The following is a 115,343-nucleotide window of genomic DNA, read 5'->3' on the forward strand; positions in this document are numbered from 1 at the left end:
GTTCCATGGCGTCGATATTGATATTGGCTGGTGAGGGTTGAATGCTTAAGATTGCATCGGGGCGGTGATTTCACGTCAGCATGCAGTTGTCGCGACGCACGGTGTAAAAATGCCTGATTATCGGGGTAAATATACTCCCGGGAGTATATTTACAAGCCCTTTAAACATGCTGAGAATAGCCCGATTTATCTAAATAATGGGGGGAGTATCCAATAAAAGTAAAAAAGTCGGCAAACTTTTTGAGTTTGCCGACTTTGTATAACGCTGTATATCAGCGTTGGATAACCGCGTTATGTTGCGTTTCCGATTAATGGCGTGTTTCAACCAGAACCAAAGGCTCAGTCGATGCCGGAGGCAATGGCTTGCGTTCGCGTGGCACACGTGCCGGCGCTGTTGTCTGGCTGACGCTGTCCTGCGCTGCACGCAGCTTCTCAGGGTTGGTCACGGCCAGTTCCAGGCCTGCTGCGCTCAGCATTTGCTTCAGTTCTTCAACAGGCATGCTGGCTGCTGCAGGCTTGGTGCGGACTGGCGCAGGCGCTGGCACTGCTGTTGGTGCTGGTGTTGACACCGCTACCGGAGCAGATTCGACCAGCGTTGGCGCTACTGTTGCTGCCGGTACTTCTGCTGTTTTTGCTGTTTCAGCTACTTCGGTTACGACAACTGCTACAGGCTCAACGCTGGTAACGACGGCTGGTGTTGGTTCAGCCGCAACTGCTGCCACTTCAGTCTGCGTTGCTACTGGTACGATCGCTGCCGGTGCTACGACTTCTGCTGGTGCAGAAACAGGTGCTGCTTTTACTTCGGCAATCTCAACCGGCGCAGCAGCGACATTAACAACATCGATCGATGCAGGTGCAACTGGTGCGCTGCTAGTTTCTGTGACCAGCGCCGGTGCAGGAGCAACGGACACGGCAGGCGCTTCCTGAACAGACTGAACAACTGGCGTTGCTGCGATGGCTGCTGCTGCAGTTGTAACAGGTACAACTGCAGGTGCAACTGCTTCGATGACAGGTGCCGACGTCACTATCGTTACCGGTGCAACTTCACTGCTTGCTTCGGTTGCGACCGGGACAAAAGCTTCTGTGCCAGATTCAGCAATCACTTCGCCTTGCTCATTCAATTCACCTGGTTCGCGATCACGGCGATTGCGGTTGCGGCCACCACGACGGCGACGGCGACGGCGCTCTTCGCTTTGCTCCGCATTCTCGTTGTCTGCAACAGGTTCGACACCATTGACGGGCGCGGCTTCCGGAACAACTTGCACTGGCACCGGATCAAGATGCTTCTGAATCAGATCGTCGGTCTTCGCATCGGCTGTCAGTGCTTCTTTGCGTTCTTCGCGCTGACGTTGTTGACGTTCGCGGCGACCTTCCTGGCCTTCTTTCGGCTCACGTGGCTCGCGTGGTTCACGGGCTTGCTTCGCTTGCTTTGGGGGACGTGTCGATTCTTGCGTTATCGCTGGTTTGTCGCTATCCGCTTTTTCAACTTTGTCGTTGCGGCCATTTGCGTTGGTCGGGCGATCTTCACGTTCATCGCGGTCACGATTGCGACGGTTGCGATTGCGTGGATTGTTGCGAGAGTTACGGCCATTACGATCGCGCTCAGCCGATTTATCTTCGCTGACGACAGGTGTTTCGACTGTGGCTGGCGCTTCGGATTTGCCGAACAGGAAGCCCATTACCTTGCTGAAAAAGCCTGGCGCAGGCGCTGCAGCTGCAACCGGAGTCGTTACCTCTTTGCGTTCAACGATAGGCGCCTGATCAGGCGTGATACTTTTCACGACAGCTTCCTGACGTGGTTTGATATCTTCTTTCTGGCGTTTGCTGTAGCCGATATCAGTATCTGCCTGCTCTGCCATGGCGTAGCTGGCGTGATGTTCTTCCAGACGCGGATCATCTGTTTTCAGACGATCCAGTTTGTAATGTGGCGTTTCGAGGTGCGTGTTCGGAATCAGGATCACCGTCACGCGATGACGCGTTTCGATTTTCAGAATTTCGCCACGTTTTTCATTCAGCAGGAACGCAGCAACATCGACCGGCACCTGAACATGGATCGCGGCTGAATTTTCCTTCATTGCTTCTTCCTGGATGATGCGCAGGACTTGCAATGCAGAAGATTCAGTATCGCGAATGTGGCCAGTGCCATTGCAGCGTGGGCAAGTGACGTGGCTGCCTTCAGAGAGGGAAGGGCGCAGACGCTGGCGTGATAATTCCATCAGGCCAAAGCGGGAAATCTTGCCCATCTGTACGCGTGCGCGGTCATAGCGCAGTGCATCTTTGAGGCGGGTTTCGACTTCGCGTTGATTCTTGGCGTTTTCCATGTCGATAAAATCGATCACGATCAGGCCGCCTAAGTCACGCAGACGCAGTTGACGGGCAACTTCTTCTGCTGCTTCCAGGTTTGTGTTGAATGCCGTGGTTTCAATATCGCCACCACGAGTGGAGCGTGCTGAGTTGACGTCAACTGAGACCAATGCTTCGGTGTGATCGATAACGATCGCGCCGCCGGATGGCAATGGTACGGTACGGCTGTAAGCAGTTTCGATCTGATGTTCGATCTGGAAGCGTGAGAACAGTGGTACGTCATCGCTATAGCGTTTCACGCGATGCACCATATCCGGCATCACATGGCTCATAAACTGCTGCGCCTGTTCGTAAATTTCGTCGGTGTCGATCAGGATCTCGCCGATATCCGGCTGGAAGTAATCACGGATCGCACGAATGACGAGTGAAGATTCCTGGTAAATCAGGAAGGCACCCGGCGTGGATTTGCCAGCGCCTTCAATCGCACGCCAGAGTTGCATCAGGTAATTCAGATCCCATTGCAATTCATCGACATTGCGGCCGATGCCTGCAGTGCGGGCAATCACGGACATGCCGGTCGGCAGATCCAGCTTATCCATGGTGTCGCGTAATTCCTGACGGTCTTCACCTTCAACCCGGCGCGATACACCGCCGCCACGTGGGTTGTTCGGCATCAGCACCAGATAGCGGCCTGCCAGTGAAATGAAAGAAGTCAGCGCGGCGCCTTTATTGCCACGTTCTTCTTTTTCCACCTGCACCATGATTTCCTGGCCTTCACGCAAGGCTTCTTTGATAGAAGTATTGCGGACGTCGATACCTTCTTTGAAATAAGAGCGGGCGACTTCTTTGAATGGAAGGAAACCGTGACGTTCTTCGCCGTAGTTGACGAAGCATGCTTCGAGAGAAGGTTCGATGCGGGTGATGACACCCTTGTAGATGTTTGACTTACGTAATTCGCGACCGGCGGTCTCGATATCAATGTCGATGAGTTTTTGCCCATTGACGATGGCAACACGCAGTTCTTCTTGCTGTGTTGCGTTGAACAGCATACGTTTCATGTTTTTACTCCGTGACCTGTTGGTCATCTTTTGTCACACATTCATTAAATGAGCATGTGACTGTACTGATATGGGGATGTATGCCAGGAAGGAGCGTCTGAAGGAGGGGGAAATGCCTGTGGCGCAGCAGGATAATATCGCTATCAGTGATGAAACTGCTTTGCGACGAAAATTAAATTCAATTTTTATTCTGCTTCGCGCCGGGCGCGTCTGATTCTGGTACGAAGTCGAGTGCACATGTCCCCCGCGTTGTCTGATCTTGCTATATTTGTGCAATAGCGAAGTACAACGCCAGGCGATGAGCAACTTTGGTGTCAGACCATCTTATTGTGTTGTGTCTGACGGAATCGCCTTTACTACCAAAATCATCATAGGCAAGCGTGCTTATTCATCATAAACCAGCATCTCTTGCCTAACTTATCCTTACTATTCAAACGCTCCGATCCAACCTCGTTTCACTGAAGTCCGACAGCAACAATTGGTTGCCACCTTGACCTGTAAACGATGCTGCATACACATCTTTTCCATCATATTTGCAAACTGGCGAGGCTGATGGACTGACCCCTGTGTAAAATAGCCGTTTATTTCTATTACACTGCTAAAGCGTAATTGCTGAAGCGAAAATGATTATATATTCAAAATGAAGGACTTAGCGATAATTAATGGGGGAAGGCATCAAAAACAGATGCAAAATATGCCCCCGCAAGAGCCTTCAGCTTCTGCGCCCAGAGTACAGCTCCTGACAATCTCTGAAGAAGAGGCTGGTCAGCGGATTGATAATTTCCTCTTACGTATATGTAAAGGCGTACCGAAAAGTCACGTTTACCGTGTATTGCGCTCTGGAGAAGTGCGCGTCAATAAAGGACGTGTCGATCAGTTATACAGACTGGTGGAGGGGGATGTTGTCCGTATTCCGCCTATACGTATGGCCGAGCAATCGACGCAAGTTGTTCCTAAACTTGAGTTTCCTGTTCTGTTTGAGGATAACTATCTGCTGATCATCGATAAGCCTGCGGGTGTTGCAGTCCATGGTGGTTCTGGCGTCAGTTACGGTGTGATCGAGCAATTACGGGCATCGCGGCCAGATGCCAAGTTTCTGGAGCTGGTGCACCGGCTTGATCGCGAAACATCCGGGATTCTGCTGATCGCAAAAAAACGGACTGCCTTAACAAATTTGCATGAGCAGATGCGTGATGGTCTGACCGATAAGCGTTACTACACGCTGGTCTCCGGCGATTGGAAAAATGCCAGACAACATGTGAAGCTACCTTTGCATAAATACACCACGGGCGATGGTGAGCGACGTGTCAGGGTGCAGGCGGATGGCATGGCGTCGCACACGATCTTTACTCTTAAGAAGAAGTTTAAAGAATTTGCGTTGTTGGAAGCGGAATTAAAAACCGGGCGCACGCACCAGATTCGTGTGCATTTGTCTGCCAGTGGGTTTGCGATTGCTGGCGATGATAAATACGGGGATTTTCCTTTAAATAAAGCATTGCAGAAGGCGACGGCAACACGTGGCGCCCTCAAGCGCATGTTCTTGCATGCTCATCAGATTACTTTCACGCACCCCGAGACTGGCAAACAGATGACAGTCAATGCCCGGCTTCCGGAAGAGTGCGAACACTTTCTGCGCAGCCTGGAGGCGTAGCAGAAAAACTTGAACGTTTATTAATGGTATGATCGAGGTACTCACAAGCAACATCAGTCCCCACCTGAAATGGCGGGGAGTTCATTCTTAATATGGCAAAAAAGCAATTTGATTTTATCGTGTTTGACTGGGATGGCACTCTCATGGACAGTACTGCCACCATCGTCAAATGTATTCAGGCGGCAGCAAAAGATCTGGGCTTGCCCATACCTGGCGATCATTCGGCAGCGTATGTGATCGGCTTATCGCTTCTTGAGGCGATGAAAGCCGCGGTTCCCGATGTTGATCCGAAATACTATCCGCGCATGGTGGAGCGTTATCGTTATCACTATTTGTTAAAAGATCATGAGTTGCCATTGTTTGATGGTGTGCGAGATATGCTCAATGAATTGTCTCAGGATGGTTATTTTTTGGCAGTCGCAACCGGAAAAAGCCGTGTTGGCCTGAGCCGGGCATTACACACGGCCGAGTTGACATCCTTGTTTGATGCGACACGCTGTTCTGATGAAACGTTCTCCAAACCGCACCCGGCGATGCTGCAAGAGCTGACCAGAGAATTAGGGCAGGATATGCAACGCACACTGATGGTCGGTGATACCACCCATGATTTGCAAATGGCAAATAACGCCGGTGCAGCAGCCGTTGCTGTTGAGTATGGCGCACACGACGCGCATTTACTGTCTGGTTTCAATCCTCTGTATTCAGCAAAGACCGTAGCAGAGTTACATCAATGGCTCAGAGAAAATGCCTGAGTGGAGTCGCGTTGAATGAAATCTATTGCAATCTGTCAATCTGAAGAACTGATCAACGGTGGAAAAGGGGTGCGTTTTCCGCTGACAGCAGGCAGTGACGATGCCGTTGGTTTCGTCATTCGCTACGCCGATGAAGTGCATGCTTACCTAAATCGTTGCGCTCATGTGCCGGTAGCGCTGGATTGGAATCCGGGTGAGTTTATTGAATCCAGCGGCTTATTCATTATGTGTGCAACGCATGGAGCAATTTATCAGCCAGAAACAGGATATTGCTCCGGCGGACCTTGCCGCGGGAGTCGGCTCAGGAAAATTGAGGTTAGCGAGTCGGATGGAACGGTTTACTGGCATCCGGATGATTATATTCAGCCTGTAATTGCCTGAAAGAACACAAAGGTAAGATGATGAACGACCCGTTGTTTGAAAAAAAGCCAGCTGACAGCACAGAAAATGCATCTGCAACCTGGGATAGGACAGTTTTAGAGAAACTGCTGTTCGAGTCTCTGCGTGAGCAGCGATTGCGACGTCGTTGGGGAATATTTTTTAAATTCACCTTTCTTCTGCTTATTCTTGGCGGCTTTTACTATTTTTCCGGCTTTTCAGATGCTCAGACGGAAAATCTGGGGCATCACACCGCCTTGGTTGAAATTGATGGTGAAATTGATGCTGGTGGCAGTGCCAGTGCTAAAGACGTGATTCCTGCATTAAATCGCGCATTTGCCGATGCTGGATCAGTGAGTGTGATATTGCGCATTAACAGTCCCGGTGGCAGCCCGGTTCAGGCTGGCATGATCAATGATGAGATTGTCCGCTTGCGGTCGCATTATCCAGATAAAAAGCTGTATGTGGTAGTGGATGAGATTTGCGCGTCTGGTGGCTATTACATCGCCGCAGCCGCCGATAAAATTTATGTCAATAAAGCCAGTGTCCTTGGTTCCATCGGTGTTTTAATGGATGGTTTTGGTTTCACGGGGCTGATGAATAAGGTCGGTGTTGAGCGACGGTTGATGACGGCAGGTGAAAATAAAGGCTTTATGGATCCTTATTCACCGCAAACCGAAAAACAAAAAGAATTATCTCAAGCCATGTTGAACGAAATTCATGCGCAATTTATTGATGTGGTTCGCAAAGGACGTGGTAAGCGTCTGAAGGAAACGCCGGAAACTTTTTCCGGTTTATTCTGGATCGGTAGCAAAGCTGTCGAGATGGGTTTGGCTGACGATTTTGGTACAGTTGAGTCTGTTTCACGAGATGTGATCAAGGCTGAAGATATCGTTGATTACACGCAGAAAGAAGGCTTGCCTGAACGTGTTTTGAAAAAATTTGGCGCTTCGGTAGGAAGCAGCGCAGTCAGTTCTCTGTTAAAGAGCAATAGTCTATCAATACGCTGATCTGATCAGATCTGAATTGATCTATTTTGTTTAGTTGGTTTTTTAAATCTGTCTTCTGGCATACATAGTTTTAATTTTCTTTTCTATCTTTTCCGCTTCATTTATATTGGGTACGTAGCTGGTTCAAAACAGGAGGTCGATATAGACAATATTTCGTTTCCATGTTCGTTGTTCTCTGAGATCCGGACTTCATCGTTGTGCCGGTTTTGTGCGAAGTAGAAGGATGACAATTTGAATTGCTATTTCCATCTTAGACATGGATCAGAGGTTTCTAGGAATCCTCACCTTTCAGGGCTTAAACTTAAAAGACGGTAGTGCAATGCTGCCGTCTTTTTTAATTTTTAAGTCGTGCAGCCTGTCTTTCTTCTGCATCAGTGCTTCAGTCCCTTTCTGCGTTGCGTCAAATCAATCGGTAATATGCCATTTAATGTAAGATAGCTCACAATACCGCTTTGAATTCTAATTTCCCATGGCAATAACCTTCAGTCACTTATTAGCTCTGTTTTCTCCGGCGCAGAACAGCGCTGAGAAGATAGCTTGCTATCATTGCGGTGAGAAAATGCGTAAGAACAAGGCTATTTACGTCAAATTCAATGGGAAAGAGCAGCCGGTTTGTTGTCATGGTTGCCTGGCTATTTTGCGGACTGTTGAGCAGAACAATATGATTTCAGAATATTTAAAAGCGAAGTCCGTTCAAACGGAAACTTAATCACATTCATGTCTGGTGTTAACCAATCCCCCGCATTCCCTGCAGAGTCTGCAGAAAGTAAGCAGCTGCAGCATGAAAAACTCAGCTTGTCCGGCATGCGTTGTGCCGCATGCATGCAACTGATCGAATTTCGTGTCCGTCAGCTTCCTGGTGTCACTGCGTTCAAGATTAATGCCGCGAGTCATCGCGCCGAGCTGGCGTGGCAGGCGGATAAGAATAATCTCAAAAATATCATTAACTCGATTGTCCAGCTTGGTTACGGCGCGTTACCGGTTAGTTACGACACAGATGAAGCTGAAAAGAAAGAAAATAAATTAGCGATCTGGCGTTTATTTGTTGCCGGTTTTGCGATGATGCAGATCATGATGTATGCGTTTCCTGCTTACCTTGTTCCGGTTCCGCAAGTGGATGGAGATCTGACGCCTGATCTGGATAAATTACTGAAAATTGCGAGCATGCTGATCGCGGTGCCAGTGATAGGCTTTTCTTCGATGCCATTTTTCAAGTCGGCTTGGCGTGATTTACGTAATCGGCATATCGGGATGGATGTACCCGTATCGTTAGGAATCTTGTTGACGTTTTTCGCAAGTGTCTGGGCGACTTTTGAAGGCGGGGCTGTTTATTATGACTCGGCCATCATGTTTGTTTTTCTGTTGCTTGGTGCGAGGCTGATCGAAAGCCTGGTGCAAAAGAAAACGACGGCGGCCTTGCGCGTGCTGACGCAACTGACAGAAGTAGCAGCACAAAGAATGACGAATTACCCAGACAGCAGACAAACCCAAACTGTGAATGCGTCAGACTTGCAGGTGGATGACTATCTGTTAGTTGCGCCCGGAGAGCAAATTCCTGCCGATGGTGTTGTGCTGGAAGGGCGTAGCGAATGTGACGAGGCTTTGATGACGGGGGAGTCCCATCCTGTCGTTAAGGCCGTTGGTGATCAGTTAATTGCAGGAGCAATCAATCTGACTGGCACCCTGACGATGCAGGCATCAAAGGTTGGTAGCGATACGCAATTATCGACGCTGATCAGCCTGATGGAAAATGCTGCAACGGAAAAACCTCCTATCGTTTTACTGGCAGATAAACACGCCAGCCGCTTTTTAACAATTATTCTGATCATTGCTGCTTTCACTGCGATCGGATGGTTTTACATAGACTCGTCCAGGGCACTATGGATAGCCGTGAGTGTGATTGTGGTGACTTGTCCTTGCGCCTTATCTTTAGCGACACCGGGAGTCATGTCAGCTGCAATCGGGTTGCTGGCAAAAAATGGCGTGCTGATCAGAAATGGCAAGGCGATACAGGCAATGGCGGAAGCGACACACTTTGTCTTTGATAAAACCGGTACGCTCACAGTCGGTAAGTTACGCGTATCCGATACGTTGGTTTTACGGGAGCATGTACAGGCTGAGGCTATTGCATTTGTTATGGCTTCCGGCTCTACACATCCTGCCGCAAAGGCCATTGCAGACAGTTTAGCTGCGCAACATGCAAAGTCGTCAGCTATGAACTCAGCGATGTTGCAAGAAATCGCTGGAGGTGGCGTGGAGGCGGAGATCGGCGGCAGGCTCTATCGCCTCGGCAATGCGGATTTTGTGTCTGAGATAACACATACCGATTTTGTTGCGCCTGCTGCTTGTGTGAATAAAACACTGTCAATGCTGGCAGATAAAGAGGGTGTGATTTTGTTGTTTGCCATGGCAGATGTCTTGCGCGATGATGCTGTTGAAGCAATACAAAAACTGAAGGTTGCCGGAAAAAAAATAGTGCTGTTGTCAGGTGACAGAGATGATGTGGTGATGGCAGTTGCGCAGCAATGTGGAATCACTGAAGCCCACGCCGGCTTGAGTCCGCGTGACAAATTCAACGTAGTACAAAAGCTTCAGGCAGATGGTGCACGGGTTGTGATGGTGGGGGATGGGATGAACGACGGGCCAGTCCTGGCGATTGCAGATGTGGCTGTCGCAATGGGGCAAGGCGCACCAATTTCTCAGACCAGAAGCGATTTGTTACTCATGTCAAACCGATTAAATGACTTTACCTTTGGATTTGTTGTCGCGAACAAGGCATTCCGCTTAATCCGGGAAAATCTGGCATGGGCAGTTTTTTATAATCTGATTGCGATTCCTGCTGCTATCATCGGCTGGCTGGAACCCTGGCATGCTGCATTAGGCATGTCTTTGAGCTCGCTGTTAGTCGTTTTAAATGCACTGCGTTTATATCTTTTACCGCAGCCAGAATTTGTGATGACGGAGACCTTGAATTAATTATGGATATTTTGTATTTGCTGGTACCTGTGAGCCTTGTACTTGTTTTTGCAATTGGAGCCTTATTCTGGTGGGCGGTGAATCATCGTCAGTTTGACGAGCTGGATCAGGAAGGACAGCGCATTCTGGACGATGTCGAAGGATGATCGGATCATTTTTCAGCGACGATATTTCTGATTGCCTCTTGTATACTCTGGTCATCAATTCCGTGCAGGTGGATTTCCTGAGCAGCCATAAACTGAGAAAAATTTTTGTTAATTGATTTGTGATATGCCGGATCGTAGTGTTCCTCAAGTAATTTCCGCACCAGCGTCTGAATATCATGCTGAGATGCGAGTGTTTTCCATTGAGTGATTTTTTCTTTGCCATGTATCGAGGTTAAAAAATCTAATTGCTGACCCAGATGTTCCGTATCAATAACGAAGTGTGCATAATCTTCCTCGAGTAAATTAACCCGCTCCCGGATGTCGAGTTTCAGAGAGAGGCATGCTGCGGCTCTGATTCCTTCCATAATAGAATCCGGTACCCGCAGATTGCCAACTTTCTTGCTTTCGGCTTCGACGTATACATGTTGAGTTTTATTAATCTTGCGTAAAGTTTCCCAGATGCGACTTTCAAAATGTTTTTGTGAGGGTTGTTTTTTATTCGGAATATCACCCAGTACTGACCCTCGGTGACAAGCAAATTTTTCCAGATCCAGTACTTGTTGCCCGACGCTATTCAGTGCTGCCAGTAACCGGCTTTTAGCACTACCGGTTGGTCCGCATAAGACCTTCCAGTTGATTCCTTGCGCGAGAAGTGGAATGTTTTCGTTAACATGCTGGCGGTATGCTTTGTAGCCTCCATGTAGCTGCGCTGCAGGCCAGCCGATTCTGGAAAAAATGTGCGCCATTGAACCGCTACGATTACCTCCGCGCCAGCAGTAAATCAGTGGGCGCCATTCTTTTGGCTTATCCTGAAATAGCTGCGTCAGGTGATTTCCTATATTAATCGCCACCAGCGCTGCGCCAAGGCGTTTGGCTTCAAATGCACCGACTTGCTTATACATCGTGCCGACACGGATTCTTTCCTCGTCATTCAGAACCGGGCAATTAATGGCGCCAGGAATATGATCTTCAGCAAACTCGGATGGGCTACGGACATCAATGATGCAATCAAACTGATGTAAGTCCGATACGATGTCATCAAAAAAACAGACCTCAGGGTATTTCATAAATTATTTTCTGAGTAATGGGTAAAGGCGTGGCCAGACATTATTGAGGATGATAGGGTGTGCTTTCGCTACAGGATGGATTCTGTCCGCCTGAAAAAAATCATTTGAATCGGCGACGCCTTGTAGCAGGAAGGGCACCAGTACGATTTTCTGTTCGGTGGCTAACATGGAATACAAAGAGAAAAATTTCTGCGCGTATTCTTTCCCGTAATTTGGCGGTATTTGCATGCCGGTAAGGATCACTTGTGCCTGTTCTTTTTTTGCGGAGGTAATCATGGCGCGAAAGTTATCTTCGGATGCTTTCAATGATAAGCCGCGCAAGGCATCATTGCCGCCGAGTTCGATGATAACAATGTCCGGATGATGTTTTTCAATTAAAGAAGGGAGTCGGGTTTTCCCACCGATAGTGGTTTCTCCGCTGATACTTGCATTGATAACCTGAGCACTTATTTTCTTTTCAGCCAGTTGCTTTTCCATCAGGCTGACCCAACCTTCTCCTCTCGCCAAGCCATATTCGGCTGAGAGGCTATCCCCGAGCACGAGTATGGTTTTTGATGCAGAATGAGCGTACACAGTCGTCATTCCCAAACTGACAACGAACACTATTTTTAACAGTGCAGATAAAAATTGGTACACAGATCGAAAAGACAGCATGACATATCCTAAAGAATCAGCAAAAGTAGCAATTGAAGTAAAAAATATTGTTAAGCAGGTCGATGATGCGACTGGCCATTTAACGATACTGAATGGTATTGATTTTACCGCGCATGCGGGGGAGACGCTTGCGATAGTTGGTGCATCTGGTTCTGGTAAATCTACCTTGCTTGGTATTATCGCCGGACTAGATGTGCCTAGTTCAGGTCAGGTGTTGTTAGATGGTGTTAACCTGTTTTCCTTAAATGAGGATGAGCGCGCCAGATTTCGTAAGGAGAAATTGGGTTTTGTTTTCCAGTCTTTTCAGTTGCTGGCGCATCTGACTGCACTTGAAAATGTGATGCTGCCGTTAGAGTTGCGTGGCGATAAACAAGCCAAAGAAAAAGCAGAGGCCATGCTCGATAGAGTAGGGCTTGCTGCACGCCTGCAGCATTATCCAAAGTACTTGTCCGGAGGCGAGCAGCAGCGCGTGGCGCTGGCTCGCGCTTTTGTGACTGAGCCGCCGCTCTTATTTGCAGATGAGCCAACAGGTAGTCTCGATGCGCAGACGGGCGAATCGATTATTCAATTGATGTTCACGTTGAATCGTGAACGACATTCAACTCTGGTATTGGTCACGCATGATTTGTCGATTGCGGCGAGGTGCGGCAGAACATTGAAGATTTCAGCCGGGCATTTGGTCGCTGAATAACCCGGTGGTCAGGAAATAACTGCTCCTTATATTTCCTGACCGTTGAGGTCTGATAGGATTATTTTTCCATCGTCAAAGATGCTGATCCATCCGCCTCTGTGCTTGTCTGTATCAACATCCCAGTCAGGTAGTACATAACGATATTTGCCCATTTCTGGGTGTCGTGCGGGTCTGTGCGTGTGACCATGAATCATGATGTCACAAGCTGACGCTTCGAACAGCTTTGCAATGGCCTCACTATTGACATCCATGATGTCGCTATCTTTTTTTGCTTGTTCGCTTTTGCTGTTCATACGCATGCTTTGAACAATCAATTTTCGCTCAGATAACGGTCTGCTCAGAAATTGTTTTTGCCACTCCAGATTGCGCACCATAGTTCGGAATTTTATATAGTCATTGTCGTCGGTGCATTGAGCATCACCATGACAAATAACGATATTAAGCCCGGCAATGCTTACCGTGCTGGGATCTGGAAGTAGTTTGGCACCGGTCGTTTCTGCAAAAAGACTGCCTGCTAAAAAATCCCGGTTTCCGGCGATCCAGAATAGCTCGACGCCTGACGTAGTCAGGACTTCCAGCGCAGACACGATCTCTTGATTGTAGTCATCTGCAATGTCATCATCGCCGACCCAGTATTCAAATAAATCGCCAAGAATATAGAGTTGTTTTGCTTGCGTTGCTTTTTGCCTCAGAAAAGCCAGAAAGGCACTGGTTGTCTTTGGCAGGGCGGGAGACAGGTGGATATCGGAAACAAACAGCGCAACCAATTCTGGTTGCGCTAGTTTTTGTGATTGCTGAGAGTTCACTGTGTTGCGAAGCTTTTATTTAGACCACTTCTGCTTTTTCGATGATCACGTCTTCAACTGGCACGTCCTGGAACATGCCTGAGCGTGAGGTTTTTACGCTTTTGATTTTATCAACGATATCGGTGCCTTCTGTTACTGTACCGAAAACGCAATAACCCCAACCGTCCTGACCTGGATAGTCTAAAAAGCTGTTATTGGCTGTATTGATAAAAAACTGAGCGGATGCAGAATGCGGTGCGCCGGTACGCGCCATCGCGATCGAGTAACGCTGGTTTTTGAGTCCGTTGTTAGCTTCATTTTCGATTGGTGCTTGCGTTTCTTTTTGTTTCATGCCGGGTTCGAAGCCACCACCTTGAATCATAAAGCCATCGATGACGCGATGAAAAATAGTACCTGCATAGTGACCGGATTCAACATACGCAATGAAATTAGCAACGGTCTTCGGTGCTTTTTCTGCATCCAGTTCGATTTTGATAGCGCCTAAATTTGTAGTCAGAATGACAGCCATGATATTCCTTGGTAATGAAGTGAAGATGAAAGAAGATTATTTAACAATGCTTGCAGATTCAATGATGATGTTTTGCTTAGGCACATTTTGCATCATGTGCGCGTCGCCGGTCTCTACGGCTTTGATTTTATCGACAATATCCATCCCTTTGATGACTTTGCCGAACGGTGTGTAACCAGCAGTCGCGAGCAAGGCTTTGTTTCTTGGTGCTTTAACCATATTGCCACGGTAGTTGAACTCTACGGGATCACCGTCTGGCAATATCTGGTGATTTAAAAATTCGTTATTTTTTACATTAATAAAAAATTGCGCTGTCGCAGAGTTTGGATCTTCGGTTCTTGCCATAGCAATAGTACCAAGCTCATTTTTCAGGCCCTTATCCAAGGCGCGACGTGCTTCTAAAGGAATAGATTTGCGTGTTTGCTTTTCCTTCATATTTTTATCATAGCCACCACCCTGGATCATGAAGTCATTGATGACACGATGAAAAATCGTTCCTTTGTAGTGTCCGGCTTTAACATACTTCAGAAAGTTGTCTACGGTATTGGGGGCAGCATCAGGATAAAGTTCCACCACGATTTCTCCCATGCTGGTTTTTATGGAGACTTTGGGTAACTCTTCGGCCATTAAAAGCTGTGAACTGAATAAAGTTACACCAGCAAAAATAAAACCTGAAATTTTTTTGTACAAGGATGTCATTTTTTTCGCCTGTTATACGTTTGATTCATACACAATTCGCCATTTGGCTGCTTCTTTCCTCCAGTATTGCCTTTTTCTGGTACTGGCCCTGGTTTTTCCTGAGGTAACTTCTTGTGTGAAGGTGCTGACTATCATTTCATCCTTGCCTGGATAAATAAAATGCGTCACGTCCTTCACTTTAACAATGGGAGTAACCCAGCTATCCCATGTTTGTCTTTGTTTGGAAAACCATGAGTTTAAATCTTCCCCTTGATTTGCCCTGAAATTTCTCGAGTAATTTGCAAAAATCCGGTTGGCATTCTGGCTTTCAAGATCGAGGCGCCAGTCTTCCAGTAACTTTGCCGCAAACTGTTTGTCAAGACTCCATTTTGCTTGATTGACGAATTCAATGTGCTCACTGATGATGACCGGAGTTCTGCCTATATCTACCGATGCAGCGATTTTTAAAAAATCTGGATTCGTCAGTACGACACAGCCATCTGATGCTAACGGCGGTCTGCTGAAGCTACTGGAGGGCATACCATGTAGCCAGATGCCAGAACCACTGCGACCATTAATTTTATCCCATTCATTAGGATAGTTTAGAGGAAGTGCTCCCGGGCCGTAAAAGTCGGGAAGCTTGCTTCCGGATAAGCGGCTGGTAATGTAATAGACTCCGAGCGGGGTTTTTTGATCCCCCTCCTTAAATTTATTTGTACCAAATTTACCCTGACTGATGTAATGGTCACTGATAAGCCGGAGTTGTCCTGCATTGTTTTCGTAGAGATATAAGCGAGATTTTTTTGCGTCGACGAGAATTACTTGCTTTTGATCTTCACGTAGTTGAATAACTGGTCTTGGAAGCAAGTCTGGAGCCGGGCGTTCCCGAAAAGATCTGATCCTCGCAGCAGCTTCATCGCGTAGTTCTTTTAATTTTTCACCCTGAACATTCGCCCCCGCTCCAAAACTGGCTACCGGGCGGGTGTGCATGAGTAACAAGTCACCCCTGATCAGGTGCGCTAATTGAAAGTGAGGATAGGCATCGATTAACTCGTCAATTTTAACTTGAGCGTTCTGAAGCTTATTTTCTGCAAGGCTTTTATAAACTTCAATTAAAAGCTGGTCAGGATTCGCTGTGCTTGAAATTTGTTCAGAAGGCATTTTTTGCGGGCGCGTTCTGGCCATTGCATCAAATGTACCGATGCAGATTGAAATACAGTAGATAAGAAGGGCGCAAACAACCCGCTTCGTGGCTATGTTGACGACCGAAGCACTTCTATTGACAGCGAAAAACATCAGCTACCCGCGCGCTCCTGCTTAATTTGCCATTTACCATCTTGCTTCGTCATGTTGATGGTTTTGCGGCTGTTGGCAGTCAGGCGGTCAGAGGTGTATATCTGGCGGAATTTAACAGTTGCATTGTTGCCGTCGATGTTGACTTTGGCACTTTCGATTTTTACGCTGATGCGACCTTTGCCTTCAATTCTCTCGCGCCTTTCCTCTGCCCATGCTTTTCGCGATTCGCCTTTAGGTGTCTGGAAATCTTTGGCATAGTGCGCCAGATAGGCGTTGGTATCTTTGTTGCTCCAGGCCTTCGCCCAATTTTCAATGGCTTTCATCACGTCATCTTCATCCTTATCCTGGATTTGTGACGCTTTAGATTTGCTAGTTGTTTCGGCTTTAACCGGTTCTGGTTCGGCCTTTACTGGCGCAGTTACCTGCTTTGTTGGAGTAGGAGTGACTGGTGCCTTCGCAGACGCCGCCTGTGCAATTTGTATTGCTGGCGACGGGCTTGTTTTAGGGTTTGTTCCACCGGTGGTATTGCCAACCAGATTGCGAACTAAGGTCAGTTTTAACTTGGCAGTGGCGTTTCCCGAATCAAGTTGCAGCGCCTTGTCGTACGCTTGGCTGGCTAACTTTGCGTAGACGTCACCTAAATTTTCGTGCGCTGTGCCATACGTAGGATTTGTTCTGATTGCCATTTCCAAAGATGCCCGGGCTTTATCATATTGTCCTGATGCAGCATATAAAACAGCAAGATTATTATATGGTTCAGGCAATTCCGGATAGTCGTCAGTTAACTTGGTGAAAATATTAATTGCTTCAGCGCTTTTGTTTTGTTCAGTAAGAATCAAGCCTTTTAAAAAACGCATTTGAGCGTCTTTAGGGCGAACAGCCAGGGCACCGTCTACTTTTTGAAGCGCTTCAGATATTTGGCCTGCGCGAAGCAATTTTCCGACATCGGCCGCATCGTCAGCGAAGGAGGGGGCGGAGAATAAGGCGAAAGATAAATTTGATATGACGAAAACACTTTTTAAGATTTGGCGCATGGCGTTCTGGCTTGGATTTATCTGAGATTGACTGAACATAAGAGCGGCAATGTTATACTAAAGATATACGTAAGCGTCATCTTATCAAATAAGTGTGCTTATTGGGCTTTTGCTCGAGCAAACATCAGATATTCGTGAGTTCGTCTTTATTTTTGCTCACAATCGAATATCTTATGTTTTGAATATTCAGCTCATTTTGAATAAGCCTGAGTTTTATCGATAGGGAAATGGCTACAGATAAAAGACGAAGGCAGTATTTATCTGTTGATTTGGTTTGAGGGTGAACGGATACTGGACAGAATGGGCAATTTTGATATTTAATCTGCTCCGTTTGAATATTTACGGCATTTCTTTGAGAAAGTCCTGATTATTTATTTGCAAAGTTGTTCCATCAACTGATTTTGTATTGTGGGGTTGCGGGCAGATTGAAGTTATTGCGCACGAGGGCTTCAACGCGGCAAGCGATCTATGCAGGTGAACTATATATATTGACTTCGTCAATCCGTAAGAATTTTCTCAACTCGTGTGGATTTAAGGAGGCACGATGACTAAAACGACATTCCTGAGTTTTGAGCAGTCAATAGCTGAGCTCGAAACTAAAATTGAAGAGCTGCGCTTCGTACAGGATGACTCTGCTGTTGATATCTCCGAAGAGATTGACCGGCTTTCCAAAAAAAGTCAGATGCTGACTAAAGATATTTATGCAAAGTTGACTCCTTGGCAGGTATCGCAGATATCTCGTCATCCTCAGCGCCCATATACGATGGATTACGTCAACCACGTATTTACCGACTTTCATGAATTACACGGTGACCGTAGCTTCGCTGATGATCAGTCGGTTGTTGGTGGTTTAGCTCGTTTTAATGGACAGTCCTGCATGGTCATCGGCCATCAAAAAGGACGCGATACAAAAGAGCGGGCCATGCGTAATTTTGGTATGCCAAAACCCGAAGGCTACCGTAAAGCCATGCGCTTGATGAAGCTGGCAGAAAAATTTGACATTCCTGTCTTCACTTTTGTTGATACTACCGGTGCGTGGCCTGGGATTGATGCGGAAGAACGTGGTCAATCGGAAGCAATCGGACATAATTTGTATGTCATGGCTGAGCTGAAAGTGCCGCTGATCACAACAATTATTGGTGAGGGCGGTTCTGGTGGCGCTTTGGCTTTAGCTGTTGGCGATGCAGTATTGATGTTGCAGTATGCGACATATTCCGTTATTTCTCCTGAAGGATGCGCCTCTATTTTATGGAAAACATCTGACCGAGCGTCTGATGCCGCAGAGGCGCTGGGACTGACAGCGCACCGGTTAAAGGCAATGGGATTAATCGACAAAATTATTAATGAACCACTGGGTGGTGCGCACAGAGATCCTAAGCAGATGTGTTCTCTGGTTAAACGTGCACTGGCCGATACACTGCGTCAGTTCCAGGGTGTTAAAACTAAAGATTTACTTAGCGCTCGCCACGAAAAACTGATGAGTTATGGTAAATTTAAGGAAACAAAGATTTCTGAATGAATCAACGTGGTAACAGCGGTGCTTTACCGCACCGCTTCTCTGAAGTACTGGACTCCTACTTTTCAGAGTTAGGAGTTGAGTCAGTCCCCGGGATGGCTATTGCATATAGTGGCGGGCTTGATTCTTCCGCCCTCCTTATGCTGGCAATTGAGTATTGTCGTCTCCGTAAAATTTCCTTGGTTGCAATTCATATACATCATGGACTCAGCACAAATGCTGATTCATGGTTTGAGCATTGTCGATCAGTATGTCTTGCACATAACGTGACTTTTTTATATAAAAAAGTCACGCTCGATGTGACTAAAAAAGAGGGAATAGAGAGCAGTGCACGAAGTGCTCGTTATCTGGCTCTTGGGCGAATTTGCCAAGAACACCAGATCAATTTTTGCCTGACGGCTCATCATCAGGATGATCAGGCCGAAACTCTTTTAATGCAGATGTTGAGAGGTTCTGGTGTTGCAGGGTTGTCAGGGATGGATCGATTTAATACTGCAGAGAGTTTGCTTGGTGTCGGCACCCTGATGTTAATGCGTCCTTTGTTGCAAGAAACCAGGGGCGACTTAGAGCAATTTGTTGATTCGCGCGATATTTTACACATACACGATGAGTCAAATGATGACGCACGATTTCTGAGAAACGCGCTAAGACATAAAGTGATGCCCATGTTGGAGGAGGTGTCACCTGGGTTTTCTAAACGTATAGCAAGAACAGCAACGCACATGCGATCCACCCGTATATTGCTGGAGGATCTTGCCGGACATGATTTAAGTACTTGTTCGGATAATGATGGATTAAGTTTGCAGTCTATTCGTTCGCTGTCGCCCGAGCGTGTTAATAATTTGTTGCGACTGTGGTTTGCAAGGCTACGGTCAAGAATGCCAACTACCTCAAGGCTGACGGAGATACTCAAGCAATTGTTCGATGCGCGTGATGATGCCCGCGTTACAGTTTTCCATGATAATTTGGCGATACATCGATACCGAGACAGAATCTATGCAACCTCCAGACTGGATGAGCAGGATCGATCGGAAAAGTCTGAGGTATTTAAATGGTCAGGGGAAGATAAGTTAGAGTTCCCAGGCATGGGTGGTACTTTGTATTTTCAATATTCAGATTTTGGCGTTGATTGTGAGTGGTTAAAAGGGCGATCACTTGAACTTCATTTTCGCCGAGGTGGCGAGCGCCTCAAGTTGGCAGAAAATCGATCTACCCGCGATATGAAAAGTCACTATCAATCCTTAAAAATCCCATTTTGGGTAAGGCAGCAGCTACCTTTCGTATCAATTGGAGATCAACTTATATTCGCTGCAGGCGTAGGGATGCAGTCCAGCTTCTGTTCGCAAGGGAGTGGAAGCCGGATTTTATTAAAGTGGGTTGCAGAACAATCGAATAAGGTATCCATGTGATGGAAAAGAATTTAAGGCAAATTGTTTTAGATACGGAAACAACCGGCTTAAGTGCGCGCGATGGCAATAGAATTATTGAGATTGGCTGTGTTGAGTTAATTAATCGGAAATTATCCGGTAATAATTATCATCAATATATTAATCCTGAGCGCGACTCCGAAGAGGGCGCACTTGCAGTGCATGGATTGACCACAGAATTTCTTAGTGATAAGCCAAAATTTTCTGATGTGGTCAAGCAGTTTTGCGAATATATTAAAGGTGCTGAAATTGTTATTCACAACGCGCCGTTTGATATCTCTTTTCTGAACGCTGAGTTTGCCAGAGTCGGTCTGGGGCTGTTTACTGACTATGTTGAAATCGTTACTGATACCTTGGTTCAAGCTAAAGAGTTGCACCCGGGAAAGCGGAATTCTCTCGACGCTTTATGTGATCGTTACGAAATCTCTAATTCGCACCGAAAGTTGCATGGAGCGCTGCTTGATGCGGAGCTTTTGGCTGACGTATTTTTGGCGATGTCCCGAGGGCAGAATAGTTTTGAAATCGATTTACCTGTTGAAGAGAAACCGGTAATTGAAGAGGTTGTGTTTGTTGATATTCCTATCGACGAAGTCATTCTTAAGATGGCGTCACCTGATGAGTTAATTGAGCACGAAACACTTTTATCTGGTTTGGATAAGCAGTTAAAACAGAGTTGTGTATGGCGAAGTCCGCCTGTATAGATTCAAATATAAATAAGCCGTTGCTATTTCGTTATATTTGTTTTGTATTTTTACCTTCCTTTTCGTGGGTTCTCCACATCAAATCTAGGCAGTTTGTTGCGACATTGCACAAAAACAGAAAAAACTTTAAAAAAATCTAAAAATAATTAAAGTTTTTTCTGATGCTGCCGTTAATAAATCAGACAGAAAATATTTTTAAATTTATTTTCTAATTCCCCTAAAGTTTTAAAAAATGCTGCCGTTAATGGTATTAAGTTAGGTTAGTTTGGAGTGTTTAACTTCAATAAGTATTTGATTTTTATAGAATTTTAGTTTTTAAGCTTGTTTTAGCTTTCTTGAAATTAAAAAATAAAAAATCGACATAAATTCAAAAAATAAAGCTTGTAAGAATTTGTCTTACGAGCTTCTTCTGTTTTTCCTTCATCTAAATACCTTTTTTTTCCTATACACCCGAATTTTGTGGTCACTCACAATGTATCTCAACGGCAAGATACTTCGCCTTTGAACATGTATTGGAGGGTAGGAAAATGACACAGAACGACATGATGGCTGAAATACGTGATGCAAACTTGAGTTACTTAATGCTTGCTCAGCAAATGATTCGTGCTGATAAGGCAACTGCCATTTTCCGCCTTGGGATCGGTAAGGAAATTGCTGACTTAATTGAGGGTTTGAATAATTCACAAATCCTAAAGCTGGCAGGGTCCAATATGATGTTGGCAAGATTTCGTTTTGAAGACAGCTCGATTCTTTGCATGCTCACTAATTATAATAAAGAGCGTTCTCTCGCTCATTCTCACGCAGCGATTTTAATGGCAGGTCAGCCTGTCGAAGAAATTCATTAAAACTGTGTGTTGAGTATCTTTTAAGTAATGACGAGAGGTTGATATGGCTAGCAAAAGTGTTTTGAATGAAGCATCAGAGATTCAGTTAGCGGTAGATTTAGTAAATCTTGGTGCTCGCTTGCAATTATTGGAGTCTGAAACGTCACTCTCTCGTGAGAGGCTCTTAAAGATTTATAAAGAGCTGAAAGGTGTGTCTCCTCCGAAAGGAATGCTTCCATTTTCAACGGACTGGTTTACGACCTGGCAACCAAATATCCACTCATCGTTATTTATGAATATCTATAAATATTTGAATGAGCATGCTGAAGTTTCTGGTATTGAAGCTGTTGTTAAATCTTATCGGCTTTATCTTGAACAGGTTGGTTGTGTATCGCCTGACGATGCTGTGCTGTCTTTGACGAGAGCGTGGACTTTGGTCCGGTTTTTCGAAGGGAAAATGCTAACATTTGCAAAATGTTCTGAATGCGGCGGTCATTTTGTTGCACATTCATTGGATTTGAATAATCATTATAAGTGTGGGCTGTGTCATGTTCCCTCCCGCGCAGGTAAAACTAAAAAAACGAGAGAGGCTGACATTCCTTTGGAGATGGTGGCTTAATAATTAATTAATAGGAGTTGCTTTGGAGGCATTGCGTGTTAGTCACAAAAGCCATAGTCCTTCAAGCGCTCAGACCAGATATCCTTTACTAAAAGCGCTACTGGTTCAGATTTTATCGTTCGTCGTTTGCTTTTCTTTTGCGATCATTGTCAAAAATTTTTACGGATACGTATTTAGTCCGTTCACATTTCTTCTTCTTCTTTTATTTCATTCATTTCTGTCTCTCCTAATTTCACTTCTGCTTAAATGTGAGTGGTGGTGGAATGTTATTGCATTCATCTTTCCCATTTTTATCTTCTTCGGTTTGTATTTGCAGATTTCGTCTGCGCTTAGCTTGGTTATCTTTCTTTTTCTTTTTTTTGTTTTCGGCACTACTCTCACTACAAGGGTGCCATATTTTCCATCCCACTCGTCGTTGTCTGAAAGGCTTTTGGAATTTTTCTCTGATAAAGAAAAGTTGCGGCTGCTTGATGCGGGAAGTGGTTTGGGCGGCTTGATTATTGACTTATCTAAAGCCAGACCGGATTGGAAGTTAACTGGAGTTGAAATTTCCTCATTTCCCTGGCTGTTTAGTTTTCTAAGGTCAAAAATCTTACGTCGTCAAAACGTCAAATTTCAACTTGGGAGTTACGAATATTTAAATTTTGAAAAATTTGATGTTGTTTTTGCTTATTTGTCGCCAGTAGTGATGTCAGAAATTTGGAAAAAGGTGCAATATGAAATGGTGCCTGGAAGTATTTTTATGAGTTACGAGTTTCCTATTGATGGTGAGCCCCCGAGTTTCGAAATTCAAGTGAGTGAAAAAGGGGAGATATTGTATGTTTGGCAAATGTGATGTCGAGAGTAAATTCTTTAAAAGAAACATCATTTCTGCATAGATTTACATCAATTTCTGATGATTCCTATCAGTTGGGCTGATATGATTGACGTAAGATATTTGAGCGTAATTTTCCAGTCAGGGAGTAAATTTCCGTGTTAGTTATTGTTGGTTATATTGTAATTTTAGGGTCTGTGTTTGGTGGCTATGCGCTAGCAGGTGGGCATCTTGCTGTTTTATTTCAGCCGTTAGAGCTACTTATGATTGGTGGTGCTGCTCTTGGTGCTTCTTTTGTAGGAAATAACGCTAAGAATTTGAAGGCAACAATTAAGACGTTGCCAAACGTTTTCAAGGGATCCAAATACTCAAAAGCTCTGTATATGGAACTGATGACCATGCTCTTTGATGTGCTGACAAAAGTGCGGAAAGAAGGGTTGATGTCAATCGAGGGCGATATTGAAAAACCAGAAGAAAGTCCGTTGTTCAGTAAATACCCCTCAATTGTTCATGATCATCACATGATGGAATTTATCTGTGATTATTTAAGATTGATGGTGTCAGGAAATATGGATGCTTTTCAGATTGAAAATCTAATGGATAATGAATTGGAAACGCACCACCACGAAGGAGCAATGCCTTTTCATTTTATTGCTAGATTGGGAGATGGCTTACCGGCCTTCGGTATTGTTGCTGCGGTGATGGGCGTGGTGCATACCATGGAATCTGTTGGTATTCCCCCTGCTGAATTAGGAATTTTAATTGCTCATGCTTTGGTTGGGACTTTTTTGGGTATTTTGATTGCTTATGGATTCGTGGCACCGCTTGCAAGTTTGCTGGAGCAGCAATTGGAGGAGTCATCAAAAACTTTTCAATGCATAAAAGTAACTTTGCTCGCCAGTTTGAATGGTTATGCCCCCGCATTGGCAGTTGAGTTTGGGCGCAAAGTTTTATATTCAACAGAGCGGCCAACTTTTAGTGAGTTGGAAGAGCATATAAAACAATCGAAGTCAAAATAGTGAGTCTAGCAAGGTTTTCCAATGGCAAATGAAGAGCTGCGGCCGATAATAGTAAAGCGGATTAAAAAGTCTGGTGGCGGCCACCATGGCGGCGCGTGGAAAATTGCCTATGCTGATTTTGTGACCGCAATGATGGCATTTTTTCTCCTTATGTGGCTTCTTGGATCTACGGCAAAGGGAAACTTGCAAGGTATTTCTGAATATTTTCAGACTCCGCTAAAAGTCGCAATGGCTGGCGGTGATGGTAGTGGTGATAGCTCGAGCGTAATTAAAGGTGGGGGGAAGGATCTTAGTTTGCGTGAGGGGCAGAACCGTAAAGGTGATATCGAGTCCCAGAAGCGCTCGTATAACCTTCAGGCTGCCGAGGCTGCGTTAGCAAAAGCTGATGCAGATAGGCTTAAAGCTTTGAAGGGGAAAATCGAAGCGGCAATTGAGTCCAATTCCACGTTGAAAATGTATAAAAAGCAGTTACTGCTGGATATAACCACTGAGGGTTTGCGTATCCAGATGGTTGATGAGCAGAATCGCCCAATGTTTGCATTGGCAAAAGCTGAATTGCAACCTTATACAAAAGAGATCTTGCATGAGATAGGCAAAGCGTTAAATGAGGTACCGAATAAAATCAGTTTGTCTGGACATACCGATTCGGCTCCTTATGGCTTGGGGGAAAAGGGATATAGCAACTGGGAGTTATCAGCTGATCGGGCGAATGCATCCAGGCGCGAGTTGATTTTTGGAGGGATGGACGAGTCTAAGGTTTTGCGGGTTGTGGGTTTATCCTCGTCTGTTTTATTTGACAAGCAAGACCCGCTCAATCCGATTAATCGGCGGATTAGTATTATTGTGATGAATAAGAAGGCTGAAGAATCTGCATCGCAGGATGGTGGTGCTGTTGAGGTGGTAAATCAGGCAGATTCAAGCGCTGAAGTTTCTGTTAAGTCTGCAAAGTAACTTTTAATTGCACTTAGCCATTGAAAAATTATGCAGAGAGGATGCTTAAGATGTCCGAAAAGAAACTGTTGAGTTCTCAGGTAAAGCAGTTGTTAACGGGAGTGTCGGATCATGGAAACGCCCATCTTTCTGAGGTTGAAACCGACTTGGCGCAAACGGCAATTTTGCTAGGTGAGGCTATTGAAAAACTTAGTGCCAGTTTTTTTGCGCTTCACTCTGCGATTTTGAAGGAGCAAGAAGAAATTCAACTGATCATTAATTCGGGTCTGATTTCTGACGCCACAAGCGATAGATTGAAAACAATTCAAATTGAAATTGCTACCCATGTTAACGCTGCAGTAACTGGTTTGCAGTTTCAGGACATGACGAGTCAATTACTTTCCCGAACGATGCAACGCTGTGAGGGGCTTAGAGAAGTGTTAACAACATTAGGCTTATTTGGGGGAGATGTCACACTGGATATTGACAGTGATGATATCGCTTGTCTTTTGAAAGAAACCACCTCCCGACTCGAAAAACAGAGCGCTGATCTGCAGAATTTGTTGAGAAAGGCAGTTCATCAGAAACATTTGGAAAGCGGAGATGTTGAGCTGTTTTAAGTTGCACTTCGGGCTTTCAGGTATGTTGCATTTAATTCGAAAAATGGAGTAATTATGGCCAAAACGATTTTAGCGGTAGATGACTCTGGTTCATTGAGGCAGATGGTTGCATTTAGTTTAAAGGCTGCCGGGTATCAGGTAATTGAAGCGGTTGATGGGCAAGATGGCCTTGAAAAGGCCAGAAATCAAGTAGTGGATCTTGTTTTAACTGATCAGAATATGCCAAGAATGGATGGGTTGACTTTAATTAAATCGTTAAGAGGATTGGCCACTTACCAAAGAGTGCCAATTCTGATGTTGACCACCGAGTCTAGCGATGACATGAAATCTAAAGGACGTGCAGCTGGTGCAAACGGTTGGTTGGTAAAACCTTTTGATCCTCAAAAGCTCACAGAAGTCGTTAAAAAAGTAATAGGCTGATTTTCAGTTTATTAATGTATATCCCGGAGTTTAATAATGACGATTGACATGAGTCAGTTTTTTCAAGTCTTTTTTGACGAGGCGGATGAACTTCTTGCCGAAATGGAAAAGCTGCTGCTTGCCGTCGATGTTTTGTCCCCTGAGCCAGAGGACTTAAATGCTATTTTTCGTACAGCCCACTCAATAAAGGGAGGAGCATCTACTTTTGGGCTCAATGACATGAGTGAAGTGACTCATGTTTTAGAATCCCTGTTAGATAAAATCAGAAAAGGTGAAATGGCGTTGACTGCTGAGCACGTTGATGCATTTCTTATTGCAAAAGATATTTTGAAAATGCAGGTGAACGGTCATCGGCTTGGCACCCCGGTGGATCAGGATGCCGTTGGTGACGCCAGAATGCTGTTGCAATCTTTTTCAAATGAGGCTGTGCCAGTTGTCGCTCCTGTCCCACCCCCACCAACTCCGGTTACCGAGTTGGATAATACTGAATATAAATCTGCATTCAAAATTGCAATGACAGGTTTGAGTGAGAACGATGCAAAGGCGTTACAAGTTGAGCTGGAGTTGCTTGGATCGATTTCTCAGATCGAATCTGAATCAGATAAAACTATTTTTTATCTGAGCACGAATGAAGCAGCTGACGATATCGTTTCTATTTGCTTATTTATTCTGAATCCGGATTGCTTTACCGTTACAGAAGTACCACTCTCTACGCAAGCTACCCAAAAAAATAAGGAGAAAACTGAGGATGAATTGGGGTACGGCTTTTTTGAGCCACTTGATTCTATGTTCCCTCCTTTAGAGTCAGCTTCGGATTCAGATAAAGCCACTGAACTGGTAATGCAAGCTAACAGTATTGCTTCGTCTGTAAATCATCTTGAGAAGAAAAGTTCAGTAAAGAAAGACGCAGAAAAGCATATTGCCTCTCAAGAAACTTCAACAATCCGTGTGGGAATAGAGAAAGTCGATCAGCTCATTAATTTAATTGGCGAGCTTGTCATTACTCAGGCGATGCTTGAGCAGCGAACACAGGAGTTAGATCCTATCGTTCACGAGCGCATATTGGGGAGTGTCGCGCACTTAACGCGGAATACGCGTGATCTGCAAGAGGCAGTCATGTCAATTCGCATGATGCCGATGGATTATGTTTTTTCTCGTTTTCCACGCATGGTGAGAGACCTTGCGACAAAGCTAGGTAAAAAAGTCGATTTTATTACCCACGGGGCATCGACTGAGCTGGATAAAGGTTTGATCGAGAGAATCGTTGATCCTTTGACGCATTTGGTGCGAAATAGTATCGATCACGGGATAGAAATACCAGCAATCAGAACGCAAAGTGGTAAAAGTGAAATTGGAAAATTGTCTCTGTCTGCCGTACATCAGGGTGGAAATATTGTCATAGAAGTGAGTGATGACGGTGGCGGACTGAATCGCGAAAGAATACTTTCAAAGGCTCGTGAAAATGGCTTAGTGGCGCCGGATTCGATGTCAGATTCTGACGTATGGCAACTTATTTTTGCTCCAGGATTTTCGACAGCAGAAATTGTGACAGATGTTTCCGGACGTGGTGTCGGTATGGATGTCGTTAAGAGAAACATCTCTGCGATGGGAGGTGTTGTTGATATTCGTTCTGCGATGGGGCTGGGCACTACCATAACTATTTCGTTACCGTTGACATTAGCGATTTTGGATGGGATGTCAATTAAGCTCGGTGACGAAATATACATATTGCCACTTGGTTTTGTTGTCGAATCGCTGCAGCCTGCCGCCGTAGATGTCAAAGAGGTCAGTGGTAAAGGAACCGTTGTTAAGGTCAGAGATGAATACTTACCTTTAGTTCCTCTTTATCAGCGCTTCAATTTAACGCCTAAATTTCTTAATCCGTCAGAAGGTATTCTCGTCATTGTTGAAGTGGATGGGAAAAAAGCAGCTTTATTTGTTGATGATTTGGTGGGGCAACAACAAGTCGTTGTTAAAAATATTGAGTCAAATTATAAAAAAGTGCCGGGAATTTCTGGCGCAACAATTTTGGGCGATGGAGGCGTTGCTCTTATTCTGGATGTTTCTGCATTGCTCCGGTCAAATAGATAGTCATAGTTAGAAATGTAAATAAAGGATTGAAAATGTCACAATCGACACAATTAGCCAACGAAACTAAATCTTCCGCTCACGAAGGGAATTCTGATGTCGCGGGCAATGAGTTTCTTGCGTTTACCCTGGGAAATGAGGAATACGGCATCGATATTTTAAAAGTCCAGGAAATTCGTGGGTACGAAGCAGTCACCAGGATTGCAAATGCGCCCGAATTTTTGAAGGGCGTGATTAATCTGCGAGGAATTATCGTTCCGGTTGTAGACATGAGAATTAAGTTTAATCTGGGAAGCCCGACTTACGATCAATTTACAGTTGTCATCATTTTAAACATTGAAGGCAGAATTGTTGGGATGGTGGTGGACAGTGTGTCAGATGTCACTACCTTATTGCCTAGTCAGGTCAGGCCTGCGCCAGAAATGGGAACCACCTTCAGCACAGATTTTCTGATTGGTTTAGGGACGTTAGAAGATCGAATGCTGATTCTGGTTGATATAGATAAATTGATGTCTAGCCCAGAAATGGGGCTCGTTGATCAATTAGCTTAGGTAGTAAATTTTTCTTTAAGATCATAATAAAAACAGAATAACTGTTTATCAGGGAGATAGTTGTGAATTTACGTAATTTGAAAATTGGTACTCGTTTAGCTTTAGGATTCGCCCTTATTCTTGGCGGTATTGTTGTGGTGATGTTGCTGGTCAACGCATTGAATGCGTCGAATCGTAAAGATATGTCGGAAAACTTGCGCCTGGCAAACCAAAAGCAGGCACTGGCTAATCTGATGAAAAGCTCTCTTTATGAAAGTGGAATTGCAATGCGTAATATCGGTATCCAATCGGATGTCGGTGAGATGCAAAAAGAAGAAGGACGAGTCAAGGCCCAGCGTAAGTTATACGATGATTCAAAAGAGAAAATTTCAGCTTTAGGATTAAGTGACGACGAAAAAAAGATCGTTGACGAGATAGCTAAATTAGATAAAGAAGCCTCAGGCCCTTTTAAAGACGCGGTTGGCCAAGCTTTGGCTTTTAACGCTGAGGGGGCAGTAAAAATAATTGCAACGGTTTTAGACCCAATTAGTAATAAACAAATTATTGAAATCAATAAGTTGGTTGAGCTACAGGCCGTCGCTGCTACTCAGGCATTTGATCGTGCAGACTCTGCGGCTAAAAAGTTGTCTTACATTCTTTATGTGATTCTGGTTTTTGCGCTCGGTATAGGTGCATTGATCGCGTGGATACTGACTAACAGCATCACTAAACCTTTATCTGAAGCGCTTGGTTTGGCTGAAACAGTTGCCAGCGGTGATTTGTGTAGTGATGTTGTTGTTGCTGGTAGTGATGAGGTCTCGTCGCTACTGCTCGCGCTGAAAAATATGAACAGCAGCTTGGCCGCAACCGTTGGCAAAGTTAGGGAAGGAACCGAAACAATTACTTTCGCTGCTCAGGAAATCGCGTCCGGAAATGCAGATCTTTCCCAACGCACTGAATCTCAAGCGAGTTCTTTAGAAGAAACTGCCAGTTCTATCGAAGAGTTGACAAGTACAGTGAAGCAAAATGCAGACAATGCGCGGCAGGCAAATCAGTTGGTCGTATCTGCGACCGGTGTTGCAGTTAAAGGTGGCGCTGTTGTCGGTCAGGTTGTGAATACCATGGGATCAATTAAAGACAGTTCGAGAAAAATTGTCGATATTATTGGTGTTATTGATGGGATTGCTTTTCAAACGAATATTCTCGCGTTGAATGCCGCAGTTGAGGCAGCCAGGGCGGGGGAGCAGGGGCGAGGCTTTGCGGTTGTTGCAGCTGAAGTGAGAAATTTAGCTCAACGCAGTGCTGGCGCAGCAAAAGAAATTAAATCCTTAATTGACGACTCGGTTGATAAGGTTGATCAAGGAAGTAAGCTGGTGGATGAGGCTGGTAAAACGATGGATGAAATCGTCACTAGCGTCCAGCATGTTGCCGATATCATGAGCGAAATAGCTGCTGCAAGTCAGGAGCAAAGCGCTGGAATTGAACAAGTCAATCTGGCAATTACTCAGATGGATGAAATGACTCAGCAAAATGCTGCGTTAGTTGAGCAGGCCGCAGCTGCAGCTGAAAGTATGGAGGAGCAAGCTGTCGAATTGGCTAGAGCTGTAAGTGTATTTAAATTGTCTAATTCGCTGCAGCCAGTGGTCAGACCTGTTGCGCAATATCGTGAGTCGGTAGTCAAACCAAATCAGGTTAAACCAGCGGCATTGCCTTCGGCCACAAAAAACACAGAAGCTTCTAATGTTAAGAAGGTTGCTGCAGATGACTCGTGGGAAGAGTTTTGATTTTTAATTAATGCGTGTTCGTATGTGGACCCGGGTGTTCTTTGGTGCTTAATAAGTTCTGAGTTTAGTTTTGAAAGTCTTTGATGAGAAATATTGGCGCAAAAGAGAGATCGGAAAACTCAAAGGAGTTTGAATTTCACGCTCGTGACTTTGATCGTGTGAGAGAGCTGATATATAAGAGGGCAGGCATATCTCTCGCCGATAGCAAGCAAGAGATGGTTTATAGTCGTCTCGCAAGGCGTTTACGGGCGACAGGAATAAATTCATTCTCGGATTATCTGAACAGTTTGGAGAGAGAGCACGATAGTTTGGAGTGGGAGGCTTTTACGAATGCCTTAACTACAAATTTGACATCCTTTTTTCGGGAAGAACACCATTTCCCTATTCTTGCGGATTTTGTAAAACATCGTAAGCAACCAATTCAAATTTGGTGTTCCGCCAGCTCTACCGGAGAGGAGCCGTATTCGATCGCCATGACTCTTTGTGAGGCCTTTGGTACTTTGCGTCCCCCAGCGCATATCGTGGCTACGGATATTGATACTAACGTTTTGAATACTGCGTCGAAAGGTGTTTATAACATCGACAGGGTAGAGAAATTATCTCCAGATCGGGTGAAAAAATTTTTCCTTAAAGGAAAAGGTAACCAAGATGGACTTGTCAGAGTAAGGCAAGAGCTAATCGATATGATTACCTTCAAACAGCTTAATTTGCTTGCTGATAGTTGGCCGCTGTCAGGGGAGTTTGACGCGATTTTTTGTCGAAACGTGATGATCTATTTTGATAAGCCCACTCAGGGCAAAATTCTCAGGAAATTCGTTCCATTAATGAAGCACGATGCATTATTGTTCGCGGGACATTCTGAGAATTTTTTATACGTGTCGGATGATTTTAAGTTGAAGGGGAAAACCGTGTACGAGCTTTCTTCTGGTAATGCTGCCAATGGACGAGTTGCAACAAATCATTTGCACAAAGGTAGCTTATGAGTAAGTTGAGTGAAGAGCATTTTGCAACAAACGTATATTTTGACAGGACGTTTGATTGTGATGCCGCAAAAATTTTGCCAGGAGAGTTTTATTTCACGAACAAAGACATGTTGATCGTGACGGTTCTTGGCTCTTGTGTTTCTGCTTGCATTCGTGATCGTGTGACTGGAGTAGGGGGGATGAATCATTTTATGCTCCCGGATACCGGTGGGGATGCAGATAATCCTGTTTCTGCCTCTATGCGTTACGGTACCTATGCAATGGAGGTGCTTATTAATGAGCTACTGAAAGCTGGTGCGAAGCGAGAAAACATGGAAGCAAAAGTTTTTGGTGGTGGAAATGTGTTGCGTGGTTTTACAGCTATCAACGTAGGTGAAAGAAATGCAAAGTTCGTCCTGGATTACTTAAGGGCGGAGCGCATGCGTGTGATTGCGGAGGATCTGAATGATATCTATCCTCGCAAAGTATATTTTTTTCCAAAAACGGGTAAGGTTCTCGTCAAAAAATTAAAAGTAGAACACAATGACACACTGAGAAAACGTGAGCAGGATTATGCAAGTCGCTTAAAAACGACCTCTGTGGGTGGGGAAGTCGATTTGTTTTAATTTTGACCTGAACTTTTTGTAAGCTTCAGGCGAATATGGAATTTTTCCAGATGAAAATAAAAGTATTAATTGTTGATGATTCGGCGCTCATTCGTAGCGTCATGAGTGAAATTATTCGTAGCCAACCGGATATGGAAGTTGTTGGCGTCGCACCTGATCCGCTGGTTGCCAGAGAACTGATTAAGCAGACTAATCCGGATGTTTTGACTTTAGATGTCGAAATGCCGAAGATGGATGGTTTGGATTTTCTTGAGCGCCTGATGCGTTTGAGGCCGATGCCGGTCATTATGGTGTCCTCACTGACTGAGCGAGGGTCAGAGATCACGATGAAGGCTCTGGAGTTAGGGGCTGTTGATTTTGTCTCAAAGCCTAAAATGTCGATTCAGAGTGGCATGCTTGATTATGCTGAGTTAATCGCCGATAAAATCCGTATTGCGTCAAAAGCAAAAATCCGACCAAGAGTGCTTTCTGCTGTTGATCATACTAAAGATACGCCGGGTGCTTTGCCATTGGTGCGTAATCCTTTAACCAGTAGTGAAAAACTGATTATTATCGGTGCTTCCACCGGAGGCACTGAAGCGATAAAGAATTTTCTTGTGCAAATGCCGTCAGATTGTCCAGGTATTTTAATTACTCAGCATATGCCAGAAGGCTTTACCCGCTCTTTTGCAAAGCGACTTGACGGTTTATGTAAAATTTCTGTATCTGAGGCTGTGGGCGGAGAGCGTGTTTTGCCTGGGCATGCGTATATTGCACCAGGACATTCACATTTACTCCTTGCCCGTAGTGGCGCTAATTATGTAACCCAACTCGATACCGGAGAGCCTGTAAATCGGCATCGCCCATCTGTTGATGTCCTATTCCGTTCTGCTGCTACTTATGCCGGTAAAAATGCTGTTGGTGTTATATTGACTGGCATGGGGAAAGATGGTGCTGCCGGCATGTTGGAAATGAAAAACGCTGGTGCTTATAATTTTGCGCAAGATGAAGCAACTTGTGTAGTATTTGGAATGCCTCGGGAAGCAATTGCAATCGGTGCGACACATGAAGTTGCGCCCTTAAACGAATTGCCAACAAAGGTATTGCATTATTTGGCAACACATGGAAGCCGTGCACTTAGGGTTTGATGGAGTGAGGAGACATGCTTCAATGCAATTTAACCCACCTCTTATTCTTAAATTGACCGATAATATTAGTAATTGTATTCAAAGAAATAATGGAGTAATTCATGGCCGATCAAAACCTTAAATTTTTAGTTGTAGACGATTTTTCTACTATGCGTCGCATAGTAAGAAATTTGCTTAAAGAGTTAGGCTACTCCAATGTGGATGAGGCTGAGGACGGAGCGATGGGGCTTGCGAAGTTGAAAAACGGTGACTTCGACTTTATTATTTCTGACTGGAATATGCCTAATATGGATGGCCTCACTATGTTGCAACATATTCGTGCTGATCCTGCGCTTTCTAAAATTCCGGTTCTGATGGTTACTGCAGAGGCGAAGAAAGAAAACATTATTGCTGCTGCACAAGCTGGTGCGAATGGCTATGTTGTTAAGCCGTTTACTGCCGCAACCTTGGATGAAAAGCTTTCGAAAATTTTTGAGAAATTGGGTAAGAGCGCCTGATTTAAGCTGCTGCCAAATGCGGATGCGTTAGTGAGTTGGTTTATCTCAGACTTTCTATCTGACAGCTGTCTTGGTTTTGTAGGCACTCTGTGGCAGAGTGCCTGCCGAATATTCTGAAATGAGATACTTGTCTTAGTCGGATGAAATTAAAAAAGTGATTGAATTTTTTTAAAATTATCTGCAAAAACCTCGAGACAAAAAATGTTCTTGCCTATCAGTGAAATTAAATGAGCTGTTGGATGAATTCTGTTCCTGATGATTTTGTCTTTGTGGTTAAATAAATAATAAATTCTATATGATTGAAGATAATTTCATCTTAAGAGAACCGCTGCTTGACCCTAAGCAACGCGTGATTGGTTTTCAGTTTTCATGGCAACAAGCGGATTCCAACGCTCAGTTAGACAGCCAAAATCTTGATTATTTACTGGAATTTGTTGCCGGTCATCTGAATGATGATGACGGTTTTTTACTTGCGGACAGCTTGGTGTTTCTTGAAGCATTGCCTGAATTATTGCATGCTGATGGACTCAAATCATTTCCACCAAAAAATACTGTCTTGATTTTGCATAAAAAGTATTTTGCAGATGAATCTACCCTGGAGGCAGTGAAGGAGCTGCGGGCTTTGGGCTTTGGCATTTGCCTTCGTGGAGCTGAAGTTACAACGCTGGAGCGTTCATTTTTTGCATTTGTCTCTCATATTGAGGTGCAATTAAATGCGGCTAACTTTGCGTCTCAGGCAAAAGTATATGCATCCTTGAAGCAATCGTCGGTCAAGATGGTGGCGCGTAATGTATCTACGTGGCAGGATTTTGATGCTTGTGCAGCTTTGGGTTTGGATAGTTTTGTTGGGAAGTTGCATTTGATTCCAAGACCCAGTTCCGCGCCAAAAAGCTTGAATCCAGCGCAGACTACGATATTGCAGTTGATGGAAATGGTCAGAAAGAATGCGGATGTCCAGCAGCTGGAGTTGGTTGTTAAACGCGATGCTACGCTGGCATACAAGTTATTGCGTTACATTAATTCTGCTGGTTTTGGCCTGCGCACAGAAATTCAGTCGTTGAAGCATGCGGTACAAATGTTAGGCTACAGTCCGCTATACAGATGGTTAACTGTTTTGCTTGCAACCGCAAGTACCAGCGGATATTCGCCGGTTCTGCTGGAAACTGCAATTGTACGCGGGCGCTTTGCTGAGTTGCTCGGTCAAATGAAAATGCCGAAGTCTGAAGCGGAAAATCTTTTTGTTGCAGGGATGTTTTCCTTGCTTGATCGCTTACTTGGTTTGCCGATGGAAGATGTACTCTCGACTATACAGTTACCCGAAGTTGTTACCGAGGCATTGATTTCGAGGGAAGGGGTTTTTGGTCCTTACCTAGCCTTGGCAGAGGCATGTGAGTTGAATAGTATGCTGGTTGGTTCTTTGGCTGAGTCGCTAAAGATTTCCGCCGAGGACGTAAATACAGCTCATTTGGCTGCTTTAGTGTGGGCGAAAAATGTAGCGACAGCTGCATAACGATACTGATTGGCAAAAACGGCAAGCCTTCATGCTTGCCGTTTTTTTATTTATTGATCTGATACAAAATTACTGATGAAGCGCGAGCATAACATTCAATTTCCAGAAATACCTCTTTGGTTGGTATGGGGTATTGTTTGTTATTTTGTGAGCTTCAAGTTGGGCAGCTATCCGATTCTGGATAACAATGAAGGATTGTACGCAGAAATCCCCCGTGAAATGTTACGTTCCGGTGATTGGCACCAGTGGATTATTCCTCATCTGAACGGGCTGCCATACATGGAGAAACCGCCTCTGTTGTATTGGTTGACTGCGGTTTTTTTTGCGGCATTTGGTGAGTCAGAGTGGGTTGCGAGATTGGTTCCGGTGTCCTCTGGTATTGGATGCGTGGGACTGATTTTGTGGTTCACTAAATCAATAGGGCGAGAGTACGCTGGCAGGTTGGCGGCTATTGTGTTTATCAGCAGTCTAGGCGTTACTGCGATGTCCCGTATCCTGATGTTTGATATGTTGCTGACCGTATTGCTGACGGCGGCAGTGATGTCGGGATATCTGTTCTGCGTAAGAAAACAACGTAAATTACTCTACGTATGTATGGCTATGCTGGCGCTTGCTTTGCTGGCGAAGGGATTTGTTGCGTTGATTTTATTTTTCGCGGTTATGGGCACTTACCTTGCGTTAAGCTCGTCAACGTTGAAAAACTTCCTGTCTCGTTTATATGAGTGTTTGCACTGGAAGGGGTTGTTGGTTTTTTTCCTCATTGCGACTCCGTGGCATATCGCAGCAATGCTGGTTGAACCTATTTTCCCCTGGTTTTATTTCATTAACGAACACATCTTAAGATTCCTGGGGAAGAGGGAGCCGCATGATTACTATGCAGGTGCTTGGTGGTATTACCTTCCACGGGCGTTGCTGTTTCTATTCCCATGGTCATTTTTCCTTCCGGTCTTAGCATTTGCCCGAACGAATATTGCACGTCAGCGGGATATACATTTGTTCTTGTGTATTGCCTGGCTGATACCTATGGTATTTTTTTCTGTGTCCAGTGCGAAGGCAAATTATTATCTCGTGATTGTGATGCCTTTTGTGGCGATTCAACTGGCATTGATGTTGGAAGACGCGAAATTTGGTGGTCGCTGGGGGCTGGTAATTCCAGGGGCACTGTTGTCAATTTTATTTTTCGCGCTGACCTTGTGGTTTTTAAATGGGAAAAACGAAGCCCTGAATGGCCTGTTTATTAAGGGAATTTTTACCCGGTATTTTGCTGAAATTTTGTTGATCACATCAATTCTGGTGACGTTTTTCTCATACCGTATACGTAAACTGGGTGTTTTGTTATACGTTTTGGTTCCGATGATGAGTTTGCCGGCCATGTTGCAAGTGATCGATGTGAGGCAAAATTATGTTTCCACAAAAGAAGTTGCTGCATGGTTGAGGACGGATTTTCCTCGGTCTGAGGTTATCTTGTACCGTGTTTTTGAGCATCAATCTTCATTGCCATTTTATTTGAAAGCCCCGGTTCGAATCGTTGATAGCCGAAGCAGTGATTTATTTTGGGGTAACAAGCTTCACAAAAATAATATCGTGCTAAGCGATATGCAGTTTCAGATTCTGCTTGATAAGCAAAAGATTGCATTGATGGTTCTGAAAGAAGATTTACCTGATTTCAGACAAAAGAAGTATTTTTCTGAATTTAAACTGACCAGAGAATCTGGTAATACTCTGATTTTTACTAATTAATTCAGATATTTACTGAATTTAAAACCGATGCCTTCTGGAGCCTGTAAGGGCATCAAGGTATAATCACGCTTTTCTCATCCAACCTGCGATAGTTAGAGAGAAACTGTCTCCTGCTATTGCCTCAACTACTCCTCTAGCCATGTTGATATTGCCAGGCTCCAATGCCCTGTCTGCTTTCCGTACATCCAATCTTCTGAATCGTTTGCAGGAAGTCGATGCAAATATTATCGGCGTCACTGCAAGATACCAACATTTTGTTGATGTCAGCGTTGAATTGCAAAAGAATGATATTGAACGTCTTGAAGCTTTATTAGTTTACGGCGACCGTTTCAATGGATCTCAGGACGGTGAATCTTTTATCGTTATTCCGCGTATCGGCACGATTTCTCCGTGGGCAAGTAAAGCAACTGATATTGCGCGCAATTGTGGTATGCATCAGGTGCATCGTATCGAGCGTGGTATCAGCTACTTTGTACAAATGAAAACAGGCTTTTTTGGTGGAACCAAAGAAGTGAAGCAGTCATCCCGAGAAGCCATATCTGCTTTATTGCATGATCGTATGACTGAAATGGTATTGACGAATCTTGGTGATGCCGGTGCGCTGTTTTCCGAGTTGCAAGCAAAACCTCTGGAATCTGTTGATATTTTGGGCGGTGGTAAAAATGCCTTGCTGAATGCCAATACCGAGTTAGGCCTTGCCTTATCCGATGACGAAATCGATTATCTGGTAGATGCTTTTAATTCCGTCAAACGTAATCCGACTGATGTTGAATTAATGATGTTTGCACAAGCAAACAGCGAGCATTGTCGTCATAAAATATTTAATGCAGACTGGACTATTGATGGTGTTGAGCAAGATAAGTCTTTGTTTCAGATGATTAAAAACACCCACGAGCTGCATCCACAGGGAACCGTCGTTGCTTATAGTGATAATTCCTCAATTATCGAAGGTGCAAAAGTTCAGCGTTTTTATCCTCGCGACAGTAAAACGGGTACTTATGCGCTGTCGGAAGAATTAACCCATATTTTAATGAAGGTGGAGACGCATAACCATCCGACCGCAATTTCACCATTTCCTGGCGCATCTACCGGCGCAGGCGGCGAAATTCGTGATGAAGGTGCGACCGGCAGAGGGGCAAAACCTAAAGCAGGATTGACAGGATTTACCGTTTCTAATCTGTCACTCCCGGGAATGAATCAGCCTTGGGAAAACGCTACGGATTGTGATGGCGGTGCAGAAACAGAATCTGCGTACGGAAAACCTGACCGCATCGCTTCGCCATTGCAAATCATGATTGATGGGCCCTTGGGTGGTGCCGCATTTAACAATGAGTTTGGTCGCCCTAATTTAGGGGGCTATTTCCGTACTTATGAACAAAATGTTGGCGGTACTGTGTACGGCTATCATAAACCCATCATGATCGCTGGTGGTATCGGCAGTATTTCAGCTCAACATACCAAGAAAAATGATTTGCCGGTAGGTAGCTTGTTGATACAACTTGGCGGACCAGGTATGCGTATCGGGATGGGCGGCAGTGCCGCTTCTTCTATGGCGACGGGAACAAATACTGCTGATCTTGATTTTGATTCGGTTCAACGCGGCAATCCAGAAATGGAGCGGCGCGCGCAGGAGGTGATCAATTCTTGCTGGCAAATGGCTGATGCGAATCCGATTTTATCTATCCATGATGTTGGCGCCGGTGGTTTGTCGAACGCGTTTCCTGAAATAACGAATGACGCAAAGCGTGGGGCCATATTTGATTTGCGCAAAGTGCATCTGGAAGAAAGCGGTATGGCTCCAAAAGAAATCTGGAGTAACGAATCACAAGAACGTTATGTACTCGCAATTGCTCCTGAGAGTCTGGAACTTTTCCGTGGCTTTTGTGAGCGCGAACGTTGTCCGTTTGCCGTAGTCGGTACTGCGACAGAAGAACGGCAATTGAAAGTGATCGATCCAGAACATAGCAATACACCTGTCGATATGCCGATGAATGTATTGCTGGGCAAACCTCCTAAGATGCACAGAAACGTTGAGCGCCTGCAGACATCATATAAACCCTTGGATCTGACGGGTATCAGTCTTGATGATGCGGCGGAGCGCGTTTTAAGTTTACCTACAGTTGCTGATAAATCGTTTCTGATTACGATCGGCGACAGAACAGTTGGTGCAACGACCGTACGTGATCAGATGGTTGGACCATGGCAGGTACCTGTGGCTGATTGTGCCGTGACAACAATGAGTTTTGAGGGCGTTCTGGGTGAGGCAATGGCCATGGGTGAGCGCACTCCGCTCGCGGTCATTAATGCGCCGGCTTCCGGTCGTATGGCCGTTGGTGAAGCGATTACGAATATTGCTGCGGCACCGATCAAAGATATTTCAGATATCAAATTATCTGCCAACTGGATGGCGGCTTGCGGTCAGCCGGGTCAGGATGCTGCCTTGTTTGATACAGTGAAAGCTGTCGGCATGGATTTATGCCCGGCACTTGGCATCAGTATTCCAGTCGGTAAAGATTCGCTGTCAATGCGTACAACGTGGAAAGATAGTGACGACAATAAGTCTGTCACGTCGCCAGTGTCATTGATCATATCGGGTTTCTCACCTGTCTATGATGTGCGTAAGACACTGACGCCGCAAATACGCCTGGATAAAGGTGATACAAGCCTGATTCTGATTGATCTTGGTCGTGGGCGAAATCGCCTCGGTGCTTCGGCTTTTGCACAAGTGATGCAAGTGATTGGCAATGAGGTGCCAGATGTTGACAGCGCTGCTGACCTGAAGGCTTTCTTCGCTGCTATTCAGCAATTGAACAGTGAAGATAAACTGCTGGCTTATCATGACCGTTCTGACGGTGGTTTGTTTGCGACTTTATGCGAGATGGCGTTTGCTGGTCGCACAGGGTTGGCGATTAATCTCGATATCCTGACGATGGAAACCGAGCATGCTGCAGATCAGGGCGACGCCAAAAATTGGGCCGGTCAAGTAGCGGAAAGAAGAAATGATCTGACATTACGGGCATTGTTCAATGAAGAATTAGGCGCCGTGATTCAGGTGCGCACCGAACAACGCTCTGAAGTCATGGATGTTTTACGCTCACATAATCTCGGTGCCTGTAGCCACATTATTGGCAAGCCGAATGCCAGTGACTCGATAGAGTTTTACCGTGATGTAAAACAGATCTTCAAAAAACTTAGATCAGAACTCCATCGGACATGGAGCAAAACCAGCTGGCAGATCGCTCGCCTGCGCGATAATCCGGCTTGCGCTGATGCAGAGTACGCCCGCATCAGTGATGTGCAAGACCCAGGGATGCAGCCCAAGTTAAGTTTTGATATCAATGACGATGTTGCTGCTCCGTTTATCGCTACCGGTGTTCGTCCTAAGGTGGCAATCTTGCGCGAACAGGGTGTGAACTCTCACATCGAAACTGCTTATGTCATGCATAAGGCGGGATTTGAATCTGTCGACGTACATATGAGCGATTTGATTGCTGGTCGTGCGAATCTGAATCATTTTAAAGGCTTGATCGCTGTCGGTGGCTTCTCTTATGGAGACGTATTGGGGGCGGGTGAGGGCTGGGCAAAAACGATCTTGTTTAATGCGATGTTGTCTCAGCAATTCTCTGAGTTTTTCCACAGAACTGACACATTTGGTTTGGGTATTTGTAATGGTTGTCAGATGATGAGTAATCTGAAATCGATTATCCCTGGGGCGGAAGCGTGGCCGAAATTTACCAAGAACAAATCTGAACAATTCGAAGCACGTTTTTCGATGGTTGAAGTGTTGGATTCTGCTTCTGTCTTTTTCAGTGGCATGGCGGGGACGCAAACTCCAATCGCGGTAGCCCATGGCGAAGGTTTTGCTGATTTTTCTACGACCGGCGATATTGCTAAGGCACAAGTGGCAATGCGATTCGTTAACAACAGCGGAGATGTTACTGAAAGCTATCCGTACAATCCGAATGGTTCTCCGCTGGGCATTACTTCTGTAACGAATCTGGACGGACGCTTTACTGTGATGATGCCGCACGCCGAACGTGTGTTCCGCACAGCGATTCATTCCTGGCATCCGGATGACTGGAATGAAGACTCACCATGGATGCGCATGTTCCGAAATGCAAGAAAGTGGGTGGGTTGATCTAAGGTTGAATTGAAGAAAGGGGGCTTTTGCCCCCTTTCTTATTTTTGTGATTTTGCTGATTTTATTTGACCGCATCGCAAATAAAAAAGAGGCGTTTAATACGCCTCTTTTTTGAACTGAACCTGATTGTAATTACTGAACTTTTGCTTTTTTCACCAACGCTTGTTGATAAGCCTGCACTTTTTGTTGCTGCAGTCCATCAACGATCTGTGGTTTTACTTCTTCCAGTGTCGGGAATTTTGCTGTGCGTACATCATCTAATTTGATGATGTGAAAGCCAAATTCAGTTTTAACCGGTGTTTCGGTAAACTGACCCTTTTGCAAAGCAGTCATTGCTTGAGAGAATGCAGGAACGAATGTTGCTGGTGTTGCCCAGTCAAGATCACCGCCTTTTGCTGCGGATCCTGTATCTTTAGATTGTTTAGCTAATTCTTCAAATTTAGCGCCAGCTTTCAATTTCAAAATGATCGCTTTTGCATCATCTTCTTTTTCTACCAGAATATGATAGGCGTGATATTCCTTGTCGCCAGCTTGTGCTTTTGCTTTGTCGTATTCAGCCTGTACTTCGGCATCGGAAACAGGATTTTTCTTTACATAATCAATCATCAGCGCACGAATCAGCAAAGATTGACGGGCGATTTCCAATTGATTTTTTACTTCTGCATTCGAAGCGAGGCCAGATTTTTCGGCTTCCTGCATTAATACTTCACGATTAATCAGTTCTTGCTTCACCATTGCGCGCAACTGTGGGCTGTCTTGCTGACCTTGCGATGCCAGTTGTTTGACCATTGCATCTACGCGAGAAGAAGGAATTGCTTTGCCATTGACTACAGCAAGATTTTGAGCCATTGCAGGCAGGGCTGTTGCAAGAAGTACTACCAGCAAATGAGCAGGTTTAAAAGTCATTGTCTGTTCCTAAAATAACAAAATAAAAAACGGATTATAAGTAAACTGCTTAGGTTAGGTCGGTATCTCTGACGGAGCAAGTGCACTGATTGCCAGTGCGTGAATTTCCGTGTGCATCATATCGCCAATGGCATCATACACCAGACGATGGCGGGAAATGCGATTTAAGCCCTCAAATTGAGGACAAATTATTTTCAAACTGTAATGACTTCCTCCTGATGCGGCACCTGCATGCCCTGCATGTGCATGGGAGTCATCCTGAAGTTCACACAGTACAGGGTGCAAATTTTCTGTCAGACGTATGTGTAATTTTTCAAAACGTGTCATGACTCAGTTTCTTCCATGTATTTTGTTAAAAATAAGCTTTGAATAATAACGAATGCAGGCATGATCCCTATCATAGATATCAGCTTGAAATTCGCCCAGGCTGACGTCGTGAAATTGTAGGCTACCAACAGATTCGCTATTCCCATTACTGAAAAAAAGCAGATCCACGCAAGACTGAGGCGAGACCAGATTTGCTCCGGGAGTTTTACTTGCGATTCCATTGCAGTACGGATCAGATTTTTCTTAAAGCCAAACTGTGCCAGCAAAAACGCTACGGCATAACACCAGTAAAGGACAGTTGGTTTCCATTTAATAAATGCTTCGCTATGGAAATAAATAGTTGCGCTGCCGAATACCATGATGACGATGAATGAAATCCAAAGCATTGCATCGACCTTCTTTCTACGTATAAGCAGATAGGTGATCTGGCATACAGATGCAACCAGTGTCACAGCCGTGGCAAGTAGAATTGGCGCAACTTCCTCGGTGCTGCCGCCACCGGACACAAGTTCGGAAAGAAATTCAGTTATATACGCCTGTGCAGCAGTAGGGTGGCTCTCCCCCCATTTGAACGTCACAAAAAACAGAATGACGGGGAAAATATCAAATAAAAATTTCATTAAAAAGTTACTCAGGCAAAGGTTCAAATTTCAAAGACGCAGAATTAATACAATAACGTAGTCCTGTTGGCGGTGGGCCATCAGTAAAGACGTGCCCAAGGTGGGCGTCGCAGATATTACACACAATTTCGGTGCGAGTCATGCCGTGAGATGTGTCTATCTTCTCCAAGACATTCGCGGGGTTGAGTGCACGAAAATAACTTGGCCATCCACAGCCAGAATCAAATTTTGTATCGGATGCAAACAGTGGTGTATTGCAGCAGACGCAAGTGTAGATGCCGATATCGTGGTGATCCCAGTATTTTCCGGTAAACGCTCTTTCCGTGGCTGCATGGCGCGTAACCTGATATTCGATAGGATCAAGCTGAGCGCGCCACTCAGCATCGGTCTTATGTATTTTATTCATATTTTCTTTTGTTTACGAGGAACAACTGATTTCGAGATGTTGTGCCCAAGTCGGTGGCTCATCTGAGTATAGATGATGCTCTGGCTGTTCATCAAAGGGGTGTTCGAGAATTGTCAGCAGCTTTTGGACTTCACTGAAATCCTTATTCTGCGCTTTTTCAATCGCAATTTGCGCAAGATAGTTTCGCAGCACATATTTGGGATTGCTCGCTTGCATACGACTTTGTCTTTCTTTGGCTTTACTGCCTTCAGAGACCAGCCGTGCCCGGTAAAGTTCCAGCCAATCAATCGCAGCTTGAGAATTGCTGAATATGCTGATGAAATCGTCGTCTTTTGAGCTGACGTGATTTTCGAGGTGACTCAGGTATCTGAAAGTGTGCGTGAAATCAGCATGATTTTCCTGCATGATATTAAATAGCTGATCAGTCAGTTCCTTATCGTCATTTTGAATGGTCAATAATCCGAGTTTTTTACGTAGCAGTGCTTCCCATTTATTTGTAAAAGAAGGCGAGTAACAATCCAGTGCCAGTTGCGTATCTTCTACACTGCCTATCAGCGGCAGTAAGGCCTGGCCAAGCGCATGTGTATTCCAGTGTCCGATTGTGGGCTGCATACGGTAGGAGTATCGGCCTTGTTGATCTGTATGATTGCAAATGTGCCTTTCATCATACTTTTCCATAAATCCAAACGGACCGTAGTCCAGTGTTAAGCCCAGGATAGACATGTTGTCTGTATTCATGACGCCATGCATGAATCCGACGGACTGCCAACTGGCGATCAGTTCAGCTGTTTTTTGCGTTACCGTACTGAGGAATGCCTGATAGGGATTGGGCTGTTCCAGTGCTTCAGGATAGTGATGCCTGATCACAAAATCTGCCAGAATTTTTAATTCGTCAGGATGGTTGTTGTAGTACCAATGCTCAAATGATCCAAAACGGATAAAGCTAGGAGCGAGTCGCGTAACAACCGCGCTGGTTTCTACCGTTTCTCGCATCACGCCCTGATCAGACCCAGTGATTGCCAACGCTCTGGATGTCGGTATTCCCAGTGCCTGCATTGCTTCGGAACACAAGAGTTCACGGATCGACGATCTCAGTACTGCTCGTCCATCGCCGGAGCGGGAATAGGGGGTTGGGCCGGCGCCTTTCAGTTGAACTTCAAAGCGTTGCTGATGTTTATCTATGGCATCACCTAAAAGTATCGCCCGACCATCACCGAGTTGCCCTGCCCATGCGCCAAATTGATGACCTGAGTAAACGCTGGCCAGTGGATTCGCCCCGGGAATATTGCAATTCCCAGTGAAAGCCTCAACGTATCTTGGCGTGAGCAGCAATGCCGGATCCAGATTGAATTGTGCCGCAACTGGTGTACTGACGGCGATGGCGTATGGTTGTGGTAGCGGAGTCGGCTGCAAGTGCGTATAGAAACTGGCTGGCAGGCGTGAAAAGGCGCTTGGTTGTAAAAAATTATCCAGATCGCTCACTTGCTTTACTAATGATGATGTTGGCATTGCACGGAATAATGAATATGAATGCCGTTATTCTGACAGAGTACGCGAAAGTCTGTTTTTTGTATTGCTGTAAGACAGGAGAGCGGGCAAGCAGAAAATATAAGGGCTTCAATCCTATCGGAGTGAAGCCCTTTCGTACTTGATGCACTGTGAGAAAAACTACGCCGTCATCATCTCGCGAACTTTGCAGCCGTCAATGAGGAAAGACAGGCTGGTAACCAGAACGAGTTCGCCTTCAGCCGAGCGAGCAGTGCCAGTAATGCCGGGGGTGCTGATGCAGGTGAGTGGTTTGATCACCAGGTCTGCGGTTCCATCTACCGAATCTACCGATAAAATATAAGGATTTGGCGCAGCGATAACAATGCCAACCCGTTCTGACGATGGCATGTAACCGAGCACTTTGCCCAGAGATTTAACCGGTAATGGGCGGCCCAGATCGCGAAGCACAGGTTGACCGCCGACGCTTTCAAATGTCTCAGGCAATTCTACAACACGTTGCACTGTCGCCATAGGAAGTGCCAATGATGCGCCATCGGTACGTACCAGCATCGTTGGGACAATAGAAAGCTCAATTGGTAAGCGGATTAAAAACGTCGTACCTTTACCCAGTTCGGAGGATATGCGGATTGCACCGCGATGACGTTCTACGGCTGTTTTTACAACGTCCATACCTACGCCACGACCCGAAACGCTGGAGGCAACTTCTTTGGTGGAAAAGCCAGGTAAAAATACCAGCTGGAAAGCTTCATCGTCAGTCCGTGCATCGTGTGCGTTGATCAGACCTTTTGAGATGGCTTTATCCCGGAGTCGTTGCGCGTCCATGCCTTTGCCGTCATCAGACACTTCAATCATGACGCTGCTGGCTTCTTGCCACGCTTTCAGTGAAATGGTTGATCTTGCTGTTTTATTGCTTGCCAAGCGTTCTTCTGCAGTTTCAATGCCGTGATCCAGCGCGTTGCGCAGCATATGCACCAATGGATCGTACAGGCTATCAACAACAACGCGGTCAACTTCTGTTTCTGCTCCTTCGATATTTAAATCCACCTCTTTGCCCAAGTCTCTTGCCAGTTCGCGGACAAGGCGAGGGAACTTCTGGAAAAGGCGCCCGACAGGTTGCATGCGGGTGGCTAACGTTGCGCGTTGCAGTTCAGTTGAATAACGAGATGCGCGGGTCAGTGTCTCTGTCAGTGCTGCCATCAAAGGTGCCGCCTGACCATCAAACTTGAATTGTGATAATTTTTCCAGTAACACAGCAGCCTGATTTGCAGCTTGGACAGATTCGCCCGCTACCTCAAGCAGGACGTTCAGCTTCACGGCATCTATCCGTATGCTTTCCTCTTTGGCTGGGGCTGTATGCTTGACGTCTGTGCTGGACAAGGACGATTTAACTGCTTCGTGTTCTTCTTTTGCAGAAGGCGCTTTTGGAGCCGTCGCTACGGCAGTTGCTACTGGTTCAGGTAATGTGCCGGCCGGCGTCACTGCTCTGTAATATGCTTCCCAATCGACGCCGTCAGTATTGTTGGCTGATGGCGTCGATGTACTAACCGCAACCGGTTCAGGCGCAGTTGCCGCTACTTGAGGTGTTGCTGGTGCCGCGGCTTTTTTACTGACCCCCTTGCTCTCAATGGCATCTGTCAGCATCGCTTCCAGTGCTTTCGGCATCGTTGAAAGTTGTTCAGGAGGGACGCCGTTGTTCAGTGCGGTAAGTTGATCGGCAACAAAACCGCTGGCTTCCAATGCTGCCTCGATCGCTTCAGGTGTGACCGCGACTTGGCCGGTTCTCAATGCATCAAACAGGTTTTCTGTTAAATGACATGCAGAAACCATTGCAGACAGGTTCATAAAACCCGCGCCACCTTTGATCGTATGGAACGATCGGAAGACGGCATTCAGTGTATTCATGTCGCCCGGATTACGTTCGAGAGACAACAGGTGTTCTTCTACGTTTGTCGCGAGATCGAGTGCCTCAACGACAAATTCTTTGAGCATATCATCCATCAGAAACCCAGGCTATCAAGAAGATTATCTACGTCATCCTGTTCCAGTGCGGCGTTCGGTACGGATGGCCCCTCCATTAATTCGACTGCTTTCTCTTTCAACTCTGTCGGCGCATTATCAAGAAGTATCTGAGCCAATTCGTGCTCGACCGCTTTATTGATTGCAACGACTTTCTTGATTAACTGACCAGTCAGATCCTGAAAATCTTGCGCCATCATGATATCGAGAAGACGAGCTTTTTCCGCATCCGTTGCTGTCAGAACTGCATTGGCAAAAGTTTTGGAGTCTGATGCTAATGACTTGAATTCTTCTACGCTGAGTTTGCCTTCAAATAAATCGGTCCAACGCACGTCCATGCTCTTCGCTTTTTTGGCGAGTTCATCCTGCTCAGGCATTCCGAGGTCAGTCGCATTGAGTACTTTATTTGCCGCTTGTTCTGTCAATGTTGCAACATACTCCAGCCTATCCTGCGCATCTGCAACCTGAATCGCGACATCAGAGAGGGAGCGATCATAGCCTAACTGTCGCATTGAATCATGCAACATGCGGACAACATTGCCTAAACGATCAAAAATAGGCTTTGTAGACTCAATGTCTGTGTTGCGTGGATTCAGTTTCGGTGGTTGTTCACCAACCTGCATTACGTTGTTTGTCGTTGCTGAAGCAGCGTCCGTTCCTGCGGAGGGTGACGTTTCTGTTTCCTGGCGTTGATTTGCCATCTCTTCAAATAATGCATCAAGATCATCTGCTGAATCGGTCATAATTCTTCACTCTCCATAATCGCTGTGACTTTTGTGCAATTTTTCCACAAATATCATGGGTTATTGTTAATTTTAGGCAAAAATGAGCGTTTTTTTGTACTCAATAGTGCGTTATCTATCTATTTAATTCATTGAGCAATTTTATTTTCAGTAATCTTTTTATTTCTGCCCGTAAATTACATTTCAAGTCTCCACAACATAGTAGCAGTACTTTATCGCAGAATGATCTATGGGAATAAAATTTATCATTGTTTTACTTGATTGTCGTTGGTTTTGCTGTTTTCCTGAGTCCATGCTATTAAAAATTGCTCAGGTGTTTCTACAGAAAAGAGCCCAGCTTTGCGAATTTTTCTTGCCAACTTAAGTAATGCTTTGTCTTTTGTGATCAGTGTGGTTGCGGAGCTGTCTCTGGCGATCTCAAGAAATTTCTGATCATCTTTGTCGCTACAAATTGGTAATCGTATATCCGCATTTAATGGTGGCGCGACGCACTCGATGAGAAGATCGAATTGTTGGCAAATATTTGGCAGCTTATCCTGAGTCACCGGCAGGTGTGGATACTTCAGAACTGCCAGCCATTCTTCTCTGCAGTCGGTGCGGGTAATGGCTTTTAACTGTCCATTTTTTAATCCGTGAAGAATGTCTAGCCAGCGTGGATCATTGAAAACGAATAAATCCAGACAGACATTTGTGTCAATAACGATGTGCTTGGGTATGATTGCGGTCATTATGTTTAATCTCGTTAATTTTTATGTTCATTGTATTATCTCCAGCCAAAAGTCTTGATTTTCAAACCCCGATTTCTACAAATATTTCTACGGTACCTGAGCTTTTGGATGATGCGGAAGAATTGGTATCCATTTCGCGAGGCCTATCTGAGCTTGATTTAATTAAGTTGATGGAAATTTCGCCAGCGTTAGCTTGTTTAAATGTTGATCGTTTTCGGCTATGGACGAAAACGCCAGACTCTGATCGGAGCAGGCAAGCCATTTTTGCATTTAATGGGGATGTTTATGAAGGGTTGAATGCGGCCAGTCTGCAAGCGCACCATTTAACTTATCTACAGAAGCATGTCCGGATTTTATCTGGTTTGTATGGTGTGCTTAGGCCTATGGATCAATTGCAGGCCTACAGGCTGGAGATGGGGACTTCTTTAATGACTCCACGCGGCAAAAATCTGTATCAATTTTGGGGGGGGAAAGTAACTGACCTGTTGAACGAGCAACTGCGTTCTTTAAACGAAAAAGTATTAATTAATCTGGCATCAGAAGAGTATTTTAAAGTTGTTAAACCGACATCATTGAATGCGGACATTATTAATCCGGTTTTCCAGGACTGGAAAAATGGTCGGTACAAAATTATTTCGTTTTATGCCAAGCGTGCGCGCGGATTGATGGCACGTTATTGCGCTGAAAATGCGATTGCAGATCCTGAATTATTAAAAAACTTTAACGTTGACGGTTATTTATACGACGAGGAGGCTTCTGAGAATGGACGTTGGGTTTTCAGGCGACGAACAGAGGAGATTTAAGCGTAGACAAAAAAGCCGGTCATTGACCGGCTTTGCTATTTGAATTTTTTCTACTTCAGGACCAGAACTTCCACCAAGCGGATTTGTTTTTCGCGGTACCTGTCAGGTAAGCGCTGTTAGGAAAATTTTTCAGAAATACGCGATTCGCGTCGTCTCGTAATTCTGTCATTCCCATTGCGTCGTAAGATTTCACCAGTAAAAACATCGCTTCTTCAATTGCCGGCGCATCAGGGTATTCAGTAATTGCAGCCTGCGCGCGGTTGGCGGCAGCGAGGTACGCGCCACGGCGGACGTAGTAACGTGCAACGTGAACATCGTATTGCGCCAGCGCATTGACCAAGTATTTCATACGTGAGATTGCATCCGGAGTGTACTGACTATCCGGAAACTGAGTTGCCAGTTGCTTGAACGCATCGAAAGCATCGCGTGACGCTTTCGGATCGCGCTCTGTAATATCTTGATTTGCCAGGAAATTGAGTAAGCCTAACTGATCGTTAAAATTAATCAGACCACGCAGGTAATACATGTAATCGACATGACTGTGATTCGGATGTAATTTAATGAAACGCTCTACTGCAGCCAGTGCCTGCACCTGATCACCTTGTTTATAGTAAGCATAAGCGGTATCCATCTGTGCTTGCTGGGCGTAGGTACCAAAGGGAAAGCGAGATTCCAGCTTTTCGAAGTACTGAATTGCTTTTTCATATCCGCCATTCGACATTTCGTCTTTTGCTTCAGCGTATAATTTTGATGCGGACCACGTTCTGGTCTCGTCGCCCTTGTCACCAAAAGCCCCGCAGCCGCTTAAAGTCAACGACGCGGCCATAGCCAGAACCAGCAATTTCAAAGATTTAATGTGCATAGATTTGTGCGTGAGCATGAAAACAATTTACGGATTATAGCCGATGACAAAAAATGTGAAACCAACTACAACAGTGATTTTGTCAGATTCTGATGTTGACGTCGATTTAGACTTAGCAGTTGACGATGAAGAAGTGGACGAAGACTTCTCTTCAGCAGCAGAAAATATAGAATTAAAACTGACCTCCGCTGCATGCGGCGAACGGTTGGATAAGACCATATCAAAATTGGTTCCGGAATATTCCCGCAGCCGTATTCAGCAATGGATAGAGGATGGCTTCGTTACGGTTGATGGGAAGCCCGGCCGGACCAAGATGACGATGCTTGGTGATGAAAAAATTATTATTGAGCCACAGGCCGCTCCCGATGAAGGTGCTTTTGCGCCAGAAGACATTCCTCTGGATATCGTTTATGAAGATGATGCCGTTATTGTTGTGAACAAACCGGCCGGACTGGTGGTGCATCCCGCCGCCGGTAATTGGTCGGGAACTTTGTTGAATGGCTTGCTGTTCCGGTGGCCAGCGCTGTTAGGTGTTCCGCGCGCTGGCATTGTCCACCGTTTGGATAAAGACACCTCGGGATTAATGGTTGTTGCCAAAAACCTGATAGCGCACACGGATCTTGTGCGTCAGTTGCAAGATCGCAGCGTGAAGCGGGAATACTATGCGCTGGTATGGGGAACGCCTAACGTTTCCGGTACCGTTGATGCGCCAATGGCAAGACATCCGCGTGACCGTATCAAGATGGCAGTTTCTCGCAGTATTACTGCCAAGCCCGCCGTCACGCATTTTCAGCGTATCGCGACGGGGATGTTAGAGAAATTTCCTGTCAGCTTAGTGGCATGTCAGTTAGAAACTGGTCGCACCCACCAGATTCGTGTTCACATGCATTCTCTAGGATTTCCTTTGGTGGGGGATCCTTTGTATGGCAAGCAGCATCTCGCACGTTTTTTCCCACGACAAGCCTTGCAAGCGAGGAAGCTGGGATTAATTCATCCGCAGACGGGTGAACATGTGGAGTGGGAAGTGGCCGTTGCTGATGATTTTCTTCAGTTGCTGAATGATGCTGGAATTTCCTTGCCATGAGTCGTATGCCGCAAGATACCTTGCCGTTTCCGGTAATCCAACCCGACTGGTGCGGCATTCATTCTTCAGTGAAGGCATTTTCAACGTTACGCAGCGGTGGTGTGAGTTCCGGAGTATATGGGAACGTTTGCGGAGTGCACGGAATGAATCTCGGGTTGCATGTTCAGGACCATCCTGCGGCAGTTCTTGACAATCGCGCAAAAATAAATGCATGTCTGCCATCCGATGTCATCTTACCATCACAAGTTCACGGTAATATTGTCGTGGATGTTGATGTCCTTGAGTCTAGAATGGAGGCTGATGCCGTCGTCAGTTCGGTCAGCGGGAAAGTTTGCGCAATTCTGACCGCTGATTGTCTGCCAGTTTTGTTTTGTGACGAAAGCGGAAAAGTTGTTGCTGCCGCACATGCGGGTTGGCGTGGGTTAGCGAATGGGATATTGCAGAGTACGGTTGCCGAAATGCGTGCTCGGGGAGCTGAGCGGATTTTTGCGTGGATGGGGGCGGCAATAGGTCCGGACACATTTGAGGTTGGTCAAGATGTAGTTGATATTTTTGCATCTGCGGGTAAAAATTTTGTACACTGCTTCAGCAAAAAAACGTCTTCGACTGAGACGGAAAAGTATTTTGCTGATATCTATCAGTTGGCGAGAGAAATTTTATTGTTTGAAGGCGTCAATGATATTTTTGGCGGCAGCTTTTGTACCTTTACCGATAAAGAAAACTTTTATTCGTATCGGCGCGACGGTGTTACCGGGCGCATGATCAGTTTGATTTGGCTTGACGCCGCAGCTAATAAATAAGTGTCTTCGGCTTATGTTTCTGAATGGGCTTTGTCAGAGCCGGATTGTTGCGGTGCAGCTTGGTTTTCTGCTCGCTTATGCTTGCGTTGAGGGGCGCGCATCAGGTATAAAACAATAGACAAAGGAAAAACACAGTACATGATAAAAGTCATGCATCCTGCGATAAATGAAGGTTCAGTCATTGCCATCAGCAAAACAACATAGATCCAGGCAATTGCGACAATGTACATAAAATTTCTTTCTAAATTCAGTCTGTCTGGCAGAGGAAAATCAAATATCAGGATAGCAGGACGTTCAATAATTAACTTGAAACGATACGCGAAAATCAGGAGACTCGCATGAAGACTTTCGATCCTCAAGCTATGTACTCCGAATGGATGTCACAGTTGGGAAGTCAGGCACCTTGGCAGGATTGGGTTCAGCCAGTAAGGGCTATGGCGGAAATGCCGGTATCAGATGTGTTAAAAGATATCGGTGCGAAGATAGATCCGGCGGCGCTGGCACGCTTGCAGAATGAATACATGCAGGAGTTCGGGCGTTTGTGGCAGGATTTCGCTTTGTCGAAATTGCCGGAATTGAACGATAAGCGTTTTTCCGCAACGGACTGGCATAATCATGCGATGCACTCTTACAGTGCTGCCAGCTATTTGTTGAATGCACGGTTTCTGATGGCAATTGCTGAGGCAGTTGAAGCTCCGCAAAAAATCAAACAAAAAATTAGTTTTGCGGTGCAGCAAATGATTGATGCGATGTCTCCAGCCAATTTCCTGGTTACAAACCCCGAGGCGCAGTCAAAGCTTATCGAAAGCAAAGGGGAAAGTCTGGCCCGGGGCATCAGTCAGATGCTCGCTGATATGCAAAAGGGGCGCATATCGCAGACGGACGAGTCTGCGTTTGAAGTGGGTAAAAACGTAGCAACAACGGCAGGTAAAGTGGTTTTTGAAAACCGTTTATTTCAGTTGATTCAATATACCCCTCTGACGAAAACAGTTCATCAGCGCCCATTGCTGATGATTCCGCCTTGTATTAATAAATATTACATTCTTGATCTGCAACCAGAGAACTCGCTGGTACGCTATGCCGTTGAGCAAGGGCACACGGTATTTCTGGTTTCGTGGGCCAACCCTGATGGGTCTATGTCTGAAGTGACATGGGATGACTACATTGAAGACGGTGCAATCAAGGCTTTTGAGGTCGTACGCGCCATCAGTAAACAGGAAAAGGTTAATGCCTTTGGTTTTTGCGTCGGTGGCACGATTATTTCTACGGCTTTGGCGGTGTTGGCGGCACGTGGAGTTCATCCCGCAAGCAGCCTCACGTTGTTGACGACCTTACTGGACTTTTCAGACACGGGTGTGCTGGACGTGTTTGTGGACGAGGTACAGGTTGCGTTGCGCGAGCAAAGTATCGGGCGGAAAGGCATTATGCCGGGTCGTGATCTGGCTAGTACTTTTTCAAGCTTACGTGCGAATGATCTGGTTTGGAGCTATGTGCAGTCGAATTATCTGAAAGGGGAGGCGCCGCCGCCGTTCGATCTTTTGTATTGGAATGCCGATAGTACTAATTTACCGGGGCCTATGTTTTGCTGGTATCTGAGAAATACTTATCTGGAAAATAAATTACGACAAACCAGTGAGTTGACCGTTGCAGGTAATCAGGTTTCTCTCGGAACGATTGATGCGCCTGTATTTGTGTACGGTTCCCGTGAGGATCACATCGTTCCCTGGAAGGCCGCTTTTGCATCGCTGAATATATTGAATCCAGAGCACAAAGAGCGAAATATGTTTGTGCTTGGCGCTTCTGGCCATATCGCCGGCGTCATCAATCCTCCGGCAAAGAAAAAACGCAGCTATTGGTTTAATCCGGTTGCAACTGAGAGCGCTGATGCCTGGTTTTCCGGCGCAGTTGAACATCAAGGTAGTTGGTGGCCGGTATGGTCAGAATTTCTGGCAAAACATGGCGGGAAAATGGTAAAGGCACCTGTAAAACCGGGAAATGCAGAATATACGGAAATCGAAGCAGCCCCCGGACGCTACGTCAAAGTCAGAGCAAATTAGTGTAATGGTGGATATTTCTGCAGTTTAAATTTAAAACAGGAGAAAAAGTATGGCGAAACGTGTTGCGTACGTAACAGGTGGTATGGGTGGAATCGGGACTCCAATTTGCAGACGTTTGTGCAAAGAAGGCTATACCGTCATCGCAGGTTGTGGCCCGAACTCTCCTCGCAAGGATAAATGGCTCGCCGATATGCGTGCCGAGGGGCTGGACATTCATGCTTCAGAGGGGAACGTTTCAGATTGGGAATCAACCAAAGCTGCTTTTGATAAAGTTAAGGCAGAAGTTGGTGAAATTGATGTGTTGGTGAATAACGCCGGTATTACCCGTGATGGTCAGTTCCGGAAAATGAGCAAGGCCGATTGGGATGCCGTGATGGATACCAACTTGAACTCGTTGTTCAACGTCACCAAGCAAGTCATTGAAGGTATGGTTGATCGTGGCTGGGGTCGGATTATTAATATCTCTTCGGTCAATGGGCAGAAAGGGCAGTTTGGTCAGACTAATTATTCCACCGCGAAAGCTGGTATCCATGGATTTACGATGGCGCTGGCGCAGGAAGTTGCGACCAAAGGTGTGACGGTTAATACTGTCTCTCCAGGTTATGTCGGTACGGATATGGTGAAGGCGATTCGACCTGATGTGCTTGAAAAAATCGTTTCCGGCATCCCGGTAAAACGTCTGGCCGAACCGGAAGAAATCGCTTCTATTGTCGCCTGGATCGCATCGGATGAAGGTGGATATGCAACGGGATCTGACTTCTCGATTAATGGTGGTTTGCATATGGGATAAGAGTGACGCCAGTGGTCACTGTTGTTTGTTGTTCGATGTCAATTTAAACAAGTTTGCTACTGTTTTTTTACTGCAATGCGGTAGAATATGCTCACCAAAGTAAGGATTTTGGTGGGCATATTTTTTTTGCCAATTTAAAAAACAACGTTAAAAATAGCGATAAAAAGGGGACAATCAAATTGCTGTACTCAATGGCATAAGAGTGCATGCGTTTGTTTGAGTGAGTCTTGGTTTTATTTAGTCGAAACTTGATTTCGCGATGAAGCCGGATGTGTAAGTTATCGATTGAGATTTCAATGAATAGCGCAAAAAAATCAACACAGCATCTGATTAAAAAATATCCGAATCGCCGTCTCTACGATACGCAAACGAGTAGTTACATTACCTTGGTGGATGTAAAGCAGTTTGTGCTTGAAAACGACGATTTCGCCGTGGTTGATGCTAAAACGGGTGAAGATCTGACGCGTAGTATTTTGCTGCAGATTATTCTCGAAGAAGAGGCCGGTGGCTCACCTATGTTTTCCAGCGTTGTGTTATCCCAGATCATTCGTTACTACGGTCATGCCATGCAGGGAATGATGGGTAATTATCTTGAAAAAAACGTGCAGGCATTCATTGATATTCAGAATAAACTGGCTGAAAATTCCAAAGGAATCTACGAAGGTAAGCCGTTCAGCCCTGAAATGTGGACGCAATTCATGAATGTCCAGGGGCCGATGATGCAAGGCATGATGGGTAATTACATCGATCAAAGTAAAAATCTGTTCGTACAAATGCAGGAGCAGATGCAAAATCAGGCTAAAAATATATTCAATGTTTTTCCGTTTAACCCGGAAGATGTGAATAAAAAGTAAGCAGGCATTTTAATTACGACAGCTTAAGCCTCTGATTTTTCAGGAATTTTCATCCTAAGCTGGGCAAGAAAAGGTGGTAAAGGGTACAATGGCGGATTCGCTTTTGTACCCTTTTTGTTATCTACGCATCGTTATGTCCATTACTGAAATACGCCGTCCCGAAGTCACGAACTCCCCTAAAGTTGGATTTGTCTCCCTCGGTTGCCCGAAGGCACTGGTTGATTCTGAACAAATCCTGACCCAGCTTCGTGCTGAAGGATATGAAACCGCGAAATCTTATGATGGAGCCGATCTGGTCATCGTCAATACCTGCGGATTTATTGATGCGGCGGTTCAGGAGTCTCTTGATGCCATCGGTGAAGCTTTGGCTGAAAACGGTAAGGTGATTGTTACTGGTTGCCTAGGTGCGAAGAAGGACGCGGACGGCAACGACATGATTCAGTCTATTCACCCCAAAGTTCTCGAAGTGACCGGGCCGCACGCCTTGAGTGAGGTAATGACTGCAGTCCATAAGCATTTACCTAAGCCGCACGAGCCATTCATTGATCTGGTGCCGGCGCAAGGCGTGAAGCTGACCCCTAAGCATTTTGCTTATCTCAAGATTTCTGAAGGTTGTAATCATCGCTGCAGTTTCTGCATTATTCCTTCTATGCGTGGTGATCTGGTGTCGCGTCCAATCGCGGATGTGATGCTGGAAGCAGAAAACCTGTTCAAAGCTGGTGTGAAAGAGTTATTGGTTATTTCGCAGGATACCAGTGCCTATGGCGTGGACGTGAAGTTTCGCACCGGCTTCTGGAACGGCAAACCAGTCAAAACACACATGACGCAACTGGTCGAGGCGCTCGGTGAACTCGCGAAGCAATACGATGCATGGGTACGTCTGCATTATGTCTATCCTTATCCGCACGTGGATCAGATTATCCCATTCATGAACAATGGCCATGTTTTGCCTTATCTGGATGTGCCACTGCAACATGCACACCCCGATGTGCTGAAACGGATGAAGCGCCCAGCCAGTGGCGAAAAAAATATAGAACGTATCAAGGCCTGGCGCGAGATGTGTCCGGAAATCACGATACGCTCGACCTTTATCGCTGGTTTTCCCGGTGAGACGGAAGAAGAATTTGAATACCTTCTGGATTTTTTGAAAGAAGCAGAAATCGACCGACTTGGTTGTTTTGCGTATTCACCGGTGGAAGGTGCAACAGCGAACGAATTAGCCAATCAATTACCAGATGATGTTCGCGAAGATCGTCGCCGTCGTGTGATGGAGTTGCAGGAAGAAATTTCTAAAAAACGTTTGCAGGCGAAAATTGGTAAAACGGTGCGCGTATTGATAGATTCTCTTGATCGTAGTGGTGGCGTCGGCCGCTCGTCTGCGGATGCGCCGGAAATTGACGGTGTTGTTTACGTCAAGCCGCCATTTGAGCCGCACCGCAAGCTGAAGGTGGGAGAATTCGTTAACGTCACTATTACCGCAGCGGATGCGCATGACTTGTGGGGTGAGGCAGTTTGATGAGGTGGATGTTGTCGGTCAGACTATCGCTGATTGTTTGCTTGTGTATAGGGACAGTCCAGGCGCAGGAGCTGCAAACTGGTAGTGCGATGTCGAATCCTGTGTTTGCCAGAGCCATAGAGTTGCGTGGACAATTGGGTGCTAAGCAGGTGCGTATGCATTTGCAACCGAAAACCGAAGATCGCGACAGTGTTGAAGGTAGTTATGTCGTTGTCGCAGGTGCGCAGCAAAGTCAGAAAATTTTGCTTGCCGGGGAGGTGACCGCAGACAGGCTGAGTATGGAAGAATCGGTGGATGGTACGGATGTTTCCGGTCAATGGGATGGTGATCTTCAAGGGCAAACTGTGCGTGGCATCTGGTTATCCGCCGATGGCAATGTCCGGCAGGATTTTACGTTAGAGATAGTGAATACTGATCCACAGAAAACGAAGAAGTGACGCAGCAAGAAATAAAAAAAGGCGCATACAGCGCCTTTTTTTATACAGATAGTATCCGCAAACCTGAGCGGCAAATATGCCGCATGTTTATGCTACCTGACGGGAACATACCAAAGTTTTGCATCGTTCACTGGTGTATTTTTGGGAAGCAGCGGGTTGCTCAGACGTATAACGTTGCGTCCTTTTAAATTCAGCTTTTCGATTGCATCTTGATGGTATTTATTGAAGATCGCATCGAAGCTGCCATCTTTTTGCATGATGCGTAAGCCGGTTTCCACTCTGTCCCGTATCGCAGTATCTTGTTTGTTGAAGAAAAAATAGTAGGGAAACGGATAGTAAATCAGCAGATTCTTTTCTATGCTCAGTTCTGGATTACGTTCTTTATTTTTTTCGTACTCGGTCAGAATTTCGCCAATACCACGCGGGAATCCATCGAAACGATTGGCGGTCAGCATTTTGAAAAGCTGGGAATATTTTCCCTGTATAACCCTGATGCCGTAGTTCTCATAGATTGCATTGTCATTCCAGTCCACGCCCTGACCAAGGCTTACTTTTTTCAGGTCTTCCGGCGTCTTTATCTGATCAAATTTTGGCTGATTTTCTTTGTTGATCAGAAGAACGCGATAGCCGAGCAAGCCTTTGCGCAAAGGGAAGCGTATCGTCGCAAAACGCTGTTCCAACTCGATCGAGGTTGGATTCCACGTGACATTAATGTTATGTTCGTTTTTTTCCAGTTCTTGTAATACCCGTTTTTTTGGCATGATTTGCGCGTCTGGAAGACACTCATAATCACCGTATCGTGAGCGGGTTTTTTCCAGTGCAGTACACAGAATTTCAATCACGTCATTAAAACGCGTTTCATTCTGAACTTCGCCGGCAGAATAGATGACCCGGGTGATCGCTGCCTGGGTCAAGACTGGAATCAGAATCAGATATACGAGTAAGCTACTACGGAGTATTAAAAGGAGGACATTCATCTCATTGCAAATACGGGTGTGTACGTTCGTTTTAGTGTGGCGTAGTCAATGATTGATATGGCCGCATTTTTTGCGTCTGCTGGTCGGACAGATACAAGGGCAAAAATAGCGATGTCCTCTTGGATACAAAGGCGTCATTCTAATCGACTTTTATTACAGGAAATTTATGTTGGACCGCAATCATGCTGGTTTTTGCCGCGTTGAAACGATGTTTTACAAAATTACCATGATGTTCTGTTTTTGATGGGGGGATGATTGCTGCCGATCGGTGTCAGTTGTGCTGATGATGCAGATAACTGGCCGGTAAAATCTGGTTTTGATAGATACTCCCCCATTTTTTTAAGTAAATGTATGAAATCTCCTTGTCGAATATTGGGCTCTCAATATACTGGGGGGAGTATATTCTTCGTACAGATGTGTGCTGGGATGTTTTGATATTGCTGAATCAATCAAGGTGTTATATGACAAAAAAAGAAGCTCAGATCTCTGGTGTTGCTACCCGTGCGATTCATAGTGCTTATACAGCGCCAGATGGTTTCGGTGCGTTTCCTGTAGCGATTCATCACGCGTCGACAGTATTGTTTGACAGTGTCGCTGCGATGAGATCACGCAGTTGGCAGGATAAATCCTCGTACACCTATGGTCTGCATGGCACACCAACCAGTTTTACCCTTGAGGCGCGTTTAGCAGAAATAGAGCAGGGCAATCATTGCCTGTTAGTGCCGAGTGGGCTGGCGGCAATCACGCTGATAGATCTGGCATTGCTGAAAAGCGGTGACGATGTATTGATTCCGGATAACGTCTATAACCCGAATCGCGATCTGGCGAATTGGCTGAGTCAGAATTATGGTATCAGCGCACGCTTTTATGATCCGTTGATTGGCGCTGGCATTGCTGAGTTGATTCAGGAAAATACCCGCCTGATCTGGACCGAAGCACCGGGTTCGGTATCGATGGAAGTGCCTGATATTCCGGCGATCTGTGCTGCTGCACACGCCCGGGGAGTTTTGGTGGCGCTCGATAACACCTGGTCTGCGGGTATCGCCTTTCCGGCGTTTGCACATGGCGTGGATATCATCATGCAGGCGCTGACGAAATACTAAAGTGGTGGCTCGGATGTGTTAATGGGTGCAGTCATCACCAAAGACAAAGCACTCAATACGCGTTTGCAGCTTGCGCACATGCGCCTGGGCTTTGGTGTGGGCATGGATGATGTGTATCTGGTATTGCGTAATTTACCCAGCCTGAAATTGCGTTTTGAGGCGCATGATCGCAGTGCGCGTGAAGTCGCTGCCTGGCTGGCCCAACGTTCGGAGATTGGCAAGGTGCTGCATCCTGCTTTTCCGGATTGCCCCGGACATGAGGTTTGGAAGCGCGATTTCAGTGGAGCAGGTGGCTTGTTCTCAGTGCTGTTTGATGAGGGTTATACCGAGCAGCAAACGGATCGTTTTGTCGATAGTCTGAACTTATTCAAGATTGGTTTCAGCTGGGGCGGTGCGCACAGCCTGTGCCTGCCTTACCGCATAGAACAGATGCGGGATCGCTGGCAGTCCAGAGGTATTCTGGTGCGCTTTAATATCGGCCTGGAAGAGCCGGCAGATTTGATCGCCGACATTGAGCAGGCGTTGGTGGAAATGAAAAAAGCTGCCTGAAATAAGGCAGCTTTTTTTACTCGGCAATCAATACAGAAAATAAATGGATTGATGCAGAGACGAGCAACTAAATTATTTGCTGCTGGCAGCGGCATCGCTGGCTGGAGCAGGGGCAGCAACGGGTGCAGGTGTAGTGGCTTCGGCGCTGGCGGATGCGGAGTGAACTTCGGTTGGATTATGACCGGCCGCTTCGCCCTGCATATCAACTTTGTCGCCAGCTTTGAAGATTAAAAACAGTGCTGCTGCGGCAAAAATAATAAAGCCGACGAGAATTTTCCACATAGTTGTCTCCTGAAAGAATTTAAAACTGTTTTAGTATCTGATTGTTTGAATGCCGTCTGCGACACGGCAGATGTAATTCAAGCATAGCGTTACATTAAACGGGCTGGCTTACAACTTCCTTGCAATCATACTCAAGCTTCAAGATTGTCAGGCAAAAAAATGGGGTGCATTCCAGAAGGAGTGCACCCCATTTTTATTTCACAATGCCGCTGTTTTGACAGCGGCATTGATGCATTACGCTGCCGACAATAATTGACGCAAGACGAATGGCAGGATACCGCCATGTTTGTAGTAATCAACTTCGATAGGCGTATCAATGCGCAACAGAACTTTCACTTCCTGAGTTTCACCGTTAGCACGGTGGATAACCAGAGTGACTTCCTGTTGTGGTTTGATATCGTTCTCTATGCCTTTCAGATCGAAGGATTCATTGCCTGTGATGCCTAAGGAGTCAACGCTGTCTGTGCCCAGGAATTGCAAAGGCAATACACCCATACCAACCAGGTTGGAGCGGTGAATACGCTCGAAAGAGCGTGCGATCACTGCTTTGACGCCCAGCAATTGCGTACCTTTTGCAGCCCAGTCACGGGAAGAGCCTGTACCGTATTCTTCGCCACCGAAGATCATGGTTGGCGTACCTTCAGCAACGTATTTCATCGCTGCATCGTAGATCGCCATTTGTTCGCCAGTTGGCTGGAACAATGTTTCACCGCCTTCAACGCGGGAGCCATCTTCTTTCGCAGGGATCATCAGGTTTTTGATACGAACATTGGCAAATGTACCGCGCATCATGATTTCGTGGTTACCACGACGTGAACCGTAGGAGTTGAAGTCAGCCTTCAATACGCCATTTTCTTTCAGCCATTTACCTGCTGGGCTGGATTCTTTGATAGAGCCAGCTGGAGAGATATGGTCAGTCGTGATGGAGTCACCAAATACGCCCAGTGCGCGTGCACCAGTGATGCCAGTCGCAGCAGCTTTTGGCTCCATAGCGAAGTCAGCAAAGAATGGTGGCTCAGCAATGTACGTGGAAGCAGGCCAGTTGTAGACTTCACCTTCTGCTACACCCTTGATGTTTTCCCACAGCTTACCTGGTGCGCCTTTCACGTCAGCATAGTTGTCTTTGAATGTTTTTGCATTCATCGCAAACTTCATCAGTTTTTGAATTTCTGCGCTGGTTGGCCAGATGTCACCCAGGAAAATGTCTTTACCTTTAACGCGACCAACTGGTTCTGTCATCAGATCTTTCGTCATGTTGCCAGCAATAGCGTAAGCAACGACGAGTGGAGGGGACGCCAGGAAGTTGGAGCGGATATTCGGGTGAATACGTGCTTCAAAGTTACGGTTGCCAGACAACACAGCGGATGCCACGACGTCGTTAGCGACGATCGCTTCATTCATTGCTGGAGTCAGATCACCGGCGTTACCGATACAGGTTGTGCAACCATAAGCAGTGACACCGAAACCGAGTTTTTCCAGATATGGCAACAGGCCAGCCGCTTCCAGATATTTAGTGACGACGCGGGAGCCAGGCGCCAGCGACGTTTTGATATGCGGAGCTACTTTCAAACCAGCTTCAACTGCTTTTTTCGCTAACAAACCAGCGGCCAGCAAAACGCTAGGATTGGATGTGTTAGTGCAAGAAGTAATCGCCGCAATCAGAACATCGCCGTTCTTAACTTTGACGCCATCAGCGTTGGTGTATTCCGCATCCAGATCTTCAATTTTTTTGTTGAAGCCGTTTTCAGATGTTGGTTTTGCAAACAGGTCAGCGAATGTCGATTTAACGTTACCGATTTCGATACGATCCTGTGGACGCTTAGGGCCCGCCAGTGATGGCGAAACTGTCGACAGATCCAGCGAAATTTCAGTGGTGTAATCGATGTCGCCTTTTTTCGGAATACCGAACATTTTCTGAGCTTTGAAATAGCCTTCGAATGCATCGATTTCTGCTTTAGTGCGGCCTGTACCTTTGAAATAGTCGATGGTTGCTTCGTCAACTGGGAAGAAGCCCATCGTTGCGCCGTATTCCGGAGCCATGTTGGCGATAGTTGCACGATCTGTCAGGGACAGTGTGCGTGTGCCTTCGCCGAAGAATTCAACGAATTTACCAACGACTTTTGCTTTACGCAGCAATTCAGTGATTGTCAGTACCAGATCGGTTGCAGTGCAGCCTTCGCGCAACGCGCCAGTCAGATTTACACCAACCACGTCAGGTGTCAGGAAGTACACTGGCTGACCGAGCATACCGGCTTCAGCTTCGATACCACCCACGCCCCAGCCAACCACGCCAATACCGTTGATCATGGTGGTGTGAGAATCAGTACCTACCAATGTGTCTGGGTAGTAAACTTCGTTTTTCTTCGCGTCTTTAACTTTGTGTACACCACGTGCCAGGTACTCAAGGTTAACCTGGTGAACGATACCGAAGCCAGGAGGAACCACGCCGAATGTATCAAACGCTTGCATGCCCCATTTCATGAACTGGTAACGCTCGTTGTTGCGCGAGAATTCCAGTTTCATGTTCAGGTCCAGCGCTTTCTTTTCTCGGAAATGATCGATTTGTACAGAGTGATCCACGACCAGATCAACTGGAACCAATGGCTCGATATTTTTTGGATTTTTGCCTTGTTTTGCGGCGACGTTACGCATTGCTGCCAGATCGGCCAGCAGAGGAACGCCGGTAAAGTCTTGCAGCACAACGCGGGAAACCACGAATGGGATTTCGTCAACGCGGGAAGCTGTTGCACCCCAATTAGCTAATTGCTTAACGTGTTCTTCAGTAACTTTTTTGCCGTCGCAGTTACGCAGAACAGATTCCAGAACCACGCGAATGGAAACTGGCAGACGGGAGATTTTAACGTCCAGGGTTTTTTCCAGTGCAGGCAAAGAGAAGAACTTGCCTTTCTTCGTGTCTGAAATTTTAAAATCTTTCAGGGTTTTGAATGCATCTTGATACGCATTTTGGCTCATGGCTGTTCCTTATTTACAAAAATCAAAGATCAAATAACATGTTTACTACTATCCCATGTCGCTCTATGCATATACAGATATGTGTATGCATTGGGTGACGTGGACTTGAACCTTAAAAGCTTGAAAACTACTTTGTTTGTACAGCACTGTCGGTGCTTGCAGACGATTCCGCCAATACTTGTTGTGCAGTCTTGCATTCGTTTGCAAGTTGCAGACCTTTGCGAGAATCAAGCAGCAGTCCTTTCGCAGGAATGCCTATCCAGATAAAGCCCGCCTTCGTATTTTCGAATCGATGCGCGCCTGTCGTCGTTTCCACGCGGGACATGCGGTACAGGCGTTTTTTCCAACGCATTGCGATATGCTGCGGGTCGTCTGCGTTGCTGTACATGGTGAGGGAATTGCCCAGTTCGCATTTGTAATCAGCACTGGCATGCAATTGCACATCCGGCTCAGCTTCTTCCTCGTCCTTGGCAGAGTGTGTTGGAGTCTTGCTTGCTTTTGAGGACACTTTCGCTTTGTTTTTTGCGATTTCAGCTTGCGCTGTCATTGGAGAAAAAATAAAGCTGCCGGCAAACACCAAGCCTGCGATGCGGAGTGACAAGGTATTCATAGAGAGTCTCCTTTAAGTAATGCTTGCGCCATTGCTGGCAAGTTAGTCGCACCTGATGCGGCGCGTTTCAAGATGGTCCAGTAGTAACGATAACTGGCTCTGTCATGCAATTTCCCCTGAAATTGAATCGGAGCCCATTGTTTTTGTTGTGCAGCCATCAGTATATCGGTTGCCTCAATAACTTCATCAAATTGAGGCGCCATTGTCGTGATGATCGTTTGAATCTGATCTGGGTGAATACTCCACATGCGCGTGTAACCTAAATCATTTTTCGCTCGCTTTGCATCATTGGCGATGATACTGGAGTCCTTGATTTCTGTTGTTACATTGTGTGATGGTACTTTTCCGTAACGATGGCAAGCCGCAGCTATTTCAAGTTTTGCGCGAACCACTAAAGGGTGTTCAAATTGCCCTGGCGAACGCATTACGGTAGCAGGAATTGCGCCAAAATGAGCCGAGACAAAATCCATAATTCCAAATGACAGGCATTCAACTTGTGGAATAGCTGCGATCGCCATTACATTTGCAAGTGCTTCATGTGATTCAATCAGGACATGAACGGGTAAATGCTTTCTGCCAGCGGCTTCCGCATGCAAATTTATTCTTTTTATCGCGGCTGTAACCTGCGGTGCTGAGTCAACTTTGGGTAATACGACATAAGCCAGTTTATTTGCTGCGGCTGGCAATATGATTGATAAATCCTGTTCAAACGCCGCGTGGTGGAGGTCGTGTACTCTGACACCGATGCGATTGTGACGATTTTCCTGGCTATTCAGCAGATCTGCTACCAGCCTTGAGTGTTCGGCTTCATTGCCGGTCGCGGCACCATCTTCGCAATCAAACGTGATGTCAAACACAGCACCAAGCGTTTGCTGGAGTGCCATAGACTTCCGCATTAACTTTTCTGAACCTGCATAGTGATCGCAAACCGGTAAAAATACCGGTGTTAGCTGATCCTGAAATAAGGCTTGAGAAGGATGCATCAGGCTATGGCAATAAAATGCTGACAGGCAGAGTTCACATTCAAATGAATTCTGCCTTTATTTAAATCAGCCAACCAGATGTTTTACACCATCACGCTCTTCTTGCAACTCGTTGAGTGTGATGTTGATGCGTTCACGAGAGAATTCGTCGATTTCCAGACCTTGAACGATTTTGTATTCGCCATTTTCTGTTGTTACAGGGAAACCGAACATGGTGCCTTCAGGGATGCCATAAGAGCCATCGGAAGGAATGCCCATCGTTGTCCATTTACCGTTTGTGCCCAAAACCCAGTCACGTACGTGATCGATTGCTGCATTCGCTGCAGATGCTGCAGAAGACAGGCCACGTGCTTCAATGATTGCTGCGCCGCGTTTGCCTACTGTTGGCAGGAATACATCTTTGTTCCAGACTTGATCGTTGATCAGGTCTTTAACGGAAGCGCCATCTGCAGTTGCAAAACGATAGTCAGCATACATTGTTGGAGAATGATTGCCCCATACGCAGAGTTTTTCAATCGCAGCAACTGGCTTGCCAATTTTTGCAGCAACTTGAGACAAGGCGCGGTTGTGATCCAGACGCAGCATTGCAGTGAAGTTTTTCGCCGGCAGATTAGGTGCGGATTTCATGGCGATGTAAGCGTTTGTGTTAGCTGGATTGCCAACCACCAGAACTTTGACATTGCGTGATGCAACTGCATCTAACGCTTTACCTTGAACTGTGAAAATCTGCGCATTGGCTTCGAGCAGATCTTTACGTTCCATGCCTGGGCCACGTGGACGTGCGCCAACTAACAAAGCAACGTCGATATCTTTGAATGCAGTCATCGGATCGCTGTGTGCTGTCATGCCAGCCAGCAATGGGAACGCGCAATCGTCGATTTCCATCATCACGCCTTTCAGCGCTTTTTGAGCTTTTTCGTCTGGGATTTCCAGTAATTGCAGAATGACTGGCTGATCTTTACCAAGCATATCGCCATTAGCAATACGGAACAGAAGGGAATAACCGATTTGACCAGCAGCGCCGGTAACAGCTACGCGCATAGGGGATTTAGCCATGATGCATCTCCGAAAAGTGGTATGAAAAATGATGTTCAAACATGTTGCGACGATACTAGCCCGCAACGGAAAATACTCAATGATACCGCTGAAATTGTCTGCTGGTCAGCCAAAATACATGTTTCCATGCGCTTTTCGCTTTACATTGCAGATATCCAAACTATATTGCCTGATAGTTGTTTGCTGCATTTACGCCTTTGCTGCTATCAGTGTCAATCGCTCGGACGCGAGTGTAGGCTCTATGTTTTACCATGTCAATCACTATCTTATGTCTTATATAAGACATATAAGTTGCTAGTTATTTGTGGACGTGATGGGTGTTTTTGTGGTGAAATTGCGGACTATGACTTCTATTACACCAAATGCCAATATTTATCCGGGGAGCTCGATGAGCTCTGGCGCTGGCGTTGCAGGTTCGGTTGCCGGTGCGGCGCCAACCTTTAGTCCTCTTTATCAGCAAATCAAAGCATTGATTACTCAGGGTTTGCAATCCGGAGAGTGGAAGCCGGGCGAGCTCATTCCCAGTGAGATGGAGTTGGCGAGTCGCTTTAAGGTTAGTCAGGGAACGGTGCGCAAAGCAATCGACGAATTGTCTGCTGAAAATCTGGTGGTGCGTCGCCAGGGGAAGGGCACTTTCGTTGCGACTCATCACGAGGCAAGAGCGCAGTTCCGTTTTCTCAGATTGGCGCCGGATGAAGGCGTGCCACATTATCCCGAAAATCAAATTATTGAAGTCCGCCGTTTGCGGGCGCCGGCTGAGGTTGCGCGCTTGCTTGAGATTAAGTCCGGTGATTCTGTGGTCTTTATTCGTCGGGTTCAGTCATTTTCGGGTGTGCCGACAATTCTCGATGATCTGTGGTTGCCGGGCTCTATTTTTAAGGGTTTGACGGCGGAGCGTCTGAATGAATATAAGGGACCGATGTACGGTTTGTTTGAGACCGAGTTTGGTACGCATATGATTCGCGCTTCCGAGCAGATTAGGGCGGTCTGTGCTGACGATGTCGCTGCGCATTTGCTGCATGTGAATATGGGCACGCCGCTACTGAATGTTGAGCGTGTTTCTTTTACTTATGGTGATAAACCGGTGGAGTTGCGGCGAGGTTTATATTTGACGACCAGTCATCATTACCGGAATGAATTGAGCTAGTGAATTGAGCTGGTTTTTGGGTGATTTTAGCCCGAGTCAGCTCAGCGCATAATCGTATTTAGTATTAAGATAGAGAAGTTTTGCAGAATGAGGTCATTTTTGTTGGTGCAATGCACCAAAATGAGCGAAAATTGCAGGGTTTTTGTACAGACTAGTTAATGGGGAGATTATTTATGTCTGAAGTAGTGAAAAACAGGCCGCGCTATGGAGTGATGCGCCTGGTAGATGCAACTGGATACCGCTTGCCGCTGGCGGGTGTGGTTTCTATTTTGCACCGCATTAGTGGAATGTTGATGTTCTTGTTGTTGCCTTTCATTCTGTATTTGTTGGACAAGAGCGTTACTTCTGAGGTGTCGTTCGCGGAGTTGCAGCGTTTTACTTCCGGCGTATTTGTTAAGTTGGTTATTCTCGCACTCGTCTGGGCCTATCTGCATCACTTTTGTGCAGGTGTACGCCATTTGATTATGGATCTTCACTACGGTCTTGATAAGCATACAGCGCGTAAATCTGCTTTAAGCGTGTTGATCGTCAGTGTTTCTTTGGCTGCCTTGATCGGCTTGAAATTGTTTGGAGTATTTTAAATGGCAAATAACAACATTGGCCCTAAGCGCCTCGTTGTAGGTGCACATTACGGTGTGCGTGATTGGCTGGCACAACGTGTTACGGCGATCGTCATGGCATCGTACACAGTTATTTTGCTGGCGATGTTTTTGACGGGCAGTAACTTTACTTACGAAGGCTGGGCAGGAATTTTTGCTCAACAATGGTTTAAGTTGGCGACGTTTTCCGTAGTTATCTGCTTGTTGTATCACGCTTGGGTCGGTATGCGTGATGTCTGGATGGATTATGTGACACACAATGTGTTTGTTCGTCTGGTATTTCAGGTTGCCACTATTTTGTGGCTGGTTGCTAGTGCTGGTTATGCAGCACAGATTTTGTGGAGAGTATAAAAGTGGCTGCAATTAAATCCGCAATTCCTACCCGTCGTTTTGATGCGGTTATCGTCGGTGCTGGTGGTTCAGGCATGCGTGCTTCGTTGCAATTGGCTGAAGCTGGTCTGAATGTCGCGGTGCTCTCTAAGGTTTTTCCAACGCGTTCTCACACGGTTGCAGCGCAAGGTGGTATCGGTGCTTCTTTAGGGAATATGTCTGAGGATAACTGGTTCTGGCACATGTTTGATACTGTCAAGGGTGGTGATTACCTTGGCGATCAGGATGCAATTGAATTTATGTGTCGCGAAGCACCAAAAGTGGTCTACGAACTGGAGCACTTTGGTATGCCATTCGACCGCAATGCTGATGGCACGATTTATCAACGTCCATTTGGCGGTCACACTGCTAATTTCGGTGAAAAGCCAGTTCAGCGCGCTTGCGCGGCTGCCGATCGTACCGGTCACGCGTTGCTGCACACGCTGTATCAGCGTAACGTTCGCGCCCGTACACACTTCTTCGTTGAGTGGATGGCGATTGATCTGATTCGTGATGCTGAAGGCGATGTTGTTGGTGTCGTTGCGCTGGAAATGGAAACTGGCGAAGTGATGATGCTGGAAGCTAAGCAAACGATTTTTGCTACCGGCGGCGCTGGTCGTATCTGGGCTGCTTCTACTAACGCATTTATTAATACCGGCGACGGTATGGGTATGGCTGCGCGGGCTGGTTTGCCTTTGCAGGATATGGAGTTCTGGCAATTCCATCCAACCGGTGTTGCCGGTGCGGGTGTGTTGATTACTGAGGGCGTGCGCGGTGAGGGTGGTATTCTGGTGAATAGTCAGGGTGAGCGTTTCATGGAACGCTATGCGCCAACACTGAAAGATCTGGCTCCACGTGATTTCGTTTCCCGTTCTATGGATCAGGAAATTAAAGAGGGTCGTGGCTGTGGTCCGAATAAAGATCACGTCATGCTGGATTTGCGTCACATTGGCGCTGACACTATTCAAAAACGTCTGCCATCCATTCTCGAAATTGCACATAAATTCGCGAACGTGGATGCAACCAAAGAGCCTATTCCTGTCGTTCCAACAATCCACTACCAGATGGGCGGTATTCCGACCAATATTCACGGTCAGGTTGTTACGACTAAAAACGGCAGCAATGAAATTGTCAATGGCTTGTACGCGATCGGTGAATGTGCCTGCGTATCTGTGCATGGTGCAAATCGTCTGGGTACAAATTCTTTACTTGATCTGTTGGTGTTTGGGCGTGCTGCGGGTAACCATATCGTTGCAAGCAACCTTAAAGCACGTAGCAATAAAGAGTTGCCTGCCGACGCGGCGGATGTTGCCTTGGAGCGTTTATCACGCATTGAAAACTCTACCGGTTCAGAGCGCGTTCAGGATGTGGCAAATGCCATCCGGAAAACGATGCAGCAGCATTGCGGCGTATTCCGTACAGACGAGTTACTGCAAGAAGGCTACAAAGAAATTATGGAGCTTGATGAGCGCCGTAAGCATGTTTCGTTTAAAGATAAATCCAAAGTGTTTAATACAGCCCGTGTTGAAGCGCTGGAGTTGGATAACCTGATTGAAACAGCGAAAGCGACCATCACATCGGCGAATGCACGTAAAGAATCTCGTGGTGCGCACGCTCACCGCGATTATGAAAAACGTGATGACGATAACTGGATGAAGCATACCCTCTGGTATTCCGAAGGCAATCGCCTCGATTACAAACCAGTTGTGACTAAGCCTCTGACTGTTGAAACCTTCAAGCCAAAAGCTCGTACATTCTAAAGAGATAACACTATGGCACGTACACTGAAATTTAAAATTTATCGCTATGATCCTGATAAGGATGCAAAGCCTTACATGCAGGATCTGACTGTTGAATTGCAAGATACCGACAAAATGTTGCTTGACGCATTGCAACGCATTAAAGCCGACGTTGATGATTCATTGGCTTTGCGTCGTTCATGCCGCGAAGGTGTGTGCGGTTCTGATGCGATGAATATCAACGGTAAGAATGGTCTGGCTTGCACTACCAATCTGAATGAATTGTCTGAGCCTATCGTTTTGCGTCCTTTGCCAGGTTTGCCTGTGATCCGCGATCTGATCGTGGATATGACGCAATTCTTCAAGCAATACAATTCCATCAAGCCATACCTTATGAATGACTCTATCCCTCCGGAAAAAGAGCGTCTGCAATCGCCTGAAGAACGTGAAGAACTGGATGGCTTGTACGAGTGCATTCTTTGTGCTTGCTGTTCTACATCATGCCCATCGTTCTGGTGGAATCCTGATAAATTCGTAGGCCCTGCAGGTCTGTTGCAGGCATACCGTTTTATCGCCGATTCACGCGATGAAGCAACTGCGCAGCGTCTGGATAATCTGGAAGATCCATATCGTTTGTTCCGTTGCCACTCAATCATGAACTGTGTTGATGTTTGCCCTAAAGGTCTGAACCCGACCCGGGCAATCGGCAAAATCAAAGAATTAATGGTTCGTCGCGCAGTCTGATCAATTTGAAGTGGCGCTGTCAGGCGCCACTTCTATTTCATGCAGTTTTTTTTGAAGAGCTGCATGAAATGGAAGCATTAAAAGAGAAAGTAACTATGTCTGAGCTTGCAGGAAATTCTCATCAAAGTGATCCAGTGAAGCGTGCTCGCCTTCGCTGGCGTGCGCGACGCGGATTGTTGGAAAACGATCTGATACTGACGCGATTTCTGGATATCAATGAAGAGTCATTAAGTGATGAAGAGGTGGATGCCTTCAGTCGCCTGATGGAATTGTCAGACAGTGTCCTGATGGACTTGATAATGGCGAAGAAAGAGCCGGAAGCAGAAGTGGATTTGCCACATGTTCACGCTTTGCTCTCTCGTCTGCGGATTGCCTGACTGGAAATGATTTTTTTTGTGTTTTTTTGATTAACGACTCACCTCTTATCTGAAGGAAGAGCCATGACTAATTCTGAAACAAAAGCAACCCTCTCATTCTCTGATGGCTCGCCATCATTGGATATGCCGATTTACAAGGGATCGATTGGTCCTGATGTTATAGACATCCGTAAGTTGTATGGCTCTACTGGCATGTTTACATATGATCCAGGTTTCATGTCGACTGCGGCATGTAATTCTTCGATCACCTATATTGATGGTGATAAAGGTGAGTTGCTGTACCGCGGCTATCCGATTGAGCAGTTAGCGGTTAACGGCGGTGATTTTCTTGAAACTTGCTATTTGTTGTTGAATGGTGAGTTGCCGACAGCAGAAGAAAAAGCAAAATTTGTTGCGACCGTGACTAATCACACGATGGTTCACGAACAGATGCAATTCTTCTTCCGTGGCTTCCGGCGCGATGCGCATCCGATGTCTGTGCTGGTTGGTACGGTTGGTGCCTTGTCTTCGTTCTATCACGATTCCCTGGATATTAACGATCCTCATCACCGTGAAGTATCAGCGATTCGTCTGATAGCAAAAATGCCGACGCTGGTAGCTATGGCATATAAATATTCTATTGGTCAGCCTTTCGTTTATCCACGTAACGATTTGTCTTACAGCGCGAACTTCATGCATATGATGTTCTCGACACCATGTGCAGAATACAAAGTCAATGAAGTTCTGGTTCGTGCTTTGGATCGTATCCTGATTTTGCATGCAGATCACGAGCAAAACGCATCGACATCGACAGTGCGTCTGGCTGGTTCTTCTGGTGCGAATCCATTTGCATGTATCGCTGCTGGTATCGCTTGCTTGTGGGGTCCTGCTCACGGCGGTGCAAATGAGGCTGCACTGAGCATGCTGGAAGAAATCGGCAGCGTCGATAATATTCCTAACTTCATCGCTCAGGTCAAAGACAAAAACTCTGGCGTCAAGCTGATGGGCTTTGGTCATCGCGTTTATAAAAACTACGATCCACGTGCAAAACTGATGCGCGAAACTTGCTATGAAGTATTGCAAGAACTGGGTCTGCAAGATGATCCATTGTTTAAACTGGCAATGGCTTTGGAAAAAATCGCGTTGGAAGACGAATACTTCGTTAGCCGTAAGTTGTACCCGAACGTTGACTTCTACTCTGGTATCGTACAGCGTGCACTGGGTATCCCAACTGCCTTGTTTACTGGTATTTTCGCTCTGGCGCGTACAGTTGGTTGGATCGCTCAATGGAAAGAAATGATTTCTGATCCTGAGCAAAAAATCGGCCGTCCACGTCAATTGTTTGTTGGCGCCGCAAAGCGCGACGTTCCTGCGATCGATAAGCGTTAATTCTGTTGATCAGCTACTGCACTGCAGCATCGAAAAAAGCGAGTCTTTGTGGCTCGCTTTTTTTTTATTCGTTAAATATGCTATGCTTCGGCTCAAATGTAAATTTTAGATGTTTTTTCGTTTTGGAATCAAAAAATATATTGTTATTGATGTGCGTTTTGACTCCGATACGAGAATAGTTTGAAACAAGCCCTTCCCCACAACTTGATGTGCAATCCGCTAACCGGTCAGGCCGTGTCGCGGAAGGTTAGACTAACCCGCTAATCTCGCGAAACGCGAAGAAAGGTGAGCAAGATGATGCAACAATATAACGCTAATTCGTATTTGTTCGGCGGCAATGCGCCGTATGTAGAGGAACTTTACGAAGCGTATCTGAATAATCCCGGTTCTGTTCCTGAAAACTGGCGTGCGTATTTCGACGCCATGCAACACGTGCCAGCAGTTGACGGCTCCAGTAAGCCCGACGTTGCTCACGCACCCGTGATTGCTTCTTTTGCAGAACGTGCAAAACAAGGTCCTATCCGTGCCGTCAGCGCAAACGCCGATGCCGATATGGGTCGTAAGCGTGTTTTCGCGCAGCAACTGATTGCAGCTTATCGTTTCCTGGGTAGCCACTGGGCTAACCTTGATCCTTTGCAACGTCAGGAGCGTCCAGGCATCCCTGAGCTGGATCCTAGTTTTTACGGATTCACCGATGCCGACATGGACATCAAATTCAATATCTCGAATACCTATTTCGGACCTGAATTAGCTTCTTTACGTGACCTGATTAATTTTTTACGTGATACTTACTGCCGTTCCATCGGTGCCGAGTTCATGTATATCAGCGATCCAGCTGAAAAACGCTGGATACAGCAAAAACTTGAATCCATCCGTTCCACACCTTCCTTTACTCCAGAGAAGAAAAAACACATTCTCGACCGTTTGACGGCTGCAGAAGGACTGGAACGCTATCTTCATACTAAATACGTCGGTCAGAAACGTTTTTCTCTCGAAGGTGGCGAAAGTTTCATCGCATCGATAGATGAAACAATTCAGCGCGCCGGTGAGCGCGGTGTCGAGGAAATCGTTATCGGTATGGCCCACCGTGGACGTCTGAACGTTCTGGTCAATACTCTGGGTAAAATGCCTCAGGATTTGTTTGCTGAATTTGAAGGCAAACACGGTGACGACTTGCCAGCAGGCGACGTTAAATACCACCAAGGCTTCTCATCCGATATTTCTACTCCAGGCGGCCCGGTACATCTGTCGCTGGCATTTAATCCTTCCCATCTGGAAATCGTTAATCCTGTGGTTGAAGGCTCTGTCAAAGCGCGTATGGATCGTCGCGGTGACAAAGATGGCTCACAAGTATTGCCTATTCTGGTACATGGCGATGCCGCTTTCGCAGGGCAGGGCGTTGTGATGGAAACCCTGAATCTGGCGCAGACACGTGGCTACGGCACAGGTGGTACAGTGCATATCGTGATTAACAATCAAATCGGTTTCACGACATCTGATCCACGCGATTCCCGTTCTACATTGTATTGCTCTGACGTCGTTAAGATGATTGAAGCACCGGTCTTGCATGTGAATGCGGATGACCCGGAAGCCGTTGTTCTGGCAACGCAAATTGCTCTTGATTACCGTATGGAATTCAAGAAAGACATCGTTGTTGATATCATCTGCTACCGTAAATTGGGTCACAACGAACAAGATACACCAGCATTGACACAACCGCTGATGTACAAAAAAATCGGACAACATCCTGGTACGCGTAAATTGTATGCAGACAAGCTGGCTGCGCAAGGTACGATTCCTGCTGATGGCGGCGATCAGATGGTTAAAGCTTATCGCGATGCGATGGATGCAGGTAAGCATACCCATGACCCTGTCATCTCCAACTTTAAAAACAAATTTGCGGTTGACTGGATTCCATTCCTGAACCGTAAATGGACCGATGCTGCTGATACAGCTGTGCCGCTGACTGAGCTGAAACGTCTGGCTGAGCGTATTACAGTTGTGCCTGAAGGCTTCAAACCTCATAGTCTGGTAGAAAAAGTTCTTGGCGACCGCGCTACGATGGGTCGTGGTGAAATGAATCTGGACTGGGGTATGGGCGAACACCTTGCTTATGCTTCTCTGGTTTCCTCAGGTTATGCAATTCGCCTGACAGGTCAGGACGCTGGTCGTGGTACCTTCGTTCATCGTCATGCTGTTCTGCATGATCAGAAACGTGAACGCTGGGATGCTGGTACGTACATTCCTCTGCAAAATATCTCTGATAAACAGGCACCATTTACTGTTATCGATTCCGTTTTGTCAGAAGAAGCGGTACTGGGCTTTGAATATGGTTATTCCACAGCAGAGCCAAACACACTGACTATCTGGGAAGCACAGTTCGGCGATTTCGCTAACGGTGCGCAGGTCGTGATCGATCAGTTCATCAGTTCCGGTGAAGTGAAATGGGGCCGTGCCTGCGGTCTGGTCATGATGCTGCCGCATGGTTACGAAGGTCAGGGTCCTGAGCATTCATCCGCTCGTCCTGAACGTTTCCTGCAATTGTGTGCAGACAACAATATGCAAGTCGTTCAGCCGACAACTGCAGCACAGATTTTCCATCTGTTGCGCCGTCAGATGATTCGTCAGTTCCGCAAGCCACTCGTGATCATGACGCCGAAATCCTTGTTGCGTAACAAAGATGCAGGCTCTCCATTGTCTGATTTGGCAAAAGGCAGCTTCCATACTGTGATTGGTGAAGTTGACGAAACGATCGATGCGAAGAAAGTCAAACGCGTGATCGCTTGCTCCGGCAAGGTGTACTACGATCTGGTCAATGCACGTAAAGAGCGTGCGCAGACAGATACTGCGATCATCCGTGTTGAGCAGTTGTATCCGTTCCCACATAAGAGCTTCGCTGCGGAATTGAAAAAATTCCCTAACCTAGCAGAGTTGGTGTGGGCACAGGATGAACCGCAAAATCAAGGTCCATGGTTCCAGATTCAGCACAATATTTTTGAAAGTCTGGAAGAAGGCCAGAAACTTGCTTACGCAGGTCGTCCAGCGAGTGCATCGCCAGCTGTCGGTTACTATGACAAGCACTATGCACAGCAAAAAGCATTGCTGGAAACGGCATTTTCCAAACTCAAGGGCTTTGTCCTGACTAAATAATGACGCGACACTGCACCAGAAGCTGGTGCAGTGTTTGGCTACCCGAATCGGAGAGTAAAAAATGGCAATTATCGAAGTTAAAGTTCCTCAGTTATCTGAGTCCGTCGCTGAAGCGACTTTACTGACATGGCATAAAAAAGTAGGTGAATCAGTAGCTCGTGATGAAAATCTGATCGACGTTGAAACAGATAAAGTTGTTCTGGAATTACCAGCACCGGACGCTGGTGTGATCACACAAATTATCAAGGGTGATGGCAGCACAGTTGTTGCTGGTGAAGTTATCGCTATCCTCGATACAGCAGCGAGCGCCGGAACAGTTGCAACGCCTGCTGCTGTACCTGCTGCGGTTGCAGCAGCACCGGCAGTTGCTGCATCTGCTGATGCAAAATCATCGGCTGGCGTTGCTATGCCAGCAGCTGCAAAAATTCTGGCTGAAAACGGTTTATCCGCTGGCCAGGTTGATGGCTCAGGTAAAGATGGCCGTGTAACGAAAGGTGATGCATTGGCTGCTGTTGCCGGCAAAGCTGCACCTGCTGTTGCGCCTCTGGCAGTACCAGTGTCAACCAAGCCAGCATTGCAACAGGTGAATGCACCTGCGGCTGTTAACCTGGGTGATCGCCCTGAAGAACGCGTTCCTATGAGCCGTCTGCGTGCACGTATCGCTGAACGTCTGGTGCAATCGCAATCTACCAACGCGATTTTGACGACGTTCAACGAAGTCAACATGGCACCAGTCATGGAATTGCGCAATAAGTACAAAGACAAATTTGAAAAAGAACATGGCGTGAAACTGGGTTTCATGTCTTTCTTCGTCAAAGCTGCTGTTGCTGCTCTGAAAAAATACCCTATCGTTAATGCATCCGTTGATGGTAACGACATCGTCTATCACGGTTACTTTGATATCGGCATCGCCGTTGGTTCGCCACGTGGTCTGGTTGTGCCTATTCTGCGTAATGCCGATCAGATGTCGATTGCTGAAATCGAAAAGAAAATCGGCGAATTCGGTGCTAAAGCGAAAGATGGTAAGTTGACGTTGGACGACCTGACTGGCGGTACATTCTCCATCTCTAATGGCGGTACTTTCGGTTCCATGTTGTCGACACCGATCATCAATCCACCACAATCTGCGATTCTGGGCGTGCATGCAACCAAAGACCGCGCAGTAGTTGAAAATGGTCAGATCGTCGTTCGTCCGATGAACTATCTGGCGATGTCTTACGATCACCGTATCATCGATGGTCGTGAAGCAGTATTGGCTCTGGTTGCGATGAAAGACGCGCTGGAAGATCCATCACGCTTGTTGTTGGATCTGTAAGAGGCCATCGTCGTGAACATCGCTGACGACATCAAACGTCTGCATGAACTGCATCAGGCAGGAGCCCTGACTGATGCAGAGTTCGCGCAAGCAAAGGCGAAGCTCCTGTCTTCCGTTGGAAGCGGAGCTTCTTCTCAGGACGCACACAGTAATTCCTTTTCCGGTATCGATGATTCCCTGAATCAGTTAAACCGTTTCCGCCGCTCGAATACCGATCGTTGGCTGGGCGGTATTTGCGGTGGTTTAGGCAAATTCACCGGGTTGGAATCCTGGATATGGCGTTTGCTGTTTGTCTTTTTCACTTGTTATTTTGGCGCGGGTCTGGTCGCTTATGTTTTAGCGTGGATTTTTGTGCCAGAAGAAGAGTGAATCCGCCTGTTCACCGTATGTCTTTTCCTCACGCGTAATCAGAAACAATCAGAAATCAGGATAAATCCATGAGCAAACAATTTGATGTCGTCGTAATCGGCGGCGGCCCTGGCGGCTATATCGCAGCAATTCGTGCTGCACAACTCGGTTTTTCCACGGCCTGTATCGATGCCTGGAGCAACGACAAAGGCGGCCCGGCACCGGGCGGTACCTGCACCAACGTTGGTTGCATTCCATCTAAAGCTCTGCTGCAATCTTCGGAACATTACGAACATGCTGGTCACGCGTTTGCTGACCATGGTATTTCGGTATCCGGTCTGGGTATGGATGTCGCAAAAATGCTGGGACGTAAAAACACCATCGTTAAACAAAATAACGACGGTATTCTGTTCCTGTTCAAAAAGAATAAAGTCACTTTCTTCCACGGTCATGGCTCTTTCGTGAAAGCCGATGCGGCTGGTTACGAAATCAAGGTTGCCGGTAAAACAGAAGAAAGCATTACTGGTAAGCACATCATCGTCGCAACTGGCTCCAATGCACGCGCATTGCCAACCGCACCGTTCGATGAAAAGAACATTCTGTCGAACGAAGGCGCACTGAATATCGCTGAAGTACCGAAAAAACTCGGCGTGATCGGTGCAGGCGTGATCGGTCTGGAAATGGGCAGCGTATGGCGTCGTCTCGGTGCTGAAGTGACTGTACTCGAAGCATTGCCAACTTTCCTCGGTGCAGTGGACGAACAAATCGCCAAAGAAGCGAAAAAACTGTTCGACAAACAAGGCCTGAAAATCAATCTCGGCGTGAAAATCGGCGAGATCGTCAACAGTGGTAAAGACGTTACCGTCAACTACACCGATGACAAAGGCGCAGAGCACAAAGTCGTATTCGACAAGCTGATCATTTCTATCGGCCGTACACCAAACACCAATGGCCTGAATGCCGAAGGCGTTGGCCTGGCACTCGATGAGCGTGGTTTCATCGCGGTGGATGGCGATTGCAAAACGAATCTGCCTAACGTCTGGGCGGTGGGTGACGTAGTACGCGGTCCTATGCTCGCGCACAAAGCGGAAGAAGAAGGCGTTGCCGTTGCTGAGCGTATTGCTGGTCAACACGGTCACGTGAACTTCAACACGATTCCTTGGGTGATTTACACATCCCCTGAAATCGCGTGGGTAGGTCGTACCGAACAGCAATTGAAAGCCGACGGCGTTGCGTACAAAGCCGGTACTTTCCCATTCATGGCGAATGGTCGCGCACGCGCACTGGGCGATACTTCCGGTATGGTTAAATTCCTCGCCGATGCAACGACCGATGAAATCCTCGGCGTACACATCGTTGGTCCTATGGCTTCCGAATTGATTTCTGAAGCGGTGGTCGCGATGGAATTCCGTGCGTCTTCTGAAGATATCGCGCGTATTTGCCACGCCCATCCTTCTTTGTCTGAAGCGACAAAAGAAGCAGCGTTGGCAGTGGATAAACGTTCGCTCAACTTCTGATCGATACGTCATCTGCACCACGATAAAAATGGACGAGTCGGATACTCGTCCATTTTTATTATTGCCGTACCCGCCGTGTCAACGCAGGTTGGCGTTACCGGCGGTCAACGACCAGCCAGACTGGTACCCGTATTTTTCTGATCAGCGAATGATGTGGTTTCTGTTGTCAGCATGAATCAGCATGAATCAACGCACGGATGAATGATGGCATCGATGCGTACCGCACAAAATACGTGAGGAAACAGCTTGAAAAAACAGACTATGGATGTACAACAGTTTTACGACGAAGCGCTGACCCAGCGTGGATTTAAAGCCGACGAAGCGCAGAAGCGCGCCGTTGATCGCCTGCAGCGAGCCTATGAAGAATGGGTGCTGTACAAAGGAAAACGGGCGAACAAGCTGACCCGCCTTATCACCCGTCCTGAAGTGCCGCGCGGCGTTTATATGTGGGGCGGAGTAGGGCGCGGCAAGTCGTTTTTGATGGACAGCTTTTATTCCGTCGTCCCGGTTGTGCGTAAAACCCGTCTGCATTTTCACGAATTCATGCGCGCTGTACATCGTCAGTTAGACGAACTCAAAGGCGTCGCTGATCCGCTGGATGAAGTCGCCAAACGCATCGCCAAAAAATACCGCCTGATCTGCTTTGATGAGTTCCATGTGTCCGACGTCGCGGATGCGATGCTGCTTTATAACCTGCTCAAAGCCTTGTTTGATAACGGCGTGTCGTTTGTCATGACATCCAATTACCAGCCCGATCTGCTGTATCCCGAAGGTCTGCATCGCGACCGCATGCTGCCGACGATCGCCTTGCTCAAAGAAAAGCTCGATGTGATGAACGTCGATTCCGGTAATGATTATCGCAAACGTGCGCTGGAACAAGTGCAGGCGTATCTGACGCCGCTCTCAGCCGCGACCGATAAAGCGCTGCGCGATACGTTTTCGCGTATTGCCGACACCAAAGACGAAGACCCGCATGTTGATATCGAAGGCCGCACACTGAAAGCACTGCGCCGTGCCGGTGGTGTGATCTGGTTTGATTTTCATACGCTGTGCGGCGGCCCGCGTTCGCAGAATGATTACCTCGAAATCGCCAGCCGCTTTCATACCGTGATTTTGTCCGCCATTCCTTGCATGTCCGCTGCCATGTCATCAGAGGCGCGGCGTTTCACCTGGCTGATCGACGTGTTTTACGATAACAAGGTCAAACTGATTATGTCTGCCGAAGTCGCACCGGAAGAGCTGTATACTAAGGGCACACTCTCGAACGAGTTTCACCGCACGGTTTCACGTATCGTTGAAATGCAATCGAAAGAATACATGGAAGCCGATCAACGCCAACTTGCCGATAACCTAGCCTGATGAAATTTCTCTCACACTTATTTATTTCCAGCCTGCTGCTGACTGGCATCAGCGCGGCGCATGCCGATACCGTGGCTGATCAGAGAAAAGCAGAACTCGCCAGCATCGCCCAACTCGTGCAAGACATGGACGGGCGCTATCCGGTCAACAGCATACAAACCAACGAAGTCGCCGATGCCGTCATCGCCGAAAGCGAGACTCTGCAACGCCGCCTGCAAACCTGGTATCAGGCAGCAGAGCGCCATTGCTATGACATTTTTTTCGTCAACGACTGCCTGCAAGACATCAAAGTGCAACGCCGCCGTTACCTGCCGACCTTGCAGCGCATGTCTATCGAAGCCAAAGCCGTACAACGCCAGATTCGCGTGATCGAAAAAGACCGCGAACAAGCCCGCAAACAAGTCGATTAATCCTCGCTTCATCCTCGCTTATTCCCCATTTCACCGCCCGTCGCCACCGCCAGTGGCGACACTCCTCAGATCGCTTTGGGAACCGTAAAAAGTGATAAAAAGGGGGAGTATGCGGCATTTTCACCTTATTCTCAGCGTTAATGCTGGGCTTTAAAATATACTCCCCCCAGTATTTTTAGTCTCATTTAGCAGGCTAGCGGGCTCCAAATCGTGTGTGCGTCGCCCTTTGTACTTTCTCAGCATCAGAATGCGGTATAGTGCCGACCATCTTTCAGTAAAGCATAGTCATGTCATTTTCCAGCCTGGGCCTCACGGCCGTACTTCTGAGCGCCTTGCGCGACCGTAGTTATACCGAAGCGACTGCCGTGCAGGTCGCCGCGATTCCTGTGATTTTGCAAGGCAAAGATGTGATTGCCGAGGCGCAGACCGGCTCCGGGAAAACCATCGCCTTCTGTGCGCCGCTCTTGCAAAATCTGGTGCTGACGGCGGCGCGTCCGCGAGCGGTGCAGGTGTTGATTCTGGTACCGACCCGCGAGCTTGCCGCGCAAGTCGGCACCACGCTGAGCAGCCTGTGTAAATCGGTCGCGCCTGCTGCCAAACTGGCGGTGGTGTTTGGCGGTGTCTCGATTAATCCGCAAATGCTGCATTTACGCGGCGGTGCTGACATAGTGATCGCGACGCCAGGGCGTTTGCTGGATCTGATCGATCACAATGCCTTGTCATTGGCGCGCGTGAATACGCTGGTGCTGGATGAGGCTGATCGTTTGCTGGAGCTGGGCTTTGCCGATGAGTTAAACCGCATCGTGGCGATGTTGCCTGCACAGCGTCAGAATTTATTATTTTCTGCGACGTTTGCGCCGGAAGTGGAAAGCCTGGCAGCGCGCATCAGCCCGCAACCGGAACGTATTCGCATAGAAGTCACCGACGCCGGTAAGCCGGATATCGTACAAAGGGCGATCAGTGTTGATGCGCCTCGCCGCACCCAATTATTGCGGCATCTGCTGAGCAGCGAAGGGTGGCCGCGCGTGCTGGTGTTTGTCGCGACCAAATATGCGGCAGAGCTGGTGGCGGTGAAATTGCGCCGCGCGCATATTCCAGCGGAACCATTTCATGGCGAGCTGACGCAGGGCAAGCGCGAACAAGTGCTGGCCGATTTCAAGGCGTCGCGCCTGAAGGTGGTGGTGGCAACCGATGTTGCTGCGCGAGGCATCGACATCGCCCAGTTGCCGGTGGTGGTGAATTATGATTTACCGCGTTCCAGCGATGATTATATTCATCGCATAGGCCGTACTGGCCGCGCTGGTCTCAGCGGGCAGGCGTATAACTTTGTGACGCCGGAATCCGCCGCCCATTTTGCGCTGATCGCGCGTAAGCAAGGTTTGCGTTTGGAGCTGGAATCGATCCCGGGTTTTGAGGCCAGCAGTTTGCCTGTTGCTGCCAGCGAGCGTGTGCTGGATGTGAATGGTGGCGTGAAAGGGAAGCGCCCCAGCAAAAAAGACAAATTACGCGCCCTCGCGGCGCAGCAGGCGGCAGAAGCAAAAGACGATAATTAAGCTGGGCTGCAATGTCGCCGCGATCTTGCTGCTAATCTGCCGTTATTGTTCAAGCTTACAGCGCAGCCAGTCTGGCGATCGCAGTTTCCAGTGTTGCATCCTGTTTCGCAAAACAAAAGCGCACGACGCCGGATTCTTTTGCTTGCTGATAAAAGGCCGATACGGGAATTGCCGCAACGCCAATTTCGCTGGTCAGCCAGCGCGCAAAATCGAGTTCCGGTAAATCTGAAATCGCGCTGTAATCCACACTTTGAAAATACGTACCCGCGCACGGCAGCAAGCGGAAGCGGGATTGTTGCAGACCATCGCGGAAGAGGTCGCGCTTACGTTGATAAAACGCGGGCAATTCCAGATACGGCGCGGGATTTTGCATGTACTGCGCTAATCCAACCTGCATAGGCGTATTCACGGTGAAGACGTTGAACTGATGCACTTTGCGGAATTCTGCCATCAGCGCCGCCGGGGCGACGACGTAGCCGACTTTCCAGCCGGTCACATGATACGTTTTACCAAAACTGGAAATAATATAGCTGCGCTGCGCCAGTTCCGGGTGGCGCGCGAGTGATTCGTGGCGTTGCCCATCATAGACCATGTGTTCATACACTTCGTCCGAGGCAATGAGGATGCGGGTGTCGCGCACAATGTCTGTCAATGCCGCGATATCGCTGGCGCTCAGCACAAAGCCGGTAGGATTGTGCGGCGAATTGAGCATGAGCAGCCGCGTTTTGCCGGTGATGCTGGCGCGGACTTTGTCCCACGGAATGCTGTAGCCGTGCTCGCCTAATTCCATGCTGACGAAAACCGGCACGCCACCGGCGAGTCTGATCGACGGCACATAGCTGTCATACGCAGGTTCGATCACAATAACTTCATCTCCCGCATGCACGCAGGCCAGCAAGATGGTTAATATGCCTTGCGTGGCCCCGGCGGTGATAGTAATTTCGCTGGCAGGATCATATTGATAGCCATAAATAGCCGCGATTTTTGCGGCGATCTGCTCTCTGAAGATGGCGACGCCTGGCATCGGTGGATATTGATTGTGGCCAGCGGCCATGGCCTGCGTCACTGCGGCGGGTAGCGCGGGGTCGCAATCGAAATCCGGAAATCCTTGTCCCAGATTCACGGCTTTTTTCTCAGCGGCAAGTGCCGACATCACCGAAAAAATCGTGGTGCCGACTTCGGATAATTTGGAAGCAGGAATGAAACTGGTAGTCGTTGTCATATTCAGTGCAGGGAAATAGATGCTGTATTTCTGACAGCAGAGACAAAAACGCCCCGGCGCTGTCAGGCTACCGGGGCGTTTTACTTAGATTTATTTGGTACCGAACAATCGGTCACCAGCATCGCCCAAGCCCGGAACGATATAACCATGATCGTTCAGGCATTGATCGATGGATGCGGTAATCACAGGCACATCAGGATGCGCGTTTTGCATGACCTTGATGCCTTCCGGCGCTGCCAGCAGGCAGACAAATTTAATCGACTTCGCACCGCCTTGTTTCAGGCGGGTGATTGCTGCCGCTGCTGAGTTACCGGTGGCAAGCATAGGATCAACCACGATCACCAGACGGTCAGCGATATCTTCCGGCACTTTGTAGTAATACTCGACCGGTTCCAGCGTTGCCGGGTCGCGGTACAGGCCGATATGACCGACGCGCGCATTCGGCAACAGATCCAGCATGCCATCCAATATGCCGTTACCGGCACGCAGCACAGAGATCACGCAAAGTTTTTTGCCGCTGATCGTCGGTGCATCGATGACCTGAATCGGGGTTTCGATCCGGGTGAATTCGATAGGCAGATCGCGTGTGACTTCGTACGCCAGCATCTGGCTGATCTCGCGCAGCAGACGGCGGAAATTATCTGTTGGTGTGTCTTTGCTGCGCATCAGCGACAGTTTGTGCTGCACTAACGGATGTTTGATTTCAGTCACTAATTCGTTCAAGGTCATTCTCCTGCTGATTTTGGTGTGACCGCTATTTTACGTCCCCGCGCTGTTTTAGGGGAGGCGTTCATTCACGAATAAATGGGAATAGAGGGGTTTTTCTCGCTTTACTCTGGCGATTGTTTGATTTTTCTTCATTGATAATTCAGGGTAAGAAGTTCCGGAGCCGCCAGGCCAGCGACTTTAGGGAACGACTACTATCTCAGGAGTGAAGAATGGACAGCAATCAGTCATTATTAAATAAATTTTCTTTAGGGAATTTCTCCCTTGATCAGCGTATGGATCAGAAAGAAGATTTTTTATCTTCTCCTGATGATCTGGAGTCGAATTCCCGTATCGACGTTAAGGGCATACGTGAAGCGATTGCCCGTGTTGAAGCTGAAGCCCGTGCCACGGTCGCCTCTGAAACCCGTCTGAAAGCAGAAGCACAGGCTCGTGCGATGGCAGAAGCCCGCGCGCAGGCAGAAGCCGAGGCTGCCGAGTTGGCGCAAAGAAAACTGCAGTTGGAACAGGAAGCTGCAGAAAGCAGCCGGACAAGATTACTCGCTGAAAAGCAATCGCAGGCCGCCAGCGCAGCCCGGATTGCTGCGAATGAACAGGAAGCACGTGATTTACAAGAGCGTGCGCAAATGGAAAGCCGTGCCCGCGCACAATCTGAGCAACGTCAGAAGATAGAGCAGGAAGCCAAAGCCCGTGCTGAAATGCAGTTCAAGGCAGAGTCAGAAATTACCGCCAAAGCACAGGCAACAGTAACCCAGTTAAGCAAACAGACAGAAGCCGCAAAAAACTGGGCTGCTGAACGTTTCGCTGCATCCGAAAGTGCGCGCCAGCAGGCCGTTGAGCGTGCCCGTGCGGATGCACGTATTGCAGAACTGGCACGTGAACGCGAAAAACGCGAACGTGAAGCACGCGAAACCTCAGAAATGCTGGTCAAAGTACGCAGCGAAACCATGCAGGCCAGCAAAGAACGTGATCAAGCCGATGCGATGGCACTCGAATTTGCCATCAGTCGCGCCCCTGTGGAAGCACGGGCGAGAGAAGATGCGATTGCCCGCTTAGCCATAGAGCAGGAGCATGAAGCTATTGCTCAGGCTCGTATGGAATCTGAACGCCGCGCAGCAGAAGCAATCCAGATGCGCATGCAGGCTGAGCAAGACTTGTATGCGGCTGCTTCCAAGCGTGAACAGGCAGAAGTGATTGCCACAGCCACGGCACAAGCCCGCCGCGAAGCGGAAGACAAAATCCGCCAGGTCACAGAATCCCGTATCCGTGCTGAGCGCGAATTGCAATCGACGGCAATGCATCGCATTGAGAATGAACAACAGGCAGATGCTCAGGCACGTACGCGCCTGCAAGCAGAAGCCGAGGCATCCGAAGAAGCCCGTCAACGCCGTATCGCTGAACAGGAAGCAACAGAAATCGCCCGTCAGCGCGCGGCGGAAGAACAGCGCGCTGCCAAGCTGGCTAAAGAACGCATAGAAATTGAACGGGTTGCGGTACAGGCTGCCCGTGAGCAGGCTAATGCCGAACAACAAGCCCTGAGCGCCAGTGCGTTTCAGGCCGATTTACTCAAGCGTGCCAGCGCTGCTGCCGAGCTGAAGGCAAAAAAAGCAGAAGAATTAGTCGCTGCGGAACAAATGCGGGCGGAAGCCGAACAAAAAGCAGTGAATGCACTCGATGCAAAACTGCAGGCCGAGCGTCAGAAAGCAGAAGAAGCGGAAGCCCGTGCCAAAGCTGATGAAGCCCACGCCGAACTGTTGCGCATGCAGGAAGCGGCTGATCGCGCAGCACGCGTAGCGCAGGAAACTGAATATATCGCAGAAAAAATTGCGCTGGAAAAAGCCATAGAACAAGCTGAGTTGCAGCAAAAAATGGCAGAAGCAACAGTGAAGAAGAGCAGGGACGTCAGTGAACTCCTTCGCGTTCAACAACAATGTGCTCAGGATGAGGCGAAAGCAATGGAACTACTCGATGAGAAACTGGATGTAGAACGTCGTCGTGCCGAGGCGGTTCAGCAAATGCTGAAAACTGCAGAAGAAAAACTGGCGCTGGAGCAGGCTGCACAACTGGAACTCGAAGCAAAGCAGCGTGCCGAAGAGGAAATGAAAGCGATTGCTGCCGCAAAAGAGCAAGCCGAGCGTGAGCAAAGACTGGCGCAGGAAGCCGCTAATCAGGCAGAACTGACAGCGCTGGAGCAAGCCGAAATTCAAAAAGAAGTACAACGCAAAGCGGCGGCCCTGGCACTGTTGAAATCGCAACAGGCAGTTGAAATGACGCGTGCCGAGCAGGTTCGTACCGAAGCGGAAAAACAGGCAGTATGCGCAGCGCAGGAAAAGCTGGAAGCAGAAAAAGCCACGGCAGAACAAGTGATCGCCCGTGCCCATGCTGATCGTCAGCATGTCAATGTATTGCAGGCACGTCAGCAACAGGAATCGGAAGCCCGGACTGCACGTCAGGCATTGATCCAGGCGGAGCAAGCCCGCCTGCAAAAAATGCAGGAGCATGCTGAGTTGCAAAAGCAAGCAGCCAGCGCGGCTCAATCCAAAGTCGCAGAAGCCGAAGAGTTAGGTAAAACCTTGCGCCTGCGCGCAGAGTCAGAACAAAAAGCGCTCGGACTGGTGCAGGAAAAATTACAGGCAGAAAAGAAATTAACGGCAGAATTGCAGGCGAAAGCAAAAGTCGAGCAGGAAGAGCGCGATCAGCATCTGGCCAGACTGGAAGCAGAGCAAGCGCTGCGTAGTGCGACAGAATTAAAACTCGCTGAAGAAAAAAAATTGTTCGAGCAAAATGCGGCGCAGGCGCAGGCTGAACAGCAGGCAGCGCAGGCAGCAGCGGCACGTGTTAAAGCGGCAGCGCAGATCACACGTCTGGAACAGGAAAAAGCACAATCGCAACAGCAGGCAGCAGCGGCGCTGGAGCAACAAGCGAAATTGGAGCAGGAACGTACCGATGCCGAAAAATCTATCGCGAAAGCTGCAACAGAAAAACTGACGGCAGAAAAAATCGCCCATGCTGCTGCCCAGGCAAAAGCGATTGCAGAGCAAGAGCAGGCCGTTGCAGCCGCAGAACGTGCACGTGCCGAGCAAGAGGCAAGCCAGATGGCTGAGGCGAAACTGCAGGCAGAAAAAGCCTTGCAATTGCAGGCGCAGGCGTATGCGGCCAGCCAGCAAAAAGCGCATCAACTGGTGGTTGAAAAAAATCGACGCATCGCAGAGTTGGAACAAGTTGTACAACAACGCTCTGCTGATGAAGCTGTTTTGCTGGCAACAACAACAGCAAAATTACAGGCAGAACAAAGCGCTCAGCAAGACGTACAAACCCGTCTGGTCAGCGAAAAACAGGCCAATGAATTTGCCCAAGCCAATGCGTACGCGCAGCAATTGGCACGTCTGGCCGGTGAGGCAACTCTCGCTGCAGAGCAGGCTTTACATCAGGAATTGGCTGCACATGCCGATGCACAAAAGCTGATGGCAGAAATCGCACAACAGCGTTTGCAGCAAGAACAGCAATTGCTGAAGGCGCAACAAGAACGTATCGTAGCCGAGCAGGCATTGGTCACAATGCTGACAGCAAAGCAAGAGGCTGAAGTCGCTGCAGCAGCGGAAGTACAGGCGCGTCTGAATGCCGAAGCTGAGCAAGTGGAATTGTTGGCGGCACGCAAAAATAGCGATGAAGAAGCACGTCTGGCAATAGAAAATCTGAATACGAAAGAAAAAGAATGGCTGGCGCAAGCGGCTGAAGAAGCATTAATCAAGCGTCAGACCGCAGCTGCACTCGAAGAAAAAACCTCCTTATTGCTGGAATCTAGCCGTGCAGAGCAACAACGCCTGGCGACCGAGCAACAACTGAGCGAAGAGTTGCAAGCGAAATTACTGGCGGAACAACAGCAACAGCAAGCACTGCAACAACGTTTGCAAGCGGAACAAGAAGCAGCGCAGATCGCAGCTTCACGCTTTGAACAGGAGCAGGCGGCAGCACAGGCATCACAATTGCAACTGGAGACCGAGCAGGCGATGTTTGCTAAATCAGTACAACACGCTGAGGCGCAACGTGCAGCGGCAGAGGCGATGGAAGCCAAACTGCGTGAAGCGGAAACGTTGGCGTTGATGGAAAATCGCCGTGCAGCCGCTGAGCTTGAAGAATTGGCTGCTATCGAACAAAAGATGCTGGCAGAACAAAAGGCGCTGGCGGAAGCGGAACAACGTCAGCAAGCCGAACAAGCGTATCTGCAATTGTCTGAGATTCGTGCTCAGGCTGAGCAAGATGCGAACGTGGCAATGCAGATCAAACTGACCGCCGAGAAAGAAGCGACAGAATTAGCGCAAATGCACGCGGCTGCAGAAAAAGAAGCTGCTGAACTGGCGCAGATGCGTGCTGACGAGCTGTTAGCTTTGCAGCAAATGGAAGCGCAAAAGGCCGAGCTTGCTCAGCGTGAAATCCAGGCGATGCAACTGCAGAAGCAACGCGAGCAGGATGAGTTGCAATTGAAGCAGCAGGCATTGACGGCGATCAGCCAGAAAATGGAAGCGGAAGCGTTGATACTCAAAGCCTCCGAAGACAGATTGCAAATTGAGGCGGAATTGGCGAAGCAGAGCCAGTTGCGTGCACAAAAAGCAGTTGAGGCTAATGCCGCGGAACAGGAAAAAGTCGCTGCAGAACAAGCACTGACTGCGGCGTCTGAAGCGCTGGTAGAGCAAGCCAGAATGGCAATGGCTGAGATGAACGCCCGACTGGAACAACAGCAGCAACTGGCAGAAATTGAAGCGCAAAGAATTGCAGCTGAGAACAAGCTGGCGCAAGACGTCGCCGCACGTTTGCAGGACGAACAGGCATTGCTGGCAGACTTGCAGCAACAGGAAGAGCAAGAGGCTGCGTTGGCAGATCTGATGTTGCAACGTCGCGCCGAACTTGCAGCAGCAAAAGCCGCATTGGAACAGGCGAAGAAAAATGCTCTGGCATTATCGCCGGAAGAAATGGAATTGGCGGCATTGCAGCAACAGTTCGCGCAACAACAACAGGCAATGGAACAACAAAAACAACAGCGTCAGGAGCAGGCTGAGTTGCTGAAAGCGCAGTTGGCTGAGATGCAGGCTGCATTGAAAGCGGAAGCCGAGCAAGAAAATCTGAGTCTGGTCGCGGAACATGCACAGGCTGAAAATCTGGCCCAGGAATTGATTTCCAAGTTGCGCAACAACCAACAACAAAGTGCTGAATGGCGTTTGCAGGCGCAGCAAATGCTGTCGAGTGCGCCGGTGGAAATTACTTACGACATCGGGCAGCAAGCGGAAAAAGATGCGCAGGAACGCTTCCGTCTGCGCCTGCGTCCTTCCGTGCTGGCTGGTTTGATGTTGTGTGCTGGCGTTGCTGGCGCGGGTTTCGCTAATTTCTCTACACCGATGTCTGTTGCCAACGCGATGGCAGCCAAGGCTGCACCGGTTGTTGCCAGCCCTGCGAATGTCGCCGCACCGTCTGTAAAACTGAACAGCGGCATGCAATTGAGCTATGAACTGACACCATCAGCAACGCAGGTGAAAAAATCTGCGGAAAATGGCATCGCACAACAAACTGAACCGGTGAAGGCAGAAGAAAAAGCGGCCTTGCAATTAGCGATGGCGGCGAAGTAAGAGCAGCAGAAAACTACTCTTGAGTAGTAAATAAAAAATCCCGGTGATTATTTATTATTACCGGGATTTTTTATTTGAACTTCATTTCTGGAAAAATCATGACGGCAACAAAGCCTTTGTGCTCATGGTTGTAAATCCTTAATCTGCCACGATGACGGCGGACTATCCTATCTACAATCGCCAGACCGAGACCTGAACCGTTTGCCTGGCTGCGTGAGACATCGGCGCGAGTAAAGGGTTTCAGCAGACGCCCGATATCATCGTCGCTCGGAGCACCTTCACCGTAATCCCGGAAACTGATCAATACACCTTGTTTTTTGCCCTTCGTTTTGTGGCTGCATTGAATTTCTACAACGGTGTTGAGTTTGTCCGGATTCTTTCCGTAACGGCAGGAGTTTTCAATCAGGTTGCTGAACAGTCGCCTGAGCTCTGTCGCATTTCCTGAAATATACATGTCCGTTGCAATCGCTGAATGCAGGTGAAGGTAGTTCACCCGTGAATACTCCTGAATCACTTGTTTCAGTAATTCGCTGATATTCACTTTATCAAAACGAAGACTGTCGATCGGTTTCGCATAATCAAGAAACTGATTGATGATTGCATCCATTTGCGACAGATCTGATTGCATGCCGGATCGTGCCTGTTCGTCCAGATCGGCCATTTCCACTTCGAGTTGCATACGTGCGAGCGGTGTACGCAAATCATGTGAAATCCCGGCAAGAATGATGGTGCGGTCGGCATCGATTCTGGCCAGATCTGCAACCATGTTATTAAAGCTGGCATTGGTTTCGCGAATTTCTTTCGGGCCGCGTTCAGGCAGAGCCGGTGCCTGCTTACCCTGGGCAAGTAAGCGTGCTGCATTACTCAGGCGGGACAGGGGATCGTTAATGAATTTAGAAATCACTGCTGCACCCAGCAGGGTAATCAACAAGGTGGCGGTGATCCAGCTGAGTACGGGCAAGGTTGTTGGTGGCTCCAGCCGGTCTTCATCCAGCCGCAGCCAGTAATGATCGCCCTCGATCTCCAGACTGATCCAGAATCCGCTATTACCATTCACCGAGCGGGCGAAACGGGTCTCTTTGCCCAGCTGCGCTTTCATCATCTCACTGAATTCGGTCAGAAAAACGGTGGGCTCAAGTTTATCCAGGGTGTCGGCATCATTCCGTAGATAAATCCGTATTCCCTCGCTATGCGCCAGATCGAGCAAAAGCTCTTTGCGTTTTTCGGGCGCAGAATGTGTCAGCGCAGCGCGTGTAATCGTGACGATGGAAGTGATTTGCGCCGTCAGTTGCTGAGCGCGAGGTGTTCGTTCAAGGGTTTTGAAACTGACGAACCATATCATCATACTGGCCATCACAAGGATGGCCAGTAAAAAAAATGTACGCCAGAAAAGACCGCTGCGCAGCCATTCGAGACTATTCAGATATGAGCGCATACGTCTTCAGAGGGAACGCTATTCCTTGCTTGCTTCCGGAATGAAGACGTAGCCGAGTCCCCATACAGTCTGGATGTATAAAGGATTGGATGGATCTGGTTCTATCAGTTTTCTCAGACGTGAAATCTGCACATCCAGACTACGGTCAAATACTTCATATTCGCGGCCACGTGCCAGTTCCATCAGCTTTTCACGGGATAAGGGCTGGCGCGCATGGCGGGCAAAGACTTTAAGTACGGAAAATTCGCCAGTCGTCAGAGAAATAGCTTCGTTGTTTTTTCTCAGAGTGCGAGTGCCGAGATCCAGAACAAAATCGCCAAAAGCAAATGTTTGCGGGCCGTCGGAAGGTGCTCCGGGTAATTCATCCGGGACTTTGCGACGCAGAACGGCATTGATGCGGGCAACCAGTTCACGTGGATTGAATGGTTTCGGCAGGTAGTCATCGGCTCCCATTTCCAGTCCGATAATCCTGTCCACTTCCTCGCTTTTCGCCGTCAGCATGATGATAGGCGTTTTGTCGCCTGCACCGCGCAACCGGCGGCAAATGGCGAGCCCGTCTTCGCCCGGCAGCATTAAATCCAGTACCAGCATGTCGTAGCGTTCACGCATCCAAAGTTTATTCATGGTCTGCGCATTCTCTGCGCCGACAACATGAAAACCTTGTTCGGTCAGGTAACGCCGCAACAGTTCGCGGAGTCGTAAATCGTCGTCCACAACCAGAATTTTTGCTTTCGGTGCGTTGTTGGCGGGAGTCGGAGTGTTCTCTGTAGGTGTTTGAAGGTTTGTCATGTCTGTAATGGTACTGGCATCGTTACCGCCTGGGAACAGTCAGGCAGAGAGGATTACAAAGAGTTACATACTTTACTTCTATGGGAAAGGAATAACAATGTAATTAAATTAAACTACGATGACAATCTGATCATTGGTCATGCGTTTTCTGTTTTTTTTGCCGTTGTTAGAGTTGACTGGAGCAAGCGCCTGATGCAAAAAATGGTGGTATCAAATTCTATGCTGCAAAAACTGAAAACAGTGAATGAATAAAGCTCTCGCTATATTTTTTGCCATCTTGCTGGTGCTGTTGTCGATAGGTTCCGTGATCGCAATACCGTCGCCTGGCTCCGTAGCAGCAAATCCGAACTCTGGCTTTTCCGCTGGAAAGCATACGCAAGCCAGTGTTGCTGATGTTTCTTTATCTGCGACAACGATAGACAAACACAAAAACTGCGGCTTTAAAAAAATGTCCGCTACATCTTCCTGTGAAAGTCCTTTGGCTGATGTAAAGAAAAATAAGCTCAGCGTGGATGAGAGAAAGGTGCTGCGTCGGCAAATTCGTGACGTTGAACAAGAATTTGATGCCGCCAAATAGCCAGCCAGAAAAAACCTTGTGTCGATATTAGCGGCGATGTTGTTTCATTATCTTTTGCTGTTCACGCTGCCAGTCTTTTTCTTTCTCTGATTCTCGCTTGTCGTGTTGCTTTTTACCTTTGGCAAGCCCTATCTGACATTTTATTCTGCCATTGCTGAAGTGCATGTTGAGTGGCACCATCGTATAGCCAGAGCGTTCGACTTTGCCGATTAATTTGCTGATCTCTGCTTTGTTCAGTAATAATTTTCGTGTACGCACCGAGTCGGGATGTATGTGCGTTGAGGCGGTTGGCAGTGCACCGATATGTGCCCCAAACAGAAAAATCTCACCATTACGCACAATCACGTATGCTTCTTTTAATTGAAGACGTCCAGCACGGATTGCTTTGACTTCCCAGCCTTGCAACACCACGCCTGCTTCGAATTGTTCCTCGATAAAGTAATCGTAGAAGGCTTTTTTGTTATCAGCAATACTCATGTAATAAGGAAATTGGTTATCTTGCCGTTTCAAAATTTCTTATGATAATTTCGATACGGTGGCGACTCGGTTAAAATGCGAACCTGTGATTCTACCAAATGGTTTCTTTAGATGGCAGTCGTACATAAAACAGTTTTTATCGGATACAGCGCCGCTCAGATGTTTGCGCTGGTTGAGCAGGTCGAAAAATACCCTGAATTTTTGCCTTGGTGTGGCGAGGTTAAGGTAGCGGAGAGATCGGAAACGAATCTGATTGCAACCCTTGCCATTAACTTCCATGGTATCAAACAAAGCTTCACCACAAAAAATATCAATCAGCCGCCGCATTCTATGCAGATGAATCTGGTTGATGGCCCGTTTAGGCAACTGACTGGTGGCTGGAAGTTTACTGAATTGCGCCCGGATGCCTGCAAGATCGAGTTCGACCTCAATTATGATTTTTCCAGTAAGTTATTGGAACACTTGATTGGTCCGGTATTCAGCAAGATTGCAAATAGTTTTGTTGATTCATTTTGCTCGAGAGCGGAGGCGATTTATGCCTGATGAAAATAAAATTCAGGTGCAGGTTTGCTATTCATCCGGTGATGCTGTCAGTTTGCTCAATGTCAGTGTGCCTCTTGGTGCCAGTGTTCGTCAGGCGATCGATTCCAGTTGTATTTTGGAGCAGCATCCTGAGCTGAATCTCAATACTCTCAAAATAGGGGTCTACGGCAAACTGAAAGATGAGAGCGCGGTTCTTCATGAGGGCGACAGGGTGGAAATCTATCGCCCCTTGCTTGCCGATCCTATGGAAGCCAGGCGGCGGCGCGCGCAGAAACAGCAAAAATTGGCAGTGTAACGGTCATTACTGAAATTACTGACAGCCAGCCAGTGCTTTTTTTACATCCGCAGCTTCTTTTTCCCGCTGTGCATCTGACAAGTAGTTGCGCTCACCGTTTTTATCGGTAGTCGCTACCCGTTGTCCCGATTCCAAGACTTTCTGATACGACCTTGCGCGTTCACAATTTTTCTGTTTATCAGCATTAGCCTGTTGATCCTCACTTGCTTTCTTGTCTTTTTCAGCTTGTTCAGCGCGGCGTTTATTGAAATCTTCGTTTCTCGCTGACGTTGTCATTGGTTTTTGCTGCGCATTTGCAGCGTCTTTTGATGCGCTCGCGGCGTCGCTGGGTTCTGCTGGTTTTGTTGCTGACTGTCCTGGCGATTTAATGATACGGTTTTTTGGGGTCGATGCCGGAGGAGGGGTGTCAGAAAACTGTTTATTGCCCTTTTCATCCACCCATATATATTGAGCAAAAGCGCTTGCGCAGGTGAACGTGGCAATGATAAATCCACTGATAAGCTTGAGTTTTAACATGAAGTCGTTCTTTCAAAGAGGGCAAAAGATGCAAGAGTTTTACACGTAGCGAGACTACTTCGCAAGTTTTCTGTATAATTCGCTTTTGCGCCTATAGGAAATAGTATGCGTTTACTTCAAAAAGCACTCACGTTCGATGACGTGCTCCTCGTTCCAGCATATTCGGACATTCTCCCGAAAGATACCTCTCTTGCGACTAAATTGACGCGTAATATTCATTTGAATATACCGTTGGTTTCTGCTGCTATGGATACCGTTACTGAAGCCAGACTGGCGATTGCCATGGCGCAGGAGGGTGGTATTGGTATCATCCATAAAAACCTTACCGCCAAAGAGCAAGCGCGTGAAGTGGCGAAGGTGAAACGTTTTGAATCCGGGGTGTTGCGTGATCCGATCACGATTCCACCTGGTATGAAAATCCGTGAAGTGATTGCCTTGTCTCAACAACACGGTATCAGTGGTTTTCCTGTCGTTGAAGGTAAAGTTGTCGTTGGTATTATCACTAATCGCGATCTGCGTTTTGAGCAGGAGCTGGATGCGGAAGCCCGCACCAAAATGACTCCGCGTGAAAAGCTGGTGTGTGTCAATGAGACGGCCGACCTGGCGGAAGCAAAACGGTTGATGAATAAACATCGCCTTGAACGCGTTTTAGTTGTGAATGACGCTTTCGAGTTACGTGGCCTGATTACCGTTAAAGACATTCAGAAGTCGACAGAACATCCATTTGCATCGAAAGATGAGCATGGGAAATTGCGCGTGGGTGCAGCGGTTGGCGTTGGTGTCGATAACGAAGAACGTATCGATCTGCTGGCTAAAGCGGGTGTGGACGTGATTGTTGTCGATACTGCGCACGGTCATTCTAAAGGTGTGCTGGATCGTGTTCGCTGGGTGAAAGACAATTACCCGCATATTGAAGTTATCGGTGGCAATATCGCCACGGCTGCGGCTGCGCTTGCGCTGGTTGAACACGGTGCAGATGCGGTTAAAGTCGGCATCGGCCCTGGCTCTATTTGCACGACGCGTATCGTTGCTGGTGTTGGTGTGCCGCAAATCACAGCGATTGCAAATGTGGCAAATGCACTCAAAGGAACAGGTGTGCCGTGTATTGCTGACGGTGGTGTCCGCTTCTCTGGTGACGTGTCCAAAGCATTGGCGGCAGGTGCGTCAACCGTGATGATGGGTAGTATGTTCGCTGGTACGGAAGAAGCACCGGGTGAGGTGATTCTATTCCAGGGACGTAGCTATAAATCCTATCGCGGCATGGGTAGTCTGGGTGCTATGGCGGATGGTTCTGCCGACCGTTATTTTCAGGATGCGGCAAATAACGCAGATAAGCTGGTGCCTGAAGGTATTGAAGGTCGTGTTGCATATAAAGGCAGCGTGCTGGCGATTCTGTATCAACTGGTCGGTGGCGTCCGTTCATCGATGGGATATTGTGGTTGCGCGACGATTGAAGATCTTCGGACTAAAGCTGAGTTTGTTGAAATCACTTCTGCCGGTATGCGTGAGTCGCATGTGCATGACGTGCAGATTACGAAAGAAGCTCCGAATTATCGCGCCGATTGATATCTGAACGATACGCCTGGGGTGTTGCATGTCTTTGAATTCGACAGATTTTGGTTTGACAACGCTTCAGGTTAATTCTGGTTTCAGTAAAATATTAGCTGAAAAATTTGAAGCAAAAATTGCCCGCTTTGAACGTGTGGGCATGGGGCTGTTTGATGTTGCCAATTGTTTTGTGACATTTGGTCGCGTTGTTGGTCGCTCCGGTCTTACTGAGCGTTCCATCACTGAAATGGAAGCTGCGTTTTCTGACGAATTCCCATTGAGTGACGAAGTGTTGGTTCTGTCTGACCTTAATGTTCATGGCGAATTCGGGCAGCACCGCTTTGTTGCTGGCCCACCAATGATCCGGTTTTTTGCTTCGTTTCCTGTTTACGGTCAGGATGGCAAACTGGTGGCGTGTTTGCGTTTGCTGGATTATCAGCCACACATTTTTGATGATGAGCAGCGCTTGTTGTTGGCTGATCTCGCGATTATGGTCGAGCGGGAATTGGCGTTGAGCGCCGTTTGCCAGAATCAACTTGAATTGATGAAGCAGAACCGGCGCTTAAAGCGGGATACCTTGGTTGATCCCTTGCTCGGCACCTGGAACAAGCCTGCGATCATACGTTCTTTGCGTCTGGAAATGGAACGCTGTGCCAATTCGGGCAAACCAATGTCCTTGTTGTTTTTACTGCCGGATCAGATTGCTGAATTACGGGCAAAACACGGCATGGTTCTGACTGATCAGATCTTGGTGCGAATGGTGAGCCGTATTCGTTCTTGTATTCGTCCATTTGATGCTTTAGGGCGGTTTGACAACGATCAGTTTCTGATTGTGTTGCCTGGTGCATCGCGTTTGGTCGTGATGGCAGTTGCAGAAAGAATCAGACTGTCAGTCATGATGCATTCCGAATGGATAGAAAACGCGGAAGTTTCATTGACGGTTTGCGTTGGATTGGCATCGACTGATGTGTACCCTGATGCAGATCCGGAAATATTAATCAGCTTAGCTGAAAAAGCCCTGCTCTCGGCAAAGAGAGCAGGAAACAATACTGTTGTACAGGCTACGCCCGGGCAACCTGACATGATGATTTGATTTATGCACTCAAAAATTCTTATTCTCGACTTTGGCTCTCAAGTCACTCAATTGATCGCTCGCCGTGTCCGCGATGCCGGTGTTTTTTCTGAAGTTCATCCTTACGATGTCAGCGATGAATTTATCCGCAATTACGGCGCTGCAGGCATCATCCTGTCAGGTGGCCCTAGCAGTGTAACCGAAGGTGATACACCACGCGCACCGATGGCTGTATTCGACGCCGGTGTACCGGTGCTGGGTATCTGCTACGGTATGCAAACCATGGCAGAGCAACTTGGCGGTAAAGTAGAAAATGGTCTGGTACGTGAATTTGGTTACGCTGAAGTCCGTGCCCGCAGCCATACAGCATTGTTAAACGGTATCAATGATTTCGTGACACCTGAAGGCCACGGCATGCTGAAGGTCTGGATGAGTCACGGCGATAAAGTCAATGAAATGCCACCGGGTTTCAAGCTGATGGCATCAACGGATAACTGCCCGATTGCAGCAATGGCGGACGAAGATCGCCGTTTCTATGCCGTCCAGTTCCATCCGGAAGTCACGCACACTGTGCAAGGTGAGGCAATTATTGGCCGTTTTGTACATGAAATCTGTGGCTGCAAATCTGACTGGAATATGCCGGATTACATCGCCGAAGCCGTCGCCGCAATCCGCGCTCAGGTTGGTACCGATGAAGTGATCCTCGGCTTGTCCGGTGGCGTTGACAGCAGTGTTGCTGCCGCGCTGATTCATCGCGCGATCGGTGATCAGCTGACTTGCGTGTTTGTTGATCACGGCTTGCTGCGTCTTGATGAAGGCAAGATGGTGATGGACATGTTCGCCAAAAACCTCGGTGTCAAAGTAATTCACGTTGATGCGACTGCGCAGTTCATGGGCCACCTGACCGGTGTTACCGATCCTGAGGCGAAACGTAAAATTATTGGCCGTGAATTCGTTGAGGTGTTCCAGGCAGAATCAGCCAAACTGAGCAATGCCAAATGGCTGGCGCAAGGCACGATTTATCCTGACGTGATCGAGAGTGCTGGCAAGGGAAAAAAAGGTTCGCATACCATCAAGAGCCATCACAACGTTGGTGGTTTGCCGGATACGCTGAATCTGAAACTGCTGGAGCCACTGCGCGAACTGTTCAAAGACGAAGTGCGTAAGCTCGGTGTTGCGCTGGGTCTGCCGCATGGCATGGTATATCGTCATCCGTTCCCTGGACCTGGTCTCGGTGTGCGCATTCTTGGCGAAGTCAAAAAAGAATTTGCCGATCTGCTGCGTAAAGCCGATGCTATTTTTATCGAGGAATTACGCACGAACTTCGTTGATCCAAACGCTGAAAAACCAGTCAACTGGTATGACGCGACTAGTCAGGCATTCGCGGTTTTCCTGCCAGTGAAATCGGTAGGCGTGATGGGCGATGGTCGCACTTACGATTACGTTGTCGCATTGCGTGCGGTTCAGACGCAGGATTTCATGACCGCCCACTGGGCACATCTGCCGCACGAGTTATTGGGCAAGGTTTCCAACCGGATTATCAATGAAGTGCGTGGCATCAATCGTGTTGTCTACGATATTTCCGGCAAACCGCCAGCAACAATTGAGTGGGAATAAGACGTGACCTATAGCGTCAAAGAAATTTTTTACACTTTGCAGGGCGAAGGCAATCATGCCGGTCGTCCTGCAGTGTTTTGCCGTTTTTCCGGTTGCAATTTATGGACGGGCAGGGAAGAAGATCGCGCATCAGCGGTCTGTCAGTTTTGTGATACGGATTTCGTCGGCACTGACGGTGTTGGTGGCGGTAAATTTAAATCTGCACAAGATCTGGCTGCAGCGATTAATGCCTTGTGGCCAACTTCGTATACAGCCAGCAAATATGTGGTGTTCACTGGTGGCGAACCGTTACTGCAACTCGATGCAGGCCTGATTGCGGCGATGCATGCTGTTGGCTTTGAAATTGCGATTGAAACCAATGGCACCTTGTCTGTACCTGAAGGCGTTGACTGGATTTGCGTGAGTCCCAAAATGGGCTCGGAGCTTGTAGTTCGCAAGGGCAATGAAATTAAGGTCGTGATTCCGCAAATCGGGCAAAACATGGCGACATACGGTAATCTTGATTTTGAACATTACTTCGTGCAAGCGATGGATGGGCCATTAAGAGACGATAATCTGCGCCGCGCAATTGATTTCTGCAAACAGCATCCGCAATGGAAGCTGAGCTTACAGACACATAAACTTCTACAAATTCCTTAAGCTTTACATGTTAACGATTACCCGAAAAATGGAATTCGATGCAGGCCATCGTATTCCCGATCACAGCAGCCAGTGTCGTAATTTGCACGGTCACCGCTATACTTTACAAATCACGCTGACTGGCGATGTGGTGCAACAGGACGGCGAGTCCGATAACGGCATGATTATGGATTTTGGCGATATCAAGGCGCTGGCGAATCAGCATCTGGTGGGTCTGTGGGATCATTCCTTTATCGTTTATGAAAACGATCATGTGATTAAGAATTTTCTTGCGCAGCTTCCCGATCATAAAACGGTCGTGATTGATCGCGTTCCTACCGTTGAAAACCTCGCGAAGATCGCTTTTGATATTCTCAAAGATGTCTACCATGACCGCTTTGGTCGTAGTCTGAAACTGACCAAAGTGACTCTGTACGAAACGCCTAATTGCTGGGCAGAGATAGACGGCTGATCGTGACTGATGCGTTGACGACCATGCAAGCTGAGTCGGATATTGCATTTATGCGTCTGGCTTACGAGCAGGCAAAGCTTGCATGGGCTGCCGGGGAAGTGCCGGTCGGCGCTGTGGTGGTAAAAGAGGGCGTGGTGATCGCAACGGGCTACAACCGTCCGATTGTGGATCATGATCCTACCGCGCATGCCGAAATCATGGCCTTGCGCGCTGCCGCAGATGTACTCGGCAATTACCGTTTGCCCGGATGCGAGCTATACGTCACTTTGGAGCCTTGCGTGATGTGTGCCGGCGCGATGATGCATGCGAGATTGTCCCGTGTGATTTTCGCTGCACGGGATCCGAAAACCGGGGTCGCCGGATCGTTATTGAATCTCTTTGATCAGACGCAGTTGAACCATCATACCCAAGTGACGCCAGGCGTGCTCGCTGACGAATGTGCGGCACTGTTAAAAGATTTTTTTGCCAGCCGTCGCCAGGCGGCAGCGGCACAGAAATTACAAGCGAGGGCGAGCGTATCGTCCTCTGTCCCTGAATAGCCGATCACCATGCAATTCACACTTCCTACATTAAAAGCACCGGTTGGCATTGCTGTCGTCGCACCAAGTGGTGGGCCACTCGATGATGCTGCGGTTGTCCGCGGTCTCGACACTCTGCAGCGGCAAGGTTTTGTCGTGCAGAGTTATTATCAGCCAGAACAACGATTTCAGCGTTTCGGTGGTAGTGATGAGCAACGTGTCGCGCAGTTACACGCAGCAGCAAGTAACCCTGATGTCAGTATCGTGATGGCGTTGCGCGGCAGCTATGGTTTTTCACGGCTGTTGCCGCATCTGGACCTCGATTTGTTGGCGAATAGCGGCAAGGTGTTTGTCGGTTACAGCGATTTCACCTTAATGCATCAGGCTATGCTGGCGCGCGGAAGACTCAGTATTGCCGGGCCTATGCTGTACGGCGATTTCACCAGTGACAAACTGTCGGAATACACCTTATCGCAATTCATTCAGTGCATTTCTCATCAGCGTCATCAGGTCGGGTTTTCTTGTGCGGAGTCGTCTGCAATTGAAGTGCAGGGGCGTTTGTGGGGTGGCAATCTGGCGATGCTGACCCATATCATAGGAACGCCATACTGGACAGAGATTGAAGATGGAATATTGTTTCTGGAAGATATAGGTGAACATCCGTACCGCGTAGAGCGCATGCTGTTGCAAATGCATTTTGCAGGTATTCTTGAAAAGCAAAAAGCGATCGTATTAGGTGATTTTTCTGGCTATCAGCTGGCCGCGCATGATCGTGGCTACGATTTTTCTGAGATGCTCAACTACGTGCGCAGTGTCGTCGATGTGCCGGTGATTACAGGCTTACCTTTCGGGCATATTCCTGATCGCGCAAGTCTGGTTGTCGGCAGTGCGGCCACATTAAAAGTTGCTGATCAACAGGCACAACTCATGATGGATTATCAGTTGTAATTTTTTTCAGTGCTACTGGAATAAGCCGTGACAGAATAAAAAAGCCGCCCAAATTATTGGGCGGCTTTCTCTTTTTACCGGTAGGTTATCGCGCAATTACTTGCCCGTTTTGAGACTTAATCGTCAGCGTAAATATCGTTATCTTTGGTTTCCTTGATGAACAAGGCGCCAATCACAAACGTCATCAATGCAATTACGATCGGGTACCAGAGGCCGTAGTAAATATCGCCTTTGAATGCCACCAGTGCAAACGCAGTTGTCGGCAGCAAACCACCAAACCAGCCGTTACCGATATGGTAAGGCAAGGACATGGATGTGTAGCGTATGCGTGTTGGGAACATTTCTACCAGCATCGCTGCGATAGGGCCGTACACCATCGTGACATAGATCACCAGAATGACCAGTAACACCAAGACCATCGGCTTATCGATCTGTTTAGGATCAGCTTTGGCAGGGTAGCCGGCAGCTTTGATTGCATCAGCCAGTTCTTTGGAGAATGCTTTATCTTTTGCTGCAGCTTCTTCTTTTGGCAAGCTTGTTGCGTTGAAAGAAGTAATGACTTTGTCACCGACTTTAACGGATGCAACTGTGCCAGCGGGCGCTATTTCATTGGAGTAGTTCACAGATGCTGCTGCCAGTTTCGCTTTCACGATATCGCAGGAAGAAGTGAATTTCTTCGTGCCTGTCGGGTTGAACTGGAATTGGCAATCAGCAGGATCAGCAGTCACAACCACTGGCGCATTTTTCAATGCAGATTCCAATGCTGGATTTGCGTAGTGTGTCAGCGCATTGAAAATCGGGAAGTAAGTTACTGCAGCAATCAGGCAACCAGCCAGAATGATAGGCTTACGACCAATTTTATCGGACAGTGAACCGAACACGATAAAGAACGGTGTACCGATAACCAGAGATGCGGCGATCAGCAGATTCGCTGTCGCTCCATCGACCTTCAATGTTTGTTGCAGGAAGAACAGAGCGTAGAACTGACCTGTGTACCAAACCACTGCCTGACCAGCTGTCAGACCAACCAGCGCCAGAATAACGATTTTCAGGTTTTTCCATTGGCCGAAAGATTCAGTCAATGGTGCTTTCGAAGTTTTGCCTTCAGCCTTCATTTTCGCGAACGCTGGCGACTCGTTCATGGACAAGCGAATCCAGACGGAAATCGCCAGCAGGAACACAGACACCAGGAACGGAACGCGCCAGCCCCATGAAGCGAATTCTTCTTCGCCGATTGCCTGACGAGTACCAAGAATCACCATCAATGACAGGAACAAGCCCAGTGTTGCTGTGGTTTGTATCCATGCAGTGTAAGCACCGCGCTTGTCATGCGGAGCATGTTCCGCAACGTAAGTTGCCGCACCGCCGTATTCGCCACCGAGTGCCAGACCTTGCAGAATACGCAAAGAGACCAGAATGATCGGCGAGACAATTCCCCAGCTTGCGTAGCCTGGTAGCAGGCCGACGCAGAAGGTGGAACCACCCATGATCAGAATCGTGACCAGGAAAGTGTATTTACGGCCTATCATGTCGCCGAGGCGACCGAATACCAACGCGCCGAAAGGGCGGACGATAAAGCCGGCGGCGAATGCCAGCAAGGCAAAAATGAACGCAGTGTTAGGATCGGTGCCAGCAAAGAATTGCTTAGCGATGATGGCTGCCAGTGAGCCATACAGATAAAAGTCATACCATTCAAAAACGGTCCCCAGAGAAGATGCAAAAATTACTTTGCGCTCTTCCGCTGTCATTCCGCTTGACGTTGCAATAGGTGCTGTCGCCATGCTTGTCTCCTGATTTATGTTTTATATATATAAAGTATGTTGGCAAAGCCTGTCATAGGTGGAAATAGAACTTCTGACATTTTTTGCACAACTTGAGTGTGCAAGCTGAAACTTACGGCATGCTTTCTTCAAACTTACAGAAACTTACAAGAGTGAAAATTTTTTCGCTGATTTTTTGCCGGGAAAATAGGAATAAAATAAGCTGAAAATTTTGCGAACGGTCGTACTAAATTATGCTATTCTGCTTCGCAAGCAATCTATTCCGCTTCCGTTTTTATCTGCATTGCTGCGTCTTAATGTGGCTGTACGCAGAGAGGAATGTAGTAACGGGACAGTATTTGCAGGTGCATTACCTGCTCAGGTTGTGCAGATCCGTTTTTCAGTAGTCAGTTTTTAGTAGCACCAAGAATTACTTAAAATTCAACTCACAGGAGACACCTCATGAATGATGCAGTTATTGTTTCTACCGCCCGCACTGGTTTAGCTAAGTCCTGGAAAGGGGCTTTTAATATGACGCATGGCGCCACTCTCGGTGGGCATGTGTTAGCCGCAGCGATATCCCGCGCTGGTATCGATTCAGCAGAAGTGGAAGATGTCATCATGGGGTGTGCGACACCTGAAGGTGCGACTGGCAGCAATATCGCCCGTCAGATCGCATTGCGTGGCGGTTGCCCGGTCACGACCAGCGGCATGACTGTGAATCGTTTTTGCTCGTCCGGTTTACAAACAATCGCGATGGCAGCGCAGCGCATTATTGCCGGTGAAGGTGATATTTATGCTGCTGGCGGTGTTGAGTCTATTTCCTGCGTACAAAATGAAGCGAACACGCACATGCTGGTGGAACCCTGGTTGAAGCAGCACAAGCCAGAAGTTTACTGGCCGATGTTGCAGACTGCAGAAACAGTCGCCAAGCGTTACAACATTTCCCGCGAACGTCAGGATGAATACGGCGTGCAAAGCCAGTTACGTGCAGCAGCAGCGCAAGCGGCCGGCCTGTTCAACGCTGAAATCGTGCCGATGACGACCACCATGGGTGTCGCCGATAAAACAACCGGCATGCTCGTCACACGTGAAGTTACGATCGCGGCGGATGAAGGCATTCGCGCAGACACGACACTGGAAGCAGTATCAAAAATCCGTTCTGCTGTTCCAGGTGGTGTGATTTCTGCCGGTAATGCAAGCCAGTTTTCCGATGGCGCTTCGGTTGCTATCGTCATGAACAGTAAAGTCGCTGAAGCCAAAGGCTTGCAACCGCTGGGTATTTTCCGTGGTTTCGCTGTCGCTGGTTGCGAACCGGATGAAATGGGTATCGGCCCTGTGTTTGCGATTCCTAAACTGTTGAAAAAAGCCGGACTTAAAGTAGAAGACATCGGCTTGTGGGAATTGAATGAAGCATTCGCGGTACAAGTTTTGTATTGCGCCGACAAGCTCGGTATTCCTATGGACAGATTGAATGTCAACGGTGGGGCGATTGCGGTCGGCCATCCTTACGGTGTGTCCGGCGCGCGTCTGACGGGTCATGCATTGATCGAAGGCAAACGCCGTGGTGTGAAGTATGTCGTGGTGACGATGTGTATCGGCGGCGGACAAGGCGCAGCCGGTTTATTTGAAGTCGTCTGATAAAGTCTGGTCTTGGGCGTTCATGTGAGCCGGTGTCGTTGAAGCTGTCTCGCATGAACTGCCTTATGGTCTTACTAAATGTCTGATTCAAGGTCTGATCACCATTTTCCGAAACTTCACCGGAACTGCCATGTCATCCAAAATTCTCTCCCGCCGCGATCTCGATTTTCTGTTGTACGAATGGCTGAATGTCGAATCCCTCAATCAACGCCCGCGTTTTGCCGAGCACAGTCGCGAAACCTTCAACGCAGCGCTCGATACCTGCGAACAAATCGCCACCGATTTATTTGCCACCCACAACAAGAAAAGCGACCAGAACGAGCCGCATTTCGATGGCGAAAAAGTGCACATGATTCCCGAAGTCAAAACTGCGCTGAACGCGTTTCGCGACGCGGGCTTACTGGCCGCCGGTCAGGACTTTGATTTCGGCGGTATGCAACTGCCTTGTGTGGTTGAAAAAGCCGGTTTTGCGTATTTCAAGGGTGCCAATGTTGGTACCGCCTCCTATCCGTTTTTAACGATAGGCAACGCGAACACCTTGCTGAAATGCGGCACGCCGGAACAAATCGAGTCGTATGTCAAACCTATGCTGGAAGGGCGTTTCTTCGGCACCATGTGTCTGTCTGAACCGCAGGCCGGTTCCAGCTTATCCGATATTGTTACCCGTGCCGAGCCGCAGGCCGATGGCAGTTTCAGACTGACCGGTAACAAGATGTGGATCTCTGCCGGTGAACACGAACTGTCAGAAAATATTATTCATCTTGTGCTGGCAAAAGTGCCGGATGAAAATGGAAAACTGATTCCCGGTGTCAAAGGTATTTCTTTATTTATCGTTCCTAAGTTCGTGCTGGACGAGCAGGGCAATCCGGGCGAGCGGAATGATGTGGTGCTGGCTGGCCTGAATCACAAAATGGGCTATCGTGGCACCACGAATTGCCTGCTGAATTTTGGTGAAGGCAAGTACAAGCCGCAGGGCAAAGCCGGTGCTATCGGTTTCCTGGTTGGTACTTTGCATCGCGGGCTTGCGAATATGTTCCACATGATGAACGAAGCCCGTATCGGTGTCGGTCTTGGTGCGGTCATGCTGGGCTATACCGGTTATCTGCACGCACTCGATTACGCCCGTAATCGTCCGCAGGGACGCGCGCCACTGAACAAAGATCCGGCAGCACCGCAGTTGCCCATCATTCAGCATACGGATGTGAAACGCATGTTGCTGGCGCAAAAATCGTATGTCGAAGGCGGTCTGGCGTTGACCTTGTATTGCGCGCGGCTGGTCGATGAAGAGCGCACAGGCACCACGCCGGAAGCGCGGCAAAACGCCAGTCTGTTGCTGGAAATCCTGACGCCTATCGCTAAATCCTGGCCTTCGCAATGGTGTCTGGAAGCGAATAATCTCGCGATACAAGTGCATGGCGGCTACGGCTACACCCGTGAATACAACGTCGAACAGTTTTATCGCGACAACCGTCTGAATCCGATTCATGAGGGAACGCACGGCATTCAGGGGCTGGATTTACTTGGCCGCAAAGTCGTGATGCAGGATGGCGCTGCGCTCGAAGCACTGGGCACGGCGATACATAAAACCCTGTTAAAAGCCGCAACGCATCCTGAACTGGCAGCCTACGACAAAGCGCTGGCGCGGGTGCTGCAGCGTCTTGCGCAGGTGACGCAGCAATTGCACGCTTGTGGCGACACCAATAAGACACTGGCAAACGCATCTGCCTATCTGGAAGCTTTCGGTCACACCGTGCTGGCGTGGATATGGCTGGAGCAGGCGTTGCTGAGTCTGCATAAAGAGGATGCGCATGACGCGGACTTTTATGCCGGTAAGCTGCAGGCGTGTAAATATTTCTTCCAGTGGGAATTACCGAAGGTACATCCGCAACTGGATTTACTCGCCAGCATCGATACAACGACCTACGACATGCAAGATAACTGGTTTTAATACTCCCGGGAGTATATTTTAAAGCCCAATGAATATAAGGAGATAAAGGGGATTTTGAAGGATACTCCCCCTTTATCCTCTTTTTATCTTATTTTTTTGAACAAATTCCGGCATAAATTCGACATAAATTTCGGCATAAATTTTGACATAAACGGAGACGACCGATGAGCACAGCACGTACAGTTCAGCAATTATTCAATCTGAGTGGTAAAACCGCTCTGATCACAGGCGGTTCCCGTGGTCTGGGTTTGCAAATGGCGGAAGCGCTGGGTGAGCAGGGCGCCAGCATCGTTTTATCTTCGCGCAAGCAATCCGATCTGGATGAAGCCGTTGCGCATTTGCAAAGCCGTGGTATTCAGGCCAGCGCCATCGCTGCAGATTTATCCAAAGAAGAAGCGGTGACGCCGCTGGTGGACGAAGCCTTAAAGCGTCTTGGGCATATCGATATTCTGATCAATAACGCTGGCGCCACCTGGGGTGCTCCGGCGGAAGATTATCCGGTCGATGCCTGGGATAAAGTCATGAATCTGAATATCCGCAGCATCTTTTTACTGTCGCAAGCGGTCGGTAAACGTTCCATGATACCGCGCAAATCCGGGCGGATTATCAACGTCGCTTCGATTGCCGGTCTGGCAGGGAATGCACCGGGAACGATGCAGACGATTGCGTATAACACCTCGAAAGCCGCCGTGATCAACTTCACCCGCACGCTGGCCGGTGAATGGGGCGCGCATGGCATCACCGTGAATGCGATTGCACCGGGATTTTTCCCATCCAAAATGACCAAGGGTTTGCTCGAACATCTGGGCGAAGAAAAAATCGCCAAAGAAGCGCCTTTGCAACGCATCGGTGATGACGAGGATCTGAAAGGGGTTGCCCTGTTGTTTGCTTCGGATGCCGGCAAACATATCACCGGACAGACGCTGGCGGTCGATGGCGGTGTGTCGGCGGTGTAAGCATGAACGGCGAAACTCCAACAGCGCAAGCATTACAGCAGCCGAGCCAGACCTTAAATCCTTTCCTGCATGATCTGGGGGTCGAATTTCTGGAAATGGAAGATGGTCACGCCAGGCTTTCGCTCGATCTGACGGAACGCCACATGAACAGCTGGCAGATCACTCACGGCGGCGTCATCATGACGATGCTGGATGTGGTGATGGCCATGGCTGGGCGTTCGCTGCATGAAGATCTGAAAGGCGTCGTCACGGTAGAAATGAAAACCAGTTTTCTGCAGCCGGGCGGTGTCGCCGGCGGTCGTATCGAGGCACGTGGTAAAGCTTTTTATCAATCGACGACGATGTGCTTTTGCGAGGGCGAAGTCTGGAATGGCGACAGGCTCGTTGCGAAGGCGATGGGAACTTTTAAATATCTGCGCCGCCTGAAGTCGGGTGAGAACATGAAAAAGTTATACGGCAGTGACTAGAAAGGTTTGAGCTGACGAATGTGGTAAGGAGTGACAGGACGAAGAAGCCTGAGCCGCGTGAACGTACTGACTCTCAGCAAAAACAAAAGTAAAAACAAAAGTAAAAAGTAAAAGCAGTGCTTGCAAGTCCAACTAAAAAAACAGGAGACAACATGCAGCAGACTTTCACCACCACAGCGCTGGCAACGATACTTGGCGGACTCTGTATCAGCAGTGCCATCGCCCAGAGCAGCTTGCCCGACCCCGCTGCCACCGACCCGCAAAAGCTGGGCTGGATGCAGGGTTTTCCACCCGCGCCTGACAAGCTCGTTCAGTTTGCGAATGGCAGCAGCTATCAGTTCCCGCGCACCCGCTGGTCGTTCTCACATTCCCGTGAGCTGGGGCCCACCGCGAATGTCTGGCATGGTGCCGGGCATGCTGCAGTGTTGCCGCAGGCATTGCAGTCACTCGATGATCTGCGTTTCAAGGACGGTAAAAATACCGAAATCCGCTGGGCGGATATGCTCGCGAATACCTACACCGACAGTGTGCTGGCCATGCATAAAGGGAAGGTGATCTACGAAAAATATTTCGGTATCAGCAAACCTTATTTGCCGCATATTGCGATGTCTGTCACCAAATCTTTTGTTGGCACTTTAGCGGCCATGCTGGCAGCCGAAGGAAAAATTAATCCGGCTGATCCGGTGACGAAATATATCCCTGAGCTCAAGGACAGCGCGTATGCCGATGCAACGGTACGTCAGGTCATGGATATGACAATCGGTGTGCAGTATTCCGAAAATTACGCTGATCCGAAAGCTGAGATATGGGATTACGCGCGCGCCGGTGGTTTGCTGCCGACAGCACCCGGTTACAGCGGGCCTAAGAATTTTTACGATTTCCTGACTAAACTGAAAAAAGAGGGCGAACACGATCAGGCTTTCGCCTATAAGACTGTGAACGCAGAAGTGCTGGCATGGATAGTACGGCGCGCGTCCGGCCAGTCTTTGTCTGATCTGATGTCGGAACGTCTGTGGCAGAAACTGGGTACCGAAAACGATGCCTATTTTGCGGTCGATAGTCTGGGCACGGAGCAGGGCGGCGGCGGTCTGAATCTGACCCTGCGCGATATGGCGCGTTTCGGTGAAATGATGCGTAACGGCGGTCAGTTTAACGGTCAGCAGATTATCCCGCAGGAAGTGGTGGCAGATATTCGCAAAGGCGGTGATCCGGCAAAGTTTGCTCAGGCAGGCTACAAAACGCTGCCCGGCTATTCGTATCGCAATATGTGGTGGGTAGGACATAACGCCCATCAGACCTTTGAAGCACGCGGCATTCATGGTCAGCGTATTTATATTGATCCGGTGGCTGAAATGGTCATCGTCAAATTTTCATCCCATCCAGTCGCTGCGAATGGCGCGAGTGATCCTGTCACTTACCGTGCGTTTCAGGCGCTGGCTAATCATTTAATGAAGTGAGATTAATTTATGTCTTCTACTTATCAACGTATCGTTTTAGCTTCCCGTCCACAGGGTAACGTCAAGGCAGACAATTTCCGTCTTGAGACCTTGCCTCTACCAGAAATCAAGGATGGCGAAGTCTTAATCCGCAATCATTTCTTATCGCTCGATCCGTATATGCGTGGTCGTATGGAAGAAGCGAAAAGCTACGCTGCACCACAGCCTTTAAATGAAACCATGATAGGCGGCACGGTAGGCGAAATCATCGCCAGCAACAATCCGCGCTTCGCTGTTGGCGACAAAGTGCTGGGCATGTTGGGCTGGACTGAGGTGGCGGTATCCGACGGCGCATTGTTACGCAAACTCGATGCGGCGTCGCCGATTCCTTTATCGGCTTATCTTGGTGCTGTCGGTATGCCGGGCCTGACCGCGTGGTATGGCCTGACGCAAATCATGCAGCCGAAAGCCGGTGAAACTGTTGTCGTTTCAGCTGCCAGTGGCGCGGTTGGCAGTGTGGTCGGGCAGTTGGCGAAACAAATGAGTTGCCGCGTGGTTGGCATTGCCGGTGGTGCCGAAAAATGTGCTTACGTTGTGAATGAGCTGGGGTTTGATGCTTGCGTGGATTATAAGGCCGGCAATCTGGACGCCGATCTGGCTGCTGCAACGCCGGATGGCATTGATGCCGTTTTTGAAAACGTGGGCGGCGAAGTATTTGATGCGAGTCTGGCGCGCATGAATCCGTTTGGCCGTATTGCGATGTGCGGCATGATTTCTGGCTACAACGGCGAGCCGATTGCTATTAAAAATGCGCGTGTATTTCTGACGATGCGACTGACGATGCGCGGTTTCATTGTGTCGGAACACATGGATTTATGGCCGCAAGGTCTGAAAGAATTAGGGACGCTGGTGGCGACCGGAAAACTGAAATTCCGCGAGTCTATCGCTGAAGGTATTGCGCAAGCGCCGGACGCATTTATCGGCCTTCTGAAAGGACAGAATTTTGGTAAGCAGCTCGTTAAGCTGAACTGAAAAATAAACTCAAAAATAAACTCAAAAATAAATTCAACAACTGTGTGATCAGGGAGTGATATCCCATTTTCATTCGTAAAAATCAGGAGACAAAATGAAAGTATTTAAAGACAGAGTGGCCGTCATTACAGGTGCAGCCAGCGGTTTTGGTCATGAATTTGCATTGATCGGTGCCCGTCTGGGCATGAAGCTGGTGCTGGCGGATGTGCAGCAAGATGCATTGGATAAGACTAAGGCTGAACTGGAACAGCTTGGTGCGCAAGTGATTGCGTTGCGTTGCGATGTCCGTCATGCCGAACAGGTGCAGGCGCTGGCGGATGCCGCGATGGAAAAATTCGGTGCAGTTCACCTGGTCTTTAATAATGCCGGTGTTGGTTCCGGTGGTCTGGTCTGGGAAAATACCCAGGCTGACTGGGAATGGGTATTGGGCGTGAATTTGTGGGGCGTGATCCATGGCGTTCGCATCTTTACCAATCTGATGCTGGAGTGTGCAAAAAAAGATCCGGAATACCAAGGTCATATCGTGAATACCGCATCAATGGCCGGGATGCTGAACGCGCCGACGATGGCTGTCTACAACGTTTCCAAACATGCAGTTGTCTCGTTGACTGAATCTCTGTATCAGGATCTGAAGCTGGTTGCAGCACCGATCGGCGCTTCAGTGTTGTGCCCTTATTTTGTACCGACCGGCATTTCACAATCGCACAGAAATCGTCCGGAAGATGTGCCTGGCGCAGCGCCAACGGCCAGTCAGCGTGCCGCGCAGGCGATGTCGGATAAAGCGGTCAGTTCCGGCAAAGTGACTGCGCAAGAAGTCGCGGAAAATACGTTTAAAGCGATCAGCGATGAACAGTTTTACGTGTTCTCGCATCCGGGTGCCTTGAGTAATGTACAGGAACGCATGGAAGATATCGTCTTGCAACGTAATCCGGGTGACCCATACAAGGCGGCACCGCATATCCGCGATATGCTCAGAGAAAAACTGAAGGTATAAATCAATAAAAAAATGAGTCAGGAAAAGTCGCTGTGAGCACGAAGAGCGCAGACTCAGGTGCTGACCGCGACGCTCTTATTTACCGATGATCCGGAGACACGATGACCGCAACGATAAAGGGAAATCAATTTGCCACTTTAGATAATGGTACCCGCCTGCATTACGCCAGCGCTGGCGAGCAGGGGCAGCCGCTGATCTTATTTGTCCATGGCTTTCCTGAATTCTGGTATGAATGGGCTGCGCAGTTACCCGAATTTGGTCGTGATTATTTTGCAGTCGCACCAGATTTGCGAGGATTTAATTTATCCGATATGCCTGCCGATCTGAGTGCCTACAAAGCAAAACATATTGTCGATGATTTGCGTTTACTGATTCAGCATCTGGGCTATCAGAAAGCCATTGTTGTCGCGCATGACTGGGGCGGTGCTGTCAGTTGGAATATGGCCATCGCTTTACCTGCGATGATAGAAAAACTGATTATCATTAATTCTCCGCATCCTTATCTGTTTATGCAGGCACTGGCGAACGATCCTGCACAAAAGTCCGCCAGCGAATACATGAACTGGCTGCGCGCAACCGATTCTGAAACCGCGCTGGCAAAAGATGATTTCGCCTTGATGGATGGATTTTTTAACGGTATGGGCCAGTCGCAGGCGACGTGGTTTGACCAGGCAATCCGCGGTCGGTATCACGATTGCTGGCGCAAGGGATTGTCAGGCGGAGTAAATTATTATCGTGCCTCGCCGCTGCACCCACCCACCGCTGAAAATCAGGGGCCTTTGCAATTACATCTGAATCCGGATGATTTTAAAGTGAATGTGCCAACCCGCATCATTTGGGGCGAGAACGATAAAGCCTTGCCGAAAACTCTTTTGAATGGCATCGAAGATTTCGTTGCCGATGTTCGTGTTGAACGCATCGCTGAAGGTTCGCATTGGATTATTCATGAGCAGCCTGAACGCATCAATCAACTGATACGGCAGTTTCTTGCAGAATGAGTGTGTACATCCGCGACATCAGCGGATGCACAACAACGATACACCGTAGTGATTTTTAACAGAGATTTATCATGGCAAGATCCGATTTCGCTTTTTTTCATGCCTTACGAGTGCGCTGGTCGGAAGTCGATATGCAGGGGATTGTTTTTAATGGGCATTACCTGACTTATTTCGATGTCGCCTTCACCGAATACTGGCGCGCCACAGGTTTGCCCAGCGCAATCATGCAGGCCAAAGAAGGCAAAGAATTGTTTGCCCGCAAGGCCGGCATAGAATATCTGGCATCTGCCAGGTTTGATGATGTGCTGGATATAGGCGTGCGCTGTCAGACGATAGGTCGCTCGTCCATACAGTTTTTGATTGAAATTTTTCGGGGTGAAGAACATCTGATATCGGGTGAATTAACTTATGTGTACGCCGATACCACACTGCGCAAGGGAGTTGCATTTCCGGCAGATTGGCGTGCGATAATCACCAGCTTTGAAAAATTGAAACCAGTAGAGTGACTTGTTATGATGACTCCCGCACGCATTGTTTTAGGTGATTGGACTACCTTGCAAAAAGACGCACAGGCCGTGCGTTATTCTGTTTTTGTGATTGAGCAGCATATTCCTGTTGAGTTGGAATGGGATGTGATGGATGCCCAGTGTCTGCATGCTGTTGCTTACGATGAAGAGAATCAGGCGATAGGCACAGGCCGTTTGCTGCCTGACGGTCATATTGGTCGTATGGCTGTATTGGAGTCCGCCCGCAATTCCGGTGTCGGTGCGCAGATACTGCGTATCCTGATGGAGCAGGCAAAACTGCGCGGAGATACCGGCGTGCGACTGAATGCACAACAGACAGCTGAAAATTTCTATGTGAAAGAAGGATTTTCACGCGATGGCGAGATCTTTATGGAAGCCGGTATTCCGCACGTATCTATGTCTCACCCTTTGTGAACCGAAGAGATAGCGAATTGAGGATTGAAAAATTCCTTGTCTGATCTGATAGAAAACACCTCTTTGTAGCAGTCCCTGGCTGCATCCTTAAAAGCGCATTGTTTATACGGTGCGCTTTTTTATTTGTATGACGTTCACTTTGCAAATCTGATGCAGGACGGAGACATCATCCTGGCAAAAATATTTTCGTGCGACGTATTTTCATATTTAAATTGACAAATATTAATATGTTATTAAATATGGTATTAGATTTACAAGTATTAATAAATTACATTAATGTATATAGAAAGCAGATGACAGCAGACTACAGCAGACGATTAAAAAACGATTCAGATAGTGAGCTACACCGTACCAGACATTGAGTATTTCAGTATTCATTTCATTACCGGGAGACACAAATCATGAGAATTGAAGACACCAAGGTATCAAGTCGCTTAACCGCCGGATTTGGTCTGGTATTGAGTTGTTTGTTAATCGTGCTCGTGTTGGGGATCAGCTATCTGCATCAGATGAATAAGCGGATGGAACAAATCGTTCACTTTAACGATGAGGAAATACGGTTGGCGCAGAGTATGTATCTGACGGTTACTGAGAGAGCATTGGCGTTGCGGAATTTGTTATTGCTGACTGAACAAAAAGAGATACAGATAGAAGTTGATCGTATTACTGCCCAGAATAAAAAATACCATGAGGCCGAGGATAAATTAGAGCAACTCATGAAGCGGGATAGCGAGACGAATGACGCACAACTTAGTTCATTAAATAAAATCCGCGAACAGGCAAAATTATCTGAGCCTTTCATCGCTAAAAGTCTGCAATTAATTCAGCAAGGTAATAAAGATGATTCTTATAAGCTTCTGCGCTATGAATATCGTCCGGTACAAAAGAAATGGTGGGAACTGATCAATGATTTTGTCGTAGATCAGGAAAAGGAGAATAAAGAAGCAGTCATTAAAGCAGAAGCAGATTATCGTGACGCACGAAAAATGCTGATCATATTGGGACTGTTGGCGATCCTGGTTGGTGTGCTCGCTTCGTGGCTGATTATCCGTAGCCTGCTGAGGCAATTAGGTGGCGAGCCACGTTATGCGGTAAAAATTGCAGAAAAAATTGCCGCAGGGGATCTGAGTGTCGATATCCAACTGGCCGCAGGCGATGAGCATAGTCTTATGCACGCAATGCGCGTCATGCGTGATGGTCTGGCTGATATTGTCGGTATGGTGCGCGCCGGTACTGAAACGATAGCGTCAGCTTCAAAGCAGATCGCGTCAGGAAATCTGGATTTGTCTTCCCGTTCAGAACAACAGGCCAGCTCGCTGGAAGAAACCGCCTCTTCAATGGAAGAGCTGACGTCAACCGTGAAGCAGAACACCGATAGTGCGCGTCAGGCAAATCAACTTGCGGTGTCCGCTTCAGATGTTGCGGTTAAAGGCGGTACCGTTGTTGCCGAGGTCGTTCAGACGATGGGCTCGATCAACGAATCATCTCGTAAGATTGTCGACATCATCGGGGTGATTGATAGTATTGCTTTTCAGACCAACATCCTTGCACTGAACGCTGCGGTTGAGGCGGCTCGCGCAGGTGAGCAGGGGCGTGGTTTTGCCGTGGTTGCTACGGAGGTGAGAAGTCTTGCTCAGCGTTCTGCTGAAGCTGCCAGAGAGATTAAAAAGTTGATTGATGATTCGGTCAGTAAGGTGGAAATTGGTGCGAAATTGGTTGATCAGGCGGGATCGACCATGGTCGAAATTGTCAATAGTATTCAGCGCGTGACCAGCATAATGAGTGAAATCATGATGGCGACGCAAGAGCAAACCGCAGGCATCGAACAAATCAATGAGGCAATCGTTCAGATGGATGATGTGACGCAGCAAAATGCTGCATTGGTGGAGCAAGCTGCAGCTTCAGCGTCGGCGTTGCAGAATGAGGCGGATCATCTCAGCCAGCTTGTCAGTACATTTCAGCTCGCTAATATGACAGCGATCCCGCTTGCGGGCACTGAACCCGTCACAAAGCGTGTAACAACGACTTTGCCTGGTAAAAAAGCTGCTGTGGTGAGGGCGCAGACCTCAAGTATTAAAAGACTCAGGCAGGTGAATGATACTGCTCCTGAGAAAAAAGCGGCATCAGATGCCTGGGAAGAGTTTTGATGGTCGGGAGTCAGTTGAGAATCAGTTGATTATGAATTGAAATAGATGTCTGAAAAAAGGGAGAGGGTATTCTCCCTTTTTTTCAGACGGCGGCAACCAGCGTAGCAGCACACAATATCAGTACGCCTGCGATACGCTCT

Annotated in this window: 105 protein-coding genes and 1 pseudogene (2 of these 106 cut by a window edge); 73 read left to right on the top strand and 33 right to left on the bottom strand. The window is 47.6% G+C overall.

From position 1 onward, the window contains the following. Nucleotides 1-7, bottom strand: the 5' portion of a protein-coding gene (gene chrA / locus H8K26_RS04665; RefSeq protein ID WP_190477760.1) for a chromate efflux transporter. Its footprint begins 1,322 nt before the window's first position; only the first 7 of its 1,329 coding nucleotides appear in the window; its start codon is at nt 5-7; its stop codon lies beyond the left edge, outside the window. A gap of 300 nt (nt 8-307) precedes the next feature. Beyond that, complete coding sequence (locus tag H8K26_RS04670; RefSeq protein ID WP_190477763.1) at nt 308-3,361, bottom strand: ribonuclease E/G; 3,054 nt, start codon at nt 3,359-3,361, stop codon at nt 308-310. Nucleotides 3,362-4,046: 685 nt separating this feature from the next. Here H8K26_RS04670 and H8K26_RS04675 point away from each other — a divergent pair. The 7 genes from H8K26_RS04675 to ccoS all read left to right on the top strand — a co-directional run bounded on the left by H8K26_RS04675 (nt 4,047) and on the right by ccoS (nt 10,274). Continuing rightward, nucleotides 4,047-5,012: an RluA family pseudouridine synthase gene (locus H8K26_RS04675; protein ID WP_223826857.1), complete on the top strand. Its 966-nt coding sequence runs from the start codon at nt 4,047-4,049 to the stop codon at nt 5,010-5,012. Nucleotides 5,013-5,104: 92 nt separating this feature from the next. Further along, nucleotides 5,105-5,764 carry an HAD-IIIA family hydrolase gene (locus H8K26_RS04680; protein ID WP_186885569.1) on the top strand — a complete coding sequence of 220 codons (660 nt, stop codon included), beginning with the start codon at nt 5,105-5,107 and terminating at the stop codon, nt 5,762-5,764. 15 nt (nt 5,765-5,779) lie between these two features. Next, on the top strand, nt 5,780-6,145 hold the full coding sequence (locus H8K26_RS04685) for a Rieske (2Fe-2S) protein (protein WP_190477768.1): 366 nt from the start codon (nt 5,780-5,782) through the stop codon (nt 6,143-6,145). 20 nt (nt 6,146-6,165) lie between these two features. Beyond that, nucleotides 6,166-7,152 carry a S49 family peptidase gene (locus H8K26_RS04690; protein WP_223826903.1) on the top strand — a complete coding sequence of 329 codons (987 nt, stop codon included), beginning with the start codon at nt 6,166-6,168 and terminating at the stop codon, nt 7,150-7,152. Nucleotides 7,153-7,621: 469 nt separating this feature from the next. Further along, nucleotides 7,622-7,861 (top strand): heavy metal translocating P-type ATPase metal-binding domain-containing protein, encoded by a 240-nt coding sequence (locus tag H8K26_RS18020; protein WP_186885566.1) that lies wholly within the window; start codon nt 7,622-7,624, stop codon nt 7,859-7,861. 8 nt (nt 7,862-7,869) lie between these two features. Beyond that, nucleotides 7,870-10,128 carry a heavy metal translocating P-type ATPase gene (locus H8K26_RS04700; RefSeq protein ID WP_190477771.1) on the top strand — a complete coding sequence of 753 codons (2,259 nt, stop codon included), beginning with the start codon at nt 7,870-7,872 and terminating at the stop codon, nt 10,126-10,128. 2 nt (nt 10,129-10,130) lie between these two features. Beyond that, on the top strand, nt 10,131-10,274 hold the full coding sequence (ccoS, locus tag H8K26_RS04705) for a cbb3-type cytochrome oxidase assembly protein CcoS (protein ID WP_186885564.1): 144 nt from the start codon (nt 10,131-10,133) through the stop codon (nt 10,272-10,274). Nucleotides 10,275-10,279: 5 nt separating this feature from the next. Here ccoS and mnmH read toward each other — a convergent pair whose 3' ends face one another. Continuing rightward, on the bottom strand, nt 10,280-11,341 hold the full coding sequence (mnmH, locus tag H8K26_RS04710; RefSeq protein ID WP_190477773.1) for a tRNA 2-selenouridine(34) synthase MnmH: 1,062 nt from the start codon (nt 11,339-11,341) through the stop codon (nt 10,280-10,282). Between the two features lie 3 nt (nt 11,342-11,344). Beyond that, nucleotides 11,345-11,995 carry an arylesterase gene (locus tag H8K26_RS04715; RefSeq protein WP_190477775.1) on the bottom strand — a complete coding sequence of 217 codons (651 nt, stop codon included), beginning with the start codon at nt 11,993-11,995 and terminating at the stop codon, nt 11,345-11,347. Here H8K26_RS04715 and H8K26_RS04720 point away from each other — a divergent pair. Beyond that, a complete protein-coding gene (locus tag H8K26_RS04720; RefSeq protein ID WP_190477777.1) occupies nt 11,994-12,686 on the top strand; it encodes an ABC transporter ATP-binding protein in 693 nt (230 codons plus the stop codon). The genes H8K26_RS04715 and H8K26_RS04720 overlap by 2 nt on opposite strands. 26 nt (nt 12,687-12,712) lie before the next feature. Here the strand turns inward: H8K26_RS04720 and H8K26_RS04725 are convergent, their stop codons facing one another. Genes H8K26_RS04725 through H8K26_RS04745 form a run of 5 tightly spaced genes read right to left on the bottom strand, consistent with a single transcriptional unit; the run spans nt 12,713 to nt 17,008 of the window. After that, nucleotides 12,713-13,492 carry a UDP-2,3-diacylglucosamine diphosphatase gene (locus H8K26_RS04725; protein ID WP_190477779.1) on the bottom strand — a complete coding sequence of 260 codons (780 nt, stop codon included), beginning with the start codon at nt 13,490-13,492 and terminating at the stop codon, nt 12,713-12,715. A gap of 19 nt (nt 13,493-13,511) precedes the next feature. Continuing rightward, entirely contained in the window at nt 13,512-14,000 is a 489-nt protein-coding gene (locus H8K26_RS04730) for a peptidylprolyl isomerase (RefSeq protein WP_186885559.1), read from the bottom strand. Between the two features lie 36 nt (nt 14,001-14,036). Further along, complete coding sequence (locus tag H8K26_RS04735) at nt 14,037-14,699, bottom strand: peptidylprolyl isomerase (RefSeq protein ID WP_190477781.1); 663 nt, start codon at nt 14,697-14,699, stop codon at nt 14,037-14,039. A gap of 12 nt (nt 14,700-14,711) precedes the next feature. Beyond that, entirely contained in the window at nt 14,712-15,974 is a 1,263-nt protein-coding gene (locus H8K26_RS04740; protein WP_223826858.1) for a L,D-transpeptidase family protein, read from the bottom strand. After that, nucleotides 15,974-17,008, bottom strand: coding sequence for a nuclear transport factor 2 family protein (locus tag H8K26_RS04745; protein WP_190477783.1), 1,035 nt, complete (start codon nt 17,006-17,008; stop codon nt 15,974-15,976). Before H8K26_RS04745 ends, H8K26_RS04740 begins: the two co-directional genes overlap by 1 nt. A gap of 544 nt (nt 17,009-17,552) precedes the next feature. On the opposite strand from H8K26_RS04745, the gene H8K26_RS04750 reads away from it, so the two are divergent. The 20 genes from H8K26_RS04750 (at nt 17,553) to purL (ending at nt 40,900) form a co-directional block, all read left to right on the top strand. Then, nucleotides 17,553-18,527, top strand: a complete 975-nt coding sequence (locus tag H8K26_RS04750) for an acetyl-CoA carboxylase carboxyltransferase subunit alpha (RefSeq protein WP_190477785.1) — start codon at nt 17,553-17,555, stop codon at nt 18,525-18,527. After that, a complete protein-coding gene (gene tilS, locus H8K26_RS04755) occupies nt 18,524-19,933 on the top strand; it encodes a tRNA lysidine(34) synthetase TilS (protein ID WP_190477787.1) in 1,410 nt (469 codons plus the stop codon). Before H8K26_RS04750 ends, tilS begins: the two co-directional genes overlap by 4 nt. Next, nucleotides 19,933-20,652 carry a DNA polymerase III subunit epsilon gene (dnaQ, locus tag H8K26_RS04760; RefSeq protein WP_190477789.1) on the top strand — a complete coding sequence of 240 codons (720 nt, stop codon included), beginning with the start codon at nt 19,933-19,935 and terminating at the stop codon, nt 20,650-20,652. The genes tilS and dnaQ overlap by 1 nt, the downstream gene beginning before the upstream one ends. A gap of 527 nt (nt 20,653-21,179) precedes the next feature. Beyond that, entirely contained in the window at nt 21,180-21,497 is a 318-nt protein-coding gene (gene flhD / locus H8K26_RS04765) for a flagellar transcriptional regulator FlhD (protein ID WP_186885553.1), read from the top strand. 43 nt (nt 21,498-21,540) lie between these two features. Then, the gene (gene flhC, locus H8K26_RS04770; protein WP_186885552.1) at nt 21,541-22,095 is read left to right on the top strand and encodes a flagellar transcriptional regulator FlhC; all 555 of its coding nucleotides are present in this window, start codon (nt 21,541-21,543) and stop codon (nt 22,093-22,095) included. 430 nt (nt 22,096-22,525) lie between these two features. Further along, nucleotides 22,526-22,930, top strand: a complete 405-nt coding sequence (locus H8K26_RS04775) for a methyltransferase domain-containing protein (RefSeq protein WP_186885551.1) — start codon at nt 22,526-22,528, stop codon at nt 22,928-22,930. Nucleotides 22,931-23,067: 137 nt separating this feature from the next. Further along, on the top strand, nt 23,068-23,928 hold the full coding sequence (motA, locus tag H8K26_RS04780) for a flagellar motor stator protein MotA (protein ID WP_186885550.1): 861 nt from the start codon (nt 23,068-23,070) through the stop codon (nt 23,926-23,928). A 21-nt stretch (nt 23,929-23,949) separates the two neighbouring features. Further along, nucleotides 23,950-24,879 (top strand): flagellar motor protein MotB, encoded by a 930-nt coding sequence (gene motB, locus H8K26_RS04785; protein ID WP_190477791.1) that lies wholly within the window; start codon nt 23,950-23,952, stop codon nt 24,877-24,879. Nucleotides 24,880-24,929: 50 nt separating this feature from the next. Continuing rightward, nucleotides 24,930-25,478 (top strand): chemotaxis protein, encoded by a 549-nt coding sequence (locus H8K26_RS04790; RefSeq protein WP_186897226.1) that lies wholly within the window; start codon nt 24,930-24,932, stop codon nt 25,476-25,478. Nucleotides 25,479-25,532: 54 nt separating this feature from the next. Continuing rightward, nucleotides 25,533-25,898 carry a response regulator gene (locus H8K26_RS04795; protein WP_186885547.1) on the top strand — a complete coding sequence of 122 codons (366 nt, stop codon included), beginning with the start codon at nt 25,533-25,535 and terminating at the stop codon, nt 25,896-25,898. Between the two features lie 36 nt (nt 25,899-25,934). Further along, on the top strand, nt 25,935-27,989 hold the full coding sequence (cheA, locus tag H8K26_RS04800) for a chemotaxis protein CheA (RefSeq protein WP_190477793.1): 2,055 nt from the start codon (nt 25,935-25,937) through the stop codon (nt 27,987-27,989). 32 nt (nt 27,990-28,021) lie between these two features. After that, nucleotides 28,022-28,537: a chemotaxis protein CheW gene (locus H8K26_RS04805; RefSeq protein WP_186885545.1), complete on the top strand. Its 516-nt coding sequence runs from the start codon at nt 28,022-28,024 to the stop codon at nt 28,535-28,537. A 62-nt stretch (nt 28,538-28,599) separates the two neighbouring features. Beyond that, nucleotides 28,600-30,300, top strand: a complete 1,701-nt coding sequence (locus H8K26_RS04810; protein WP_190477795.1) for a methyl-accepting chemotaxis protein — start codon at nt 28,600-28,602, stop codon at nt 30,298-30,300. 83 nt (nt 30,301-30,383) lie between these two features. Further along, nucleotides 30,384-31,283: a CheR family methyltransferase gene (locus tag H8K26_RS04815; protein ID WP_190477797.1), complete on the top strand. Its 900-nt coding sequence runs from the start codon at nt 30,384-30,386 to the stop codon at nt 31,281-31,283. After that, the gene (gene cheD, locus H8K26_RS04820) at nt 31,280-31,888 is read left to right on the top strand and encodes a chemoreceptor glutamine deamidase CheD (protein WP_190477799.1); all 609 of its coding nucleotides are present in this window, start codon (nt 31,280-31,282) and stop codon (nt 31,886-31,888) included. Before H8K26_RS04815 ends, cheD begins: the two co-directional genes overlap by 4 nt. A gap of 50 nt (nt 31,889-31,938) precedes the next feature. Beyond that, complete coding sequence (locus H8K26_RS04825) at nt 31,939-33,015, top strand: protein-glutamate methylesterase/protein-glutamine glutaminase (protein WP_186885541.1); 1,077 nt, start codon at nt 31,939-31,941, stop codon at nt 33,013-33,015. A gap of 101 nt (nt 33,016-33,116) precedes the next feature. Continuing rightward, nucleotides 33,117-33,512, top strand: coding sequence for a chemotaxis response regulator CheY (gene cheY / locus H8K26_RS04830; protein ID WP_186885540.1), 396 nt, complete (start codon nt 33,117-33,119; stop codon nt 33,510-33,512). A gap of 295 nt (nt 33,513-33,807) precedes the next feature. After that, complete coding sequence (locus H8K26_RS04835; protein ID WP_186885539.1) at nt 33,808-35,022, top strand: EAL and HDOD domain-containing protein; 1,215 nt, start codon at nt 33,808-33,810, stop codon at nt 35,020-35,022. Nucleotides 35,023-35,097: 75 nt separating this feature from the next. Then, nucleotides 35,098-36,762, top strand: a complete 1,665-nt coding sequence (locus H8K26_RS04840; protein WP_190477801.1) for an ArnT family glycosyltransferase — start codon at nt 35,098-35,100, stop codon at nt 36,760-36,762. A 139-nt stretch (nt 36,763-36,901) separates the two neighbouring features. Beyond that, entirely contained in the window at nt 36,902-40,900 is a 3,999-nt protein-coding gene (purL, locus tag H8K26_RS04845) for a phosphoribosylformylglycinamidine synthase (RefSeq protein WP_190477803.1), read from the top strand. 135 nt (nt 40,901-41,035) lie between these two features. On the opposite strand, the gene H8K26_RS04850 is transcribed toward purL, so the two are convergent. The 8 genes from H8K26_RS04850 to H8K26_RS04885 all read right to left on the bottom strand — a co-directional run bounded on the left by H8K26_RS04850 (nt 41,036) and on the right by H8K26_RS04885 (nt 48,158). Further along, complete coding sequence (locus H8K26_RS04850; protein WP_186897235.1) at nt 41,036-41,809, bottom strand: peptidylprolyl isomerase; 774 nt, start codon at nt 41,807-41,809, stop codon at nt 41,036-41,038. Nucleotides 41,810-41,863: 54 nt separating this feature from the next. Continuing rightward, complete coding sequence (locus tag H8K26_RS04855; protein WP_186885535.1) at nt 41,864-42,136, bottom strand: BolA family protein; 273 nt, start codon at nt 42,134-42,136, stop codon at nt 41,864-41,866. Further along, entirely contained in the window at nt 42,133-42,756 is a 624-nt protein-coding gene (locus H8K26_RS04860) for a septation protein A (RefSeq protein ID WP_190477805.1), read from the bottom strand. Before H8K26_RS04860 ends, H8K26_RS04855 begins: the two co-directional genes overlap by 4 nt. Nucleotides 42,757-42,763: 7 nt before the next feature. Next, nucleotides 42,764-43,162 carry a peptide-methionine (R)-S-oxide reductase MsrB gene (msrB, locus tag H8K26_RS04865; RefSeq protein ID WP_190477807.1) on the bottom strand — a complete coding sequence of 133 codons (399 nt, stop codon included), beginning with the start codon at nt 43,160-43,162 and terminating at the stop codon, nt 42,764-42,766. A gap of 12 nt (nt 43,163-43,174) precedes the next feature. Next, nucleotides 43,175-44,671 carry a protein adenylyltransferase SelO gene (locus H8K26_RS04870; RefSeq protein ID WP_190477809.1) on the bottom strand — a complete coding sequence of 499 codons (1,497 nt, stop codon included), beginning with the start codon at nt 44,669-44,671 and terminating at the stop codon, nt 43,175-43,177. Nucleotides 44,672-44,830: 159 nt separating this feature from the next. Continuing rightward, nucleotides 44,831-46,669: a chemotaxis protein CheA gene (locus H8K26_RS04875; protein WP_186885531.1), complete on the bottom strand. Its 1,839-nt coding sequence runs from the start codon at nt 46,667-46,669 to the stop codon at nt 44,831-44,833. Next, on the bottom strand, nt 46,669-47,430 hold the full coding sequence (locus tag H8K26_RS04880; protein WP_190477811.1) for a protein phosphatase CheZ: 762 nt from the start codon (nt 47,428-47,430) through the stop codon (nt 46,669-46,671). Before H8K26_RS04880 ends, H8K26_RS04875 begins: the two co-directional genes overlap by 1 nt. 245 nt (nt 47,431-47,675) lie before the next feature. Beyond that, nucleotides 47,676-48,158 (bottom strand): putative toxin-antitoxin system toxin component, PIN family, encoded by a 483-nt coding sequence (locus H8K26_RS04885; protein ID WP_186885529.1) that lies wholly within the window; start codon nt 48,156-48,158, stop codon nt 47,676-47,678. Between the two features lie 23 nt (nt 48,159-48,181). On the opposite strand from H8K26_RS04885, the gene yaaA reads away from it, so the two are divergent. After that, nucleotides 48,182-48,961 carry a peroxide stress protein YaaA gene (yaaA, locus tag H8K26_RS04890; protein WP_190477813.1) on the top strand — a complete coding sequence of 260 codons (780 nt, stop codon included), beginning with the start codon at nt 48,182-48,184 and terminating at the stop codon, nt 48,959-48,961. Nucleotides 48,962-49,016: 55 nt separating this feature from the next. On the opposite strand, the gene H8K26_RS04895 is transcribed toward yaaA, so the two are convergent. Further along, on the bottom strand, nt 49,017-49,823 hold the full coding sequence (locus H8K26_RS04895) for an outer membrane protein assembly factor BamD (RefSeq protein WP_186885527.1): 807 nt from the start codon (nt 49,821-49,823) through the stop codon (nt 49,017-49,019). A 43-nt stretch (nt 49,824-49,866) separates the two neighbouring features. Here H8K26_RS04895 and H8K26_RS04900 point away from each other — a divergent pair, with 43 nt between their 5' ends. Together H8K26_RS04900 and pgeF are read left to right on the top strand one after the other, a co-directional pair. Next, entirely contained in the window at nt 49,867-50,907 is a 1,041-nt protein-coding gene (locus tag H8K26_RS04900; protein WP_190477815.1) for an RluA family pseudouridine synthase, read from the top strand. A gap of 5 nt (nt 50,908-50,912) precedes the next feature. After that, nucleotides 50,913-51,707: a peptidoglycan editing factor PgeF gene (pgeF, locus tag H8K26_RS04905; RefSeq protein ID WP_190477818.1), complete on the top strand. Its 795-nt coding sequence runs from the start codon at nt 50,913-50,915 to the stop codon at nt 51,705-51,707. Between the two features lie 11 nt (nt 51,708-51,718). Here the strand turns inward: pgeF and H8K26_RS17930 are convergent, their stop codons facing one another. Continuing rightward, entirely contained in the window at nt 51,719-52,066 is a 348-nt protein-coding gene (locus H8K26_RS17930; protein WP_317889244.1) for a hypothetical protein, read from the bottom strand. On the opposite strand from H8K26_RS17930, the gene phaC reads away from it, so the two are divergent. The 5 genes from phaC to H8K26_RS04935 all read left to right on the top strand — a co-directional run bounded on the left by phaC (nt 52,046) and on the right by H8K26_RS04935 (nt 57,361). After that, nucleotides 52,046-53,764: a class I poly(R)-hydroxyalkanoic acid synthase gene (gene phaC / locus H8K26_RS04915; protein ID WP_190477819.1), complete on the top strand. Its 1,719-nt coding sequence runs from the start codon at nt 52,046-52,048 to the stop codon at nt 53,762-53,764. The two genes, H8K26_RS17930 and phaC, sit on opposite strands and share 21 nt — an antisense overlap. Nucleotides 53,765-53,813: 49 nt before the next feature. Beyond that, nucleotides 53,814-54,554, top strand: coding sequence for a 3-ketoacyl-ACP reductase (locus H8K26_RS04920; protein ID WP_186885523.1), 741 nt, complete (start codon nt 53,814-53,816; stop codon nt 54,552-54,554). 296 nt (nt 54,555-54,850) lie between these two features. Further along, complete coding sequence (gene phaR / locus H8K26_RS04925) at nt 54,851-55,408, top strand: polyhydroxyalkanoate synthesis repressor PhaR (protein ID WP_186885522.1); 558 nt, start codon at nt 54,851-54,853, stop codon at nt 55,406-55,408. A gap of 133 nt (nt 55,409-55,541) precedes the next feature. Further along, a complete protein-coding gene (gene rimO, locus H8K26_RS04930; RefSeq protein ID WP_186885521.1) occupies nt 55,542-56,924 on the top strand; it encodes a 30S ribosomal protein S12 methylthiotransferase RimO in 1,383 nt (460 codons plus the stop codon). Beyond that, a complete protein-coding gene (locus H8K26_RS04935) occupies nt 56,924-57,361 on the top strand; it encodes a hypothetical protein (protein ID WP_190477821.1) in 438 nt (145 codons plus the stop codon). The genes rimO and H8K26_RS04935 overlap by 1 nt, the downstream gene beginning before the upstream one ends. Before the next feature lie 92 nt (nt 57,362-57,453). Here H8K26_RS04935 and H8K26_RS04940 read toward each other — a convergent pair whose 3' ends face one another. Then, nucleotides 57,454-58,338: a transporter substrate-binding domain-containing protein gene (locus tag H8K26_RS04940; protein ID WP_190477825.1), complete on the bottom strand. Its 885-nt coding sequence runs from the start codon at nt 58,336-58,338 to the stop codon at nt 57,454-57,456. 461 nt (nt 58,339-58,799) lie between these two features. Here H8K26_RS04940 and H8K26_RS04945 point away from each other — a divergent pair. Beyond that, nucleotides 58,800-59,990, top strand: a pseudogene (locus H8K26_RS04945) (cystathionine beta-lyase). Nucleotides 59,991-60,062: 72 nt separating this feature from the next. On the opposite strand, the gene H8K26_RS04950 reads toward H8K26_RS04945, so the two are convergent. The 5 genes from H8K26_RS04950 to H8K26_RS04970 all read right to left on the bottom strand — a co-directional run bounded on the left by H8K26_RS04950 (nt 60,063) and on the right by H8K26_RS04970 (nt 65,894). After that, nucleotides 60,063-60,272, bottom strand: a complete 210-nt coding sequence (locus H8K26_RS04950; protein ID WP_186885517.1) for a hypothetical protein — start codon at nt 60,270-60,272, stop codon at nt 60,063-60,065. Nucleotides 60,273-60,506: 234 nt separating this feature from the next. Beyond that, nucleotides 60,507-63,245: an aconitate hydratase AcnA gene (acnA, locus tag H8K26_RS04955; protein WP_186885516.1), complete on the bottom strand. Its 2,739-nt coding sequence runs from the start codon at nt 63,243-63,245 to the stop codon at nt 60,507-60,509. Nucleotides 63,246-63,372: 127 nt separating this feature from the next. After that, nucleotides 63,373-63,855 (bottom strand): hypothetical protein, encoded by a 483-nt coding sequence (locus tag H8K26_RS04960; protein ID WP_186885515.1) that lies wholly within the window; start codon nt 63,853-63,855, stop codon nt 63,373-63,375. Further along, a complete protein-coding gene (locus H8K26_RS04965) occupies nt 63,852-64,838 on the bottom strand; it encodes an HpcH/HpaI aldolase/citrate lyase family protein (RefSeq protein ID WP_190477827.1) in 987 nt (328 codons plus the stop codon). The genes H8K26_RS04960 and H8K26_RS04965 overlap by 4 nt, the downstream gene beginning before the upstream one ends. Nucleotides 64,839-64,904: 66 nt before the next feature. Further along, a complete protein-coding gene (locus tag H8K26_RS04970) occupies nt 64,905-65,894 on the bottom strand; it encodes a malate dehydrogenase (protein ID WP_186885513.1) in 990 nt (329 codons plus the stop codon). Nucleotides 65,895-66,237: 343 nt separating this feature from the next. Between H8K26_RS04970 and H8K26_RS04975 the strand changes: the two genes are divergently transcribed. From H8K26_RS04975 to H8K26_RS05040, 14 genes are all read left to right on the top strand, one after another. Further along, nucleotides 66,238-67,041 (top strand): GntR family transcriptional regulator, encoded by an 804-nt coding sequence (locus H8K26_RS04975; RefSeq protein ID WP_186885512.1) that lies wholly within the window; start codon nt 66,238-66,240, stop codon nt 67,039-67,041. Between the two features lie 173 nt (nt 67,042-67,214). Beyond that, nucleotides 67,215-67,622, top strand: a complete 408-nt coding sequence (gene sdhC, locus H8K26_RS04980; protein WP_186885511.1) for a succinate dehydrogenase, cytochrome b556 subunit — start codon at nt 67,215-67,217, stop codon at nt 67,620-67,622. Continuing rightward, complete coding sequence (sdhD, locus tag H8K26_RS04985) at nt 67,623-67,991, top strand: succinate dehydrogenase, hydrophobic membrane anchor protein (protein ID WP_186885510.1); 369 nt, start codon at nt 67,623-67,625, stop codon at nt 67,989-67,991. Nucleotides 67,992-67,993: 2 nt separating this feature from the next. After that, nucleotides 67,994-69,769 carry a succinate dehydrogenase flavoprotein subunit gene (gene sdhA, locus H8K26_RS04990; protein ID WP_186897253.1) on the top strand — a complete coding sequence of 592 codons (1,776 nt, stop codon included), beginning with the start codon at nt 67,994-67,996 and terminating at the stop codon, nt 69,767-69,769. Nucleotides 69,770-69,781: 12 nt separating this feature from the next. Continuing rightward, entirely contained in the window at nt 69,782-70,492 is a 711-nt protein-coding gene (locus H8K26_RS04995; protein ID WP_186885508.1) for a succinate dehydrogenase iron-sulfur subunit, read from the top strand. A gap of 68 nt (nt 70,493-70,560) precedes the next feature. Then, a complete protein-coding gene (locus tag H8K26_RS05000; RefSeq protein ID WP_370589952.1) occupies nt 70,561-70,869 on the top strand; it encodes an FAD assembly factor SdhE in 309 nt (102 codons plus the stop codon). Between the two features lie 63 nt (nt 70,870-70,932). Further along, the gene (gene gltA, locus H8K26_RS05005; protein WP_186885506.1) at nt 70,933-72,237 is read left to right on the top strand and encodes a citrate synthase; all 1,305 of its coding nucleotides are present in this window, start codon (nt 70,933-70,935) and stop codon (nt 72,235-72,237) included. Between the two features lie 294 nt (nt 72,238-72,531). Further along, nucleotides 72,532-75,387 (top strand): 2-oxoglutarate dehydrogenase E1 component, encoded by a 2,856-nt coding sequence (locus H8K26_RS05010; RefSeq protein WP_190477828.1) that lies wholly within the window; start codon nt 72,532-72,534, stop codon nt 75,385-75,387. Nucleotides 75,388-75,448: 61 nt separating this feature from the next. Then, nucleotides 75,449-76,702 (top strand): 2-oxoglutarate dehydrogenase complex dihydrolipoyllysine-residue succinyltransferase, encoded by a 1,254-nt coding sequence (gene odhB, locus H8K26_RS05015; protein WP_190477830.1) that lies wholly within the window; start codon nt 75,449-75,451, stop codon nt 76,700-76,702. Between the two features lie 12 nt (nt 76,703-76,714). Continuing rightward, a complete protein-coding gene (locus tag H8K26_RS05020) occupies nt 76,715-77,071 on the top strand; it encodes a PspC domain-containing protein (protein ID WP_186885503.1) in 357 nt (118 codons plus the stop codon). 68 nt (nt 77,072-77,139) lie between these two features. Then, nucleotides 77,140-78,567: a dihydrolipoyl dehydrogenase gene (gene lpdA, locus H8K26_RS05025; RefSeq protein ID WP_190477832.1), complete on the top strand. Its 1,428-nt coding sequence runs from the start codon at nt 77,140-77,142 to the stop codon at nt 78,565-78,567. Nucleotides 78,568-78,828: 261 nt separating this feature from the next. Further along, on the top strand, nt 78,829-79,926 hold the full coding sequence (gene zapE / locus H8K26_RS05030) for a cell division protein ZapE (protein ID WP_186897509.1): 1,098 nt from the start codon (nt 78,829-78,831) through the stop codon (nt 79,924-79,926). Further along, nucleotides 79,926-80,336 (top strand): hypothetical protein, encoded by a 411-nt coding sequence (locus tag H8K26_RS05035; protein ID WP_190477834.1) that lies wholly within the window; start codon nt 79,926-79,928, stop codon nt 80,334-80,336. Before zapE ends, H8K26_RS05035 begins: the two co-directional genes overlap by 1 nt. Nucleotides 80,337-80,623: 287 nt before the next feature. After that, nucleotides 80,624-81,889 (top strand): DEAD/DEAH box helicase, encoded by a 1,266-nt coding sequence (locus tag H8K26_RS05040; protein WP_190477835.1) that lies wholly within the window; start codon nt 80,624-80,626, stop codon nt 81,887-81,889. Nucleotides 81,890-81,944: 55 nt separating this feature from the next. On the opposite strand, the gene H8K26_RS05045 is transcribed toward H8K26_RS05040, so the two are convergent. After that, on the bottom strand, nt 81,945-83,111 hold the full coding sequence (locus H8K26_RS05045) for a pyridoxal phosphate-dependent aminotransferase (RefSeq protein WP_190477838.1): 1,167 nt from the start codon (nt 83,109-83,111) through the stop codon (nt 81,945-81,947). Between the two features lie 90 nt (nt 83,112-83,201). Next, nucleotides 83,202-83,834 (bottom strand): uracil phosphoribosyltransferase, encoded by a 633-nt coding sequence (gene upp / locus H8K26_RS05050; RefSeq protein WP_223826859.1) that lies wholly within the window; start codon nt 83,832-83,834, stop codon nt 83,202-83,204. Nucleotides 83,835-84,049: 215 nt separating this feature from the next. Between upp and H8K26_RS05055 the strand changes: the two genes are divergently transcribed. Then, nucleotides 84,050-89,458 (top strand): hypothetical protein, encoded by a 5,409-nt coding sequence (locus tag H8K26_RS05055; protein WP_190477840.1) that lies wholly within the window; start codon nt 84,050-84,052, stop codon nt 89,456-89,458. Nucleotides 89,459-89,528: 70 nt separating this feature from the next. Here the strand turns inward: H8K26_RS05055 and H8K26_RS05060 are convergent, their stop codons facing one another. Further along, the gene (locus H8K26_RS05060; RefSeq protein WP_186885496.1) at nt 89,529-90,893 is read right to left on the bottom strand and encodes an ATP-binding protein; all 1,365 of its coding nucleotides are present in this window, start codon (nt 90,891-90,893) and stop codon (nt 89,529-89,531) included. A gap of 18 nt (nt 90,894-90,911) precedes the next feature. After that, complete coding sequence (gene ompR / locus H8K26_RS05065) at nt 90,912-91,682, bottom strand: osmolarity response regulator transcription factor OmpR (protein ID WP_186885495.1); 771 nt, start codon at nt 91,680-91,682, stop codon at nt 90,912-90,914. 244 nt (nt 91,683-91,926) lie between these two features. Here ompR and H8K26_RS05070 point away from each other — a divergent pair, with 244 nt between their 5' ends. Further along, a complete protein-coding gene (locus H8K26_RS05070) occupies nt 91,927-92,259 on the top strand; it encodes a hypothetical protein (protein WP_190477843.1) in 333 nt (110 codons plus the stop codon). Nucleotides 92,260-92,286: 27 nt separating this feature from the next. Here H8K26_RS05070 and smpB read toward each other — a convergent pair whose 3' ends face one another. Then, complete coding sequence (gene smpB / locus H8K26_RS05075) at nt 92,287-92,736, bottom strand: SsrA-binding protein SmpB (RefSeq protein WP_190478778.1); 450 nt, start codon at nt 92,734-92,736, stop codon at nt 92,287-92,289. A 111-nt stretch (nt 92,737-92,847) separates the two neighbouring features. Between smpB and H8K26_RS05080 the strand changes: the two genes are divergently transcribed. Next, complete coding sequence (locus H8K26_RS05080; RefSeq protein WP_186897266.1) at nt 92,848-93,279, top strand: type II toxin-antitoxin system RatA family toxin; 432 nt, start codon at nt 92,848-92,850, stop codon at nt 93,277-93,279. Next, nucleotides 93,272-93,574: an RnfH family protein gene (locus H8K26_RS05085; RefSeq protein WP_190477845.1), complete on the top strand. Its 303-nt coding sequence runs from the start codon at nt 93,272-93,274 to the stop codon at nt 93,572-93,574. Before H8K26_RS05080 ends, H8K26_RS05085 begins: the two co-directional genes overlap by 8 nt. A gap of 15 nt (nt 93,575-93,589) precedes the next feature. Here the strand turns inward: H8K26_RS05085 and H8K26_RS05090 are convergent, their stop codons facing one another. Continuing rightward, entirely contained in the window at nt 93,590-94,090 is a 501-nt protein-coding gene (locus tag H8K26_RS05090; RefSeq protein WP_190477847.1) for a DUF4124 domain-containing protein, read from the bottom strand. A 105-nt stretch (nt 94,091-94,195) separates the two neighbouring features. Between H8K26_RS05090 and guaB the strand changes: the two genes are divergently transcribed. From guaB to H8K26_RS05125, 7 genes are read left to right on the top strand one after another with little or no spacing between them, the layout of a single operon-like run. Continuing rightward, nucleotides 94,196-95,656, top strand: a complete 1,461-nt coding sequence (gene guaB, locus H8K26_RS05095) for an IMP dehydrogenase (RefSeq protein WP_186897269.1) — start codon at nt 94,196-94,198, stop codon at nt 95,654-95,656. 28 nt (nt 95,657-95,684) lie between these two features. Continuing rightward, entirely contained in the window at nt 95,685-96,731 is a 1,047-nt protein-coding gene (locus H8K26_RS05100; RefSeq protein ID WP_186897270.1) for a GGDEF domain-containing protein, read from the top strand. A 3-nt stretch (nt 96,732-96,734) separates the two neighbouring features. After that, entirely contained in the window at nt 96,735-98,327 is a 1,593-nt protein-coding gene (gene guaA / locus H8K26_RS05105; RefSeq protein ID WP_190477849.1) for a glutamine-hydrolyzing GMP synthase, read from the top strand. A 3-nt stretch (nt 98,328-98,330) separates the two neighbouring features. After that, nucleotides 98,331-98,966 carry a 7-carboxy-7-deazaguanine synthase gene (gene queE / locus H8K26_RS05110; protein WP_190477850.1) on the top strand — a complete coding sequence of 212 codons (636 nt, stop codon included), beginning with the start codon at nt 98,331-98,333 and terminating at the stop codon, nt 98,964-98,966. Nucleotides 98,967-98,973: 7 nt separating this feature from the next. Beyond that, nucleotides 98,974-99,417: a 6-carboxytetrahydropterin synthase QueD gene (gene queD / locus H8K26_RS05115; protein ID WP_186885486.1), complete on the top strand. Its 444-nt coding sequence runs from the start codon at nt 98,974-98,976 to the stop codon at nt 99,415-99,417. 23 nt (nt 99,418-99,440) lie between these two features. Continuing rightward, nucleotides 99,441-99,956, top strand: coding sequence for a tRNA adenosine(34) deaminase TadA (gene tadA / locus H8K26_RS05120; RefSeq protein ID WP_190478780.1), 516 nt, complete (start codon nt 99,441-99,443; stop codon nt 99,954-99,956). A 9-nt stretch (nt 99,957-99,965) separates the two neighbouring features. Further along, the gene (locus tag H8K26_RS05125) at nt 99,966-100,883 is read left to right on the top strand and encodes an LD-carboxypeptidase (RefSeq protein ID WP_190477852.1); all 918 of its coding nucleotides are present in this window, start codon (nt 99,966-99,968) and stop codon (nt 100,881-100,883) included. 116 nt (nt 100,884-100,999) lie between these two features. On the opposite strand, the gene H8K26_RS05130 is transcribed toward H8K26_RS05125, so the two are convergent. Continuing rightward, nucleotides 101,000-102,664, bottom strand: coding sequence for an MFS transporter (locus H8K26_RS05130; RefSeq protein ID WP_190477855.1), 1,665 nt, complete (start codon nt 102,662-102,664; stop codon nt 101,000-101,002). Nucleotides 102,665-103,105: 441 nt separating this feature from the next. On the opposite strand from H8K26_RS05130, the gene H8K26_RS05135 reads away from it, so the two are divergent. The 11 genes from H8K26_RS05135 to H8K26_RS05185 all read left to right on the top strand — a co-directional run bounded on the left by H8K26_RS05135 (nt 103,106) and on the right by H8K26_RS05185 (nt 115,203). Continuing rightward, the gene (locus tag H8K26_RS05135; RefSeq protein ID WP_190477857.1) at nt 103,106-104,284 is read left to right on the top strand and encodes an acetyl-CoA C-acyltransferase; all 1,179 of its coding nucleotides are present in this window, start codon (nt 103,106-103,108) and stop codon (nt 104,282-104,284) included. A gap of 130 nt (nt 104,285-104,414) precedes the next feature. Next, nucleotides 104,415-106,232, top strand: coding sequence for an acyl-CoA dehydrogenase (locus tag H8K26_RS05140; RefSeq protein ID WP_190477859.1), 1,818 nt, complete (start codon nt 104,415-104,417; stop codon nt 106,230-106,232). A 164-nt stretch (nt 106,233-106,396) separates the two neighbouring features. Continuing rightward, complete coding sequence (locus H8K26_RS05145) at nt 106,397-107,188, top strand: SDR family oxidoreductase (RefSeq protein ID WP_190477861.1); 792 nt, start codon at nt 106,397-106,399, stop codon at nt 107,186-107,188. Nucleotides 107,189-107,190: 2 nt separating this feature from the next. After that, the gene (locus H8K26_RS05150) at nt 107,191-107,655 is read left to right on the top strand and encodes a PaaI family thioesterase (RefSeq protein WP_190477862.1); all 465 of its coding nucleotides are present in this window, start codon (nt 107,191-107,193) and stop codon (nt 107,653-107,655) included. 152 nt (nt 107,656-107,807) lie between these two features. Continuing rightward, nucleotides 107,808-109,112 (top strand): serine hydrolase domain-containing protein, encoded by a 1,305-nt coding sequence (locus H8K26_RS05155; protein ID WP_190477864.1) that lies wholly within the window; start codon nt 107,808-107,810, stop codon nt 109,110-109,112. 9 nt (nt 109,113-109,121) lie between these two features. Then, entirely contained in the window at nt 109,122-110,123 is a 1,002-nt protein-coding gene (locus tag H8K26_RS05160) for an NADP-dependent oxidoreductase (RefSeq protein WP_190477866.1), read from the top strand. Nucleotides 110,124-110,217: 94 nt separating this feature from the next. Further along, on the top strand, nt 110,218-111,117 hold the full coding sequence (locus H8K26_RS05165) for an SDR family oxidoreductase (protein WP_190477868.1): 900 nt from the start codon (nt 110,218-110,220) through the stop codon (nt 111,115-111,117). 101 nt (nt 111,118-111,218) lie between these two features. Continuing rightward, nucleotides 111,219-112,115, top strand: a complete 897-nt coding sequence (locus H8K26_RS05170; protein ID WP_190477870.1) for an alpha/beta fold hydrolase — start codon at nt 111,219-111,221, stop codon at nt 112,113-112,115. 71 nt (nt 112,116-112,186) lie between these two features. Then, a complete protein-coding gene (locus H8K26_RS05175) occupies nt 112,187-112,621 on the top strand; it encodes an acyl-CoA thioesterase (protein WP_186897281.1) in 435 nt (144 codons plus the stop codon). A 6-nt stretch (nt 112,622-112,627) separates the two neighbouring features. Beyond that, on the top strand, nt 112,628-113,056 hold the full coding sequence (locus tag H8K26_RS05180; RefSeq protein ID WP_317889246.1) for a GNAT family N-acetyltransferase: 429 nt from the start codon (nt 112,628-112,630) through the stop codon (nt 113,054-113,056). A gap of 401 nt (nt 113,057-113,457) precedes the next feature. Beyond that, nucleotides 113,458-115,203 carry a methyl-accepting chemotaxis protein gene (locus tag H8K26_RS05185; protein ID WP_190477871.1) on the top strand — a complete coding sequence of 582 codons (1,746 nt, stop codon included), beginning with the start codon at nt 113,458-113,460 and terminating at the stop codon, nt 115,201-115,203. A gap of 82 nt (nt 115,204-115,285) precedes the next feature. On the opposite strand, the gene H8K26_RS05190 is transcribed toward H8K26_RS05185, so the two are convergent. Next, a protein-coding gene (locus H8K26_RS05190; protein WP_190477873.1) for a LysE family translocator crosses the window boundary here: on the bottom strand, nt 115,286-115,343 show its final stretch. It continues 560 nt past the right edge of the window; only the last 58 of its 618 coding nucleotides appear in the window; the start codon falls outside the window, past its right edge; it ends in the stop codon at nt 115,286-115,288.

The organism is Cognatundibacterium aquatile (assembly GCF_014699135.1).
In the GTDB taxonomy this organism is placed as follows: Bacteria; Pseudomonadota; Gammaproteobacteria; order Burkholderiales; family Burkholderiaceae_D; genus Undibacterium; species Undibacterium aquatile.

What these genes read in the sequence shown, in the direction of transcription:
- H8K26_RS04870 (WP_190477809.1), bottom strand. Translation starts at nt 44,671, where the DNA reads ATGCCAACATCATCATTAGTAAAGCAAGTGAGCGATCTGGATAATTTT.
- H8K26_RS04745 (WP_190477783.1), bottom strand. Translation starts at nt 17,008, where the DNA reads ATGCGCCAAATCTTAAAAAGTGTTTTCGTCATATCAAATTTATCTTTC.
- H8K26_RS05010 (WP_190477828.1), top strand. Translation starts at nt 72,532, where the DNA reads ATGATGCAACAATATAACGCTAATTCGTATTTGTTCGGCGGCAATGCG.
- phaC (WP_190477819.1), top strand. Translation starts at nt 52,046, where the DNA reads ATGAAGACTTTCGATCCTCAAGCTATGTACTCCGAATGGATGTCACAG.
- ccoS (WP_186885564.1), top strand. Translation starts at nt 10,131, where the DNA reads ATGGATATTTTGTATTTGCTGGTACCTGTGAGCCTTGTACTTGTTTTT.
- H8K26_RS04670 (WP_190477763.1), bottom strand. Translation starts at nt 3,361, where the DNA reads ATGAAACGTATGCTGTTCAACGCAACACAGCAAGAAGAACTGCGTGTT.
- H8K26_RS04840 (WP_190477801.1), top strand. Translation starts at nt 35,098, where the DNA reads ATGAAGCGCGAGCATAACATTCAATTTCCAGAAATACCTCTTTGGTTG.
- H8K26_RS04795 (WP_186885547.1), top strand. Translation starts at nt 25,533, where the DNA reads ATGGCCAAAACGATTTTAGCGGTAGATGACTCTGGTTCATTGAGGCAG.
- H8K26_RS05165 (WP_190477868.1), top strand. Translation starts at nt 110,218, where the DNA reads ATGAAAGTATTTAAAGACAGAGTGGCCGTCATTACAGGTGCAGCCAGC.
- H8K26_RS05175 (WP_186897281.1), top strand. Translation starts at nt 112,187, where the DNA reads ATGGCAAGATCCGATTTCGCTTTTTTTCATGCCTTACGAGTGCGCTGG.
- sdhD (WP_186885510.1), top strand. Translation starts at nt 67,623, where the DNA reads ATGGCAAATAACAACATTGGCCCTAAGCGCCTCGTTGTAGGTGCACAT.
- H8K26_RS04900 (WP_190477815.1), top strand. Translation starts at nt 49,867, where the DNA reads ATGACAAAAAATGTGAAACCAACTACAACAGTGATTTTGTCAGATTCT.
- H8K26_RS05080 (WP_186897266.1), top strand. Translation starts at nt 92,848, where the DNA reads ATGGCAGTCGTACATAAAACAGTTTTTATCGGATACAGCGCCGCTCAG.
- H8K26_RS04730 (WP_186885559.1), bottom strand. Translation starts at nt 14,000, where the DNA reads ATGGCTGTCATTCTGACTACAAATTTAGGCGCTATCAAAATCGAACTG.
- phaR (WP_186885522.1), top strand. Translation starts at nt 54,851, where the DNA reads ATGAATAGCGCAAAAAAATCAACACAGCATCTGATTAAAAAATATCCG.
- yaaA (WP_190477813.1), top strand. Translation starts at nt 48,182, where the DNA reads ATGTTCATTGTATTATCTCCAGCCAAAAGTCTTGATTTTCAAACCCCG.
- H8K26_RS04920 (WP_186885523.1), top strand. Translation starts at nt 53,814, where the DNA reads ATGGCGAAACGTGTTGCGTACGTAACAGGTGGTATGGGTGGAATCGGG.
- H8K26_RS04715 (WP_190477775.1), bottom strand. Translation starts at nt 11,995, where the DNA reads ATGCTGTCTTTTCGATCTGTGTACCAATTTTTATCTGCACTGTTAAAA.
- H8K26_RS04740 (WP_223826858.1), bottom strand. Translation starts at nt 15,974, where the DNA reads ATGTTTTTCGCTGTCAATAGAAGTGCTTCGGTCGTCAACATAGCCACG.
- H8K26_RS04680 (WP_186885569.1), top strand. Translation starts at nt 5,105, where the DNA reads ATGGCAAAAAAGCAATTTGATTTTATCGTGTTTGACTGGGATGGCACT.
- guaB (WP_186897269.1), top strand. Translation starts at nt 94,196, where the DNA reads ATGCGTTTACTTCAAAAAGCACTCACGTTCGATGACGTGCTCCTCGTT.
- H8K26_RS04675 (WP_223826857.1), top strand. Translation starts at nt 4,047, where the DNA reads ATGCAAAATATGCCCCCGCAAGAGCCTTCAGCTTCTGCGCCCAGAGTA.
- H8K26_RS04690 (WP_223826903.1), top strand. Translation starts at nt 6,166, where the DNA reads ATGAACGACCCGTTGTTTGAAAAAAAGCCAGCTGACAGCACAGAAAAT.
- H8K26_RS04805 (WP_186885545.1), top strand. Translation starts at nt 28,022, where the DNA reads ATGTCACAATCGACACAATTAGCCAACGAAACTAAATCTTCCGCTCAC.
- H8K26_RS04895 (WP_186885527.1), bottom strand. Translation starts at nt 49,823, where the DNA reads ATGCACATTAAATCTTTGAAATTGCTGGTTCTGGCTATGGCCGCGTCG.
- pgeF (WP_190477818.1), top strand. Translation starts at nt 50,913, where the DNA reads ATGCCGCAAGATACCTTGCCGTTTCCGGTAATCCAACCCGACTGGTGC.
- purL (WP_190477803.1), top strand. Translation starts at nt 36,902, where the DNA reads ATGTTGATATTGCCAGGCTCCAATGCCCTGTCTGCTTTCCGTACATCC.
- H8K26_RS05035 (WP_190477834.1), top strand. Translation starts at nt 79,926, where the DNA reads ATGAAATTTCTCTCACACTTATTTATTTCCAGCCTGCTGCTGACTGGC.
- cheA (WP_190477793.1), top strand. Translation starts at nt 25,935, where the DNA reads ATGACGATTGACATGAGTCAGTTTTTTCAAGTCTTTTTTGACGAGGCG.
- H8K26_RS04885 (WP_186885529.1), bottom strand. Translation starts at nt 48,158, where the DNA reads ATGACCGCAATCATACCCAAGCACATCGTTATTGACACAAATGTCTGT.
- H8K26_RS04940 (WP_190477825.1), bottom strand. Translation starts at nt 58,338, where the DNA reads ATGAATGTCCTCCTTTTAATACTCCGTAGTAGCTTACTCGTATATCTG.
- H8K26_RS05100 (WP_186897270.1), top strand. Translation starts at nt 95,685, where the DNA reads ATGTCTTTGAATTCGACAGATTTTGGTTTGACAACGCTTCAGGTTAAT.
- tilS (WP_190477787.1), top strand. Translation starts at nt 18,524, where the DNA reads ATGAATCAACGTGGTAACAGCGGTGCTTTACCGCACCGCTTCTCTGAA.
- acnA (WP_186885516.1), bottom strand. Translation starts at nt 63,245, where the DNA reads ATGAGCCAAAATGCGTATCAAGATGCATTCAAAACCCTGAAAGATTTT.
- H8K26_RS05140 (WP_190477859.1), top strand. Translation starts at nt 104,415, where the DNA reads ATGTCATCCAAAATTCTCTCCCGCCGCGATCTCGATTTTCTGTTGTAC.
- smpB (WP_190478778.1), bottom strand. Translation starts at nt 92,736, where the DNA reads ATGAGTATTGCTGATAACAAAAAAGCCTTCTACGATTACTTTATCGAG.
- H8K26_RS04875 (WP_186885531.1), bottom strand. Translation starts at nt 46,669, where the DNA reads ATGGATGATATGCTCAAAGAATTTGTCGTTGAGGCACTCGATCTCGCG.
- queD (WP_186885486.1), top strand. Translation starts at nt 98,974, where the DNA reads ATGTTAACGATTACCCGAAAAATGGAATTCGATGCAGGCCATCGTATT.
- H8K26_RS04700 (WP_190477771.1), top strand. Translation starts at nt 7,870, where the DNA reads ATGTCTGGTGTTAACCAATCCCCCGCATTCCCTGCAGAGTCTGCAGAA.
- lpdA (WP_190477832.1), top strand. Translation starts at nt 77,140, where the DNA reads ATGAGCAAACAATTTGATGTCGTCGTAATCGGCGGCGGCCCTGGCGGC.
- msrB (WP_190477807.1), bottom strand. Translation starts at nt 43,162, where the DNA reads ATGAATAAAATACATAAGACCGATGCTGAGTGGCGCGCTCAGCTTGAT.
- flhD (WP_186885553.1), top strand. Translation starts at nt 21,180, where the DNA reads ATGACACAGAACGACATGATGGCTGAAATACGTGATGCAAACTTGAGT.
- H8K26_RS05145 (WP_190477861.1), top strand. Translation starts at nt 106,397, where the DNA reads ATGAGCACAGCACGTACAGTTCAGCAATTATTCAATCTGAGTGGTAAA.
- H8K26_RS04825 (WP_186885541.1), top strand. Translation starts at nt 31,939, where the DNA reads ATGAAAATAAAAGTATTAATTGTTGATGATTCGGCGCTCATTCGTAGC.
- H8K26_RS04750 (WP_190477785.1), top strand. Translation starts at nt 17,553, where the DNA reads ATGACTAAAACGACATTCCTGAGTTTTGAGCAGTCAATAGCTGAGCTC.
- flhC (WP_186885552.1), top strand. Translation starts at nt 21,541, where the DNA reads ATGGCTAGCAAAAGTGTTTTGAATGAAGCATCAGAGATTCAGTTAGCG.
- H8K26_RS04950 (WP_186885517.1), bottom strand. Translation starts at nt 60,272, where the DNA reads ATGTGGAAAATTCTCGTCGGCTTTATTATTTTTGCCGCAGCAGCACTG.
- H8K26_RS04720 (WP_190477777.1), top strand. Translation starts at nt 11,994, where the DNA reads ATGACATATCCTAAAGAATCAGCAAAAGTAGCAATTGAAGTAAAAAAT.
- H8K26_RS05045 (WP_190477838.1), bottom strand. Translation starts at nt 83,111, where the DNA reads ATGACAACGACTACCAGTTTCATTCCTGCTTCCAAATTATCCGAAGTC.
- H8K26_RS05170 (WP_190477870.1), top strand. Translation starts at nt 111,219, where the DNA reads ATGACCGCAACGATAAAGGGAAATCAATTTGCCACTTTAGATAATGGT.
- H8K26_RS05160 (WP_190477866.1), top strand. Translation starts at nt 109,122, where the DNA reads ATGTCTTCTACTTATCAACGTATCGTTTTAGCTTCCCGTCCACAGGGT.
- H8K26_RS05135 (WP_190477857.1), top strand. Translation starts at nt 103,106, where the DNA reads ATGAATGATGCAGTTATTGTTTCTACCGCCCGCACTGGTTTAGCTAAG.
- H8K26_RS04685 (WP_190477768.1), top strand. Translation starts at nt 5,780, where the DNA reads ATGAAATCTATTGCAATCTGTCAATCTGAAGAACTGATCAACGGTGGA.
- H8K26_RS04970 (WP_186885513.1), bottom strand. Translation starts at nt 65,894, where the DNA reads ATGGCTAAATCCCCTATGCGCGTAGCTGTTACCGGCGCTGCTGGTCAA.
- cheY (WP_186885540.1), top strand. Translation starts at nt 33,117, where the DNA reads ATGGCCGATCAAAACCTTAAATTTTTAGTTGTAGACGATTTTTCTACT.
- guaA (WP_190477849.1), top strand. Translation starts at nt 96,735, where the DNA reads ATGCACTCAAAAATTCTTATTCTCGACTTTGGCTCTCAAGTCACTCAA.
- H8K26_RS05055 (WP_190477840.1), top strand. Translation starts at nt 84,050, where the DNA reads ATGGACAGCAATCAGTCATTATTAAATAAATTTTCTTTAGGGAATTTC.
- H8K26_RS05000 (WP_370589952.1), top strand. Translation starts at nt 70,561, where the DNA reads ATGGAAGCATTAAAAGAGAAAGTAACTATGTCTGAGCTTGCAGGAAAT.
- dnaQ (WP_190477789.1), top strand. Translation starts at nt 19,933, where the DNA reads ATGGAAAAGAATTTAAGGCAAATTGTTTTAGATACGGAAACAACCGGC.
- H8K26_RS04835 (WP_186885539.1), top strand. Translation starts at nt 33,808, where the DNA reads ATGATTGAAGATAATTTCATCTTAAGAGAACCGCTGCTTGACCCTAAG.
- cheD (WP_190477799.1), top strand. Translation starts at nt 31,280, where the DNA reads ATGAGTAAGTTGAGTGAAGAGCATTTTGCAACAAACGTATATTTTGAC.
- H8K26_RS05085 (WP_190477845.1), top strand. Translation starts at nt 93,272, where the DNA reads ATGCCTGATGAAAATAAAATTCAGGTGCAGGTTTGCTATTCATCCGGT.
- rimO (WP_186885521.1), top strand. Translation starts at nt 55,542, where the DNA reads ATGTCCATTACTGAAATACGCCGTCCCGAAGTCACGAACTCCCCTAAA.
- sdhC (WP_186885511.1), top strand. Translation starts at nt 67,215, where the DNA reads ATGTCTGAAGTAGTGAAAAACAGGCCGCGCTATGGAGTGATGCGCCTG.
- H8K26_RS05180 (WP_317889246.1), top strand. Translation starts at nt 112,628, where the DNA reads ATGATGACTCCCGCACGCATTGTTTTAGGTGATTGGACTACCTTGCAA.
- H8K26_RS05130 (WP_190477855.1), bottom strand. Translation starts at nt 102,664, where the DNA reads ATGGCGACAGCACCTATTGCAACGTCAAGCGGAATGACAGCGGAAGAG.
- H8K26_RS05185 (WP_190477871.1), top strand. Translation starts at nt 113,458, where the DNA reads ATGAGAATTGAAGACACCAAGGTATCAAGTCGCTTAACCGCCGGATTT.
- H8K26_RS04975 (WP_186885512.1), top strand. Translation starts at nt 66,238, where the DNA reads ATGACTTCTATTACACCAAATGCCAATATTTATCCGGGGAGCTCGATG.
- H8K26_RS04860 (WP_190477805.1), bottom strand. Translation starts at nt 42,756, where the DNA reads ATGAAATTTTTATTTGATATTTTCCCCGTCATTCTGTTTTTTGTGACG.
- H8K26_RS05090 (WP_190477847.1), bottom strand. Translation starts at nt 94,090, where the DNA reads ATGTTAAAACTCAAGCTTATCAGTGGATTTATCATTGCCACGTTCACC.
- H8K26_RS05150 (WP_190477862.1), top strand. Translation starts at nt 107,191, where the DNA reads ATGAACGGCGAAACTCCAACAGCGCAAGCATTACAGCAGCCGAGCCAG.
- mnmH (WP_190477773.1), bottom strand. Translation starts at nt 11,341, where the DNA reads ATGAAATACCCTGAGGTCTGTTTTTTTGATGACATCGTATCGGACTTA.
- H8K26_RS04960 (WP_186885515.1), bottom strand. Translation starts at nt 63,855, where the DNA reads ATGAATACCTTGTCACTCCGCATCGCAGGCTTGGTGTTTGCCGGCAGC.
- H8K26_RS05060 (WP_186885496.1), bottom strand. Translation starts at nt 90,893, where the DNA reads ATGCGCTCATATCTGAATAGTCTCGAATGGCTGCGCAGCGGTCTTTTC.
- tadA (WP_190478780.1), top strand. Translation starts at nt 99,441, where the DNA reads ATGCAAGCTGAGTCGGATATTGCATTTATGCGTCTGGCTTACGAGCAG.
- H8K26_RS04965 (WP_190477827.1), bottom strand. Translation starts at nt 64,838, where the DNA reads ATGCATCCTTCTCAAGCCTTATTTCAGGATCAGCTAACACCGGTATTT.
- H8K26_RS04855 (WP_186885535.1), bottom strand. Translation starts at nt 42,136, where the DNA reads ATGACACGTTTTGAAAAATTACACATACGTCTGACAGAAAATTTGCAC.
- H8K26_RS05155 (WP_190477864.1), top strand. Translation starts at nt 107,808, where the DNA reads ATGCAGCAGACTTTCACCACCACAGCGCTGGCAACGATACTTGGCGGA.
- H8K26_RS04995 (WP_186885508.1), top strand. Translation starts at nt 69,782, where the DNA reads ATGGCACGTACACTGAAATTTAAAATTTATCGCTATGATCCTGATAAG.
- H8K26_RS04850 (WP_186897235.1), bottom strand. Translation starts at nt 41,809, where the DNA reads ATGACTTTTAAACCTGCTCATTTGCTGGTAGTACTTCTTGCAACAGCC.
- motB (WP_190477791.1), top strand. Translation starts at nt 23,950, where the DNA reads ATGGCAAATGAAGAGCTGCGGCCGATAATAGTAAAGCGGATTAAAAAG.
- H8K26_RS05070 (WP_190477843.1), top strand. Translation starts at nt 91,927, where the DNA reads ATGAATAAAGCTCTCGCTATATTTTTTGCCATCTTGCTGGTGCTGTTG.
- H8K26_RS04880 (WP_190477811.1), bottom strand. Translation starts at nt 47,430, where the DNA reads ATGACCGATTCAGCAGATGATCTTGATGCATTATTTGAAGAGATGGCA.
- H8K26_RS04735 (WP_190477781.1), bottom strand. Translation starts at nt 14,699, where the DNA reads ATGACATCCTTGTACAAAAAAATTTCAGGTTTTATTTTTGCTGGTGTA.
- ompR (WP_186885495.1), bottom strand. Translation starts at nt 91,682, where the DNA reads ATGACAAACCTTCAAACACCTACAGAGAACACTCCGACTCCCGCCAAC.
- H8K26_RS04935 (WP_190477821.1), top strand. Translation starts at nt 56,924, where the DNA reads ATGAGGTGGATGTTGTCGGTCAGACTATCGCTGATTGTTTGCTTGTGT.
- odhB (WP_190477830.1), top strand. Translation starts at nt 75,449, where the DNA reads ATGGCAATTATCGAAGTTAAAGTTCCTCAGTTATCTGAGTCCGTCGCT.
- gltA (WP_186885506.1), top strand. Translation starts at nt 70,933, where the DNA reads ATGACTAATTCTGAAACAAAAGCAACCCTCTCATTCTCTGATGGCTCG.
- H8K26_RS04790 (WP_186897226.1), top strand. Translation starts at nt 24,930, where the DNA reads ATGTCCGAAAAGAAACTGTTGAGTTCTCAGGTAAAGCAGTTGTTAACG.
- H8K26_RS05040 (WP_190477835.1), top strand. Translation starts at nt 80,624, where the DNA reads ATGTCATTTTCCAGCCTGGGCCTCACGGCCGTACTTCTGAGCGCCTTG.
- H8K26_RS04815 (WP_190477797.1), top strand. Translation starts at nt 30,384, where the DNA reads ATGAGAAATATTGGCGCAAAAGAGAGATCGGAAAACTCAAAGGAGTTT.
- zapE (WP_186897509.1), top strand. Translation starts at nt 78,829, where the DNA reads ATGGATGTACAACAGTTTTACGACGAAGCGCTGACCCAGCGTGGATTT.
- H8K26_RS05125 (WP_190477852.1), top strand. Translation starts at nt 99,966, where the DNA reads ATGCAATTCACACTTCCTACATTAAAAGCACCGGTTGGCATTGCTGTC.
- H8K26_RS18020 (WP_186885566.1), top strand. Translation starts at nt 7,622, where the DNA reads ATGGCAATAACCTTCAGTCACTTATTAGCTCTGTTTTCTCCGGCGCAG.